General features: G+C 72.0%; 92 protein-coding genes. 34 read left to right on the forward strand and 58 right to left on the reverse strand.

Annotation, left to right across the window (positions count from 1 at the left end; translation table 11 throughout):
• Window positions 1-359 precede the first annotated feature (359 nt).
• Window positions 360-1277, reverse strand: a complete 918-nt coding sequence (locus MJ604_RS22095) for an SMP-30/gluconolactonase/LRE family protein (protein ID WP_243060879.1) — start codon at window positions 1275-1277, stop codon at window positions 360-362.
• Between the two features lie 18 nt (window positions 1278-1295).
• Window positions 1296-1700 (reverse strand): NUDIX domain-containing protein, encoded by a 405-nt coding sequence (locus MJ604_RS22100; RefSeq protein ID WP_243060880.1) that lies wholly within the window; start codon window positions 1698-1700, stop codon window positions 1296-1298.
• Between the two features lie 18 nt (window positions 1701-1718).
• Between MJ604_RS22100 and MJ604_RS22105 the strand changes: the two genes are divergently transcribed.
• Window positions 1719-2699, forward strand: a complete 981-nt coding sequence (locus MJ604_RS22105; RefSeq protein WP_243060881.1) for a glycosyl hydrolase family 18 protein — start codon at window positions 1719-1721, stop codon at window positions 2697-2699.
• Here the strand turns inward: MJ604_RS22105 and MJ604_RS22110 are convergent.
• From MJ604_RS22110 to MJ604_RS22120, 3 genes are read right to left on the reverse strand one after another with little or no spacing between them, the layout of a single operon-like run.
• Window positions 2696-3337 (reverse strand): response regulator transcription factor, encoded by a 642-nt coding sequence (locus tag MJ604_RS22110; protein WP_243060882.1) that lies wholly within the window; start codon window positions 3335-3337, stop codon window positions 2696-2698. The two genes, MJ604_RS22105 and MJ604_RS22110, sit on opposite strands and share 4 nt — an antisense overlap.
• Window positions 3334-5157, reverse strand: a complete 1824-nt coding sequence (locus MJ604_RS22115) for an ATP-binding protein (RefSeq protein WP_243060883.1) — start codon at window positions 5155-5157, stop codon at window positions 3334-3336. The genes MJ604_RS22110 and MJ604_RS22115 overlap by 4 nt, the downstream gene beginning before the upstream one ends.
• 16 nt (window positions 5158-5173) lie before the next feature.
• The gene (locus MJ604_RS22120; protein ID WP_243060884.1) at window positions 5174-5950 is read right to left on the reverse strand and encodes a hypothetical protein; all 777 of its coding nucleotides are present in this window, start codon (window positions 5948-5950) and stop codon (window positions 5174-5176) included.
• An 84-nt stretch (window positions 5951-6034) separates the two neighbouring features.
• Between MJ604_RS22120 and MJ604_RS22125 the strand changes: the two genes are divergently transcribed.
• Window positions 6035-9418, forward strand: a complete 3384-nt coding sequence (locus MJ604_RS22125; RefSeq protein WP_243060885.1) for a BTAD domain-containing putative transcriptional regulator — start codon at window positions 6035-6037, stop codon at window positions 9416-9418.
• A 39-nt stretch (window positions 9419-9457) separates the two neighbouring features.
• Here MJ604_RS22125 and MJ604_RS22130 read toward each other — a convergent pair whose 3' ends face one another.
• Both MJ604_RS22130 and MJ604_RS22135 read right to left on the reverse strand, forming a co-directional pair.
• Window positions 9458-10171 (reverse strand): hemerythrin domain-containing protein, encoded by a 714-nt coding sequence (locus MJ604_RS22130; RefSeq protein WP_243060886.1) that lies wholly within the window; start codon window positions 10169-10171, stop codon window positions 9458-9460.
• A complete protein-coding gene (locus MJ604_RS22135; RefSeq protein ID WP_243060887.1) occupies window positions 10168-12354 on the reverse strand; it encodes an MMPL family transporter in 2187 nt (728 codons plus the stop codon). The genes MJ604_RS22130 and MJ604_RS22135 overlap by 4 nt, the downstream gene beginning before the upstream one ends.
• A 124-nt stretch (window positions 12355-12478) precedes the next feature.
• Between MJ604_RS22135 and MJ604_RS22140 the strand changes: the two genes are divergently transcribed.
• Entirely contained in the window at window positions 12479-13495 is a 1017-nt protein-coding gene (locus tag MJ604_RS22140; RefSeq protein ID WP_243060888.1) for an LLM class flavin-dependent oxidoreductase, read from the forward strand.
• A gap of 1 nt (window position 13496) precedes the next feature.
• Here the strand turns inward: MJ604_RS22140 and MJ604_RS22145 are convergent, their stop codons facing one another.
• A complete protein-coding gene (locus tag MJ604_RS22145) occupies window positions 13497-14543 on the reverse strand; it encodes a hypothetical protein (protein WP_243060889.1) in 1047 nt (348 codons plus the stop codon).
• A gap of 48 nt (window positions 14544-14591) precedes the next feature.
• On the opposite strand from MJ604_RS22145, the gene MJ604_RS22150 reads away from it, so the two are divergent.
• Both MJ604_RS22150 and MJ604_RS22155 read left to right on the forward strand, forming a co-directional pair.
• Window positions 14592-15647 carry a P1 family peptidase gene (locus MJ604_RS22150; RefSeq protein WP_243060890.1) on the forward strand — a complete coding sequence of 352 codons (1056 nt, stop codon included), beginning with the start codon at window positions 14592-14594 and terminating at the stop codon, window positions 15645-15647.
• Entirely contained in the window at window positions 15644-17545 is a 1902-nt protein-coding gene (locus tag MJ604_RS22155; protein ID WP_243060891.1) for a CocE/NonD family hydrolase, read from the forward strand. The genes MJ604_RS22150 and MJ604_RS22155 overlap by 4 nt, the downstream gene beginning before the upstream one ends.
• On the opposite strand, the gene MJ604_RS22160 is transcribed toward MJ604_RS22155, so the two are convergent.
• A complete protein-coding gene (locus MJ604_RS22160) occupies window positions 17542-18162 on the reverse strand; it encodes a maleylpyruvate isomerase family mycothiol-dependent enzyme (protein ID WP_243060892.1) in 621 nt (206 codons plus the stop codon). The two genes, MJ604_RS22155 and MJ604_RS22160, sit on opposite strands and share 4 nt — an antisense overlap.
• A 76-nt stretch (window positions 18163-18238) precedes the next feature.
• Here MJ604_RS22160 and MJ604_RS22165 point away from each other — a divergent pair, with 76 nt between their 5' ends.
• The gene (locus tag MJ604_RS22165) at window positions 18239-18667 is read left to right on the forward strand and encodes a MarR family winged helix-turn-helix transcriptional regulator (protein WP_243060893.1); all 429 of its coding nucleotides are present in this window, start codon (window positions 18239-18241) and stop codon (window positions 18665-18667) included.
• A gap of 32 nt (window positions 18668-18699) precedes the next feature.
• Entirely contained in the window at window positions 18700-19791 is a 1092-nt protein-coding gene (locus MJ604_RS22170) for a hypothetical protein (RefSeq protein WP_243060894.1), read from the forward strand.
• Window positions 19792-19806: 15 nt separating this feature from the next.
• On the opposite strand, the gene MJ604_RS22175 is transcribed toward MJ604_RS22170, so the two are convergent.
• The 4 genes from MJ604_RS22175 to MJ604_RS22190 all read right to left on the reverse strand — a co-directional run bounded on the left by MJ604_RS22175 (window position 19807) and on the right by MJ604_RS22190 (window position 22941).
• The gene (locus tag MJ604_RS22175; protein ID WP_243060895.1) at window positions 19807-20454 is read right to left on the reverse strand and encodes a hypothetical protein; all 648 of its coding nucleotides are present in this window, start codon (window positions 20452-20454) and stop codon (window positions 19807-19809) included.
• Between the two features lie 101 nt (window positions 20455-20555).
• Entirely contained in the window at window positions 20556-20888 is a 333-nt protein-coding gene (locus MJ604_RS22180; protein WP_243060896.1) for a hypothetical protein, read from the reverse strand.
• A 30-nt stretch (window positions 20889-20918) separates the two neighbouring features.
• Window positions 20919-21281, reverse strand: a complete 363-nt coding sequence (locus MJ604_RS22185; RefSeq protein ID WP_243060897.1) for a DsrE family protein — start codon at window positions 21279-21281, stop codon at window positions 20919-20921.
• A gap of 97 nt (window positions 21282-21378) precedes the next feature.
• On the reverse strand, window positions 21379-22941 hold the full coding sequence (locus MJ604_RS22190; RefSeq protein WP_243060898.1) for an HD domain-containing phosphohydrolase: 1563 nt from the start codon (window positions 22939-22941) through the stop codon (window positions 21379-21381).
• Window positions 22942-23053: 112 nt separating this feature from the next.
• Between MJ604_RS22190 and MJ604_RS22195 the strand changes: the two genes are divergently transcribed.
• Window positions 23054-24358, forward strand: a complete 1305-nt coding sequence (locus MJ604_RS22195) for a hypothetical protein (protein WP_243060899.1) — start codon at window positions 23054-23056, stop codon at window positions 24356-24358.
• 160 nt (window positions 24359-24518) lie between these two features.
• Here MJ604_RS22195 and MJ604_RS22200 read toward each other — a convergent pair whose 3' ends face one another.
• Entirely contained in the window at window positions 24519-25895 is a 1377-nt protein-coding gene (locus MJ604_RS22200) for an FAD-binding oxidoreductase (RefSeq protein WP_243060900.1), read from the reverse strand.
• 217 nt (window positions 25896-26112) lie between these two features.
• Here MJ604_RS22200 and MJ604_RS22205 point away from each other — a divergent pair, with 217 nt between their 5' ends.
• Window positions 26113-28491 (forward strand): excinuclease ABC subunit UvrA, encoded by a 2379-nt coding sequence (locus MJ604_RS22205; RefSeq protein ID WP_243060901.1) that lies wholly within the window; start codon window positions 26113-26115, stop codon window positions 28489-28491.
• Here MJ604_RS22205 and solA read toward each other — a convergent pair.
• Genes solA through MJ604_RS22240 form a run of 7 tightly spaced genes read right to left on the reverse strand, consistent with a single transcriptional unit; the run spans window position 28454 to window position 36452 of the window.
• The gene (solA, locus tag MJ604_RS22210) at window positions 28454-29602 is read right to left on the reverse strand and encodes an N-methyl-L-tryptophan oxidase (protein ID WP_243060902.1); all 1149 of its coding nucleotides are present in this window, start codon (window positions 29600-29602) and stop codon (window positions 28454-28456) included. The two genes, MJ604_RS22205 and solA, sit on opposite strands and share 38 nt — an antisense overlap.
• Window positions 29595-30695: an aromatic ring-hydroxylating dioxygenase subunit alpha gene (locus tag MJ604_RS22215; RefSeq protein ID WP_243060903.1), complete on the reverse strand. Its 1101-nt coding sequence runs from the start codon at window positions 30693-30695 to the stop codon at window positions 29595-29597. Before MJ604_RS22215 ends, solA begins: the two co-directional genes overlap by 8 nt.
• Window positions 30688-31659 (reverse strand): ABC transporter ATP-binding protein, encoded by a 972-nt coding sequence (locus MJ604_RS22220; RefSeq protein WP_243060904.1) that lies wholly within the window; start codon window positions 31657-31659, stop codon window positions 30688-30690. Before MJ604_RS22220 ends, MJ604_RS22215 begins: the two co-directional genes overlap by 8 nt.
• Entirely contained in the window at window positions 31656-32624 is a 969-nt protein-coding gene (locus tag MJ604_RS22225) for an ABC transporter ATP-binding protein (RefSeq protein WP_243060905.1), read from the reverse strand. The genes MJ604_RS22220 and MJ604_RS22225 overlap by 4 nt, the downstream gene beginning before the upstream one ends.
• Window positions 32624-33544 (reverse strand): ABC transporter permease, encoded by a 921-nt coding sequence (locus MJ604_RS22230; RefSeq protein ID WP_243060906.1) that lies wholly within the window; start codon window positions 33542-33544, stop codon window positions 32624-32626. Before MJ604_RS22230 ends, MJ604_RS22225 begins: the two co-directional genes overlap by 1 nt.
• A complete protein-coding gene (locus tag MJ604_RS22235) occupies window positions 33541-34587 on the reverse strand; it encodes an ABC transporter permease (RefSeq protein ID WP_243060907.1) in 1047 nt (348 codons plus the stop codon). The genes MJ604_RS22230 and MJ604_RS22235 overlap by 4 nt, the downstream gene beginning before the upstream one ends.
• Window positions 34584-36452: an ABC transporter substrate-binding protein gene (locus tag MJ604_RS22240; protein ID WP_243060908.1), complete on the reverse strand. Its 1869-nt coding sequence runs from the start codon at window positions 36450-36452 to the stop codon at window positions 34584-34586. The genes MJ604_RS22235 and MJ604_RS22240 overlap by 4 nt, the downstream gene beginning before the upstream one ends.
• A 184-nt stretch (window positions 36453-36636) precedes the next feature.
• Here MJ604_RS22240 and MJ604_RS22245 point away from each other — a divergent pair, with 184 nt between their 5' ends.
• The gene (locus MJ604_RS22245) at window positions 36637-38694 is read left to right on the forward strand and encodes a prolyl oligopeptidase family serine peptidase (protein WP_243060909.1); all 2058 of its coding nucleotides are present in this window, start codon (window positions 36637-36639) and stop codon (window positions 38692-38694) included.
• Window positions 38691-40004, forward strand: coding sequence for a M20/M25/M40 family metallo-hydrolase (locus tag MJ604_RS22250; RefSeq protein ID WP_243060910.1), 1314 nt, complete (start codon window positions 38691-38693; stop codon window positions 40002-40004). Before MJ604_RS22245 ends, MJ604_RS22250 begins: the two co-directional genes overlap by 4 nt.
• Here MJ604_RS22250 and MJ604_RS22255 read toward each other — a convergent pair.
• The 3 genes from MJ604_RS22255 to MJ604_RS22265 are packed head-to-tail and all read right to left on the reverse strand — an operon-like array spanning window position 40001 to window position 44608.
• The gene (locus MJ604_RS22255; protein ID WP_243060911.1) at window positions 40001-40657 is read right to left on the reverse strand and encodes an ATP-binding cassette domain-containing protein; all 657 of its coding nucleotides are present in this window, start codon (window positions 40655-40657) and stop codon (window positions 40001-40003) included. The two genes, MJ604_RS22250 and MJ604_RS22255, sit on opposite strands and share 4 nt — an antisense overlap.
• Entirely contained in the window at window positions 40650-41498 is an 849-nt protein-coding gene (locus MJ604_RS22260; protein WP_243060912.1) for an ABC transporter ATP-binding protein, read from the reverse strand. The genes MJ604_RS22255 and MJ604_RS22260 overlap by 8 nt, the downstream gene beginning before the upstream one ends.
• A 2-nt stretch (window positions 41499-41500) precedes the next feature.
• Window positions 41501-44608, reverse strand: a complete 3108-nt coding sequence (locus MJ604_RS22265) for an FtsX-like permease family protein (RefSeq protein WP_243060913.1) — start codon at window positions 44606-44608, stop codon at window positions 41501-41503.
• A 103-nt stretch (window positions 44609-44711) separates the two neighbouring features.
• Here MJ604_RS22265 and MJ604_RS22270 point away from each other — a divergent pair, with 103 nt between their 5' ends.
• Window positions 44712-45437: a S9 family peptidase gene (locus MJ604_RS22270; protein ID WP_243060914.1), complete on the forward strand. Its 726-nt coding sequence runs from the start codon at window positions 44712-44714 to the stop codon at window positions 45435-45437.
• Window positions 45434-45925, forward strand: a complete 492-nt coding sequence (locus MJ604_RS22275) for a cupin domain-containing protein (RefSeq protein ID WP_243060915.1) — start codon at window positions 45434-45436, stop codon at window positions 45923-45925. The genes MJ604_RS22270 and MJ604_RS22275 overlap by 4 nt, the downstream gene beginning before the upstream one ends.
• Before the next feature lie 2 nt (window positions 45926-45927).
• Here the strand turns inward: MJ604_RS22275 and MJ604_RS22280 are convergent, their stop codons facing one another.
• Complete coding sequence (locus MJ604_RS22280) at window positions 45928-46500, reverse strand: GNAT family N-acetyltransferase (protein WP_243060916.1); 573 nt, start codon at window positions 46498-46500, stop codon at window positions 45928-45930.
• Window positions 46501-46521: 21 nt separating this feature from the next.
• Here MJ604_RS22280 and MJ604_RS22285 point away from each other — a divergent pair, with 21 nt between their 5' ends.
• The 3 genes from MJ604_RS22285 (at window position 46522) to MJ604_RS22295 (ending at window position 49773) form a co-directional block, all read left to right on the forward strand.
• Window positions 46522-47190 carry an SDR family NAD(P)-dependent oxidoreductase gene (locus MJ604_RS22285; RefSeq protein WP_243060917.1) on the forward strand — a complete coding sequence of 223 codons (669 nt, stop codon included), beginning with the start codon at window positions 46522-46524 and terminating at the stop codon, window positions 47188-47190.
• Window positions 47187-48152, forward strand: coding sequence for an S-adenosylmethionine:tRNA ribosyltransferase-isomerase (locus MJ604_RS22290; protein WP_243060918.1), 966 nt, complete (start codon window positions 47187-47189; stop codon window positions 48150-48152). Before MJ604_RS22285 ends, MJ604_RS22290 begins: the two co-directional genes overlap by 4 nt.
• Window positions 48153-48600: 448 nt before the next feature.
• Window positions 48601-49773 (forward strand): HNH endonuclease signature motif containing protein, encoded by a 1173-nt coding sequence (locus MJ604_RS22295; RefSeq protein WP_243060919.1) that lies wholly within the window; start codon window positions 48601-48603, stop codon window positions 49771-49773.
• Between the two features lie 89 nt (window positions 49774-49862).
• Here MJ604_RS22295 and merB read toward each other — a convergent pair whose 3' ends face one another.
• From merB to MJ604_RS22350, 11 genes are all read right to left on the reverse strand, one after another.
• Entirely contained in the window at window positions 49863-50564 is a 702-nt protein-coding gene (gene merB / locus MJ604_RS22300) for an organomercurial lyase (protein WP_243060968.1), read from the reverse strand.
• On the reverse strand, window positions 50557-51312 hold the full coding sequence (locus MJ604_RS22305; RefSeq protein ID WP_243060920.1) for an inositol monophosphatase family protein: 756 nt from the start codon (window positions 51310-51312) through the stop codon (window positions 50557-50559). Before MJ604_RS22305 ends, merB begins: the two co-directional genes overlap by 8 nt.
• Window positions 51309-51716 carry a YjbQ family protein gene (locus tag MJ604_RS22310; RefSeq protein ID WP_243060921.1) on the reverse strand — a complete coding sequence of 136 codons (408 nt, stop codon included), beginning with the start codon at window positions 51714-51716 and terminating at the stop codon, window positions 51309-51311. The genes MJ604_RS22305 and MJ604_RS22310 overlap by 4 nt, the downstream gene beginning before the upstream one ends.
• A 48-nt stretch (window positions 51717-51764) precedes the next feature.
• Window positions 51765-52535 carry a collagen-like protein gene (locus MJ604_RS22315; RefSeq protein WP_243060922.1) on the reverse strand — a complete coding sequence of 257 codons (771 nt, stop codon included), beginning with the start codon at window positions 52533-52535 and terminating at the stop codon, window positions 51765-51767.
• Between the two features lie 92 nt (window positions 52536-52627).
• Window positions 52628-53281, reverse strand: a complete 654-nt coding sequence (locus MJ604_RS22320) for a DUF3105 domain-containing protein (RefSeq protein WP_243060923.1) — start codon at window positions 53279-53281, stop codon at window positions 52628-52630.
• Complete coding sequence (locus tag MJ604_RS22325) at window positions 53278-53580, reverse strand: MTH1187 family thiamine-binding protein (protein ID WP_243060924.1); 303 nt, start codon at window positions 53578-53580, stop codon at window positions 53278-53280. The genes MJ604_RS22320 and MJ604_RS22325 overlap by 4 nt, the downstream gene beginning before the upstream one ends.
• Window positions 53577-54065, reverse strand: a complete 489-nt coding sequence (locus MJ604_RS22330) for a SigE family RNA polymerase sigma factor (RefSeq protein WP_243060925.1) — start codon at window positions 54063-54065, stop codon at window positions 53577-53579. Before MJ604_RS22330 ends, MJ604_RS22325 begins: the two co-directional genes overlap by 4 nt.
• Window positions 54052-55380 carry a hypothetical protein gene (locus MJ604_RS22335; protein ID WP_243060926.1) on the reverse strand — a complete coding sequence of 443 codons (1329 nt, stop codon included), beginning with the start codon at window positions 55378-55380 and terminating at the stop codon, window positions 54052-54054. Before MJ604_RS22335 ends, MJ604_RS22330 begins: the two co-directional genes overlap by 14 nt.
• A gap of 106 nt (window positions 55381-55486) precedes the next feature.
• On the reverse strand, window positions 55487-58300 hold the full coding sequence (locus MJ604_RS22340) for an aconitate hydratase (RefSeq protein ID WP_243060927.1): 2814 nt from the start codon (window positions 58298-58300) through the stop codon (window positions 55487-55489).
• A gap of 140 nt (window positions 58301-58440) precedes the next feature.
• Window positions 58441-59541 carry a class I SAM-dependent RNA methyltransferase gene (locus MJ604_RS22345; protein ID WP_243060928.1) on the reverse strand — a complete coding sequence of 367 codons (1101 nt, stop codon included), beginning with the start codon at window positions 59539-59541 and terminating at the stop codon, window positions 58441-58443.
• A 6-nt stretch (window positions 59542-59547) separates the two neighbouring features.
• Complete coding sequence (locus MJ604_RS22350) at window positions 59548-61623, reverse strand: APC family permease (protein ID WP_374458367.1); 2076 nt, start codon at window positions 61621-61623, stop codon at window positions 59548-59550.
• A 79-nt stretch (window positions 61624-61702) separates the two neighbouring features.
• Here MJ604_RS22350 and MJ604_RS22355 point away from each other — a divergent pair, with 79 nt between their 5' ends.
• On the forward strand, window positions 61703-62395 hold the full coding sequence (locus MJ604_RS22355; protein WP_279236502.1) for a TrkA family potassium uptake protein: 693 nt from the start codon (window positions 61703-61705) through the stop codon (window positions 62393-62395).
• A 10-nt stretch (window positions 62396-62405) separates the two neighbouring features.
• Window positions 62406-63077 (forward strand): TrkA family potassium uptake protein, encoded by a 672-nt coding sequence (locus MJ604_RS22360; RefSeq protein WP_243060931.1) that lies wholly within the window; start codon window positions 62406-62408, stop codon window positions 63075-63077.
• Here MJ604_RS22360 and MJ604_RS22365 read toward each other — a convergent pair.
• Genes MJ604_RS22365 through dut form a run of 4 tightly spaced genes read right to left on the reverse strand, consistent with a single transcriptional unit; the run spans window position 63074 to window position 65273 of the window.
• Complete coding sequence (locus MJ604_RS22365) at window positions 63074-63784, reverse strand: DUF3159 domain-containing protein (RefSeq protein WP_243060932.1); 711 nt, start codon at window positions 63782-63784, stop codon at window positions 63074-63076. The two genes, MJ604_RS22360 and MJ604_RS22365, sit on opposite strands and share 4 nt — an antisense overlap.
• The gene (locus tag MJ604_RS22370) at window positions 63781-64143 is read right to left on the reverse strand and encodes an OB-fold nucleic acid binding domain-containing protein (RefSeq protein WP_243060933.1); all 363 of its coding nucleotides are present in this window, start codon (window positions 64141-64143) and stop codon (window positions 63781-63783) included. Before MJ604_RS22370 ends, MJ604_RS22365 begins: the two co-directional genes overlap by 4 nt.
• A gap of 4 nt (window positions 64144-64147) precedes the next feature.
• The gene (locus MJ604_RS22375) at window positions 64148-64777 is read right to left on the reverse strand and encodes a DUF3710 domain-containing protein (RefSeq protein ID WP_243060934.1); all 630 of its coding nucleotides are present in this window, start codon (window positions 64775-64777) and stop codon (window positions 64148-64150) included.
• Between the two features lie 43 nt (window positions 64778-64820).
• Complete coding sequence (gene dut / locus MJ604_RS22380; RefSeq protein ID WP_243060935.1) at window positions 64821-65273, reverse strand: dUTP diphosphatase; 453 nt, start codon at window positions 65271-65273, stop codon at window positions 64821-64823.
• Between the two features lie 52 nt (window positions 65274-65325).
• On the opposite strand from dut, the gene MJ604_RS22385 reads away from it, so the two are divergent.
• On the forward strand, window positions 65326-65787 hold the full coding sequence (locus tag MJ604_RS22385; protein ID WP_243060936.1) for a DUF3093 domain-containing protein: 462 nt from the start codon (window positions 65326-65328) through the stop codon (window positions 65785-65787).
• A 28-nt stretch (window positions 65788-65815) separates the two neighbouring features.
• Window positions 65816-66103 (forward strand): DUF4235 domain-containing protein, encoded by a 288-nt coding sequence (locus tag MJ604_RS22390; protein WP_243060937.1) that lies wholly within the window; start codon window positions 65816-65818, stop codon window positions 66101-66103.
• 54 nt (window positions 66104-66157) lie between these two features.
• Here MJ604_RS22390 and MJ604_RS22395 read toward each other — a convergent pair whose 3' ends face one another.
• The 3 genes from MJ604_RS22395 to MJ604_RS22405 all read right to left on the reverse strand — a co-directional run bounded on the left by MJ604_RS22395 (window position 66158) and on the right by MJ604_RS22405 (window position 68497).
• A complete protein-coding gene (locus MJ604_RS22395; RefSeq protein ID WP_243060938.1) occupies window positions 66158-66448 on the reverse strand; it encodes a DUF4193 domain-containing protein in 291 nt (96 codons plus the stop codon).
• A 127-nt stretch (window positions 66449-66575) separates the two neighbouring features.
• The gene (locus tag MJ604_RS22400; RefSeq protein ID WP_243060939.1) at window positions 66576-67403 is read right to left on the reverse strand and encodes an inositol monophosphatase family protein; all 828 of its coding nucleotides are present in this window, start codon (window positions 67401-67403) and stop codon (window positions 66576-66578) included.
• Window positions 67400-68497, reverse strand: coding sequence for a ferrochelatase (locus MJ604_RS22405; protein ID WP_374458368.1), 1098 nt, complete (start codon window positions 68495-68497; stop codon window positions 67400-67402). Before MJ604_RS22405 ends, MJ604_RS22400 begins: the two co-directional genes overlap by 4 nt.
• Window positions 68498-68556: 59 nt before the next feature.
• On the opposite strand from MJ604_RS22405, the gene MJ604_RS22410 reads away from it, so the two are divergent.
• Together MJ604_RS22410 and MJ604_RS22415 are read left to right on the forward strand one after the other, a co-directional pair.
• Window positions 68557-69774 carry an MFS transporter gene (locus MJ604_RS22410; protein ID WP_243060941.1) on the forward strand — a complete coding sequence of 406 codons (1218 nt, stop codon included), beginning with the start codon at window positions 68557-68559 and terminating at the stop codon, window positions 69772-69774.
• On the forward strand, window positions 69771-71090 hold the full coding sequence (locus MJ604_RS22415; protein ID WP_243060942.1) for a D-arabinono-1,4-lactone oxidase: 1320 nt from the start codon (window positions 69771-69773) through the stop codon (window positions 71088-71090). The genes MJ604_RS22410 and MJ604_RS22415 overlap by 4 nt, the downstream gene beginning before the upstream one ends.
• 53 nt (window positions 71091-71143) lie before the next feature.
• Here MJ604_RS22415 and MJ604_RS22420 read toward each other — a convergent pair whose 3' ends face one another.
• The 3 genes from MJ604_RS22420 to MJ604_RS22430 form a co-directional block, all read right to left on the reverse strand.
• Window positions 71144-71989: an ABC transporter permease gene (locus MJ604_RS22420; protein ID WP_243060943.1), complete on the reverse strand. Its 846-nt coding sequence runs from the start codon at window positions 71987-71989 to the stop codon at window positions 71144-71146.
• Complete coding sequence (locus MJ604_RS22425) at window positions 71986-72960, reverse strand: ATP-binding cassette domain-containing protein (protein ID WP_243060944.1); 975 nt, start codon at window positions 72958-72960, stop codon at window positions 71986-71988. The genes MJ604_RS22420 and MJ604_RS22425 overlap by 4 nt, the downstream gene beginning before the upstream one ends.
• A gap of 98 nt (window positions 72961-73058) precedes the next feature.
• Complete coding sequence (locus MJ604_RS22430; protein WP_243060945.1) at window positions 73059-73697, reverse strand: trimeric intracellular cation channel family protein; 639 nt, start codon at window positions 73695-73697, stop codon at window positions 73059-73061.
• Between the two features lie 111 nt (window positions 73698-73808).
• On the opposite strand from MJ604_RS22430, the gene sepH reads away from it, so the two are divergent.
• Complete coding sequence (gene sepH, locus MJ604_RS22435; RefSeq protein WP_243060946.1) at window positions 73809-74723, forward strand: septation protein SepH; 915 nt, start codon at window positions 73809-73811, stop codon at window positions 74721-74723.
• A 20-nt stretch (window positions 74724-74743) separates the two neighbouring features.
• On the forward strand, window positions 74744-75475 hold the full coding sequence (locus MJ604_RS22440) for a DinB family protein (RefSeq protein ID WP_243060947.1): 732 nt from the start codon (window positions 74744-74746) through the stop codon (window positions 75473-75475).
• Between the two features lies 1 nt (window position 75476).
• On the opposite strand, the gene MJ604_RS22445 is transcribed toward MJ604_RS22440, so the two are convergent.
• The gene (locus tag MJ604_RS22445; protein ID WP_243060948.1) at window positions 75477-76349 is read right to left on the reverse strand and encodes a metallophosphoesterase; all 873 of its coding nucleotides are present in this window, start codon (window positions 76347-76349) and stop codon (window positions 75477-75479) included.
• Between the two features lie 4 nt (window positions 76350-76353).
• The gene (locus MJ604_RS22450; protein ID WP_243060949.1) at window positions 76354-77163 is read right to left on the reverse strand and encodes a sulfurtransferase; all 810 of its coding nucleotides are present in this window, start codon (window positions 77161-77163) and stop codon (window positions 76354-76356) included.
• Between the two features lie 16 nt (window positions 77164-77179).
• Here MJ604_RS22450 and MJ604_RS22455 point away from each other — a divergent pair, with 16 nt between their 5' ends.
• The gene (locus tag MJ604_RS22455) at window positions 77180-77833 is read left to right on the forward strand and encodes a thymidine kinase (protein WP_243060950.1); all 654 of its coding nucleotides are present in this window, start codon (window positions 77180-77182) and stop codon (window positions 77831-77833) included.
• 46 nt (window positions 77834-77879) lie between these two features.
• On the forward strand, window positions 77880-79091 hold the full coding sequence (locus MJ604_RS22460; RefSeq protein ID WP_243060951.1) for a hypothetical protein: 1212 nt from the start codon (window positions 77880-77882) through the stop codon (window positions 79089-79091).
• On the opposite strand, the gene MJ604_RS22465 is transcribed toward MJ604_RS22460, so the two are convergent.
• Genes MJ604_RS22465 through MJ604_RS22475 form a run of 3 tightly spaced genes read right to left on the reverse strand, consistent with a single transcriptional unit; the run spans window position 79088 to window position 83565 of the window.
• The gene (locus MJ604_RS22465) at window positions 79088-80155 is read right to left on the reverse strand and encodes an alkaline phosphatase family protein (protein WP_308194170.1); all 1068 of its coding nucleotides are present in this window, start codon (window positions 80153-80155) and stop codon (window positions 79088-79090) included. The genes MJ604_RS22460 and MJ604_RS22465 overlap by 4 nt on opposite strands.
• Before the next feature lie 59 nt (window positions 80156-80214).
• A complete protein-coding gene (locus MJ604_RS22470; protein WP_243060953.1) occupies window positions 80215-80802 on the reverse strand; it encodes a DUF5998 family protein in 588 nt (195 codons plus the stop codon).
• A 54-nt stretch (window positions 80803-80856) separates the two neighbouring features.
• Window positions 80857-83565 carry a bifunctional GNAT family N-acetyltransferase/acetate--CoA ligase family protein gene (locus MJ604_RS22475; RefSeq protein WP_243060954.1) on the reverse strand — a complete coding sequence of 903 codons (2709 nt, stop codon included), beginning with the start codon at window positions 83563-83565 and terminating at the stop codon, window positions 80857-80859.
• A 78-nt stretch (window positions 83566-83643) separates the two neighbouring features.
• Between MJ604_RS22475 and MJ604_RS22480 the strand changes: the two genes are divergently transcribed.
• The 5 genes from MJ604_RS22480 (at window position 83644) to MJ604_RS22500 (ending at window position 89490) form a co-directional block, all read left to right on the forward strand.
• Complete coding sequence (locus MJ604_RS22480; protein WP_243060955.1) at window positions 83644-86118, forward strand: DNA topoisomerase (ATP-hydrolyzing) subunit A; 2475 nt, start codon at window positions 83644-83646, stop codon at window positions 86116-86118.
• 5 nt (window positions 86119-86123) lie between these two features.
• The gene (locus MJ604_RS22485) at window positions 86124-86822 is read left to right on the forward strand and encodes an LppX_LprAFG lipoprotein (RefSeq protein WP_243060956.1); all 699 of its coding nucleotides are present in this window, start codon (window positions 86124-86126) and stop codon (window positions 86820-86822) included.
• Complete coding sequence (locus MJ604_RS22490) at window positions 86819-88558, forward strand: MFS transporter (protein ID WP_243060957.1); 1740 nt, start codon at window positions 86819-86821, stop codon at window positions 88556-88558. Before MJ604_RS22485 ends, MJ604_RS22490 begins: the two co-directional genes overlap by 4 nt.
• Before the next feature lie 105 nt (window positions 88559-88663).
• Window positions 88664-89158 (forward strand): carbonic anhydrase, encoded by a 495-nt coding sequence (locus MJ604_RS22495; RefSeq protein WP_243060958.1) that lies wholly within the window; start codon window positions 88664-88666, stop codon window positions 89156-89158.
• 98 nt (window positions 89159-89256) lie between these two features.
• On the forward strand, window positions 89257-89490 hold the full coding sequence (locus MJ604_RS22500) for a hypothetical protein (protein WP_243060959.1): 234 nt from the start codon (window positions 89257-89259) through the stop codon (window positions 89488-89490).
• Window positions 89491-89560: 70 nt separating this feature from the next.
• Here the strand turns inward: MJ604_RS22500 and MJ604_RS22505 are convergent, their stop codons facing one another.
• Window positions 89561-91657 (reverse strand): type IIA DNA topoisomerase subunit B, encoded by a 2097-nt coding sequence (locus MJ604_RS22505; RefSeq protein WP_243060969.1) that lies wholly within the window; start codon window positions 91655-91657, stop codon window positions 89561-89563.
• Window positions 91658-92075: 418 nt separating this feature from the next.
• Between MJ604_RS22505 and MJ604_RS22510 the strand changes: the two genes are divergently transcribed.
• From MJ604_RS22510 to MJ604_RS22520, 3 genes are all read left to right on the forward strand, one after another.
• The gene (locus MJ604_RS22510; RefSeq protein ID WP_243060960.1) at window positions 92076-92309 is read left to right on the forward strand and encodes a hypothetical protein; all 234 of its coding nucleotides are present in this window, start codon (window positions 92076-92078) and stop codon (window positions 92307-92309) included.
• Between the two features lie 65 nt (window positions 92310-92374).
• Window positions 92375-92851, forward strand: a complete 477-nt coding sequence (locus MJ604_RS22515) for a DUF456 domain-containing protein (RefSeq protein ID WP_243060961.1) — start codon at window positions 92375-92377, stop codon at window positions 92849-92851.
• The gene (locus MJ604_RS22520) at window positions 92848-93681 is read left to right on the forward strand and encodes a DMT family transporter (protein WP_243060962.1); all 834 of its coding nucleotides are present in this window, start codon (window positions 92848-92850) and stop codon (window positions 93679-93681) included. The genes MJ604_RS22515 and MJ604_RS22520 overlap by 4 nt, the downstream gene beginning before the upstream one ends.
• Here the strand turns inward: MJ604_RS22520 and MJ604_RS22525 are convergent.
• The 6 genes from MJ604_RS22525 to MJ604_RS22550 form a co-directional block, all read right to left on the reverse strand.
• Window positions 93678-94391: a sulfotransferase family protein gene (locus MJ604_RS22525; RefSeq protein WP_243060963.1), complete on the reverse strand. Its 714-nt coding sequence runs from the start codon at window positions 94389-94391 to the stop codon at window positions 93678-93680. The two genes, MJ604_RS22520 and MJ604_RS22525, sit on opposite strands and share 4 nt — an antisense overlap.
• Before the next feature lie 11 nt (window positions 94392-94402).
• The gene (locus tag MJ604_RS22530; protein ID WP_243060970.1) at window positions 94403-95833 is read right to left on the reverse strand and encodes an RNA polymerase sigma factor; all 1431 of its coding nucleotides are present in this window, start codon (window positions 95831-95833) and stop codon (window positions 94403-94405) included.
• A 545-nt stretch (window positions 95834-96378) separates the two neighbouring features.
• On the reverse strand, window positions 96379-98007 hold the full coding sequence (locus tag MJ604_RS22535) for an MFS transporter (RefSeq protein WP_308194171.1): 1629 nt from the start codon (window positions 98005-98007) through the stop codon (window positions 96379-96381).
• 83 nt (window positions 98008-98090) lie between these two features.
• Window positions 98091-98657 (reverse strand): HhH-GPD-type base excision DNA repair protein, encoded by a 567-nt coding sequence (locus tag MJ604_RS22540; RefSeq protein WP_243060965.1) that lies wholly within the window; start codon window positions 98655-98657, stop codon window positions 98091-98093.
• Window positions 98658-98769: 112 nt separating this feature from the next.
• Window positions 98770-99534: a crotonase/enoyl-CoA hydratase family protein gene (locus MJ604_RS22545; RefSeq protein WP_243060966.1), complete on the reverse strand. Its 765-nt coding sequence runs from the start codon at window positions 99532-99534 to the stop codon at window positions 98770-98772.
• Window positions 99531-99857: an antibiotic biosynthesis monooxygenase family protein gene (locus tag MJ604_RS22550; protein ID WP_243060967.1), complete on the reverse strand. Its 327-nt coding sequence runs from the start codon at window positions 99855-99857 to the stop codon at window positions 99531-99533. Before MJ604_RS22550 ends, MJ604_RS22545 begins: the two co-directional genes overlap by 4 nt.
• Window positions 99858-99979 lie beyond the last annotated feature (122 nt).

Genomic DNA, 99979 nt, shown 5'->3' on the forward strand with positions numbered 1-99979 from the left:
GTCGAGCAGCGAGCGCCAGCGAGCGTCGTCGAGACCCCCGCACCCCACCACCGACCCCGACCAACGGGGTCTCGACAAGCTCGACCAACGGTGGTCGAGCAGCGAGCGCCAGCGAGCGTCGTCGAGACCCCCGCACCTGACCGCCGACCCCGACCAACGCGGTCTCGACAAGCTCGACCAACGGCGGTCGAGCAGCGAGCCCCGGCCCGGCGGTCGAGCAGCGAGCGCCAGGGGTCTCGACAAGCTCGACCACCGGTGGTCGAGCAGCGAGCGCCAGCGAGCGTCGTCGCGACCCCCGCACCCGACCGCCGACCCCGACCAACGGGGTCTCGACAAGCTCGACCAACGGCCCAGCTCGACTACGGGAGGTCGACGACCGCGATCGCGGGCTCGTGGAGGCTGCCCAGCCAGAGCCGGCCGTCGTGCTCCCGCACGCCCGTGACCATGTGGTACGTCGCATCCGGCAGGTCGACGTCGTGGACGAGGGTGCCGGCGTCGTCGTACGCCTGCGCGCGGATGGTGCGCTTCGGCTTGGGCTGCAGCCCCTCCGGGATCTTCGTCACGCTGCGGCGGATCGGGACGGGAGCCTTCTGGAGCAGCTCGACGACCGGGTCCTTCGGGCTGGCCAGCGAGATCCAGATCAGGCCGTCGCTTCCCCGGGCGATGTTGTCGGGGTAGCCGGGCAGGTCGGAGACCAGGAAGTCGCGGGTGCCGGCCTTCGGGCCGGTGAGCCACCACCGCACGGCCGTGCGGGCGCCGGTCTCGGCGACCGCGACGTACGACTCGTCGGCGGCGAGCGCGACGCCGTTGGCGAACGCCAGCCCGTCGAGGACGACCTCCGGCACCCCGTCGCTGCCGAGCCGGGCGAGCCGGCCGGTGCGGGTGTTCTGGACGAAGTCGTCCTTCCAGTGGGTGACGCCGTACTTCGTCGAGGAGTCGGAGAACCACACGGTCCCGTCGGTGGCGATCGCGGCGTTGTTGCAGAACCGCATCGGCGCACCGGCCAGGGAGTCGGTGACGTCCTCGATCCCACCGGAGCGCGGGTCGACGCGCAGCAGGCCGCGGTTCGCGTCGCAGACCAGCAGCCGGCCGTCGAGGTCGATCTCGATGCCGAGCGGTCGTCCGCCGGTGTGCGCGACCCGCTCGACCCGGCGCCCGTCGTGCGAGACCCGGAGGACCGCACCGTCCCCGGTGCCGGTGTAGACGGCGCCGTCGGGGGCGACGACGACGTCCTCGGCGCCGGGGCCGGGGACCGGGATGACCTCGAGGGTGCTCATGCGCACATCAGAGCAGTCTCACCGGCCGGCGTACAGGTCGGACGCCAGGAACTCCCGGAGCTGCGACCGCGCCACGTCGGCCAGGTCGAGGTCGAACACGACGCCCGGGTCCACGAACACGATCTGGCGGCCCTCGCCGAGCACCACGTCGGCGTCGGTCAGGTCGACGCGTGCGGTCCAGATCCGATACGACCCGCGCGGCAAGGTCTCCTCGCGCCACAGCGTCAGCGCACCGGGCTCCAACGAGATGCCGGTCTCCTCGGCCAGCTCACGGTACGCCGCCTGCTCCGGGTCCTCGCCGTCCTCGACGTGCCCGCCGACGAACCCCCACTTCTCCGGGTCGAGCACCGGGTGCTCGTCGCGCTCCTGCAGGAGCAGCCAGCCCCGGTCGTCGACCAGGACGATGCAGGCGAACCGGGGCACGGATGCCACGCTAGCGACATGCGTCTCGTGGCCGCCCTGCTCCCCCTCGCCCTGCTCGTCCCGGCCGCACCGGCGGCCGCCCAGGAGCCGGACGGGCTCGAGGTCACCGGCTGGATCCTGCAGAGCGGCGGCGACCGGATCGTCGAGCGGAACGCGGGCGGGATCAGCACACTGAGCGTCGCCGGCGTGAGCATCGGGCCGGGCGGCGACCGCGTCGCGGCCCCGATCGACGACGCCCGGCGGCTGCTGCGGGCCGCCCACCGCAACGGCCTGCGCGCCGAGCTGCTGGTCAGCAACTACAGCAACCGCCTCGAGGACTTCGACCCGCGCGCCGCGCACCGGCTGCTGGACGACGACCGTCACATCGCGACCGTCGCGGAGCGCCTCGGCCGGTTCGTGCGGCAGGGCTGGGACGGGGTGAACATCGACCTCGAGCGGCTCCGCGGCCGCGACGCCGACGGCCTGGTCGCGTTCGTCCACGCGATCCAGGACGCGATGCCCGCCGCCAGGACCGTCACGATCGACGTCAGCGCCACCGGCTCGCTCGACGGCTACCGCGACCGCGGCTACCGGATGCGCGCGCTCGGCGAGGCCGCCGACACCATCAAGCTGATGACGTACGACGAGCACGGGCCGACCTGGTCGGCCCCGGGGCCGGTCGGCTCCCTCGACTGGCAGCGCCGCTCGCTCGAGGCCGCGCTGGACGCCGTACCCCCGGCGAAGCTGGACCTCGGCGTCGCCGGCTACGGCTACAGCTGGCCGGAGAACGGCACCGGTCGGAGCTACACGATCACGACGATCCGCCGGATGGTCGAGCGCGACGACGCCCGCCCGCGGTGGGTCGCCGAGGACGGCGAGTGGACCACGACGCTCTCCAACGGCACTGAGCTGTGGTGGTCGGACAGGCGGTCGTACGCCGCGCGGGTCGACCTGGCGCGTGAGCACGGCCTTCACGGCCTGGCCGTCTGGCGGCTCGGGTCCGCCGACACCCTGCGCTAGTCGCCCAACCCTGCGGCACGCGCCCGAGCGACCGCCTCGGAGCGGTCCTCGACCCCGAGCTTGGTGAGCACGTTCGACACGTGGTTGCGCACGGTCTTGTCGGACAGGTGCAGCTGCCGGGCGATCCGGCGGTTGTCGAGCCCGCGCGCGACCAGGTCGAGCACCTCGACCTCGCGCGACGTGAGCTGCGGGAACGCCTCGCGGCCCGCGCCGGTCGCCATCCCGGTGAAGAACCGGCCGAGCCGGTCGGCGACCGTCGGGCTGAACACCGCTCCCCCGGACGCGACCGTGCGGATCGCGTGCAGCAGGTCCTCGCGGCCGGCGCCCTTGACGACGTACCCGCGCGCTCCGGCGCGCATCGCCGCGACCACGGCGTCGTCGTCGGCGCTCATCGTCATCATCAGCACCCGCGTCTCCGGGGCGGCCGCGAGGATCCGGCCGGTGGCGTCGACCCCGGTGATGTCGGGGAGGTTCAGGTCCATCAGCACCAGGTCGGGCGCGAGCTCGGCCGCGAGCGCGACACCGCTGCCGCCGTCGTGCGCCTCCCCCACGATCTCGAGGTCGGTGGCCCCCGTGAGGGCCGCGCGGACCCCGTCGAGGAACAGCGGGTGGTCGTCGACGAGCAGCAGGCGGGTCATCGTGCCTCCAGGGGCAGGTCGGCGCGGACGACGGTGCCCGCCGCGGTGCTGGTGACGGTCAGCCGGCCGCCGATCTCCTCCGCGCGCTGGCGCATCGACGCGAGCCCGAGGCCACCGGCGCGCGGACTCTCGGGCAGCCCGGCGCCGTCGTCCTCGACGCGCAGCGAGACCCAGTCCGGCGTGCCGTCGAGGTGTACGGCGACCCGGCGGGCGCGCGCGTGCCGGACCGCGTTCGCGAGCGCCTCGGCCGCGATCCGGTAGCACGCGACCTCGACGGCGGCCGGCAGTTGACCGTCGAGGTCGACGGTCACGTCGATGCCGGTGCCGGGCGTGGCCATCCGGTCCGCGAGGCCGCGCAGGCCGGCGCCGAGGCCGAGGTCGTCGAGCACGGCGGGCCGGAGGTCGTCGGTGATCGCACGGACGTCGTCGACGGCGGTGGCGACCCCGGCCGCCGCGGAGTGCAGCAGGCCGCCCGCGACCGGGTCGGTCACCAGGTCGCGCGCGGTCTCGACCTGGAGGCGTACGCCGGCCAGCGCGGCGCCGACCCCGTCGTGGAGGTCGCGCCGCAGCCGGCGGCGCTCCTCCTCCCGGGCGGTCACCAGCGCGGCCCGGCTGTGCTGGAGCCGGTCGGAGAGCCGCAGCGCCGCGACCGCCGGGGCGACCTGGTCGCACACGACCGCCAGCAGGTCGGCGTCGCGGGACGAGAGCCCGGCCTCGCCGGCGCGTGGGGTGACGAGCAGGGTGCCGACGACCTCGCCGCGGTGCGTGAGCGGGAGACCCGGCTCCGCGACGCCGACGACGATGGTCGCCGAGCCGAGCCGCAGCGACTCGACGAGCACCGCGCAGACCCGCTCCGGGACCTCGCCGAGGTCGTCGCGCAGCGCCGCCGCAGTCGCCTCCAGGACGCGCGCGGGGTCGGCGCGGTCGCCGTAGAACATCCGGTCCACACCGCGGGTGAGTCGCACGCCGAGCGGGTGCAGCAGCAGCCCGCACACCGCGGCGGCCGTGGCCGCGGCGACGGTCGGACCACCGGGCAGGACCGCGGCGACCAGCAGGAACAGGCTGACGTAGATCGCGGCCAGGCAGACCGCGAGGCTGAGCCCACCGACCGCGCGGCAGACGGCGAGGTCGAGGTCGTAGAGCCGGTGCCGGGTCACGGCGACGCCGATCGCGACCGGCACCAGCGCGGTCGCGGCCGCCTGGGTCAGCGCGTTGGCCGGCCAGGGCAGCCAGCCCTGCAGCACCGTGTCCAGGAGCAGCAGTCCCGCCGGCACCAGCAGCACCTGCACCTGGCGGCGTACCAGCCCGTCGGCGCGCCGCCACCGGACGACCAGGGCGGCGGCGCCGGCCAGGCAGGACGGGACGAGCACCGCGGCGCCGGTCAGGAACACGACCTCGGCGACGTCACCGGGATAGGTCGCCGAGCCGACGGCGAGCAGCGCCATCCCGGCGACCGACGTGACGACCCACGGACGCCAGCGCGCTCCGGGGAGGCGGCCGTCGGGGTAGAGCAGCGGGACCAGCGTCAGCAGCGGCAGGAACCCGCCCACCCAGATCCAGTCGCCGATGCCGTCGAGCGACAGGGCGGCCGCCAGCCCCGCGACCGCGCCGCACAGGCCGATGCCGAGCAGCAGCCACCCGATCCGCCGGCCGCCGGTGCCCGCGAGCACCAGGACGGCGGCGGCCGAGTACGACAGGCCGATGGCGATGTCCACGGGCAGGTCGGGAGCGTCCGACCAGTCGCCGACGACCAGGAGGGCGGCGACGGACATCGCCCCCGCGAGCAGCGCGAGGGCGACCGCCACGCGGGTGCTCGACATGGCGCGAGATCCTAGATCAGCCGCGGACACGCCGGGCCGAGACGAGCGCGAGCGCCGCGCCGGCCGCCAGGAACATCGCGGACCAGGCCTGCTCGACGCCGAGCACGAGCCCGATGGCACCGGTCCAGGCGAACCCGGCTCCGGCGAGCACCCCGAGCCGGCGTACGACCGGGAACGCCGCCGCGGCAACGGCGATCACGGTGAGCGTGCACACCAGCCAGGCCATGTCGAAGAGGTGCGGGTTGTGCGCGTGGTGGCCGGTCGCGGCGTTCTGCAGGTCGATCTGGTCGAGGACGAACGGCGTGGACAGGGCGGCGGTCACGAGCGCGAGCGGCATCAGCACCGGGTCGATGCGCACGGGCAGCCGCAGCCGCGGACGCAGCGGCAGCGCCAGCCAGAGCAGGCCGCCGGTCACCGCGATCACGGCCAGGAGCGACGGAGCGCCACCCCCGGTCGCGGCGACCGAGCACGCGGCGCCGGTGCCGACGAAGGCCAGGTGCAGCACGCCGGCCGCCGAGGACGGGCGGCGCCCGTTCCAGCCGGCGACGATGAGCGGAACGACGGCCAGCAGCCACAGCGTCGTGAGCATCAGGCCCTGGCCGGTGAGCTGGTGGTAGCGGTGCTCGGAGAGCTCCCCGGTGACCACGAACCGGGTGAGGTTGATGGTCCAGACCGTCGGCAGCGCCGCGGCCAGGAAGCCCGTGACGGCCACGGCCGTCCGGCGCAGCCGGCCCGGCTCGGTGGTGGTGGACAGGGACGTGGGTGCGGTGGTGGAGTCAAAGGAGATCGTCATGACCCGACCGTCCCGCGCCCCCAGTCCCGGGGACATCGCCGGATTGTCCTGTCCCTGTCCCGACAGCACCCCTATCCTGCCGCCATGCGTATCGGCGTCCTGGGCACGACGAGTGCCACCGACGACGCCGGACCCGTCAACATCGGCGGCCTGAAGCAGCGGGCGCTGCTCGCGGTCCTGGCGCTGCACCGCGGCCGGGCGGTGCCGGTCGACACGATCGCCGACCTGATCTGGAGCGGCAGCCCGCCGCCGGGCGTCTCCGGGACGCTGCAGGGGTACGTCGCGGGCCTGCGCCGCGCGCTCGAGCCGGACCGCAAGACCCGGGGAGGCGGGAACCTGCTGGTGACCGAGGCACCCGGGTACGCACTCCGGATCGCCGACGAGGACCTCGACATCGCGGCCTTCGAGGTGGCGGTGTCCGGCGCCCACACGCAGGTGGTCCCGCTGGCCGACGCGCTGTGCCGCGGCCGGGCGCTGCCGGCCGGCTCCCCCGACGCGGGCGGGCTGGCCGCGCTGCACCAGACGATCGAGGACGCGCTCGCGCTGTGGCGCGGCGTGCCGTTCGCCGACCTCGGCGAGGAGCCCGCGGCCGAGGCCGAGCGCGCCCGACTCGAGGAGCTGCGCGTGCTCGCGGTCGAGGACCGGGCCGCGCTCGGCATCCTGCTCGGGCTGCACGCCACCGTCGCCGCCGAGCTCGACGCGCTCACCCGGCAGCACCCGCTGCGCGAGCGGGCCTGGTCGCTGCGCGCGCTGGCGCTGGCCCGCTCGGGCCGTCAGGCCGACGCGCTCGCCGTGCTCCGGCAGGTGCGCGACGTGCTCGACGAGGAGCTCGGGCTCGAGCCCGGCCCGGAGCTGCGCGCGGTCCAGGAGGCGGTGCTCCGCCAGGAGCAGGCCGCGACGGCCGAACCCGCCGCCCCGGCCACACCCCTGCGCGCGCCCGCCGACCCCGAGGAGCACGCTCCCCTGCCGTTCCCGACGCTCTGGGGCTGGTCGCTCGCCGGCCGCGACGACGAGCTCGCGGCGCTGAGGGGCCTGGTCGACAGCGTCGTGGCCACCGGCGGCTCTCCCGCGTTCGCGGCACTCACCGGCGACCCCGGGATCGGGAAGAGCCGGTTGACCATCGAGGCGGCGACGTACGCCGCGGACCAGGGCATGACGATCGCGTGGGGCCGGTGCTCCCAGGACGACGGCGCCCCGGCGCTGTGGCCCTGGGCGACCGTGCTGGAGCGGATCGGGTCCGAGCTGCCCAGCAGCGGCGACAGCGACGACAGCGGCGCGGCCTTCCGCGCCTGGGAGGTCGTCGTCCAGCGGGTGCTGGCCGCGGCGGCGAAGCAGCCGCTGATGCTGGTGATCGACGACCTGCACTGGGCGGACACGTCGAGCCTGCGCGTGCTGCGGCTCCTCACCGAGGCCGCGGTCTCCGAGGGCGGCGTCCGCCTCCTCGTGGTGACCACGTGGCGCGAGCACCCGCCGCCGACCGGCGCGCTGGCCGAGGTCGCCGAGGCGCTCGGCCGCAAGCACGCGCTGCGGCTCCAGCTGCGCGGCATCTCGGCGGACGCGACCGCGCAGGTGTTCCAGCAGGTCTCCGAGACCGCGCCGACCGACGCCGAGACCGAGCTGCTGCGGCGGCGTACCGAGGGCAACCCGTTCTTCCTCGTCGAGTACGCCCGGCTGGCCCGCGAGCGCGGCGACCTCGCCGCCCTGCTGGCCGAGGCGCAGCCGCCGGCGGCCGTCCACGAGGTGCTGTCGCGACGGCTCGCCCAGCTCGGCGACGACACCCGCGACGTGCTGCGCTCCGCGAGCGTGATCGGCCGCATCTTCGAGCTCGGGACCCTCGCCGGGACCGTCGGCACCGACGAGGACGCCGTGCTCGACGCGCTCGACCCGGCGCTCGCGGCGGGTCTCGTCGACGAGGACGGCGTGGACCGGTTCCGCTTCACCCACGCGCTCGTGCGCGACACGGTGCTCGGCTCGCTGCCGGAGTCCCGCCGCGCCCGCGTCCACGCCCGCGCCGCGCAGGCGCTGGCCGGCCGGTCCGGTCACCAGGCCGAGATCGCCCGGCACTGGCTGGCCGCCGGGCCGCGCCACGTCGGCGACGCCTGGCGCTCGGCACAGGCCGCCGCGCGGTCCGCGACCGCGGTCTACGCGTACGTCGAGGCGCTCGAGATGCTCGAGCACGCGCTGCGGACCCAGGAGGAGGACCGGACCTCCACCGAGCAGGAGCGATTCGAGATCCTCGCCGACCTCGCGAACGTGCTGCGCCGCGCCGGCCGCTGGATCGAGCTGCGCGGCGTCGCGCACGAGGCGATCGAGGTGGCCGACGAGGCCGGTGACGTCGAGCTCCTGGCACGCGCCGGCGAGATGACCTCGATCGGCTCGCTCTGGACGCCGGCCGGCGGTGTCGTCGACGACTTCGTGGTCGACGCGCTGCGTCGCGCACTGGACGCGCTGCCGGCCGGAGACGATCCGATCCGGTGCCGCGTGATGCTCGCGCTGGCCGGCGAGATCTACCACGGCGCCACCGCCAAGGAGCGCGAGGCGCTCGCCGAGGAGGCGGTCGCGATGGCGCGCCGGCTCGGTGACCGCCCGCTGTTCGTCGACGCCGGGCTCAAGGCGCTGACCGCGATCTGGAGCCCGCAGACCGCCGAGCTCCGGCTCCAGCTCTCCGGCGAGGTCGCCGAGATCGCGCGGACCCTCGACGACCATGTCGCGCTGGCCTCCGCGCTCACGCTGCACGCGGTCGCGGCCGGCGAGCTCGGCCACATCGCGGTGCTCGAGGAGTCGCTGGTCGCGGCGCGCGCCGAGGCCGACCGGATCCGGCACGTCTACGCGCACCTGTTGCTGGACTCAATCGAGACCGCGTGGGCGGCGATGCGCGGCCAGTTCGACGAGGCGCTCAAGCACATCGAGCACCTGGCCTCGATGGGCGACATGGTCTCGATCGAGGGCTACACCGAGTCGGTCGCCGGGGCGCTGATGATGCACGCGCTGTGGTCCGGCGAGATGGACGCCGTCGTCAGCGGCGTGATCCAGCTCGAGGACGAGGGCACGTTCCTGCCCCTGGCGACCGCGCGGCTGACCATGCTGTGCCGGGTCGGCCGCGTCGACGAGGCCCGCGCCTGGCTCGAGGAGAACCGGCAGCTGGTCGACGAGACCGTCCACATCAACAGCTGGTTCCTCACGATGGCGCTCGCGATGGGCGCCGAGGCGGCCAGCTACCTGGGTGACCGGGAGCTCGCGGTCACGACGTACGAGCAGCTGACGGAGTTCTCCGGGCGGCCCGCCTGCGCGGGCTCCGGCACCGTGGTCGGACCGGTGGACATGTTCCTGGCGATGGCGGCGTACACCACCGGCGAGACCGAGGTCGCCGCCCGGCACGCCGAGCAGGCCCTGGAGCAGGCGCTGGCCTGGGACGCCCCGCTCGCGGCGGACTGGGTCCGCCGCGAGCGTGAACGTCTGGGTGTCTAGGGAGACGTGCCCCGTGGCGGATCCGCTGACGCGTGTCCCCTAGGCGTACCTGAACGCTCGGGCCTCGCGCCGGGCGAAGCGCCGGCGGGTGAGCACCCAGATCATCCGGAATCCCGCATCGATGTCGTGGAAGACGCGGTCGAGGACCTCGCGCGGGATGCAGTGCGCGACCCACGGGACCACCTGGACGGCGAACCGGAGCGAGGTGTCCTTGCCGATCTCCTTCTCGATCTCGGCCCACTCCTCTGCCGTGACGAGGCGCTGGAGGATCGCGATCGCCGAGGACTCCTCGTGCGCCAGGTGACGGCGCAGCAGCTCCCGCGCCGCGCAGATCCGCACGGTGAGGGCCGCCCGGGCGTCCTCGTCGGCCTTGCGCGAGAGCCGCTGGAAGCCGGCCGTGCAGGCCTCGAGCCGCGGGTCGATCTCCAGGTGCTCGCTCTCCATGGCCTCGAGCACGACCACGTCGTCGGACGAGCCGCGCGACATCAGCGCCGGCCAGATCAGGTCGTCCTCCGCCGTGTGGTGCTTGTGCAGCACCTCGGTGAAGAGCTCCCAGCGCTGGGCCAGCAGCCGCCACGTCCTCCGGTCCTCGACCGGGGTGTTGCGGACCGCCTCGGCGAACGCGTCCAGGTCGCGCCGGAACGCGTGGTGCATGAGGTACATCGTCTGCATGTCGAGCGGCCCCTCGGGGGCCGCCGCCTGGCCGGGCAGCCGGAGCTGCCGCGGCCAGGTGACGTCGTTCCGTGTCGTCACCGGGCACCTGCCCCGATGCTGTCGTCGACGGACTCGGTGGTGTCGAACTCGTCCCAGACCTGGTCGGAGTCGGCCCCGGAGCCGATCTCGTGCTTCTCGGCCTCGATGCTCGGGAGCAGGCGGTCGAGCCAGGCCGGCAGCCACCAGTTCCACTTGCCGAGCAGGGTCATGGTCGCCGGGACCAGGACCATCCGGACGACGGTCGCGTCGAGGATGATCGCGACGGCCATGCCGAAGCCGAGCTGCTTGACCACGGTGTCGGCCTCGGTCGAGAAGCCGAGGAACACGACGACCATGATCGCGGCGGCCGACGAGATGACCCGGCCGGTCGCGGCCAGGCCGCGCTCGACGCTGGCGGTGGCGTCACCGGTCTTCAGCCAGAACTCCCGGATGCGGGACAGGAGGAAGACCTCGTAGTCCATGCTCAGCCCGAAGAGGATGGCGAACATCAGGATCGGCAGCCAGCTCGACACCGGCACCGCGTGGTCGACACCCAGGAGGCTGCCGCCGAAGCCGTGCTGGAACACCAGCACGAGCACGCCGTACGACGCCGTGATCGACAGCAGGTTCATCACCGCGGCCTTCACCGGGACGACGATCGAGCGGAACATCATCGCCAGCAGCAGGACCGAGACGCCGACCACGAAGACCACGACGACCCACAGCCGGGCGTCGAGCAGGTCCACGATGTCGGAGAAGAACGGCGTCTGGCCGGTGATCTCGACACCCTCGGGCAGCTCGGCGCGGACGTCGGCCACCAGGCCGGGGATCTTCTCGTCCGCGGGGCCGTACGCCGGCTCGGCGGTGAACACGGCGAGCTCACCGTCGGGGGTGGTGACGGGCTCGGTGACGCTGACGATGCCGGGCACGTCGGCGACGGTCTCGGCCGCTGCGGCCGGGTCGGCCTTCGCGGTCTCGACGACGACGGTGAACGGTCCGTTCGCACCGGCGCCGAACTCGGCGTCGATCAGGTCGTAGGCCTGGCGCTGCGAGGTCGCCTCTCCCGCGCTGCTGCCGTCCTGCGGCCAGGTGCGCATGCCGAGTACGGGCGCGGCGAGCGCCAGGAGGAAGATCAGCGCGGCGAGACCGAAGGCGACCGGACGCCGGACCACGCGGGCGGCCCACCGGGCGGTGAGCGGGGTCTTCTCGATGCGAGTGGTCCCGGACTCCTGCGCAGCCTTGCGGACCTTGCGCGGCTTGAGCTTGTTGCCGGCCAGGCCGCACAGCGCCGGGACGAGGGTGATCGCCGCAGCGAGCACCGAGACGACGGCGATCGCGGTGGCGTAGCCGAACGTCGCGTAGACCGGGAGACCCCCGAGGTTGAGGCCCATCAGCGAGATCAGCACGGTGACCGAGGCGTACACGACCGAGCGGCCGGCGGTGGCCAGTGCCCGGCCGGCGGCCTCGTGCTTGTGCAGGCCCTGGCCGAGGAACTCGACGTGCCGGTTCACCAGCAGCAGGGCGTAGTCGATGCCGACCCCGAGACCGACCATAGTGGCGATGGTCGGGGCGATCGTGCTCACGTCGGTGACCCCGGCGAGGATGGTGACCCCCGCCGAGCCGACCGCGAGACCCAGGAGGGCGACGGCGACCGGGAGGCCGGCTGCGACGACCGAGCCGAACGCGATCACCAGGATCACCAGCGCCGCGATCACACCGACCAGCTCGCCGGTGCCCTTCATGGTCGACTCGGTCTGGCTCGGCAGCTCGCCGCCGAGCTCCGCCTGGAGACCGGCGTCGCGCAGCGGCTCGATGGCCGCCTCCATGGGGTCGTAGCCGTCGGCGCCGACGAGGTCCTCGTCGGTCGACGGCACGTCGTACTCCCACTCCACGAGCGCGGTGTCGCCGTCCTCGGAGATCCGCGGGGCGGTCACGTAGGAGACGTGCTCGATCTCGCTGATGCGCTGGGTGAGCGCGGTCAGGTCGGCGGCGTCGAGCGGGGCGCCGCTCTCGTCGTGGACGACGGCCTGCGCGGTGGCGCCACCGCCGCCCGGGACGTGCGCCCGGAGCTGCTCGATGCCGTCCTGGGCGCGGGCGCCCTCGACGTTGTAGTCGTCGTGGAAGGTCCCGCCGAGAGCCCCCGCCGCGACGAACGCGACGACGACGGCGGCGATCCAGGCGGAGATCGTCCGCCACGGGTGCGCCGCGGTGCTGCGACCGAGGCGGTAGAGGATGCGGTTCACGGTTGTGCTCCCTGGGTGAGGTTCTTGGTGAGTGAACCTTCGCCGCAGGTACTTGAGCCCGACTGGGAAGCGACTTGGAGGCTCGTCCCGGGAAGATTGAGCGTTCAATCTTCGTTGGACCGGCATGAAGAAGATCGGGTTCCTGTCCTTCGGGCACTGGACGCCGTCGCCGCAGTCGCAGACGCGGACCGCGGCCGACGCGCTGCTCCAGTCCATCGACCTCGCGGTCGCCGCCGAGGAGCTGGGCGTCGACGGCGCCTACTTCCGCGTGCACCACTTCGCGCGGCAGCTGGCCTCGCCGTTCCCCCTGCTCGCCGCCGTCGGCGCCCGCACCAGCCGGATCGAGATCGGCACCGGTGTCATCGACATGCGCTACGAGAACCCGCTGTACATGGCCGAGGACGCCGGCGCCGCGGACCTGATCTCCGGCGGGCGGCTGCAGCTCGGCGTGAGCCGTGGGTCACCGGAGCAGGTCGTCGACGGCTTCCGCTACTTCGGCTACGAGCCCGCCGAGGGCACCGACCACGCCGACCTGGCGCGCGACCACACGCGGGTGTTCCTCGACGTCATCCAGGGCAAGGGGTTCGCGCAGCCGAACCCGCGCCCGATGTTCCCCAACCCGCCCGGCCTGCTGCCGCTCGAGCCGCAGTCCCCCGGTCTCCGTGACCGGATCTGGTGGGGTGCCGGCAGCCGCGCCACCGCCGAGTGGACCGCGGAGCAGGGCATGAACCTGATGAGCTCGACGCTGCTCACCGAGGACACCGGTGTGCCGTTCCACCAGCTGCAGGCCGAGCAGATCCAGCGCTTCCGCGACGCGTGGAAGGCCGCCGGGCACGAGCGCACGCCGCGGGTGTCGGTGAGCCGCAGCATCTTCCCGATCGTGAGCGACCTGGACCGCGCCTACTTCGGCGGCGAGTCTCGCAGCCAGGACCAGGTCGGCCAGCTCGACGGCGGCCTCGCCCGCTTCGGCAAGACGTACGCCGGCGAGCCCGACCAGCTGGCGAGGGACCTCGCCGAGGACGAGGCGATCGCCGCCGCGGACACGGTGCTGCTCACGGTCCCGAACCAGCTCGGCGTCGACTACAACGCCCACGTCCTCGAGAACGTGATGAAGGTGGCCGCCGACCTCGGCTGGCGCTGAGTCAGCCGCCGTGGCCGTCCAGGTAGGCCGCGACCAGGCGACCCATGTTCGCCAGGTCGTAGCCGCCCTCCTGGACCAGCACGCTCGGCACCCCGAGGTCGCCGAGCACCCGGCCCGCTGCGTGGAATCCGTCCGCGGTGACCTGCAGCGGGCTCTCGGGGTCGTCCCCCGCAGCGTCCACGCCGAGGGAGACGACCAGGGCGTCGCAGTCGCTCGCCCACTCGGCGAGCCGGGCGACTGCATCGACCCACGGGCCGTCGCCGGTGCCCTCGGGGAGCGGGAGGTTGCGCGTCGCTCCCGCCCCGGCCCCGGCGCCGGTCTCGGTCGCGTGGCCGAACACGTGCGGGAACCAGCCCGCCGCGGGGTCGACGTGCAGTGACCCGTAGCGCACGTCGGCCCGTTCCCAGAACACCGCCTGCGTGCCGTTGCCGTGGTGCGCGTCGACGTCGATGACCGCGACCGTGTCGTGCCCCGCGGCCCGCAGCGCCTCGGCCGCGACCGCGGCGTTGTTGAGGTAGCAGGATCCGCCGTACCCCAGCGGCGTGACGTGGTGGCCCGGCGGTCGGCAGAGGCCGTACGCCGCGCGCTCCCCCGCACCCAACAGGTCGACCGCGGTGAGCGCGACGTCGACGGCCGCGCGGGCGGCCTCCCATGTGCCCGGGCCGACCAGCGTCATCGTGTCGTAGCAGTACTGCCCGGCCCGTGCGTGCATCGCCGCCGGCGGGCTCGGCGTCATGCCGGCGACGAGCGCGTCGGTCTGGAAGAAGTACGGCACCACCCGGTCCTGGCCGACCAGGTCGTCGTACGGACCCTGCGCCCACTCGTCGGCCGCGGTCCGGAGGAAGTCGAGGAGCCCACGGTCGTGGACGGCGTCGAGGAACCGGTCGTCATGCGCGGTCGCCTCGTGGCGCGGGTGCTCGGCCAGGGCCTCGAGGATGACGTCGACGCGCTCGGGCAGCTCGGTGCCGGGCGTCGGCACGCCGACCCAGACCTCGTGCTTCGGGACGTGGAGCAGGGTGTCCGGCGACCAGACCACGGGGATGCGCACAGCGTCAGCATCCCACCGGCGGGGCGGGTGCTCCGGCAGGATGGCGGCATGCCGCGCGCCCGTGACGTACAGATTCCGGGAGGGATCGAGATCGGCACGCTGCCGACCGGTCCGACCAACTCGGTCCTCGACGTGGCCGGGGTCGGCCTCGGGCACGCCACGGTGTGGCAGGACGAGCCACTCGTCGCCCGCACCGGCGTCACCTGCCTGCTGCTCGCCGAGGACGCGTACCGCCGCCCGGTCCCGGCCGGCGGCGCGGTGCTCAACGGCGCCGGCGAGTGCACCGGGTTCATCACCGCCGCCGAGTGGGCCGCGGCCGAGACGCCGGTGTACCTGACGTCGACGATGCAGCTCGGGCGCGTGTACGACGCCGCCTGCCAGATCGAGCTCGACCGCGATGGCGAGGTGGCCGACGAGGTCGTGATCCCGGTCGTCGGTGAGTGCGACGACTCGTTCCTCAACGACTGCCGCCGGATGCACGTGACCGCGGACGACGTCCGCAGCGCGCATGCTGCCGCGCTCGCCTCGCGCGGGTCCGCCTCGCCGCCCGAGGAGGGTGCGGTCGGCTCCGGGACCGGCATGTCCTGCCTGGGCTTCAAGGGCGGCATCGGCACGTCCTCGCGGGTGACCGCCGAGGGGTACACCGTCGCGGTGCTGCTGATGACCAACTTCGGCGCGCGCTCCGAGCTCGTCGTGGCCGGCACCCCCGTCGGGCGGCTGCTGCCACCGGCGCCGTCCACCCCCGACAAGCCCGCCGGCTCGTGCATCGGGCTGGTGGTCACCGACGCCCCGGTCGACGGCGCCTCGTGCGCACGGCTGGCGCGCCGGGTCGGGCTCGGCCTGGCGCGCACCGGGTCGGTGGCGCACCACGGCAGCGGCGAGATCTTCATGGCGTTCGGCACCGGGCTGCGGCTGGACCGGGACCAGGCGTTCGAGGGGAGACCGCTCAGCGGCAGGGCTCTCGACCCGCTGTTCGCCGCGGTCGTCGAGGCGACCGAGGAGTCGGTGCTCAACTCGATGTTCATGGCGCCCACCACCGTGGGGCGCGACGGCAACACCAGCGAGTCGCTGCACTCGCCCGACGTCCTGGAGCTGCTGCGATGAACACCGCCGAGGTCCGCATCCGGATGCGCGACGGCGTGGAGCTGGCCGCGACGCTGTACCTGCCCGACCCCGCCGCCGGCCCGCAGCCCTGCCTGCTCGAGGCGCTGCCGTACCGCAAGGACGACCTCACGTCGTCGTACGCCCCGGGCTATCGGCACCTCAGCGACGAGTGCCTCTTCGCGGTCTGCCGGCTCGACCTGCGCGGCACCGGCTCGTCGTCGGGCGACGCGACCGACGAGTACCCACCCGAGGAGCCGGCCGACCTCGTCGAGGTGATCGCCTGGCTGGCCGCGCAGGACTGGTGCAACGGGAAGGTCGGGATCTTCGGGACGTCGTACTCCGGCTTCAACGGCCTGCAGCTCGCGTGCGAGCGGCCGCCGGGACTCGGCGCGGTGTTCTCGATCTACAGCAGCGACGACCGCTGGACCGACGACGTGCACTGGCGTGGCGCCGCGCTGAAGCTGGTCGACCTCGTCGACTACTGCCACTACATGACGCCGATGTGCGTGCTGCCGCCCGTCCCTGCCGTCTGGGGGCCGACGTGGCGCGAGGAGTGGGAGCGGCGGCTCGCGACCAACGAGCCGTGGGGGCTGACCTGGCTGCGCGAGACGAAGCACGGCGCCTACTGGCAGGCCGGGTCCGTGCGGCCGGGCTACGACCGCATCGAGGTGCCCACGATGATCGTCGCGGGCTGGGCCGACGGGTACCGCAACAACTCGTTCCGGACGATGGCGGCGCTGGCTGCTGCCGGGGTGCCGCACCGCCTGCTCGCCGGGCCCTGGGCGCACGCCGACCCGAAGACCGCGATGCCCGGGCCACGGATCGACCTCGACGTCGAGATGGTCGCGTGGTTCGACCGGTGGCTGCGATCCGACGACGGGGCCCACGTGTCGGGGTGTGACGTCTTCGTGCGGACGTCGACCGCTCCCGAGCCGGACCTCGACCTGCACGAGGGCTACTGGGTCACCCTGCCGTCGGTGCCGCCGACGTCCTCGGTCGACGTGCACCTCGCGGGGCTGGACCCGCTGACGGTCCTGCCCGACACCGGCACCGCCGCGTGGATCGACTGCGCCGGCCACCTGCCGTGGGGGCTCTCGGGTGACCAGCGCTACGACGACGCCCGGTCGCTCACGTGGGACACCGCTCCCCCGGTCGACCCGGTCGTCGGGCATCCGGTCGCCCGGCTGCGGATCAGCGTCGACCAGCCGCTCGCCTCGCTGTCGGTGAAGCTCTGCGACGTCTTCCCCGACGGCACGTCCGCCCTGGTGTCGCGGGGCTCGGTCGACCTGACGTTCCGCGACGACGTGCACGGCGAACCCCGGCTGCTGGTCCCCGGCCAGGAGTACGACGTCAGCCTCGACCTCGACGCCTGCGCCTACCGGTGGTCGCCCGGGCAGGTCCTCCGCATCAGCGTCTCCGGGGCCGACTGGCCGAACACGATCGCCCCACCGGCGCCGGTGGTGCTCACCGTCCACTCCGGAACCGTCACCCTGCCGGTGCTCTCCGGCTCCTGGCCGACACCGGTGTTCACCGCGGGCGCGGAGCACACCTCGGAGTCCGCCGAGGGCGTCCGCTGGTCGATCGAGGACGACGTCATCAACCGCCGTACGACCGCCCACACCTACTCGGTGTCCGAGTACGAGTCGCCGTACGACGGCACCACCCGCGAGGAGTACCTCGGCGCCGTCAGCGTCGACCGCCGCACCTGGGACCAGGCGTCCCACGCGGTCACGACGTACGACCTGAGCTGGCCCGGTATCGACATCAGCGTCACGTCGACCATGGACATCGCCATCACCCGCGCCGGCTTCGACGTGGCCATCGACACCGTCGCCACGTTGGACGGCGAGGTCGTGTCGGAGCGGTCCTGGCGCGAGCTCGTCCCGAGGTCGGTCTAGGCGCCGGGCAGCCCCTCCAGCCGATCACGTGCTGCCGTCCGCCCCGTGGCGAGCAGCAGCAGGGCACTCAACGGGCCCCGCACGACCGCGCCCTCCCCGACGGCGAGGTCGGCGTCGGTCGCCTCGAGCCGGAGCCCGGCGAGCTTCTTGCGGGCGTGGAACGGCCAGCCCATGGACCAGATCCGGTGGAACGCCGTGACGCCGGCGTCCGTGGGCACCGGGTGGTCGATCCCGAGCGGTACGGCGATGTCCTGCGTGTGGACGAGCACGTCGAGCAGCATGTTCTCCGCGTTCGTCACGATCGGCTTGCGTCTCGAGCCCGCCTGCCGGTCCAGCACCTCCACGATGTCGTCGGTCGAGCGGTCCGCTCCCCAGGCGATCGCCACGTCGCGACCGAAGCCCCACAGGTCGCCCCGCGCACGGACGAGACCCGACGCGATCTGCCAGGTCGACGGTGCACCGGCAGGGGTCATGGCGACGTGCGCCGCCACGTCCCGCACCCGCCACTCGGAGCAGAGCGACGGCGTCTCCCACTCCTCGGCGGACAGGCCCGCGAGCAGCGCGCCCAGGCTCCGGCGTTCGGCTTCGGTGTACTTCCACTGGGTCTCGACGTCCACGGCACGCCTCTCCAAACAAGTCAGAGAATCTGACTAAAGTGTCGGTCGTCCGGTCTCCCGACGCAAGGAAAATGTCGTGACCGATCCCAGCCTCGGCGTTCTCCTCTTCCTGCCCTACCGGCACATGGAGCAGCGGATCCTGGACGCCGTCGTCGCCGCGGGCTATCCCGTGACCCTGGCGCAGGCGCGCGTGTTCCAGCGCGTCGACGCGGACGGGTCACGGCTGACCGAGCTCGCGGCGTCCGCCCAGGTCACGAAGCAGACGGCCGGGTTCCTCGTGGACCAGCTGGAGGCGGGCGGGTACGTCGAACGCGTCCCCGACCCGAGCGACGCCCGCGCGCGGCTGATCCGCATCACCGACCGAGGTCACCAGGCGGTCGCCATCGCGCGCGTGATGCAGGACCGGATCGAGACCGAGTGGCGCGAGCACCTCGGCGACCGCGAGCTCGAGCGGCTCCGCAGCATCCTGCTGCGCCTGCGCGGCATCACCGATCCGTGGGAGTGACGACCGGGTGACCCAGGGCGCACACTCGCCCTATGGGCCCATCCGCTCGGGGCGGCCTGCTCTCGGTCGCCGTCGCCATCGTGCTCGCGCTCGCGCTGCCGTCCGCCGGCGCAGATCCGTTGGATCCGCGTCCGGTGACGGACCGACACGGCTGGCAACGAGGTCCCGCGAGCGTCCACACCGCCGCGACCGGCGAGCACGTCGTCGTGTGGACGAAGCCGCGCACCGGGTGGACGGCGTACCGCCTCTACGACGCGGCGTGGAAGCCCACGTCCCGCACCCTCGCGGTGCGCGCTCCCCTCGAGATCGTCGCCGTCGCCCCCGACGGCTTCGTCGGCCACGCGGTGGACTGGAACGGACGGCGTACGACGCTCGACGAGTGGGTGCGGATCTCCCCCACCGGCGCCGGGACGCTCCTGCCGATCCGAGCGGCTCGACACCCGCAGCGACGGCCGGTCCCGATCCGCGCCGGCGACGTCGCGGCGTCCTGGGGTCAGCTCACCGACCCGTTCCACTTCTACCGTCCGGCGAGCAACCGGATGCTCTATCGCCGGGCGCCGGCCTGGATGGGCACCGCGGATCCCTGGTACGACCACGGGGCCGGATACATCTGCTCCTACCCCGACCGGTCGAGGCGCGGCTTGCCCGTGCGCACCTCGACCGACCACGGCGTCACCTGGACCCGCACCTCGACGGATCTCCTTCCTGAGGACAGCGGACGGTTCGTCCACTACTGCCTCGCCTCGAGCGGCGGCACCGTCGTCGTCACCGGCGACAGCGAGTACCTGCGCTGGGTCCACACCCTCGACCCCGCCACCGGCGACGTGCTCTCCAGCCACCGCCTCGGTACCCGGCGCGGACAGAGTCTCAACCCCTACGAGCTCCAGGTGTTCGCGGACGGCACCCTCGTCGCCGGCACGCGCTACCGAGGCGTGTACGTCGCCACCGACCCCACGAACGCCACGCTCCGGTTCCGGCCGGCGGACCTGCAGCGGGACACCTCCGTCGTCACGGTCGTCGGCGCCGATCTCGTCGCCACCGTGTTCGACCAGCGTCACCTGCGGGTCAGCAGCGACCGCGGTGTCACCTGGGCGACGGTCGACCCTCGGTTCGCCCGGCGCTGACGAGCCAGGGAAGCGTCACTCGCCACTCGCACGGCCGATGCGCAGGACGTCGAGGATCGCGGTCCCACCGTCGAGAACGCCGGCGACCGTCCCCTCCTGGCCGCCCGCGCCGGGTGCGGTCGCGTGCGGGTTGTCGGTGAGCCGGACGGCACGGCACCCGTAGTCGTCGACGACGACACCGGTGAGGTCACCGTCGTGGGTGGAGACGACCATCCAACGCGGCCCGAGGTCGTCGGTGCATGCCTGGTCGACGTCGGGGAGCGTCAGGGCGCCGAGCGCCTCTCGGAGCGCGGGGAGATCGCTGTCGGCCACCGGCTCGGCGGATCCGTCTCGCACCCAGCTGTAGACGGTCCCGGTCGCGGAGTGTCCGTGGACGGCGACGTACTCGCACACCCATGCCTCCTGCGTCTCGCGCAGAGCAGGAAGGTCGGTCGCGGCCTCCGTTGTCCCGAAGCCGTGACCCGACGGGTCGTCACCGACCGGCAGGCTCCGGGGGCAGGGCCGACCGGACGCGTCGTCGAGCTCAGCGGTCCGCACCACCTCGGGGCCGGCCGCGGTCGGGGTGGCGGTCCACGGGAGGTCGCACGCGGAGAGCGTCAGCGCCACGGCCGCGAGACTGAGGGCGCTGACGAGGGTGTCCTTCGGCATGCGGGTACGACGCACGCGTGGCTCCAGAGGTTCCGCGACGCGACGACTGCCCGGGACGTCGGGTGACGGCGCCACCGCGTGCGGTGTCCGTACGACGTCCCGGGCCTGCTCGCCGGTCACCGAGCGCTCGGCACCTGCGCCTTGTAGGGCATGCCGTCGGGCCCGTGCACGAGCGCCCAGTGCCGGTGCCCGGGCACCTGCTGCTCGTAGACCGACCCACCCGGCAGGTACGCCGCGGGCGGGCCCGGCTCGGCCGGCGCCTCCGGGGCGGCCGGGGCCGCCGACTCCCCGCTGGGACTCCAGTCCAGGGCGACGGCCAGGCCGGCGACGGTCACGGCGACGAGTGCCGCGACCGCCAGGGCGAAGTGGGGGCGCGGGGTGCCGACGGCGGGCGCCGGCTCGGTGTGTTCCTGCGTGCTCCTGGTCATGCTGAGGGTTGCCTTGCTCATGGTTCTTCTCCTTCGTCTCGTGGTCCGTGGTCAGTAGCTGAAGGTCGTGGCCGGCTCGTCGCCGATCCAGTTCCACATGGGGACGGTGCCGTTGATCTCCGCACCGGGGATGAGGTCGTCCGGGTCGAGTCGACGCGCGTTGACGCAGAGCGGGCACACGAAGTAGCGCCCACCTGCGGCCTCGTAGCGCTTCACGAGCTCCTCGATCGACGGACACCCGTCGCACGCGATGCCGACGGCGACGCCCGGGACCGCGAGGCGGACCGCCTCCTTGGTGAGGAACATCAGGGTCTCGCGACCGGTCTCGGCCGCACCGACGGCGACCAGGAAGGCGACACTCACCTTCTCCGGGTCCTCGAGACCGGTGGTCAGACTGACGACTGCCTTGCTCATGGTGTTCTCCTTGATTTCGCGGTCCGGCGGACCGAGTGGCTCGACGCTAGGAGCCCAGGAGAACGGCGTCGTCGGGCAAACACCCGACAAAGTGAGCTCAGGTCTCGAGCGGATCGAGCAGCCCGTTGCGCAGCGCGAAGAGCGTCGCGGCCGACCGCGACGAGGCACCGGTCTTCATGTAGATGCGCTCCACGTGGGTCGCCGCGGTCTTGCGCGACACCCCGAGCCGGGCGGCGACCTCGTGCGTCGTCGAGCCGCGGGCGATGTGGACCAGCACCTCCACCTCGCGTGCGGTCAGCCCTGCCGGGCCCGCGACCCTCCGGCGCCCCCCGGCACCGGCCGCCGCGAGCACCGAGTCCACGGCGTCGGCGTCGAGCCGTCCCGCACGAGCCTCCTCGCGCAGGGTGACGGCCGCCTGCTTCGGGGACCGGGGCTCCTGCGCGGCCCGTGGCTCGACCAGCGACCGGAAGGCACAGGCAGCCGCGAGGACCCGACCCGCCATCGGGATGCTCGCGCCACCGGTGCCACGGTGGTAGCCGCTCCCGTCCATGCGCTCGTTGGCGTACGACGCGATCGCGCCGATCCGGGCCAACGCCGCCGGACGGGCCAGCACCCGCTCGGTGTAGTACGAGCTGAGCCGCACCCGCTCCCACTCGGTCGCGGACAGGCTCCCGGGCTTGTCCAGGATCGTGGCCGGCACGCCGTGCAGCCCGATGTCGTGCACGAGCCCAGCGCGCCTGGTCGCGGCGGCGTCCTCAGCGGGCAGACCGAGCTTCAGCGCCGCGGCGCCGGCGAGCTCCGCGACCCCGCTGGAGTGGCCCGCACGGTTCGGGGAGCGCAGGTCGGTGAAGTCGGCCAAGGCCCCCAGCGCGTCGTCCAGCGCCGTGTCCGACAACGAGCGCCGCAGGCCGGGAGCGTCGGCGAGCAGCGCGGTGACGTCGTACTCCCCCTCCAACGACGCCAGCGCCTCGCCGGCGACGTCGCAGAAGGCGTCGGCGAGCGCGGGGTCGAACTGTCGGCCCCGGCGATCGCGAGCGACGCGTACGGCGGCGCCGACGCCACCGTGGCGGTCATGCACCTCGACGACGTCGCCGAGGTGGAACAACCGGATCCACAGCGAGAGGTCCGTGCCGCCGACCCCGTCCGGCACTCCCCGCCCGTCCCAGCGGGCGAAGAACTGCCGCACCGCGCTGGAGACCGCCGCGTCGAGCCCGAGCCGATCCGCCAGCGTCGACGTGATGAGGCAGTGCGACTGGATGCCCTGGATGACCCGGCGGCCACCGGTCGAGAGGATCGTGCTGCCGACCTTGAGCCGGCTGGCCGCACCGCCGGCACCGGCATGGGAGAGGAAGAAGCGGAACCCCGACAGGCCGCCCAGGTCGGCGTCGTAGCTGTCGGCCCGGAACGCGATGTCGTCGCCGAAGAACGACGCGACCTCGGGGGTGTCGGCGACGCACCCGACCCACGACAGCATCGCGACGTAGAACAGCGACGCCTGCTCCTCCTCGGGCAGCCCGACGTGAGCGCCCAGCCGGGAGGCGATGCGCCACGAACGCAGCAGGTGCTCCATGGGCTGACCGAGCCCCAGGTCGGTGGCCAGCGAGTACGCCGCCAGGACCTCGGCCAGGGTCACACCGGAGTCGCCCGCGTCCCGCGCCACGAAGCGCAGTGTACGGCCGGCGGCGGGGCTGGGCACCGACCGATATCCCTCGTACTGGTGATGGCAGCACCCCGGTCCGTCACTACGTTCGGGGGACCAGGAGGAGGCGCTCGTGCTCATACGGCTCGCCATGTCGATCGTGCTCGCAGGCGCCCTGCTCGTTGCCGTGGGCGGGCCGGCGCAGGCCGCGTCCGGGACCACGGTCACGAGCCCGACGTCCGGCACCGAGAGCACCACCGGGTCCGTTCGCGTCGCCGGCACCTACACGGCGACGAACCTGCAGAGCGTCAAGGTCGTGCTGTGCCAGAGGTCGACGACGGCGCCGAGCGGCTGCCTCTGGGTGAACTCGCGCACCGCCGGGACCACCAGGGCGACGTGGTTCGGGTTCAACGCCACCGTCTCCGCCGGCAACGCGTTCAGTCTCGACTTCTCCGGGTTGCCCGACGGCAGCTACGAGTTCCGCACCTACGTCCTGGACAGCACCACGGGGACCAACGGGAGCCCTCGGACGACCACCCCGTTCACCGTCGACACGAGCCCTCCCGTCCCCGACGCGGGTCGGTTCAGCATCGCCTTCGGTCGCTCCATGTGGCAGGTCGCCGACACGAGCTCGGGCAGCTGCGTGTTCGTTCCCGGCACGCCCACGCTCGAGGACGCCGCCCGCGAGCTGGCTGCGCGCGGCCTGTACGCCATCACCGGCGTCGTGACGAACCGGCCCAACGCCAACGCGGCGGTTCGCGGTTGCGGGTTCTACAGCACCAACGCCAACTGGGCCGACCTGGCGAACCTGCGCGACGGCTACGGCTGGCAGGTCGTGTCGCACAGCAAGAACTACAAGGACATGACGACGCTCACCAACGCCCAGCAGGTCGACGAGTCGTGCGGGTCTCTCAGCGTCCTGGGGAACCGCGGGCACCAGGACGCCTGGGGCCTGTTCAACTTCCCCAACGACAAGCAGGACGCCGCCTCGCGCACGGCCGTGCTGTCCTGCTTCGCCTTCTACCGCCTCTACGGCTCCGGCATCAACGAGCTCGCGACCCTGCAGTCGACGCGTGAGCTGAGCGTCGAGACCGTCGACGGCGGCAAGTGCAACAACGCCGCACTCGCGTGCTACTCCGCACCCGGGCTCGGCGGCAAGCGCTACGAGCTGCCCAGCGCGCTCGCCACCCGCGTCCTGCAGCCCACGGCGGGTCAGTACAACCTGATCCAGTTCTACCGCTTCGTCGACGGACAGCGCGGAACCCTGAGCGACCCGGCTGCCTGGGACTGCACCTCCTCCGACCCGCGCGACCACTGGGTCAGCCGGATCGAGTTCTACTGCTGGTCCGACTTCCTGGCGGTCCTCGACGCCCGCTCCCCCACGGCCACGGTGACGAGCCCGGCGATCATCGCCCGCGAGCTCGGCTTCACCCCCTGACGGGGCTATCCGCCGAGCGCGCCAGCGGCCCAGTTGCCGGCGTCACCCGCGTCGGGATAGTCGTGCTTCCCGCACCGCCGACACCGCCGGAACCGAGCAGACCCGTCGTCCGCGCTCACTCGCTCCCAGCTGTGGAGGGACACCAGGCAGCGGATCGGCTTCATGACAGCGGAGCGATGTTCTGGTTGTGCCGGAACAGGTTCCCCGGGTCGACCCGGGTCTTGATCTCCCGCAGCCGGTCGTAGCTGCCCCGGTAGTTGGCACGGATCCGGTCCTGGTCGTCGTCGGCCATGAAGTTCACGTAGCCGCCCTCCTCGGAGTGGGGCGCCGTGGCGTCGTAGTAGTCGCGGACCCATGCCGTGCCTGCCTCGTCGTCGACCTGGTCCGGGGGCCACATCCCGGCGATCACGGTCGCGAAGGTGGCATCACGGTAGGCGAACGCCGTCGCGTCCGGCGCGACCCGGTGGCACGCACCGTTGATCGGGTAGATGTGCATCGTGGAGTTCACCGCCGGCAGCTTCGGCCCGTGCTCGAGGTGCGCCGCGATCGCGTCGTCGGTCAGCTCCGTGACGAAGTTGGCCTTCCAGTAGTGATGGAGGCCGGGAGGGACCAACGCGTCGAAGGCACTGTTGAGGGCCGGGTAGGGCATCGGCCCGACCATCTCCGCCACGCGAGGCGCCACGTCGCGGATCGGCTGGAGCATCCGCTCCCCGGCGTCGAGGTCGCCCGACCAGCAGGCCACCATCGCGATGAAGGGCTCGCCGTGGCGGTCCTCGGGGATGAACGGGAGCGGCGGAGCGATCTGGTACGCCGGGAAGCAGCCGAGCTGCTCGGGTGCGTCGACGATGAAGTCCCGGTAGAACCGGAGCACGTCGCCCGCCTTGTCGAGCTCGAAGAACATCGGCCCGCCGTAGATGTCCTTCACCGGGCTGAGCCGGAACTCGAACGACGTCACGACGCCGAAGTTGCCGCCACCGCCGCGGATCGCCCAGAACAGATCCGGGTGGTCCTTCTCGCTGACCTCCTGGAAGGACCCGTCCGCCGTGACCAGGTCCGCGGACACCAGGTTGTCCAGCGACAGGCCCAGCCCCCGCGACAGGTAGCCGATCCCGCCGCCGAGCGTCAGGCCACCGACTCCGGTGGTCGAGATGATCCCGCCGGTCGTCGCCAGGCCGAACGGGTACGTCGCGGCGTTCATGTCGCCCCACGTCGCGCCGCCCTCGACCCGCGCCGTCCTCGCCACCGGGTCGACCCGCACTCCACGCATCGCCGACAGGTCGACGACGACGGCGTCGTCCGCCGTGCCGAACCCCGGAACGCTGTGGGCGCCCCCGCGCACGGCCACGGTCAGCGAGCTCTCGGCCGCGAAGCGCACGGCGCTCATCACGTCGCCCGCGTTGGCCGCCTGAACGATCACGGCCGGGCGCTTGTCGATCATGCCGTTGCGGACCGTGCGCGCGGTGTCGTACCCCTCGTCATCGGGGCCGGTGACCGTCCCCCTGATCGCCTCCCGCAACGGGTCCAGCTGGACGCTCATCTGCCCTCCTCCAGGAACGGTGATGTCGCGTCCGGGCGACAGGGGCGTCGAGGTGGTCAGGGCGTCACGGGTCGCGACGGTGCGCGACAGGAATGTCACGTCGACGCTAGCCCTCGCAGCGCGCCCCCGCATCGCACGAATGAGGCATTTCGGGCGTGCTGGTGGCGGTTGGCGGCCGCTTGTGGGTGAGTACGTCGCCTGCGGGTACGGGGCTCCCGTGACCACTGACGCCACCGATCACTTCGTCCGCGTCCGCGGGGCCAGCGAGCACAACCTCCGCGACGTCGACGTCGACATCCCGCGGGACTCCCTGGTGGTGTTCACCGGCGTCTCCGGGTCGGGGAAGTCCTCGCTGGCCTTCGGCACGTTGTACGCCGAGGCGCAGCGTCGCTACTTCGAGTCGGTCGCGCCGTACGCCCGACGCCTCCTGCAGCAGGTCGGCGCCCCCCACGTCCAGGAGATCACCGGGTTGCCGCCGGCGGTGGCGCTGCAGCAGCGACGCGGGGCGGCCACCTCACGGTCCTCGGTCGGCACCATCACCACGCTGTCGAACCTGCTGCGGATCCTCTACTCGCGCTCCGGCGACTATCCGGCCCGTGCCGAGCACCTCGCCGCCGAGGCCTTCTCCCCCAACACCGTGGCCGGTGCCTGCCCGCGCTGCCACGGCCTGGGCGTCGTGCACGACGTCACCGAGGAGCTGCTCGTCCCGGACCCCTCGCTGAGCATCCGCGAGGGTGCCATCGCCGCCTGGCCGAGCGCCTGGCAGGGCGCGAACCTGCGCAGCATCGTGACGGGTCTCGGCATCGACGTCGACAAGCCGTGGCGCAGGCTGCGGAAGAAGGACCGCGACTGGCTGCTGTTCACCGACGAGCAGCCGTCGGTGCTCATCAAGCCCGAGCGCGACCGCATCGACTACGGCTACTACGGCACCTTCTGGAGCGCCCGCAAGCACGTCATGCACGTCCTCGCCGACTCCAAGAGCGAGCGGATGCGCGAGCGCGCGCTGCGGTTCGTGGTGGACACGCCCTGCCCCGACTGCCACGGCAGCGGGCTCCGCCCGGAGGCGCTCGCCGTCACGTACGCCGGCCGCTCGATCGCCGAGGTCAACGCGCTCTCCCTCACCGAGGTCGCCGACCTCCTGCGCGAGCCCGACGAGGACGACGAGGTCGCGGTCCGCATCTCCACCGACCTGGTCGCGCGCATCGAGGTGCTGCTCGACCTCGGTCTCGGCTACCTCAGCCTCGGCCGCAGCTCGACGACGCTGTCGCCCGGCGAGACCCAGCGGCTGCGCATCGCCACCCAGCTGCGCTCGGGGCTGTTCGGTGTCGTCTACGTCCTCGACGAGCCGTCCGCCGGCCTGCACCCAGCGGACGCGGAGCCACTGCTCGACGTGCTCGACCACCTGAAGGCGTCCGGCAACTCGCTGTTCGTGGTGGAGCACGACCTCGCCGTCGTACGTCGTGCCGACTGGGTCGTCGACATCGGCCCGGGCGCCGGGGCGGACGGCGGCCGGGTGCTCTACAGCGGGCCGGTCGACCGTCTCGAGGACGTCGCCGAGTCGGCCACCGGCGCCCACCTGTTCGGCCGTGCCGAGCGGCTCGAGCACGACGTCCGCGAGCCGCAGGGCTGGCTCCGGCTCTCCGGCGTCACGCGGCACAACCTGCAGGACGTGTCGGTCGACATCCCGCTCTGCGTGCTGACCGCGGTCAGCGGCGTCTCGGGCTCAGGCAAGTCGACACTGGTCAGCCAGGTCCTCGCCGAGGATCCCGAGGCCCTCGACTCCTTCGACCGCCTGGTGGTGGTCGACCAGCGCCCGATCGGCCGGACGCCGCGCTCCAACCTCGCGACGTACACCGGCATGTTCGACGCCGTACGCCGGCTCTTCGCCGCGACCGACGACGCACGGGCACGCGGGTACGGCGCCGGCCGCTTCTCCTTCAACGTGGCCGAGGGCCGCTGCGAGACCTGCCAGGGCGAGGGCTTCGTCGCGGTCGAGCTGCTCTTCCTCCCCGGCACGTACGCGCCGTGCCCGACGTGCCACGGCGCGCGGTACAACGACGAGACCCTCGAGGTCACCTACCGCGACAGGAACGTCGCGGAGGTGCTCGCCATGTCCGTGGACGAGGCCGCGGGCTTCCTGGCCGACGTGCCCGCCGCGGCCCGGAGCCTCGAGACGCTGCGCGACGTCGGGCTGGGCTACCTGCAGCTGGGACACCCGGCCACCGAGCTCAGCGGCGGCGAGGCGCAGCGCATCAAGCTGGCCACCGAGCTCCAGCGTGCGCGCCGCGGGCACGCGCTCTACCTGCTCGACGAGCCCACCACCGGCCTGCACCCGGCCGACACCGCCCTGCTGCTGCGCCAGCTGCACCGGCTCGTCGACGCCGGCAACACCGTGGTCGTGGTCGAGCACGACCTGGACGCGATCGCCACCGCCGACTGGGTCATCGACCTCGGTCCGGGCGGCGGGGACGCCGGCGGCCGGGTGGTCGCGACCGGCACCCCGGCCGACGTCGCCCGGGCCGACGGCAGTGCCACCGCGCCGTACCTGGCCCGCCGGCTCACACCAGCCAGTGGGCGTCGTACGACGGGTCGGTGAGCGCCGGCCGGTCGAGGGCGAAGGTCGGCGAGACCGAGTCCCGCTCCCCCGTCGCCAGGTCGGCGAGCAGCCGCCCGAAGGTGGGCGCGAACTTGAAGCCGTGCGCGGCTCCCAGCCCGACGGCGACCGACGGATGGCCCGGGACACGGTCGAGGACGAAGTCGCGGTCCGGCGTGAGGGTGTACTGGCAGCGCAGCGAGCGGACGGCGCGGCCGGAGCCCGGGAGCATGCGAGCCATGTGGTCGGACAGGAGACCGAGCATGGCGTCGTCGACGTCCGAGCCCCGCGAGTCCGGCTCGACGGGAGGGCCGCCGCAGTCCTGAGCCGCCTTCACGGTCGGCTCGCCGTAGCAGGGGAAGCCGTAGAACGACGGCTCGTCCATCCAGATCCACAGCGGCAGCCGGCCGGGAGCGAAGTCCTCCGGGCGCTCTGGCTCGAAGTACGTCGCCTGCTCCAGCGTGACCGTCAGCGGCAGGTCGATCCCCAGCGGCGCCAGCAGACCGGCCGTCCAGGCGTCGGCGCAGATCACGACCGAGTCGCACGAGAAGACGGTGCCGTCCGCCAGCGTCACCGACGTGTCGGTGACCGACGCGACCGGCGAGTGGTCGCAGAGCGTCGCGCCGTACCGCCGCGCGAGGTCCTGCATCGCGGCCGTGCCCGGCCCGGCGGGCACGATCGCGCCGCGGTCCTGGTACAGCCCGACGGTGCCGTCGGGCAGCGAGAACTGCGGCCACCGCGCCTCGATCGCGGCGGCGCCGAGCAGCTCGAACGGGACGCGCACCTCGGTCAGCGCCCGCGTGTAGTCGTCGAGCGGGATCGCGGCATCCACCGGGAACAGGTCGAGCCCACCGACCACCGTCACCAGCTCCTGGCCGGCGTCGACGGAGAGCAGAGCCCAGTCGTCGTAGGCCTCCTGGGTCAGCCGGACGTACTCCGGCGTGTGGTAGCTGTGCCGCAGGATCCGGCTGGTGTCATGGCTCGCGCCGCGCGCGTGGCCGAGCTCGAACTGCTCGAGACCGAGCACCGAGCGGCCCCGCTTCGCGAGGTGGTACGCCGCCGCGGAACCGAGCGCCCCGAGGCCGACGACGACGTGGTCGTAGTGCTCAACCATCGGAGAATCTCCCGAGCAGCCACCGCCGGATGTCGGCGGAGTCGTCCTCCATCGGCGCGAACCAGCCGTGCGTGTACGAGCGCGAGGACATCCCGCGCTGCACCGACTCGCAGATCGCCCAGTCCTGCTTGTTGACCAGGTCCCAGAGGTCGCCGGCGTCCGACGGGTCGAACGACGGGGCCGCGACCGCGGAGGGGTGGAACAGCAGCAGGCACTCGATCCGCGTGCGGTCGACGGCCTGCGGCAGCAGCACGAACGCCGCGACGTGGTCGGCCGACGCGGAGAGCATCAGGTTCGGGTAGACCAGCTCGCCCTTGTGCCGGGTCCGCTCGGCCTCGTCGAGACCGGGAAGCGGCGCGCGCTCCGTCGTCCCGCTCATCGTGAACGTCCACGCGCCCTCGCGATGCGGAACGCCGTTGTCCCAGTCGATGTCGGTGCCACCTCCGCCGAACGCCGGCACCAGCCGGGTGAGCTCGGGGTGCACCGGCCCGCAGTGGTAGCACTCGTTGTAGTTCTCGGCGACCACCTTGTAGTTCGCGGCCACGTCGTAGGAGAACCGCAGTCCGGTGACCAGCTCGTCGATCGCGTAGTTCGCCAGCGTCCGCGTCGGCCGCTCCATCGCGTCGGCCAGCGTCGCGGCCGGGACGCCGAGGTGGACGAACACGAAGCCCGCCCAGGCGTCGACCGCGACCGGCTTCAGCGCGAAGTCCGGCCGCTCGTCCTCGGCCAGCTCCGTGTGCGGCGCCTTCAGCAGCGAGCCGTCGAGTGCATACGTCCACGAGTGGTACGGGCAGCGCAGCGAGCCCGCCGCGGTGCACACGGGTGCCGCGCCCGGCAGCGCGGCGAACAGCTGCGAGCCTCGGTGCCGGCAGACGTTGTACGCCGCATGCAGCGCACCGTCGGTGTCACGGGTGACCAGCACCGACTCCCCCACGACGTCGACGACCGCGACGCGGCCGGGTGCGTCCAGGCCGAGGTCGGCGACGCGGCCGACGCAGAACCACTCGCCGTACAGGACCACCTCGCGCTCGCGCGCGAACGCCGCCGGGTCGACGTACATCTCCCGCGGCAGCGCCGCCTGCAGCTCACTCATGGCTCGCGACCAGGTGGCAGGCGGTCCGGTGCCCCTCGCTCGCCGGCAGCACGGGCAGCGGCACGCCCCGGCACGCGTCCTCGACCAGGACCGCGAGGCCGGACGCCAGCGCGGGGCAGCGTGGGTGGAACCGGCAGCCGCGTGGGATCTTCGTCGGGTCCGGCACCTCGCCCTCGAGGACGACCGGCTCGAGCCTCTCCATCTCGGGCACGACGGACAGCAGCGCCTGGGTGTACGGGTGCTGCGGCGCCGCCAGCACCTCCTCGGTCGGGCCGGCCTCGACGATCCGGCCGAGGTACATCACCGCGGTCCGGTCGGCGATGTTCCACGCCAGGCCGAGGTCGTGGGTGACGACCAGGACGCCGAGGCCGAGGTCGGCGCGGAGCTTGAGCAGCAGCGCGAGGATCTCGCCGCGGATCGACGCATCGAGCGACGAGACCGGCTCGTCGGCGATCAGCAGCTCCGGCTTCAGCGCGAGGGCACCCGCGATCAGCACGCGCTGCCGCTGGCCGCCGGACAGCTCGTGCGGGTAGCGCAGGAACAGCTTCTCCGGCGGCCGCAGCCCAGCAGCCGCCAGGGCGTCGGCGACCTGCTGCTCCTCGTTGTCGGTCATGCCGTGCAGGCGCAGGCCCTCGGCCACCGAGTCGTAGACGGTGTGCCGCGGGTTCAGCGCACCGGCCGGGTCCTGCAGGATCATCTGCACGCGCCGGCGGAACGGCTTGAGGTCCTTCGTGCGGTAGCCCAGCGGCTTCCCGTCGACGACCACCTGGCCGCCGGTCGGCGGCTGGAGCCCCACCAGCGTGCGGGCGAGCGTGGTCTTGCCGGACCCGGACTCCCCCACCAGCGCGACGATCTCGCCGCTGCGCACGGTCAGGTCGGCGCCGTCCAGCGCGACCGCGACGTCGCCGCCGCGCAGCTGGAACGCGACGGACAGGCCGCGCGCCTCGAGCACCAGGTCCGTCATGACGCCCCCACCTTGATGCAGGCGGCCGAGCGGTCCGGCCGCTTCAGCTCGAGCAGGGGCTCGGCCACCGTGCACTCCTCCGAGCCCAGGGGGCAGCGCGGGTGGAACGAGCAGCCCGGCGGCAGCTCGCGCGGATCCGGCGGGTCGCCGGCGAGCCCCGCCGGGGCGTAGCGCGCGGCCGGGTCGCCCACGCGCGGGAACGAGGCCCCGAGCGCGGCGGTGTACGGGTGGAGGGGCGAGGTGAACAGCTGGTCCGCCGGCCCCTGCTCGATCACGCGGCCGCCGTACATCACCGCGATCCGGTCGCTCATGTCGGCGAGCACGGACAGGTCGTGGCTGATCAGCATCAGCCCGACGCCCAGCTCCTTCACCAGCCCCGACAGCACGTCGAGCACCTGCGCCTGCACCATCACGTCGAGCGCGGTCGTCGGCTCGTCGGCCACCACCAGCGACGGCCGGCAGGCCAGCGCCATCGCGATCATCACGCGCTGCCGCTGCCCGCCGGACAGCTGGTGGGGGTACGCCCGCGCCCGCGAGGACGGCAGCCCGACCTGCTCGAGCAGCTCGCCGACCCGGCGACCCACCTCGGCGTCCGACACCGACGGCTCGTGCAGCCGGATCGGCTCGGCGATCTGCTGCCCGACGCGACGTACGGCGTTCAGCGAGTGCAGCGCGCCCTGGAACACGATCGACGCGCCGGCCCACCGCAGCGCGCGCAGGTCGCCCCACCGCATCGTCACGACGTCGTCGCCGTCGACCAGCACCTTGCCGGTGACCGTCGCGGACGCCGGCTGCAGCCGCAGCACCGTGCTCGCCAGCGTCGACTTCCCGCAGCCGGACTCCCCGGCGACGCCGACGACCTCGCCGCGGTCGACGACGAGGTCGACGTCGCGGACGGCGGGCAGCGGCCCCTCCTCGGTCCGGTAGGTGACCGACAGTCCCTCGATCCGCAGCAGCTCGCTCATCACCGGTCACGCAGCTTCGGGTTGAGGACCTCTTCGAGCGCCTGCCCGACGAGCGTGAACGCCAGCACGACGAGCACCACGCAGACGCCCGGTGGCACGAAGTACCACCACGACCCCGTCGTGATCGCGCCGATGCTGTAGGCGTCGTCGAGCATCGATCCCCACGAGACGCGGGTCGGGTCGCCGAGGCCGAGGAAGCTCAGCGTGGTCTCGGACAGGATCGCGACCGCGACCGCGAGCGTGGTGTTCGCGAACACGATCGGGACGACGTTCGGCAGCAGGTGCTTGCCGAGCAGGTGCCGGTGACCGGCACCGAGCGCCCGCGACCGCTCGACGTACGGCCGCTCCTTGATCGACAGCACCTGGCTGCGGATCAGCAGCGCGGTGCCCGGCCAGGAGGTCACGCCGATCACGATCACGATGTTCAGCAGCGACCGGCCAAGGACCGTGGCCAGCACGATCGCCAGCGGCAGGAACGGGATCACCAGGAACCACTCGGTCAGCCGGAACAGCACGGCCCCGACCCAGCGCCCGAAGTAGCCGGACGTCAGCCCGACGACCGTCCCGATCAGCACCGAGATCAGCGTCGCCATCAGGCCGACGAACAGCGAGATCCGCGCGCCCCAGATCAACAGCGTGAGCACCGAACGCCCGTTGGCGTCCGTGCCGAGCCAGTACTCGCTCGACGGCGGCGCCAGGATCGGGCCGTCCGCCTGCGTGACCGACAGGCCGGACTCGGACGCGAGCACCGGCGCCAACAGCGCGACCGCGACGAAGAAGACCAGCACGCACAGCCCGGCCATGCCGGTGCGACTGCGCCGGAACAGCCTCCACGCCCGCGCCCGGCCGGCCCGCCGGCGCCGGCGGGCGAGCTGCTTCGAGGTGAGCGTGACCGCCCCGGAGGTCACGTCGGCACTCATGTGCGCACCCGCGGGTCGAGCCAGCCGTAGAGCAGGTTGGCGCCGAGGTTCGCGGCGATCACCGTCGCCGACGACAGCATGAAGATGCCTTGCAGCAGCCAGTAGTCCGGCACCGCGAGCGCCTCGGTCGTGAGCAGCCCGAGGCCCGGGATCGAGAAGACCGTCTCGACCGTGATCGCCCCGGCGACCACGAACCCGAAGTTGAGGGAGACCACCGTGGTGGTCGGCAGCAGCGCGTTGGGTACGGCGTGCTTGTCGCGGACCCGCGCGTCGCGCAGCCCCTTCGCCCGCGCCGTCGTCAGGTAGTCCGACCGCAGCTCGTCGATCAGTGAGCTGCGCATGATCAGCGCGTAGTCGGCGAGGTAGGCCAGCGTCAGCGTCGTCACCGGCAGGACCAGGTGCCAGAGGGTGTCGAGGACCCCCTGGAGCGACGTCGGGTCGACGTCGACCGAGTGCAGCCCGCCGGTCGGGAAGATGCCCGGCAGCGGACCGATGCCGACGGCGAAGGCCGCGATCAGGAGCAGGCCGAGCCACCACTCGGGCATCGAGTACAGCGTCAACGACCCGCCGGTGGTGAACCGGTCGAACCTGCTCGACCGGTCCCATCCGGCACGGATGCCCAGCCAGATCCCGATGACCGCGGCGAGGACGGTCGATCCGCCCACCAGCAGCAGCGTCGGCCAGAGCCGCTCGACCAGGATGTCGGAGACGTTCTTGTGGTACAGGATCGAGTAGCCGAGGTCGCCCTGGAGCGTGTTCTTCAGGAACGTCAGGAACTGCTCGCCGAGGCCCTGGTCGAGCCCGTAGGTCCGGTTGAACTCCTCGAGCTGCTCGGGCGTGCTGAGCCGGCCGCGCCCGAGCGTCCGCGCCGGGTCGCCGGGCAGCACACGGAACAGGAAGAAGTTCACGACCAGCATGAACAGCAGGCTCCCGAGGGCGCCCAGCACCTTGACGCCGGCGTAACGGCCGTAGCCACTCCGGCGTCGTCGTGGCTGCGCGGCCTCGGCCGCCGCGGCGGCCGGGTCGGCGGCAGCGACCGTCACTCGCGGTCCGCCTCGGTGGCCCGCTTGCGCGCCAGCATGACCCCTCCGCCGGCGAGCATCGCGAGGAACACGACCCCGATCGCGACCAGCACCCAGGTGTTCATGCTGTCGTCGTTCTCCGCCGGCGATGACGCCTGCGTCGCGTTGGCCTCGCCAGCGCACTCGTCGGCGTTCTCGGCCGTCTGCATGTTCAGGTAGTTGTAGATGCCCGACTGGAACAGCCACACCCCGCCGGGGTCGGGCTGCGGGACCAGGCACGCGAACCGGTCGCTGCGGAACGCCTCGCCGATGGTGTCGTACGCCGTCACGAGGTACGGCGCGTCCTCGTACAGGATCTGCTGCATCTCGTGGACCATCTCCGCGCGGGCGTCCTGGTCCATCTCGACCTGCTGCGCCTCGAAGAGCGCGTCGTACTCGGGGTTGCTGTACCAGGTGTCCGACCAGCTGCCGAGCTGGTCGGTGGTCATGTAGCTGAGCATCGACGTCGGATCCGGGTCGACGTACCAACCCCACTCGAACGCGTCGAAGTCGCCGTCCAGGATCACGTTGGTGAGCTTGTTCGACTCCATGCTCACCACCTCGCCCTCGATGCCGATGTCGGCGAGCCACTCCTGGAAGAAGTTCATGGTGTTGAGCGACGTCGGCGACTCCGAGCGCGCCGCGAGCCGCAGCGTGCCGATCGGCGAGCCGTCCGGCATGGTGCGCAGTCCGTCGTCACCCATCGTGTAGCCGGCCTCGTCGAGCAGCTCGCCGGCCTTCTCCGGGTCGTAGGTGTACGCCTCGTCGGCTGGTGGCTCCCAGCGCCAGGTCGTGAACGCGGGCGGGATGATCACCGAGCCCGCGACACCGGCGCCCTGGTAGACCTTCTCGAGCAGCTCCTCGGTGTCGATCGCGTAGCCCAGTGCGTGGCGGAACGCCTGGTCCTGGACCGCCGGGTTCCCGTCGCCCATCGGCTCGCCGGTCTTCAGGTCGATCGCACCGGTGTTGAACGCGATCTCGTTGAAGCTCGGGGCGTTGCCGTTGGTGGCGGTGATGCCCTCCTGGCCCTCCAGCGACTTCACCTGCAGGGCGTTGATGCCGTCGACGAAGTCGACCTCACCCTTGATCAGGGCCTGGATCATCGGGTCCTGCGACTTGTAGACGCGGAACACCACGCGGTCGAGGTTCGACGCGCCCTGCCAGTAGTCCGGGTTCTGCTCGAAGACGTACGTCGAGCCGCCGGCGCTGCCCTCGACGAGGCGGAACGGTCCCGACCCCACCGGCGGCGTACCCCCGTCGGGCTCGTTCAGGTACGTCTTGACGTCCTTCTCCTCGATGTCCTTCCAGATGTGCTCGGGGACGATCGGGATCGGCAGCAGCGGCAGGCTGGAGTTCGGCTTCTTCAGCGTGAGGACCAGCGTGGTGTCGTCCGGGGCGGTCACCTCGGTGACCTGACCGAGGTAGGAGCCCCAGGTCGCGGCCTCGGGCCCGCCGTCGATGATCCGGTTGTAGGTGAACGCGATGTCGGCCGCCGTCAACGGCTCCCCGTCGGACCAGGTCGCCTCGTCGGTGATGTCGAAGGTCCACGTGAGCCCGTCGTCCGACGTCTCCCAGCTCGTCGCCAGCGACGGCTCGATCGAGAGGTCCTTGGTCGAGTACGTGATCAGGTAGTCGTACATCAGGGCCCACATCTCGTACGACGTGACCTCGATGCCGACGAACGGGTTGAGCGAGTCGGCGTCGTTGAGCATCGCGACGGTCAGCGTGACGTCGTCGTCCGCGGCCTGCGCCGGCGACGACTGCGCCATCAGTCCGGGGGCCAGGCCGGCGAGCAGCAGCGCGCCCGCAGCCACGAGGGACGTGCGTCGATTCCGGCGTGTGCGCATGAGTGCTCCCCAGTCCTTGAACTGCCGCTTGAACTGCCGTTCAGGTGTTCTTACCTCATCCGGCGCCTCATGGGGAGGGACTGGCCGCCCTAAATCCGCGAAATCGTCGGTATTGCAACCAGTTCGAAACAGAATCCGGGGTCGGCAGCCGCTCCCGTGACGAAATCGGCGTACCTTGGCCCGCGTGACGGCTCCTCCACCCGTGGGCACACCGGAAGCACCCCAGACCCCGTTCGAGCACACCGAGCACGGGGTGTCGCGTCCCGATCCGTACCGGTGGATGGCCGACGGCGGTGACCGGCTGCTCACCCACCTCGAGGCCGAGCGGGCGTTCTACGACACCTCGACGTCCCACCTCCGGGACCTGGCGGCGCAGCTCGACGCCGAGATGGTCGCGCGGGTCCCGGCCGAGGAGACCTCGCCGCGCTGGCAGCGCGCCCGGCACTGGTACGCGACGTCCACCCCGGCCGGGGCGGAGTACGCGAACATCGTGCGCGGCACGGCCGACGGCCAGGAGACGGTCCTCGACGTCGTGGCGATGGCCGCGGGCGCGGACTACTTCGAGCTCGGCGTGACGCTGGTCAGCCCCGACGAGGACGTGCTCGCCCACTCGGCCGACCGCACCGGCGACGAGGTCTACGAGCTCCGCTTCCGCGACCTGCGCACCGGCGCCGACCTCGACGAGGTGGTGCCCCGCACCTACTACAGCGGCGCGTGGAGCGCGGACTCCGCCTGGTTCTTCTACACGGTGCACGACGACGCCTACCGGCCGTTCCAGGTCCGGCGTCACCGCGTGGGTACGCCGGTGGCCGACGACGTGCTCGTGCTGGAGGAGCCCGACGAGCGGTTCGAGGTGCAGGTCCGCGGCACCCGCAGCGGGGACTGCATCGTGATCTGGAGCGAGAGCAACACGACCTCGGAGTGCTGGGTCGTGGACGCGCACGACGTGACCCGCGGGCCGTGGTCGGTGGGCGGTCGCCGCGACGGCGTCCGCTACCACGCCGAGCACCGCCGCCGACCCGACGGCGGCACGGACCTGCTGGTCGTGACCGACCACGACGCGGTCGAGTCGCGGCTGATGACCGCGCCCGTCCCCGACGGTGCCGACCAGGACGCGTCGGTCTGGGTCGAGGCGCGCGCCGAGTCCCGCTGGCAGCGGCTGCTGCGCGCGGACGCGTTCGCCGGGTGCGTGCTGCTGACGGTCCGGGAGGACGGCGAGCGCAGGCTCGTCCGGGTCCCCCACGACGACCTGGCCGGCGGGCACGGGTGGAACGAGATGGACGGCGACCTGCTCCGCTCGCCGCAGTACGACGCCACCTCGGTCCTGGTGCTCGAGGAGTCGTGGATCGAGCCGGGGGTGGCGATCTCGTGGGACTTCGAGTCCGGCCTGCTCGACCGGGTCTGGCGGGAGGAGGCGCCCGGCCACGACCCCGAGCGGTACGTGAGCGAGCGGCGTACGTTCCCCTCCGCGGACGGCACCGAGGTCCCCGCGACGCTGGTGCGGCACAAGCACACCCCGCTCGACGGCACCGCGCCCGCACTCGTCTACGGCTACGGGTCCTACGAGGCCGTCGACGAGCCGGCGTGGGACCCGGCGCTGCCGAGCCTGCTCGACCGCGGCGTGGTCTGGGTCTACGCCCACAACCGCGGCGGCGGTGAGCTCGGTCGGCGCTGGTACCTCGACGGCAAGCTCGCGAACAAGCAGCACACGTTCGACGACCAGATCGCGGTGGCGGACGGCCTCGCCCGCGACGGCCTCGTCGACCCGGCCCGGATCGCGACCCGCGGGCTGTCGGCCGGCGGGCTCCTGCAGGGGGCGGTGTTCAGCCAGCGGCCCGATCGGTGGCGCGCGGTCGTCGCCGAGGTGCCGTTCGTCGACGTGGTGAGCACGATGTTCGACGCCTCGATCCCGCTGACGATCACCGAGTGGGACGAGTGGGGCGACCCGCGGAAGAAGCCCGAGTTCGACTGGATGCTGGCGTACTCGCCGTACGACAACGTCCCGGCGGCCGGGACCCGGCCCGACCTGCTCGTCACCGGCGCCGTGCACGATCCGCGGGTGATGGTCCACGAGCCCGCGAAGTGGGTCGCCCGGCTCCGCGAGACCGACCCGGAGTGGTCGCCGCGCTGCCTGTTCCGGGTCGAGACCGGCGCCGGTGCGCACGTCGGGCCGTCGGGCCGGTTCGGCCACCTGGCCTACGAGGCCGAGGTATACGCCTGGGTCCTGGACCGGTTGGCATGAGCGATCTCCACACCGAGGTCCTCGAGGTCGCGCGGGCGCTGATCCGCTGCGACACCAGCAACGCGCCCGGGTACGCCGGCAACGAGACGCTCGCGGCGTCGTACCTGCACGAGTACCTCACCGACGCCGGCGTCGACTGCGAGCTGGTCGCGCGCGACCCGCACCGCGCCAACCTGGTGGCCCGGATCCCTGGCTCCGGCGAGGCCCCGTCGTTGGCGTTCGTCGGCCACCTCGACGTGGTGCCGGCCGACCCTCGGGACTGGACGCACCCGCCGTTCGCGGCGGTCGTCGACGAGGGCGGCTGGCTGTGGGGCCGCGGCGCGATCGACATGAAGAACGAGGTCGCGGCCCGGGCGGTCGCGATGGCGGCGCTCGCGCGCGAGGGCTTCCGGCCGCGTGGCGACCTCTGGCTGATCGCGGTCGCCGACGAGGAGGACGGTACGGCGGACGTCGGCATGCGGTGGCTTCTCGAGGCCCGGCCCGACATCCGACCGGACCTCGCGATCAACGAGGGCGGCGGCGAGCGGCTGCCGCTGGCCGACGGGCGTGTCGTGCAGACGGTCAGCATCGGCGAGAAGGGCACGTTCCCGGCCCGCGTCGTCGCGGTCGGCGAGGCCGGCCACGCGTCGACGCCGGACGTCGGGGCGAACGCCGTACCGCTCCTGGCCGAGCTGCTCCGCCGCGTCGGGCCGGGCATGCCCACGCCCCAGGAGTCGCCGCACGTCGACGCGATGCTGGCGGTGCTGCTCGGCGGGTACGACGACCGCGGCGAGGCGCTGCGTGACGCGGCCGCGCTGCACCCGGTGCTCGCGCACACGATCCCGGCGCTGGGCGGCATCACGATGGCGCCGACCCTCCTCGAGGGCTCGTTCAAGCGGAACGTGATGCCGGCGCGGGCGTCGGTCGAGCTCGACTGCCGGATCCTGCCGGGCACGACCGAGGCGGACGTCGAGCGCGCGGTGCGCGGGCGGCTCGGCTCGGACCTGCCCTACGAGCTGGAGTGGCCGGAGGAGCTGGTCGCGGGCAGCGCGTCCTCACCGGAGACCGGGCTGATGGACGCGATCTCGCGGGTGCTGGTCGCCTCCGGCGACGACGCGGAGCTGCTGCCGATGCTGTGCACGGGGTTCACGGACTCGGTCTACCTGCGCGCGGCGGGAACCCCGACGGCATACGGCTTCAGCCCGTTCCGCTCGACGTCGGCGGAGGTGCTGACGGCGGGGTTCCACAACGCCGACGAGCGGGTGCACGTCGACGACCTGCTGCTGTCCGTGGAGTTCCACGTCGCGCTGGCGAAGGAGCTCCTGGGTTAGCCGAGCGGGCGACGCCACTCCGCGACGCCGGCGTCGAGGTGCAGCTCGGCATCGGTCTGCTCGGCGGCCTCGGGGTCGTGCGTGGCCATCACGACGATCGCGCCGCGGATCGCCTCGACCCGCAGCGCCGCCACGGCCTTCTCGCGGTTGGCCGCGTCCAGGTCGCTGGTCGGCTCGTCGGCGAGCAGGACGTCGGCGCGCGCGGCGAGCGCGCGGGCGATCGCGACCCGCTGCTGCTGACCGCCGGACAGCTCCTCGATCAGGTGGTTGCCGGACTCCTCGAGCCCGACGGCGGCCAGCGCCTCCTCGGTGCGCCGGTGCGCCTCCTCGGCGTCGACGCCCTGGCTGAGCAGCGGCACCACGATGTTCTCCGTGGCGGTCAGGGACGACGCCAGGCCGTTGCCCTGGGGCACGACGACGACGCCCAGCCTCGCCGCCTGCTCGCGGTCGGTGAGCACGGTGTCGCCGAGGTGCACGGTTCCTCCGGTCGGGCGCAGCGCCGCGGCGAGGGCCCAGAGCAGCGTGGACTTCCCGGCGCCGGACGGGCCGGTGACCGAGACCAGCTGCCCCGGTCGCACCTGCAGGTCCAGCGGCTGGAGCGCCACCAGGTCGTCGTACGACACGGTCAGCGCCTCGGCGCGCAGATCACTCATCGACCTTCTCCTCCGCGATCAGGACGTAGCCGTCGTCCGTGAGGTGGAAGCGGACCAGGGTGCCGGGCAGCAGGTCCTCGCGCACGTGCAGCGGCAGGGGCAGGAAGCCGTCGGGCGTGACCACGGCGTACTCCTCGCCACTGCGGCCCTCTCCCCCGACCCGGCCGTCGCGGATCGTGATCGTGCGCGGCAGGAACGCCGCCACGTCCGGGTCGTGGGTCACGATGACGACCGTGGTGCCGAGCTGACGGTTGGCGTCCGCGATCGACGCGAGCACCTTGTCGCGCGCGGCGTGGTCGAGCTGGCTGGTCGGCTCGTCGGCGAGCAGCAGGCCGGGCCGCGACGCCATCGCGACGGCCAGCGCGGCGAGCTGCCGGTGCCCGGGGGTCAGCGTCGCGAGCGGCGTGTGCGCCTCGGCCTCCAGACCGACCCCGGCGAGCACCTCGTCCGGCTCGGGCAGGTCCTTGCCGGTCTTGCGCGCGGCGCCCTGGGCGAAGCGGACGTTCTCGTACGGCGTGTAGTACGGCAGCAGGTTGCGGCTGGCGCCCTGCAGCATCAGCGCCACGTCCTTCGCCCGCATCTCGTCGAGCTCGCGGGGCGTGGCCTGCGACAGCTCGATCGCGCCGACGTGCACCTTGCCGGCGCTGGGCTTGAACACGCCCGCGAGCAGGCTCAGCAGCGTCGACTTGCCGGCGCCGGACGGGCCGAGCAGGCCGACCATCTCACCCGGCGCGACGTCCAGGTCGACGCCGGACAGCGCCGCGACCTCGTGCCCCTCGGACCGGTAGATGTGCACCAGTCGTCGCGTGCTGACACGGGTGCCGTGGGTGCTCCCCTGCATGCTCATAGCGTCTCCCGGAGCCGTCGGATGTCGGAGCGTCCGGCCAGCGCCCGGCCGATCAGCACGCTGCCCAGGCCGAGCACCACCAGCGCGCCCAGCGTGGCGAGCACGACACCGCCCCACGCGGTGCCGAGGTCGAGCGTCGAGACCTCGGGGGCCGCGGCGAACAGCGGCACGATCGGCAGCGCGAGCCGGGCACCGATCAGGCCGGCGAGCGCACCGGCTGCGACGCCGACGACCACTGCGGGCAGCTGCGCGGCGACCGCCATCGCGCCGATCGAACGCGAGGGCACGCCGCTCATCCGCAGCGCCGCCAGGTCGCGGGTGCGGAACCGCCAGCTGCTGGCCGCGCTCACCACCAGCACCAGCAGCGCGATCACCAGCGCCGCCGCTCCGATCAGCGCCGCCAGCTGGAGGCTCCACGCGGCGGTCGACTCGTCGTACCCCTGGCGGACGCCGGCGAGCGACGTCGTGCCGGAGAGGTCGACGCCGTGCTCGTCGAGCGCCGCGGTGACGTCGGCGAGCAGCGCGTCGTCGTCCTCGGCGAACCACAGCTCGATCACCGCCGACGACGTGATCGCGCTGCCGCGCTCGACCAGGTCGAGGTTCACGACCGCCGTCTCGGTCGGCGACGCGGGGACCCGCTCGAGCGTCGCGACCCGGGCCGCGTCGCTCTCCTCGCCGTCGATGTTCACGAGCGAGAACCTGTTGTCGTCGCTGCCCGGCGGCAGGTCACCGGCGACCAGCGCCGGAACCGTTCCCGGCAGCCAGACCTGGGACATCGTCAGCTCCGAGGCGCCGTTGCCGTGCACCTCGATCGTCAGCTCCTCGGGGTCGTCCGAGATCGGCGTGACGCTGCCGTCGTTGGCGTCGTCGAACGGCGCCCAGAGGTACGCCGGCCCGAGGTCGACCGGGTCGTCACCGGTGTCGGACACGCCCACCAGGTTGCGGAACGTCGCGCTGCCGTCGATGGTCGCGCCGGGCAGCGTGCGCAGCCAGATGCCGGTCAGGTAGCAGCCCTCGCGGCACCCGACGGGGACGTCGACGGGCGTGTGCTCGGCGGGTTCCGAGAGCTCGCCGAGCAGCACCCGCAGGGTCTCGCCACGCTCGTTGATGATGTCGAAGCCGAGCTGCACCGGGTGCGGCTCGCCGTCGAGGCGCTTCGAGCGCAGGGTGGAGTCGTCGATGTCGACGGTGAGGCTGCTTCCGGTGATCTGGATCGGCTCGGCCTCGGGGACCGCGATCCGGTCCCAGAGCGCCGGGTCCGGTGCGCCGCCGGGGAACAGCGCGATGTCCTGGAACTCGTCGGGCACCACGGCGAGCGTGCTCGACGCGTCCTTGCCCGGCGGGATCAGCCGCACCACCGGGGTGACCAACTCGCCGTCGGGGTCGACCTCGTCGAGCGCGTTGCGCACCGCAGCGAGGTCCGGCCCGACCACGTCGGCGACCAGCGCTGCGCCGGCACCCTGCTCGGAGGCGGACGCCCGGTTGCGGTCGCCGACCAGCAGCGCGTCCGCGGAGAACACCGCGAGCGCGGAGGCGAGCGTCACGATCGCGACGATCCGGCGGGTGGCCGGGCTGCGGGCGGCGTCGAGGAAGCTCACGCCCGCGCGGACGCGGCCGTTCCTCAGGAACCGTCGGCCCGCGACGGCCGCGATCGGCGTGGTCAGGTGCGCGAGCACCATGCCGACGACGATCGCGAGCAGGCCGGGCGCGGCCAGGGCGATCGGACCCTCGAGACCGCCGGTGGCGAACAGCACGACGACGGATCCGGCGCCCGCGATCACCAGCGCCTCCGCGACGCCGAGCGCGAAGCCCGTCGGCCGCGGCGGCACCCGGCGCAGCAGCGTCTCGACCGGCTCGCGGGAGACGCGCAGCACGGCGAGCACCGTGACGGAGGTCAGCACCACGGCCGCGAGCACGACCGCCGCGACGAGCGGGACGCCGAGCTCGAACGGCGCGCTGCCCGGCAGCACCGACGTACGTGCCAGGGCGACGCCGGCGACGGCGAGGAGGACGCCGGGTACGACGCCGGCGAGCGTGACGGGCAGCAGCTCGCCGAGCAGCAACCGCCGCGCGCCCTGGCGGCCGCGCCCGCGCAGCCGGGCCAGCGCCACCTCGGGGCGGCGCTGCTCGGTGACGGCGAGGAGCACCAGCCAGAGCACGACCACGGCGAGCAGGCCGAGCTGCGCCATCAGCAGGGGGACGGTGATCCGCGACTGCTTGGTCTGCTCGCGGATCTCGTCGGCGATGTCGGGGAGGCCGGAGTAGACGTCGATCGAGACGCCGTTGGCGGGGTCGCGCCGGGCGTCGTCGGCGAGCCGCTCGATCTCGTCACCGAGGGCGAGGACGTCGTCGACACCGACGGCGTCCGCGTTCAGGGGGTAGCCGACCGTGGACGCCTGGTTCGGCAGCGGCGGCATCTCCGAGGAGTCGAACGTCCCGCGCTCGGTCAGCCAGATGTCGTGCTGGACGTGGGGCGGCGGGGTCGAGTCGACGACGCCGGAGAGGCCGGTGAGGTTCAGGCCGAACCAGTAGTCGTCGCGCTGCTGCTCGTAGATCCCGGTGACGACCAGCGGGACGCTCGGCACCACGGTCCGCTCGCCGCGGTCGCGCGGGATGCCGGAGACCCGGACCGTGTCGCCCGCGCCGAGCCCGAAGTTCTCGGCGTCGGCCTCGCTGATCGCGATCTCGCCGGCGGCGTCGGGACAGGAGCCCTCGACCATCGTGACGTGCTCGCACTGCCCCTCGCGCCAGATCAGCTGGCCGCGCGGGTCGGAGGAGGCGCCGGGCTCGGAGACCACGAGCGCGGAGTAGCCCAGGACGGGGTCGCCGTACGAGCCGCGCAGGTCCTCGGGCAGCTCGTCGGCGACCACCTCGGGCGAGGGCGGGTCGGTGCGGTTGTGGGAGGCGAACGTGAAGCCGCCGAGCTGCGTCGTGCCGGTCATCTGCAGACCGGCGACCGCGGCCGGCGTCCGCGCGATCGAGATGTCGGTCAGCGCCTGGCGCATCGCCCGGTCGTACATGGGTGCGAACGCCGCACACGCGGTGATCAGTGCCGCCAGCGTGGCGATCGCCACCGCCTGGAACGGCCGGTACCTCAGCCTCATCCCGCCCTCTCCCGGTCACAAACCCCGCCACTCTCTCATCCGTACGCTGTGACATCGCCGCCGGTTGCAGGATCGTGACCGTCACAGCCTGGAGAGGAAGCCGATGACGCAGTCCGTCGTGGTCGAGGAGACCCCGCTCGACGACCAGCCGCCCGCCCTGCTGGTGCGCCCCGCCGACGGTGGCACCGGTCCCGCGGTGCTGTGGCTGCACTGGCTCGGGCACAACCGCAACGACCGCACCCAGTTCCTCCCCGAGGCGCACCGGCTGGCGCAGCAGGGCGTCGTGTCGCTGCTGCCGCAGGGCGTGTTCCCCTGGCTCGAGGACCCGGCCGGCGACGAGACCGACCGCGACGCGGTAGCGCGGCAGGCGCGGCGTACTCGAGCGGCGTACGACCACCTGGTGGGGCTGCCCGGCGTCGACCCGTCGCGGGTGGCGGTCGCCGCGCACGACTACGGCGCGATGTTCGGGCTCACGCTGCGCGACGTGCCGATCCACGCGATGGTCGTCGCCGCGCCGGACGCGACGTGGGACCACTGGTTCCGGAAGTACTGGCACGGCGACGCCGACCTCGGCGCGGCGTACGGCGAGCAGTTCGAGGAGTTCGACCCGCTCGCGGGCGCGGCGCTGCGGCAGGACTCCCTGCTGCTGCAGTGGGCCGAGAAGGACGAGTACGTCGACCCCGCGGTGCCCGGTCTCTACGCGGCGGCGGCGCCGCGGGCGGCCTCGACCGTGCACGAGCGCTACGACCACCAGCTCGGCGACCGGGTCATCGCGGAGCGGCTCGCCTTCCTGGAACGAGCGCTGCTCGGCGGTAGCGTGACGGCGTGAGCTATCCCCCGCCGACCTACCACGGAGACGGCGGCGAGCAGACCGCCTGGCTGCGTGGCGTCAACCAGCCCGCCGAGCTCGGCCTCCGACAGGGCGGCGCCGCCCACTACCTCGCCACCGGCGCGTCCACCGACGGACGTTTCGGGCTCTACCGCTGGGACATGGGTCCTCGCGCCGGCGGCCCGGACCCGCACTTCCACCGGACCATGAGCGAGTCCTTCTTCATCCTGTCGGGCACCGTGATGCTGCACGACGGCAAGGACTGGCGGGAGACCGGCGCGGGCGACTTCGCCCACGTGCCGGAGGGCGGCGTCCACGGGTTCCGTAACGAGTCGGACGAGCCCGCGTCGATGCTCATCCTGTTCGCGCCGGGCGCCCCTCGCGAGGCCTACTTCGAGGGTCTGGTCGACCTGGCCGAGGGCCGCTGGAAGCCGACCGAGCAGGAGCTCGCGGACTTCTTCGTGGCGCACGACAACCACTTCATCTGAGGTCAGCCGCCGAGCTGCGCGAGCAGCGGGTCCCGCAGGCCGACGCAGTCGAGCGCCCAGAACGGCTCGCAGTAGACGAGAGCGCCGGTCATCCACTCCTCGTGGCTGTCGAAGGTCACGACCTGGAAGGCGGGGGCCGGGATCCGCGTCGACGGCGCGGTGAACCCGAGCGGGCCGGCCGCCGACCAGCCACGGGCGCTGTAGAAGCCCGGGTCGCCCTCGAGGAACACCGCCGGCGCGCCGAGTCGCTCGGCCTCGCTCTGGGCCGCGGCCAGGAGCTCGGTGCCGATGCCCTTGCCGTGGTGCTCGGGCGCGACCGACAGCGGGCTCAGCACCAGGACCTCGACGAGCGCCTTCCGCGCATCCACCCACGACCGGCTGAGCTGGACGTGGCCGACGACCCGGCCGTCCACCTCGGCGACCAGGCTGGCTCGGGTGCTGCCGGACTCGTCGAGAACGGTGACCAGGTGGGCGACGGTCGGGCCCTCGTCCGGGCCGAAGGCGGCCTCGACGACCTGCTGGATCTGCGCGGCGTCGGCGGGCTCCGCCGGACGGATGCTTGACTTGAAGTTCACTTTAACTTGCACGCTCCTGTCATGCCTGTCGCTGTCATCACCGGAGCATCCCAGGGCCTGGGCCTCGCCCTCGCCACCCATCTTGCCGAGTCCGGCTGGACCATCGTCGCGGACGCGCGGGACGCGCCCCGGCTCGCCGCCGCGGTCGACGCCCTACCGGGCGGGTCGCACGTCGCCGTACCGGGCGACGTGGCCGACTCGTGGCACCGCGGCGCGCTCGCGGCCACCGCCGCCGACCTCGGCGGCGCCGACCTGCTGGTCAACAACGCGAGCACCCTCGGGGCGAGCCCGCTCCCCCGGCTCGCCGACCTGGATCCGTCGACGTACGCCGCGATCCTCGACGTCAACGTCGTCGCACCGGTGGCGCTGGCCGGGCTGCTGCTGCCGCAGCTGCGGGAGCGCCGCGGTCGGATCGTGAACATCACCTCGGACGCGTCGGTCGAGCCGTACGCGACCTGGGGCGGGTACGGCTCGTCGAAGGCTGCCCTCGACCACGCCAGCCGGGTGCTGGCGGCGGAGGAGCCCTTCGTGCGGGTGTACGCCGTGGACCCGGGCGACCTGCGCACCGCGATGCACCAGGCGGCGTTCCCGGGCGAGGACATCAGCGACCGGCCGCTGCCGTCGACGGTGGCGCCCCGGCTGCTGTCGCTGGTGCTCGGCGACGCCGCGAGCGGGCGGCTGGTCGCATGACCGCCACGATGCCTCCCGAGGCGCGGGGCATCTCGCGCGACGGCGTACGGCTGGCGGTCGTGACGCCGTCCGGCACCTCGCACGCCGTCGCCCGCGACCTGCCGGCGTACCTGGCGCCCGGCGACCTGTTGGTCGTGAACACCAGCGCCACCGTGCCGTCCGCGCTCCCAGGGCTGCACGTCTCGACCTCGCTCGACGACGGGTCGTGGGTGGTCGAGCTGCGCCAACCGGACAACAGCGGGCCGGCGATGCCGGTGCCCGGCGAGGTGCTCGCCCTCCCGGGCGGGGTCTCGCTGCGGATCGTGGCGCCGCATCCTCCTGGGCAGACGCGGTTGTGGCGTGCCGAGCCCACGCCTGCCGTGGACCGGGTGGCGTACCTCGAGGAGTGGGGCCGCCCGATCCGGTACCCCTACGTGAGCGGGAGCTGGCCGATCGGCGCGTTCCAGAACTCCTACGCCACCCACCCCGGCAGCGCCGAGATGCCGTCCGCCGGCCGCCCCCTGACGCCGTCCGTGCTCGTCTCCCTGATGGCCGCCGGCGTCGTCGTCGCCCCGGTCGTGTTGCACACCGGCGTCGCCAGCCAGGAGAAGCACGAGCCACCCCAGCCGGAGGAGTACGCCGTCCCGGCGGCGACCGCTCGCCTCGTCTCCTCCACCCTGCGTGCCGGCCGGCGGGTGGTCGCCGTCGGCACCACCGTCGTCCGCGCCCTCGAGTCCGCGGCGCCCTCGGGTGTCGTCGTGCCCTCGGCCGGGTGGACCTCGCTCGTGCTCGGCCCGTCCCGCCCCGCGCGCGTGGTCTCCGGCCTGCTGACCGGCCTCCACGACCCCCAGGCCAGCCACCTCGACCTGCTGCGTGCCGTCGCCGGCACGTCCCTGGTCGCGCGGGGCTACGCGGACCTGTCGTCCACCGACGAGCCGTACCTGTGGCACGAGTTCGGCGACGTGATGCTCCTGCTGCCGTAGCGTTGAACCCGCCTGATTCCCGGTCGCCTGCGGGTTGCTGGTGGTTGCGACCGACAGGGCATTTACGCGGTACGGCGGGCTCGGGCTGGCGCTGCTTCCCGGCTTGCGGTGGTGGGCTCCGCACACCCTTCGGTGGTTGAGGAAGGCGCGCTCGCGCCTGTCTCGAAACCACCTGACTCACGGTCGCCTGCGGGTTCCTTCTGGTTGCGACCGATAGGGCTTTTACGCGGGTACGGCGGGTTCGGGCTGGCGCTGCTTCCCGGCTTTCCGGTGGTGGGCTTCGAAACGACAACTGTTCGTGGGTATCGGTGGTTGAGGAAGGCGCGCTCGCGACTGCCTCGAAACCACCACCGAAACTCTTAGAACTATTTCTCGAAAGTGTCCACATCCCGGTCAACCACGGGCTTTTCGGCGCCTCACTGTCGGTGGTCCCTGCTTGGGTTGAGGTATGGCAGCCACCACGACCACTCGCACCGAACTGGTGCTGGCGGCTGTCCGCGACGAGCACGAGATCGAGACCCACGCGGCGATCCGCAAGCTCCAGCTCGCGGTCGAGTGGGCCGAGCTGAACCCGGGCGACGTCGTGGACGAGACCCGGTCCTGGGAGGAGCGGGAGCTCGAGGTCGCCGGGGACGGGGCGCCGACGGTGGCGGAGTTCTCGATCGCGGAGTTCGCGCTCGCGGTCGGGATGAACACCGACGCCGGCCGGGTGTTCATCGGGGACGCGGTCGAGCTGGCGCACCGGCTCCCGCGCACCTGGGCACGCGTCGGTGCGGGCGAGGTGGCCGCCTGGAAGGCCCGCAAGGTCGCCCAGCAGACCAAGTCCCTGCCGGTCGATGCGGCGGCGTTCGTGGACCGAGCTCTGGCGCCGGTCCTGCACACGTGCACGTTCGCCCAGATCGAGCGCACCGTGGAAGCGGCGCGTGCGGAGTTCGACCCCCAAGCTGCCGAGGAACGCCGCTTGGCGGACGCCGAGCACCGGCACCTCACGTTCTACTGGCGCCAGGTCACCTCGACCGGTCAGGTCCCCGTCGCCGGGATCATGGACCTCGCCGACGCGGTCGCGCTCGACGGCAACCTGAAGGCGAAGGCCGCCACCCTCGATCCCGCACTCCCGATCGATGTGCGTCGCTCGATCGCCGCGGGGATGCTCGGCGGCGCGGGTGAGCGTGAGGTGGTGATCTACACCCACGCCCAGGCCGACAGCCGGATGGTCGAGGTGGAGAACACCCGCACCGTCGTCACCCCGGAGCAGGTCCAGCAGTGGTGCCACCAGGCCGGCACCACGGTGACGGTCCGTCCGGTGCTGGACCTGAACGAGAACCTCACCACCGACTCCTACACCCCCACCGACCGGCAACAGGAACAGGTCGTCCTGACCTTCCCGCGCTGCGTGTTCCCCGGCTGCAGCCGCCGGTCACGCTCCGCAGACAACGACCACATCACCGAGTTCCCCCTCGGCCGGACGTCCACCCGGAACCTCGCGCCCCTGTGCCGTCACCACCACCGGGTCAAGACCTTCACCGCCTGGACCTACCACCGCACCGGCCCACGGACCTTCACCTGGACCAGCCCGACCGGCTGCAGCTACCACGTACGAGCGGACCGACATATCCGCTGACCCCCACCCCGCCGACCACGGCCGGCGGGGCAACAGTCATGTCGTGTTCTTCCAACGGAGCACCTCCCACGAGACCGCAGACTGCGGACCTACTCCTGGTCGCTGACCCCGCTCGACTGAGGCTCGGGAAGCCCCCAGAACTCCCCGCTCAGGCCCTTCGACCGGAAGTACTCGCGAGCCTCCTTCGGCTCCCGGCGCTGGTACGGCGTGTCCAGGCGGCCGTCGTACCAGTCCTGGGCGATCCGCCAGAGCATCTCGATGTCGACGGTGTAGCCGCGGTCCTGCCCGGAGCGCTCGACCCAGTCGTCGAGGCAGGCGTCGGTGCAGTAGATCCGCTGGTTCTCGGCGGCATAGACGACGTCGTCCCAGACGTGCCCCATCGGGACCGGGAAGCGCACGACCTGCGTGCCTTCCGGAGGACCGGTGCGGTCGACGAGCCAGGAGTGCGCGGCACCGCAGGCCGGGCAGGTCGTCGCGACGACGACGGAGGGCTCCTTGTCGAGCACGTGCGGGATCGAGAAGGAGTCCAGCGCGCAGCTGCCCCACCACAGCGTGCGCTCGCCCATCACCGCGAAACCGAAGCTCCGGGTCGCGAACGGGCTGGCCAGCAGGATGCCGCCGTTGGAGTCGAGGACGACGTACCGGTCCGCGGCCAGCGCGTCCAGCCCGTCCCAGACCCACTCCTCTGGTATCCCGAGCGTGTCCGCGGCGTCCGCGACCGACGGCAGCCGGCCGGTGCTGGCCAGCTCGCGGTAGAAGAACAGACGGACTCCTTCATACAGCTCAACCATCACCGATCAGCTCCTTCAGCACCCCGTGCGTCTCGGCGTCCCCCGCGGCGAGCACGCCGCGTCCAACACCCACCTGAGTACTACCTTGCGTGGCGGTGATCACACAACCAGCAGCGCGGCACAGGGCGATGCCGGCGCTGAAGTGGACGTTGTCGCGCATGTCCCCGTCGGCGACGTACGCCGCCCTCCGGCCGACCGCGACCCAGGCCAGCGCCAGCGTCGTGGACAAGACCCGCGGGCCGAACCGGGCCCGGAACTCCGGGTGCGCGAGCAGCGAGTGGAACGAGCCGTGGTCCAGGTCGACGTCGACGAGCCGCGACGCGGTGGACGGTACGGCGACCCGGCCGGTGCCGTCGCGAACGTCCGACCCGTCGGTCCAGAACACCTCGCCGGCGATCGGGTCGGCGACGGCGGCGACGTGGGTGCCGTCCGGCGTGCGGAGCGCGACGTTGACGGCCATCAGCGGCGTGCCGGCCGCGAAGTTCAACGTGCCGCACAGCGGGTCGACCAGCCAGGCGCGGCCGGTGTCAGCACCGGTCAGCCCCGACTCCTCCCCCAGGACGGCGTCGTCGGGCCGGGCCGCGCGGATCACGTCGAGGATCGCGCGCTCGGCGTCGAGATCGGCCTGGGTGGCGAAGTCCGTGGGGGACTTCGCGAACCGCTCGACCGGCCGGCCGTACAGCTCCCGGATCACCGCGGCGCCGGCCTCGGCGGCCGCGCGAGCGACCTCGGCGTCGGAGCCGCTCACGCGCCGGCCAGGAACGAGAACCGCACCTCGCGGTCGTGGTTGTCGACGTTCAGGTCGACCAGGCACACGCTCTGCCAGGTGCCGAGCGCGAGCCGTCCGCCGAGCACCGGGACGGTGGCGTACGGCGGGATCAGCGCCGGCATGACGTGCGAGCGGCCGTGCCCGCGGGTGCCGTGGGCATGTCGCCACCGGTCGTCGGCCGGCAGCAGGTCGGCGAGCGCGGCGAGCAGGTCGTCGTCGCTGCCGGCGCCGGTCTCGAGGATCGCGATGCCCGCGGTCGCGTGCGGGACGAACACGTGCAGCAGGCCGTCGCCGCGACCGGCGGCGTACTCCCGGCAGTCGTCGGTCAGGTCGAGGACGACCTCGCGGTCGCCGGTGCGGTAGTGACGGATCTCCGAGTCCACGGGGCCGATCGTGCCACGGCCCCGTGGACTCGGGTCAGAGGTCAGAGGTCAGTGGACGGTGTTGACCTGGGTGACGATCGCCTGCGCCCCGACGTACGCCGGCTGCGAGCCGCGCACCGAGGCGAGGACCTCGATCGACGTGTCGTCCTCGGTCACCGTGATGACGTGGCTGCCGCTGGTCTGGCCCGCGTCCTCGTAGCTGCCCGGCAGGTCGGCCGTCCAGATGGTCCCCGGGATGTTCCCGCCGTCCTGGTCGATGGTGACGACGCCGTAGTCGTAGCAGCACTCGCTGCCGCCGAAGAACTGAGCCGTGACGTCCAGCCGGTAGGTCCCGCGGTCGAGCTCGAGCGTCAGCACCGGGACCTCGCGATCGCCGCCGTCGTTGTTCTCGACCGGGACGAGCCAGTGGCCGCCCATCGGCTCGGCGCCGTCGTCGGACTCGCTGGTCCACTGCTCGAAGATCGACACGATCCCCGAGTCGCCCGGCTCGCCGGCAGCGCCAGGAGCGCCCTTGGGACCCTGCGCACCCGCAGCGCCAGGCTCGCCCTTCGGCCCCTGCTCGCCCTGCGGTCCGGCCGGGCCGGCCGGACCCGGAGCACCGTCGGCACCGTCCGCGCCGTTCTTGCCGTTCTTCACCACACCCGGCGCGAGCTCGGACTTGCCGACGCTGTTCGGGGCGAGGTTGTCGGCCGTGATGGTGTTCCGGGCGATCTGGTCGCCCGTGATCAGCCGTGCGGCGACCGCGCCGGAGGCGCCGCCGGCCACGAACATCCCGGTGGCGGCCAGGACCGCGAGACCGACCTTGCTGCTGTGCTTCATCTGCATCCTTCGCTCGAATGACATGAGCTCAGGACGCTATCGGCCCTGCGCCTTCGGCGCGGGCATTTTCGGACGGAACTAGCCCGAAGGGGTTAGACGCTGCTCCCGGGAAGCTCGCCGCCGGGGTCGGTCACGCCGCCCGCGCAGGAGGCGAACGGCTCCGGCGCGGTCACGCCGTCGCCGAACCGCTCGATGAACATCTCGAGGCGCGGGTCGTCGGCGCCGGTCAGCTCCAGCTGCTTGCCCCAGACCGTGACCACCACCGGCGAGGGCAGGCCGTCGTACGGCGACAGGATGCCGTTCTGCGGCAGCGCCGCGATCAGCTCGTCGACCTCGTCCTCGCCCAGCTCGTCCGGGTCGTAGGTGATCCAGACGGTCCCGTGCTCGAGGTCGTGCACGGCGTTCTCGTCGCGCACCGGCTCGTCGTACACCCCGCAGTCGAGCCACGCCGGCGCGTGCGGACCGCCCGCCGGCGGCGTCTGCGGGTAGTCGATGTCGCCCTGCTCGTGCTGGTTGCTCAGGTCGCCGTACGACGCCACCTCGCTGAGGTCGCGGCTCACGGGCGTCTCGTTCGCGAACATCGTCGCGGCGACGACCACGCCGGCGATGATCAGCACGCCGATCAGGGCGAGGACGAGGACCAGCGCCCGCGACTGCGGCGCGGACGCGGGCGCGGGCGTCTCCGGCAGCAGCTCCGGTGGCGGCGGGGGCGGCGGGTAGGACGGCGGCGGCGGGATCTCGCTCATCCGCCGGCCAGCAGCTTCTCGACGCGCTCGACCTTCGCGGTCAGCTGACCGTCCCAGCCCGGGCGGATGTCGGCCTTGAGCACCAGCCCGACCCGCGGGGACACCTCGGCCACGACGTCGACGGCCTTCTTCACGACGGCCATCACCTCGTCCCACTCCCCCTCGACGTTCGTGAACATCGAGTTGAGCTCGTACGGGAGGCCCGAGTCCTTCACGACCCGGACGGCGGCCGCGACCGCCTCGGACACGCTGCCGGTCTCGTCGCCGGTCGTCGGGGAGATGCTGAACGCCACGATCATGCCGAAACCGTAGCGAGTCCCTCCGTACGCAGCCGGGCCAGGGCGTCGCGGGCCTGCGACTTCACGGTGCCGACCGAGATGCCGAGTGCCCGGGCGGTCTCGGCCTCGGTGAGGTCCTCGTAGTACCGCAGCACGATCACCGCGCGCTGCCGCGGCGGCAGCGCGGCCAGCGCCCGCCGCAGGGCGACCCGGTCGTCGACCGGCTCGTCCACCGCCGTCTCCGGCACCTGGTCGGTGTGCACCTCGCGCCACCGCCGGGTCCGCCAGCGGTTGACGGCCTCGCGCGCCAGGATCTTGCGCACGTACGGCTCCGGGTGGTCGGCGATCTTCTTCCAGTGCGGCACCGCCTTCACCAGCGCGACCTGCACGAGGTCCTCGGCGTCCTGGTGCGAGCCGGTGAGGAGGTACGCCGTCCGCACCAGCGCCGGCATCCGCGCGGCGACGTACTCGTCGAAGCCCGCGCGGGTCGGGTCAGGGCCGGACACGTCGCCTCCAGAGCAGGAGGAGACCGGCAGCGACGAGCACGGTGCCGACGATCAGTCCGGCCACCAGGCGCGGGTCCAGGGGGCCGGGCGGCTCCTCCGCGTCGAACGTCGGCGCGCCGAGGAGGTCGGTCGCGAACGTCGGCTGGTTGCCGTCGTTCCAGTCGTACGTCGTGACAGCGGTGGACGTGCCGGTCTCCACGTCCAGTCGCTGGAGGGCGACTCGCTCAGCGTCGGGCTCCGGCGCCCGGATGACCGCGATCTCGGTCGGCCCGGTCCACTGCAGGACCTCGAGGCTGCGCGCCGAGTCCGGGACCAGGCTCAGCTCGGCGAACCCCCCTCCGGCCGGCACCGATCCTGCCTTGACCTTGTTCGGGACGCTCTGGCCGTCGAGGTCCGACCCGCCCCACACTCCCGCGACGTGCTGCCCCCGCGGATCGACGACCGGCGTCGACGTCATGTTGTCCGAGCGACGGATCCTGATAGGGAGCGGGTCGTCGCCCGGATCGTCCAGGTCGAGCAGGCCATACCCCTTGGCCATGCTCACGACGACCTTGCCGTCACCGACCACCGACGCGAAGGAGGAGTAGTTCTCACCGTCGAGCCGGATCGGGGCAGCCCCCGTGGTGAGGTCCCACGTCCACGTCCCGTAGCGGTTGGACATCCCGTCGCCGTCCCCGGCTTCGGCCCACTGGCCGTAGTCGAGCACCAGACGGTGGTCGTCTGCCCACGCGAGGTCATCGACGGCAAGGCCGTGCTCGGTCTCGATCGCCTGCCGCACGGTGTCTCCGGTGGTCGTGTCGTACACCGCGAACCCGACGATGGGTGCGTCGCCGTTGGGGGCGCCGCTCGGCTCACCTGTCAGCCAGTACGCGATGTGTCGCCCGTCCGGTGCCAGCGCGGACTCGACCTCTCCGGAGCCCGGGACGTCCAGGAATCGGTACTCCCCCGTGGTCGCCGAGATCCCCACGAGCTCGTACGACGTGCCCGTCCACGAGCCGCGTTCGGCGGACACCACGGCGGCCAGCTGCCCCAGCGGTCCCTCGTCGTCCGTGCCCGGCAGCCACCTGCTCGGCGCGTAGACCCGGTCGGGCAGGCCCGCCGGCGTGCCCGCGGGCTGCGGCGCCGGCGGCACGGAGCGCTGCCACGAGATCCCGGCGACCAGCGCGACCACCACGGCCGCAGCGGCCACGATCACCACCGTCCCGGCCAGCCGGGCGCGGCGGTAGCGCCGGCCGCGGTCCCACAGGTCGGGGGCAGGGCCGCCGGACGGGACGTCGTCGGCGAGCTCGGCGAGCCGGTCGTGCAGCGTGGTCATGGGTCCTCCGGAGGTGGTCTCACCTCTACCCACGCATCGACCGGCCCAAAAAGAGGGGTGGCCCGCCCGAGAGATCTCGGACGGGCCACCGCTGACCTCGGTCGGACTACTTGTTCAGCAGGCTCCGCAGGACGTACTGCATGATGCCGCCGTTGCGGTAGTAGTTCGCCTCACCGGGGGTGTCGATGCGGACGACCGCGTCGAACTCCTGGTCGCCGGCCTTGACCTTGACGGTCTTCGGCGTGCGGCCGTCGTTCAGCTCGGTGATGCCGGAGATCGAGAACTCCTCCTCGCCGGTCAGGCCCAGCGACTCGGCGTTCTGGCCGGCCGGGTACTGCAGCGGGATGACGCCCATGCCGATGAGGTTCGAGCGGTGGATCCGCTCGTACGACTCGGCGATGACCGCCTTCACGCCGAGCAGCGAGGTGCCCTTGGCCGCCCAGTCGCGCGACGAGCCGGAGCCGTACTCCTTGCCCGCGAGGACCACGAGCGGCGTGCCGGCGGCGATGTAGTTCACCGAGGCGTCGTACACCGTGGTCACCGGGCCGTCGGCCTGGGTGAAGTCACGGGTGAAGCCACCCTCGGTGCCGGGCGCGATCTGGTTGCGCAGGCGGATGTTCGCGAACGTGCCGCGGATCATCACCTCGTGGTTGCCGCGACGCGAGCCGTACGAGTTGAAGTCGCGGTGCTCGACGCCGTGCTCGGCGAGGTAGGTGCCGGCGGGCGAGTCCTTCTTGATCGCACCGGCCGGGCTGATGTGGTCGGTGGTGACCGAGTCGCCCAGCTTCAGCAGCACCCGCGCGCCGTCGATGTCCGTGACCGGGTCCGGGGTGTCGGGCATGCCCTCGAAGTAAGGGGGCTTCCGGACGTAGGTCGAGTCCTGGTCCCACTCGAAGGTCTTGCCCTCGGGGGTCGGCAGCGACCGCCAGCGGTCGTCACCGGCGAACACGTCCTTGTACGACTCCGCGAACATCTCGGAGTTGATCGCGCCGCGGATGGTGTCCTCGACCTCGGTCGGCGACGGCCAGATGTCCTTGAGGAAGACCTCGTTGCCGTCGGGGTCGACGCCCAGCGCGTCGTTGAACAGGTCGACGTCCATCGAGCCGGCCAGCGCGTACGCGACGACCAGCGGCGGCGACGCCAGGTAGTTCATCTTGATGTCGGGGCTGATCCGGCCCTCGAAGTTCCGGTTGCCCGAGAGCACCGAGACGACCGCGAGGTCGTGCTCGTTGACCGCGGCGGAGACCTCGGGGATGAGCGGGCCGGAGTTGCCGATGCAGGTGACGCAGCCGTAGCCGACGAGGTTGAAGCCGAGCTTGTCGAGGTACGGCGTCAGGCCGGCCTTCTCGTAGTAGTCCGAGACGACCTGCGAGCCCGGGGCCAGCGTGGTCTTGACCCACGGCTTGCGCTGCAGGCCCTTCTCGACGGCCTTCTTCGCCAGCAGCGCGGCGCCGATCATGACCGACGGGTTCGACGTGTTGGTGCACGAGGTGATCGAGGCGATCGTGACCGCACCGTGGTCGAGCGTGAACTTCGTGCCGTCCTCGAGGGTGACCTCGACCGGGTCGCTCGGGCGGCCGTTGGCGCCGGCCGCGGCCGAGTAGTGGTGCGGCGCGGCCTCACCGTGGCCGTTGTGCGACGGCGGGTCGGAGGCCGGGAAGGACTCGGCGAGCTCCTCGTCGTACCCGTCCTGCTCGCCCTCGGTGGAGACGTAGTCCTTGAGCGCGGCGCGGAAGCCGGCCTTGGCCACCGAGACCTCGACGCGGTCCTGGGGACGCTTCGGGCCGGCGATCGACGGGACGACGGTCGCCAGGTCGAGCTCGAGCTTCTCGGAGTAGCGCGGCTCGGCGTCGGGGTCGAGCCAGAGGCCCTGCTCCTTCGCGTAGGCCTCGACGAGCGCGAGCTGCTCCGGCGAGCGGCCGGTCAGCTCGAGGTACTTCGTGGTCTCCTCGTCGATCGGGAAGACCGCGATGGTCGAGCCGAACTCCGGGCTCATGTTGCCGATCGTGGCGCGGTTGGCCAGCGGCAGCGCGGAGACGCCGGGGCCGTAGAACTCGACGAACTTCCCGACGACGCCGTGCTTGCGGACCATCTCGGTGATCGTGAGGACGAGGTCGGTCGCGGTCGAGCCCTCGGGCAGCTCGCCCGACAGCTTGAAGCCGACGACGCGCGGGATGAGCATCGAGACCGGCTGGCCGAGCATCGCGGCCTCGGCCTCGATGCCGCCGACGCCCCAGCCGACCACGCCGATGCCGTTGACCATCGTGGTGTGGGAGTCGGTGCCGACGCAGGTGTCGGGGTAGGCCTGGAGCACGCCGTCGACCTCGCGGGTGAAGATCGTGCGGGCGAGGTGCTCGATGTTGACCTGGTGCACGATGCCGGTGCCCGGCGGGACGACCTTGAAGTCGTCGAAGGCGCCCTGGCCCCAGCGCAGGAACTGGTAGCGCTCGCGGTTGCGCTCGTACTCGATCTCGACGTTGCGCTCGAACGCGTCCGGGGTGCCGAACACGTCGGCCATGACCGAGTGGTCGATGACCATCTCGGCCGGGGCGAGCGGGTTGATCTTGGTCGGGTCGCCGCCGAGGTCGGCCATCGCCTCACGCATGGTGGCGAGGTCGACGACGCACGGGACGCCGGTGAAGTCCTGCATGATCACGCGCGCCGGCGTGAACTGGATCTCCTTGTCGGGCTCGGCGTCCTGGTCCCACCCGGCCAGAGCCTTGATGTCGTCGGCGGTGATGTCCGCGCCGTCCTCGGTGCGGAGCAGGTTCTCCAGCAGCACCTTGAGGCTGAAGGGGAGGCTCGCGACATCGAGGCCCTCACCGGCGACCGCGTCGAGGCGGAAGATCTCGTAGGACTTGCCGTCCACGTCCAGGGTGCCCTTGGCACCGAAGCTGTCCTGACTGGCCACTGCAGTCATCTCCTTGGCGTCTCGTCGTCGTCTCGGCTGCTCTCCCCATCCTGCCGTCGTGCGCGAGGCGTGGAAAAGGAAGGCTGCCCTAACTCGTGGATGCGATGTCTCTTGATATCAAGATACACGAGGTCAAGCAGAAAAGCCCGTCAGCGGGTCAGCAGTGCGACGCACTCCACGTGGTGGGTCATCGGGAACAGGTCGAACGCCCGGATGTCGGCCAGCCGGTAGCCGTGCTCGGCGAAGATCGCGACGTCGCGCGCCAGGGCCGCCGGGTCGCAGGCGACGTACGCGACCGCGCGCGGCGCGCGGTCGACGACCTGCTCGACCACGGCCCGGCGGGCGCCCTCGCGCGGCGGATCCAGCACGACCAGGTCGAAGGGCTCGTCGAAGGCCGTGGCGAGGACCTTGCCCACGTCGCCGGACTGGACGACGACCCCCGGGCTGTTGCGGGCCGAGAGCTTGGACGCGGCGGCATCGCCCTCGATCGCGACCACCCGGCCGGACTCCCCGACCGCGTCGCGCAGGAAGGCGGCGAACAGCCCGACCCCGGCGTACAGGTCGAGGCACCGCTCCCCCGGCTGCGGCTGGAGCATCTCGAGGACCGTCGTGACGAGGACGTCGGGGGCACCGGGGTGCACCTGCCAGAACCCGTCGGCGGCGACCTGGAAGTGCCGGCCGAGCGCACGGTGGTCGGACGGCTCCGGCGACTCGATCAGGCAGTCGTCGATCGCGACGAGGTCGTTCGACCGGTGCTTGCGCATCGCCCGGCCACCGCCGGGGAGGGTGACGTAGCGCTGACGGGTGCGCCAGCGCAGCCCGTCGTCGTCACCGGGCACCGCCTCGACCTCGACGTCGCTCTCGATCCTGGCCAGTCGGGCGAGCTGCTCGCGCACCACCGCGGTCTTCAGGTCCCGCTGCCGCGGCAGCGCGACGTGCTGGAAGTCGCAACCGCCGCACCTCCCCGGGCCGGCGTACGGGCACGGGGGCTCGACGCGGTCGCCGGAGGCCTCGAGCACCTCGACGGCGTCGCCCCGCCAGAACCGGTCGCCCTCGGTGCCCTCGGTGATCTCGACGACCACCCGCTCGCCGGGGATCGCGTGCCGGACGAAGACGACGCGCGACTCCGGCGGGTCCAGCCGCACGATGCAGTGGCCGCCGTGCGCGACCGGGCCGACGACCGCCTCGAACCGCGCGCCGACCCGCGAGGCACCGCGGGCCTGCTTCTGCCGCACCGGTCGCCTAGCCATGGGAGGTCACTCGTCGTCCCGCGGGATCTGCCGGTCCCTCGAGCGCTCGGGCACGTTGCCCATCCGCAGCCCGGGCCGCACCCAGGCGCCCTCGCGCTCCTCGCGCTCGCGCACGATCTGCGACGAGCGCAGCTGGTACGGCACCGACGTCACCATCACGCCGGGCGCGAACAGCAGCCGGCCCTTGAGGCGCAGCGCGGTCTGGTTGTGCAGCAGCTGCTCCCACCACCGGCCGACGACGTACTCGGGGATGTAGACCGCGACGACGCCGCGCGGGTTCGCCCGCTTGATCTCCATCGCGTAGTCGACGATCGGGCGGATCAGCTCGCGGTACGGCGAGTGCAGCACCTTGAGAGGAACGTCGAGGTTGCGGTCGTCCCACTCCTCGAGGAGCCGATCGGTCGCAGCGTTGTCGACCGAGACGTAGACGGCCTCGAGGACGTTGGGCCGGGTGGCCTTGGCGAACGCGAGCGCCCGCAGGGTCGGCTTGTGCAGCTTGCCGACCAGCACGATCGCGTGCACCCGGGTCGGGAGGAGCTTGTCCTCCTCGTCGGCGGCCAGCTCGGCCTCGACGTTGTCGTAGTGACGACGGATCCCGCGCATGATCAGGAAGAACGCCACCATGCCGAGGATCGCGATCCAGGCCCCGGCGAAGAACTTCGTGATCAGGACGACCACGAGCACGACGGCGGTGAGGCCGAGACCGAAGGTGTTGATCGCGCGCGAGCGGAGCATCCGACGGCGTTCCGACGGGTCGGTCTCGGTCTTCAGCTTGCGGGTCCAGTGCCGGATCATGCCGAGCTGGCTGAGGTTGAACGAGACGAAGACGCCGACGATGTAGAGCTGGATCAGCTTCGTGGTCTGGGCCTCGAAGGCGACGATGAGCGCGATCGCCACGACCGCGAGGAACACGATGCCGTTGCTGTACGCGAGCCGGTCGCCACGCGAGCCCAGCGCCCGCGGCGCGAGCCCGTCGCGGGCCAGGATCGAACCGAGGACCGGGAACCCGTTGAACGCGGTGTTGGCCGCGAGCACGAGGATGATGCCGGTCACCGTGACGACGAAGTAGAAGCCCGCCGGGAAGCCGTCGAAGACGCCGGCGGCGATCTGGGAGATCACGGGGTGCTGGTCGTAGTCGTCCGGCACGGCGTCACCGGTCGCGGTCCGGAGCTGGTCGAGGTGGTGCGGGTCGACGTACCGGATGCTCATCTGCTGGGCGAGCACGATGACGCTCATCATCATCGTGATCGCGATCAGGCCGAGCATCAGCAGCGTGGTCGCGGCGTTGCGACTCTTCGGCTTCCGGAAGGCCGGGACGCCGTTGGAGATCGCCTCCACCCCGGTCAGGGCCGCGCAGCCCGAGGAGAAGGCGCGCGCGAGCAGGAAGATCATGGCCGCCTGGGAGATGGGGTCCTCCCAGCCGTCCTGCGGCTGGATGCGCAGGCTGGCGCTCTCCGCGTCCGGCAGGTCACCCGCGAGCATCCGCATGAAGCCGTAGGCGCACATGCCCAGGATCGCGACCATGAAGAGGTAGGTGGGGACCGCGAAGAACGTGCCGGACTCGCGGACGCCGCGCAGGTTCACCGCGGCCAGCAGGATCACCGCGGCGACGGCGACGGTCACCTCGTGCCCGATCAACGCCGGGATGGCGCTGGCGCCGTACTGCGCCGCGTTGGAGATCGACACCGCGACCGTGAGGACGTAGTCCACGAGCAGTGCGCTCGCCACGGTCACCCCGGCGTTGCGGCCGAGGTTGACGGTCGCGACCTCGTAGTCACCCCCGCCCGACGGGTAGGCGTGCACCGTCTGCCGGTACGACGCGACGACGGTCAGCATCACCAGGGCGACCGCGAGGCCGATCTTCCAGGACCAGGTGTAGGCCGACACTCCGGCGATGCCCAGCATGATGAAGATCTCGTCCGGGGCGTAGGCCACCGACGAGAGCGCGTCGCTCGCGAAGACCGGGAGCGCGACCCGCTTGGGGAGAAGGGTCTCGCCCAGCTGGGAGCTGCGCAGCTTGCGCCCCAGCAGGATCCGTTTGGATACGTCGCCGACTCCCACGTCGGGAAACGTTAGCGCCATCGCGCCAGCGAGGGCGCTGGTGGTGGTCGAGCGAGCCGCGCGACCGAGGAACGAGGTCGCGACCGGCGTGTCGAGACCGATGAAGTGGCGACGCTGTAGCGTCTGCCACGTGCACGTCGTGATCATGGGTTGCGGACGCGTCGGCTCGACGCTGGCGCGCAGTCTCGAGGACCGCAACCACACCGTGTCGGTGATCGACAGCGAGCCCGACGCCTTCCGGCGCCTGGGCCCTGGGTTCAACGGCGACAAGATCACCGGCTACGGCTTCGACCAGGCGGTCCTGGAGAAGGCCGGCATCCGCCGCGCCGACGCCTTCGCCGCGGTCTCCAGCGGTGACAACTCGAACATCATCGCCGCGCGGGTCGCGCGCGAGACGTTCGGCATCCAGCAGGTCGTCGCCCGGATCTACGACCCGGGCCGCGCCGAGGTCTACCAGCGTCTCGGCATCACGACGGTCGCGACCGTGAAGTGGACCGCCGACCAGGTGCTGCGCCGGATCCTCCCGGCCGGCGCCGAGCCGGACTTCCGTGACCCTTCCGGCACGATCCGCCTCGACCAGGTCCCGGTCAGCGAGCCGTGGATCGGCCACCGCACCGTCGACTTCCAGATGCAGTCGAAGAGCCGGATCGCCTGGATCGACCGGCTCGGCGAGGGCATGCTCCCCACCCGCGACACCGTGATCCAGGAGGGCGACCTCCTGCACCTGGTGATGCGCGAGGAGAACGCCGCGCACGCCTACAAGGTCATCGACGCAGGCCCCGACGAGAGCTAGGAACACAGTCATGCGCGTCGCCATCGCCGGAGCGGGAGCCGTCGGCCGCTCGATCGCCCGGGAGCTGATCGGGAACGGTCACCAGGTCCTGCTCATCGACAAGAACCCCGGCTCGATCAAGCCCGAGCGGGTCCCGGACGCCGAGTGGCTGCTGGCCGACTCCTGCGAGATGTCCTCGCTCGAGGAGGCCCGGCTCGACCGCTGCGACGTGGTGATCGCCGCGACCGGCGACGACAAGGCCAACCTGGTGACCTCGCTGCTCGCGAAGACCGAGTTCGGCGTCCCGCGCACCGTCGGCCGGGTCAACCACCCGAACAACGAGTGGCTGTTCACCGAGGCCTGGGGCGTCGACGTCAACGTCTCCACCCCGCGGATCATGTCCGCGCTGGTGGAGGAGGCCGTCACGGTCGGCGACCTGGTGCGGCTGTTCACGTTCCGCCAGGGCAACGCCAACCTCGTCGAGATGACGCTGCCCGCGGACTCGCCGTACGTCGGGAAGCCGGCCGGGCTGATCCCGTTCCCGGAGAACTGCGCACTGGTGACGATCCTGCGCGACGGCCAGGTCTACGTGCCGGACGCCGAGCAGCCCATCGAGGCCGGCGACGAGCTGCTGTTCGTCGTCCCGGCCGACATCGAGGACAACCTCGAGCGGCTGCTGGCCCCGTCAGCCCACGGCGGCTAGGCCGCTTCAGGGGAGAACACGGGCGTCTTGTTGCGCCCGAGCACCCACACCATCGCGCCGAGCGCGGCCAGCTGGAGCGGCCAACCCATCGCGATCTTGAGGATCCCGAGCAGCGCGACCGCGCGGTCGGCGTCCATGGCGTCCGAGTGCGCGGCCAGCCAGATCGGCGCCTGGACGACCACGCGGACCAGGCACGGCACGGCGAGCAGCCAGGTCAGCGTCGTGCAGAGCTTCACGACCTGCTTGTCCTCGTGCCACGCCGTCGGGTCACCGGTGACACTGCCGACCATGAAGCCGACCAGCGGCCAGCCGATCAGGCAGGTCAGGCCGAGCACCACCGAGTAGCCGGCGTTGTAGATGATCCCGGGCAGGAAGTACGCCAGCGCCTGGTCGTCCTCGCTGCCGCCCTGGCGCGCGGAGATGGTGACGAACAGCCAGCCGATGCCGATGCCGACGAGCGCGTTGACGACGAACTGCACCGTCGAGCGCTGCACCAGCCGGGCCACCAGGAGCACCAGCGCGATCGCGATGCTGGCGGTGAGCGCGTAGCGCAGCTCCTTGGTCGTCAGCCAGATGACGGTGAAGACGATCGTCGGGACGGCTGCCTCGACCATGCCGCGCCGGCCGCCGAGCGCCCGGGAGATCTGGGCCCGGACGACCGCCTCGACGGTGTCGACGGTCGCGGGTGCGTGCTGCTGCTCGCTCACGGCATCAGCTCGTAGCGCGGGTTGTACATGATCCGCTGGCCGTCGTGCTGCCCGATCCGGCCCTGGATCTCCAGCGACCGACCCGGTGCGATGCCGGAGATCCGGCGACGGCCCAGCCAGACGACCACGATGGAGCCGGTGCCGTCGTCGAGCTCGGCCTCGAGAGCCGGTACGCCGCCGCGCGGGCGCAGCGTGACCGTGCGCAGCGTGCCGCGCAGTCGCACGCGCTCGCGGTCCGGCGCCTCGCCGATCCGGTTCAGCCCGTCGTCGGCGTAGGTCTTGCGCAGGTCGCGGGCGTGCTGGTCGGTGCTGCTCGCCCACCTGCTGATGCTGCGCCGCAGCCGGCTCTTCTCGGGCACGTGGTCAGCCGTTGCTCGGGACCTGCAGCGGCAGCTCGGTGCCGGGGGGCATCGGCTGGTCGCCGCGGCGGACGACGACCTGCTCGACGATGCTGCTCCACACCTCGTTGGCGACCTCGTCGACCGCGGGCCGGCCCAGCATGGTGACCCGCAGCATCCAGCGCTCGCCGTTGATGCCGACGATGCGCGAGGCCTGGGTGCCGGTGCGGCCGTCCTCGGTCTTCACGGTCAGCTGGCAGACCAGCTCGGTGCCGAAGCGGCCCTCGCGCTCGCTGGCGGTGCCGCCGCGCTGCGCGAAGTCGGCGGCGATCCGCGGGCGCACCTCGGACCACAGGTCGCCGTTGCGGGTGGCCGCGAACGCGCGCAGCTCGATCGCACCGTCCTCCTGGGTCAGCAGCGCCGAGCGGACCTCCTGGGTCGCCTCGTCGATCTGCAGCCGGAGCTCGAAGCCCTCGGCGCCCGGGATCAGCAGCGAGCCGATGTCGAGGCGCGGGACGTCGTCGGCGGGGACGTCGTTGATGTCGTACGGGCCGCCGGTGCGGGCCGGGCTCTGGGTCTCGTCCTCGGGCGTGGTCTCGGCCGACGACTCGACGTCCGGCTCGACGGGGTCGGCGGACTTGCGGCGGAACTTCACGAACACTCCTCGGTCGGACATGGAACGGGGGCGTGCAGGACGGTCAGGACGGACCGAAGCCTCCGGTAGAACCGTAGCCCCCGTCCCCACGGATCGAGTCGGGGAGTTCCCCGACCTCGCTGAACCGGGCGCGCTCGACCCGCTGGATCACCAGCTGCGCGATCCGGTCGCCTCGGCGCAGCTCGATCGGCTCGCGCGGGTCGAGGTTGATCAGCATCACCTTGATCTCGCCCCGGTAGCCCGCGTCCACGGTGCCCGGGGTGTTCACGATCGACAGCCCGTGCTTCGCGGCCAGGCCGGAGCGCGGGTGCACCAGGGCGACGTACCCCTCGGGCATCGCGATCGCGATGCCCGTCGGCACCATGGCCCGCTCCCCCGGCGCCAGGCTCACGTCGACGGTGGTCAGCAGGTCGGCGCCGGCGTCGCCGGGGTGGGCGTACGACGGCAGCGGCAGGTCGGCGTCGAGCCGTCGCACCAGGATCTCGAGGTCAGGCACGTCGCCGGACCCTACCCGCAGCCGCCGAAGGCACCAATGGAAGGATTCGCCCGTGACCCGCACTCCTGCCTACACCGAGCGCCTCGGCGTCCCGCTGCGCTGGTGGGTGCAGGGCACGATGCTGGTCGCGATGCTCTGGCTGGCGGTGCTGGTCGCGACACCCGCGCCGGTCGCGTGGCTGATCACCGTCGTGTCGCTCACGCTCCTGTGCTTCTGCCTGTGGGCGTTCGGCAAGGCCCGGATCGTCGTCGCCGACGGCGAGCTGCGCGCGGGCCGGGCGCACATCGCGGCCCACCACCTCGGTACGGCGACGCCGCTGGACGCCGAGCAGACGCGGCGTACCGCCGGCGTCGACGCGGACGCCCGCGCCTACCTGCTGCTGCGGCCGTACCTCAAGCGCGCGGTCAAGGTCAAGATCACCGACCCGGCCGACCCGGCGCCGTACTGGCTGCTGAGCACGCGCAACCCCGAGGAGCTGGCGCAGGCGCTGAACGCGCTGACGCACGTCGGCTGACGTCCCTCCCGCTGGGTAGGGTGCGGCCATGGCATCTGACTCGAAGGCATGGGGCGCGCTCACCGTCGTGGCCACCCTCGGCGCGGTCGCGCTGGCGAAGAAGGTCACCGACGTGTCCTGGCGGGCCGCCACCGGCAAGAACCCGCCGATCAACCCGGCCGACCCGGACGTCGACATGACCGAGGCCGTGCTGTGGGCGGTGTTCAGCGGTACCGCGGTCGGTCTCGTGCGGATGGCCGTCCAGCGCAAGACCGCCCTCTACTACCAGCGCTCGACCGGGCACCTGCCCGGGCAGGTGCAGGCCGACGGCAAGTAGCCCACCCAACGAGAAAGGGCCGCAACCCGGCGGGGTTGCGGCCCTGTTCGTGTCTTACGCGCAGTCCTTGCAGATCATCTTCTTCGGATCCGCCAGCTGGCTGCGGTGGTGCACCAGGAAGCAGCTCATGCAGGTGAACTCGTCGTCCTGCTTCGGCTTCACCTCGACCGCGAGCTCCTCGTGCGAGAGGTCCGCGCCCGGCAGCTCGAAGGACTCGGCGGCTTCCGCCTCGTCCTCGTCGACCTTGCCGGAGTTCTTGTCGTGGCGGCGGGCCTTGAGCTCCTCGATGCTCTCCTCGGACTGCTCGTCCTCGTTCTTCCGCGGTGCGTCGTAGTCAGTCGCCATCGTTCTTCCAACTCCCCTGAGCCATCACTTCGTGTTGCGCCGTTCGAGCGCCAGATCATGCACTATCGAGCACGCTTTTCGCACTTCGCATCCACGGCGCGGAACGTGAACATCGGGTGAACGCGGACTATTCCCCCGATTCGGGTGAGAACCCCGCATTACGGACGGCAGTGAGCAGTTGATCGAACCCGTCCGCCGGCCCGCACACCACCAGATCCGTGCCTCCGATACCGGGGACTGTCTCCAGTCGAGCACCGGCCAAACGCGCGATGAGACCACCGGCCGCATGATCCCAGATGTTCACGCCCTCCTCGAAGTACCCGTCGACGGCCCCTTCGGCCACGTGGCACAGGTCGAGGGCGCAGGAACCGAGCCGGCGCACGTCGCGGACCTTGCCGATCAGACGGGCCAGGGCGGCGGCCTGCAGCTCCCGGATCCCGCTGTCGTAGTTGAAGCCGGTGACCAGCAGCCGCAGCGACAGCGGGACGGTCTCACGTACGGCGATCGGCTCGCCGTCGCGGGTGACGCTGGCCGGGGCCCCGCCCTGGGCGGCGTCGTCGGCCCGGTGGCCGACGTACTCCGCGCCGGAGGCGACGTTGAGCACCACGCCGGCCACGACCTCTCCGTCGCGCTCGGCCGCGATCGAGACGGCGTACTGCGGCAGGCCGTAGAGGAAGTTCACGGTGCCGTCGATCGGGTCGACCAGCCAGCGGACCCCGGAGCGGCCGATCAGGTCGTCGCCCTCCTCGCCGAGGATGCCGTCGTCGGGGCGCGCGGCGGTGAGCAGGTCGCGGATCAGCACCTCGCTGGCACGGTCCGCCTCGGTGACGATGTCGACGGCGCTGGACTTGGTGGCCGCGACCGTGACCTCGCCGGCCCGCCGATCCCGGACCAGGTCCGCGGCCTGACGGGCGACGTCGAGCGCGAGGGCGGCCAGGTCGGCGTTGGACGTCACGAGTCGGCTCCGGCCAGCGCGGGGCGGTCGGCTCGCGGGTTCGGACAGCAGCCGACCGGGCAGCGGTCCCAGCACGGGCCCCAGGCGCCGACCGACGCACGGGCGACCTCCTCGCCGCGCTCGACCGCCGCACGCTCGAGCAGCAGGTCGCGGACCGTGGCGACGAAGCGCGGGTCGATCCCGGCCGTCGCGGCGCGGGTCGCGGGCAGCCCGAGCTTCTCGGCAGTCGCGAGCGCCTCGGTGTCGAGGTCGTAGACGACCTCCATGTGGTCGGAGACGAAGCCGATCGGCACCATCACGACGGCGGCCATGCCCGCGGCGTGCAGGTCCTCGAGGTGGTCGTTGACGTCCGGCTCCAGCCACGGCGTCTGCGGTGACCCGGACCGCGAGCAGAACACCAGCCGGTGGTCGTGGCGCCGGCCGGTCTCCTGCCGCACCCGGTCGACGATCGCATCGGCGACGCTGAGGTGCTGCTGGACGTAGGCCTGCCCCTCGGGCCCGCTGGTGTCGTTCATCGCATCCGGGATCGAGTGGGTGACGAACGCGAGGTGCGCGGTGTCGCGGACGTCGGGGGGCAGCTCGGCCAGCGCCGCGAGCGTCGCGTCGACCATCGGCTCCACGAAGCCCGGGTGGTTGAAGTAGTTCCGGAGCTTGTCGAGCACCGGGGCCCCCTCGACGCCGTCGACCGCGTCGAAGAGGTTCTCGCGGTACTGCCGGCAGGAGGAGTACGACGAGTACGCGCTGGTGACGAAGCACGCGGCCCGGCGGACGCCGTCGGCGGCCATCTGCGCGACGGTCTCGGTGAGGTACGGGTCCCAGTTGCGGTTGCCCCAGTAGACCGGCAGGTCGATGCCGGCGCCGGCCAGGTCCTCGCGCAGCGCGGCGAGGAACGCGCGGTTCTGGTCGTTGATCGGCGAGCGGCCGCCGAAGCCGAAGTAGTGCTCGCCGACCTCCACCAGCCGCTCCCGCGGGATGCCGCGGCCCCGGGTGACGTTCTCCAGGAACGGCACCACGTCGTCGGGCTTCTCCGGGCCTCCGAACGACACCAGCAGGACGGCGTCGTACGGCGTGGGGTCAGGGGTCATGACAGCCATCCTAGGAACGGATGGTTATCGATTGGTCCCGGAGCGTCGGCCACCGATAGCGTCTGCGAGTGTTCTCGTCGTACCGCCGGATCCTGAGCTATCCCGGCACCTTCCGCTTCTCGATGATCGGCCTCGTCGCACGACTGCCGATCTCGATGGTCGGCCTCGGCATCGTGCTGCTGGTCTCGGCCGCGCGGGACTCGTACGGCGTGGCCGGCGCGGTGTCCGCGGCGTTCATGATCGCCAACGCCGGCTTCGCGATCCTGCAGGGCCGGCTGCTCGACCGGATCGGCCAGGCGACGGTGCTCGCGGTGGCGAGCGTCGGCTTCGGCCTCGGGACCTCGCTGCTGGTCACCTCGGTCCAGGCGGACTGGCCGATCGCGACGTCGTACGTCTTCGCCGCCGTGTCCGGTGCGTTCCTCCCGCAGATCGGCTCCAGCGTGCGGGCGCGCTGGTCGTACGTCCTCGACAAGCCGGCGGAGCTGCAGACGGCGTTCGCCCTCGAGGCCGTGCTCGACGAGGCCGTGTTCATCGTCGGCCCGATCCTGGTCACGCTGCTCGCCACCACCTGGCACCCGGTCGCCGGCCTGGCCGTCGCGATCATCGCCTGCGTGGTCGGCACCCTCGCCTTCTCGGCGCAGCGCTCGACCGAGCCGCCCGCGCACGCGCGCGCCGGCACCTTCGGGCCGCGCGTGGAGATGCCGTGGCGCACGGTCGTCCCGCTCGCCGTGGTGGCCGGGGCGCTGGGCGTGCTGTTCGGCGCGGCCGAGGTCACCACCGTCGCGTTCGCCGACGAGCAGGGCCACAAGGCGTGGTCCGGCGGACTGCTCGCGCTGTGGGCGCTCGGCAGCCTGACCGCCGGCATCATCACCGGCGCGATCCACTGGCGCAGCGGCCCGGCCACCCGGGTTCGCTGGGGCGCGCTCGCGATGGCGTGCGCGATGTCGCCGCTGTACTTCGTGGGCTCCCTGCCCCTGATGGGTGTCGCGCTCCTCGTCGCCGGCTTCGCCATCGCGCCGACGATGATCGCGACGATGTCGCTGACCGAGGAGGCCGTGCCGTCCGGCCGGCTCACGGAGGGCATGGCGATCATGCAGACGGGGCTGGTCATGGGCGTCGCTCCCGGGGCCACGCTCAGCGGCCTGGTCGTCGACCACCAGGGCGCGTCCGCGGCGTACCTCGTCTCGGTCGCGGCGGGCGTCGTCGCCGCCGTCGCGGCACAGCTGATCCCTCGCTCCGGCCCCGGTGTGACCCAAGTTACTGACGGGTCTACTATCGCCGCGTGACTGAGCAGAGCAACGCCGGGTGGGTGAACTGGTCCAGGCTGGAGACCGCGCGTCCGGAGCGCGTGGAGGAACCGGCGGACACCGCCGCGATCGTGGCCGCCGTCGAGCGCGCCCGCACCGAGGGCACGACGCTGAAGATGGTCGGCACCGGCCACAGCTTCACCGCGATCTCCGCACCCGAGCACACCATGCTCCGCCCGACCCGGCTCGGCGGGATCCTCGACGTCGACCGCGACGCGATGACCGTCACCGCGCTCGCCGGCACCCAGCTCAAGGTGCTCAACGCCGAGCTCGAGGCGCTCGGCCTGAGCCTGCACAACATGGGCGACATCGCCGAGCAGACGCTGGCGGGCGCCACCTCGACCGGCACCCACGGCACCGGTGGCATCGCCGCGTCGCTGTCCGCGCAGATCTGCGGCCTGCAGCTGGTCACCGGCACCGGCGAGGTCGTCACCGCGACCGAGACCCAGAACCCGGAGATCCTCGAGTTCGCCCGCGTCGGCATCGGCGCGCTCGGCGTCCTGACGACGATCACGTTCCGCGTCGAGCCGCTGTTCGTGCTCGAGGCCAACGAGACGCCGATGAGCTGGGACGAGGCGCTCGACGGCTTCGACGAGCGCACGGCCACGCACCACCACGTGGACAGCTACTGGTTCCCGCACACCGACCGGATGCTCACCAAGACCAACGACCGCCTCGACATCGCGGTGTCCGAGGCAGAGCCGCTGTCGCGGCTGCGCTACTGGTGGGACGACGAGTTCCTGTCGAACAAGCTCTTCGGCGGCCTCAACAAGGTCACCAACCGCTTCCCCGGCACGATCCGGAAGTTCAACCAGGTCTCCAGCCGGATGCTGTCGTCGCGCTCCTACAGCGACGCCGCGCACAAGGTGTTCACCGCGCCGCGTGACGTGCGGTTCCGCGAAATGGAGTACGCCGTCCCGCGCGAGGCCGGCCTGGCCGCGCTCCGCGAGGCCCGCGCCGCGATCGACGCCTCCGACCTGAACATCACGTTCCCCGTCGAGATCCGCACGACCCCGGCCGACGACATCCCGCTGTCGACGTCGACCGGCCGCGACTCGCTGTACCTCGCGTTCCACACCCACGTGGACGCCGACCACCTGACGTACTTCGCGCTCCTCGAGCCGATCATGCGCGCCCACGACGGCCGCCCGCACTGGGGCAAGGTGCACACCCGCTCGGCCGCGGACCTGGCGCCGGCGTACCCGCGCTTCGGCGAGTTCCTCGCGATGCGCGACAAGCTCGACCCGGAGCGGGTGTTCGCGAACCCCTACCTGCGGCGGGTGCTCGGCGACTGATCTCGCGACGGCACTCGATCACCGAAACCCGTTCGTCGGTCGAGTAGCGAGACCTAGGACTTCCGGTTGTAGAGCCGCAGCGCGATCGGGGCGAAGACAGCGGTCGTGACCGCCGACAGCACCAGCACGATCGTGATGTCGCCGGCGTCGGCCGCGCCGTTCATCAGCCCACGCGCGGCCTCGCAGAGCAGCGTGACCGGGTTGATGTCGACGAACTTCTGCAGCCAGCTCGGCATCGTCTCCGGCGGCGCGAAGACCGAGCTGATGAACGTCAGCGGGAACAGCACCATCATCGACACGCCCATGACGGCGTTGGGGGTGCGCACCTTCAGTCCGACGATCAGCCACAGCCAGCTCAGCGAGAAGCAGAAGACGAGCAGCAGGAGCACCGCCAGCAGCACCCCGGAGACGCCGCCCGGAGCGCGGTAGCCGATCACGACGCCGACGGTCAGCACCATGATCGAGGCCAGGCAGTAGCGCAGCGTGTCGCCGAGCAGGGCACCGACCAGCAGCGAGGCCCGCCACACGGGCAACGACCGGAACCGGTCGAACACGCCCTTGTCGATGTCGGTGTTGATCGTCAGGCCGGTGTACATCGTGATGAACACGACCGTCTGGGTCAGGATGCCGGGCAGGGCGTACTGGAGGTAGTCCTGCGTCGATCCCGCGATCGCCCCACCGAAGACGTAGGTGAACATCAGCGTGAAGAGGATCGGGAACATCGTCACGTCGAAGAGCTGCTCGGGGACGTGCTTGATCTTCAGCAGCGCCCTCCAGCCGAAGGTCAGCGAGGACCGCACGGCGTTCGCGGGCTGCGGCCGTTCGCCGGAGCCGAGCGCGGCGATCACACCGGCGTCGAGCGCCGGGGCGTCCTGGGAGCGCGTGGCCTGGGTCGTCATGCTGCGTCCTCCTCGTCGTTGCCCGCGGCGTCGTCCTCGGCCGGCCGGCCGGTCAGGGCGAGGAAGACCTCGTCGAGACTGGGCTGGCCCAGGCTGTACTCGCTGATGACCAGGCCACGCTCGCCCACCCGGTGGAGCGCGGCCGCGACGCCGGACGGGTCGCCGACCCGCAGGCTGATGGCCGCCCGGTCGGACTCGAGCACCGGCTCGGCCCCGAGCGACTCGGCCAGCAGGCGCGCCACCTCCTCGCGACTGGCAGGGTCGGCCACGCGGACGTGGACCGCGCCGGACCCGACCGAGGCCTTGAGCTCGCCGGTGGTGCCCTCCGCGATCACCCGGCCGTGGTCGATGACCGCGATCCGATCGGCGAGCTGATCGGCCTCCTCGAGGTACTGCGTGGTCAGGAGCACCGTGGTGCCCGCGCCGACCAGGCCGCGGACGATCTCCCACACCTGGTTGCGGCTGCGTGGGTCGAGCCCGGTGGTGGGCTCGTCGAGGAACATCAGGTCCGGGCGGACCACGATCGACCCGGCGATGTCGATCCGGCGCCGCATGCCGCCGGAGTACGCCTTCACCTGCTTCTTGATCGCGTCCCCCAGCCCGAAGGCCTCCAGAAGCTCGACCGCACGCGCCTTCGCCGCCGGTCGCGAGTAGCCGTAGAGCCGGGCCAGCAGGACGAGGTTCTCCAGCCCGGTGAGGTCCTCGTCCAGCGAGGCGAACTGGCCGGTCATCGCCACGCGGGCCCGGACCTTCGCCGGCTCGCGGGCGACGTCGTGGCCGAGGACGGTGGCCGTGCCGCCGTCGGGCACCAGCAGCGTCGCGAGCATCTTGATGGTCGTGGTCTTGCCGGCGCCGTTGGGCCCGAGCACGCCGTACACGCCCCCGGTCGGGATCGCCAGGTCGACGCCGTCGACCGCCCGCTGCTCGCCGAACACCTTCACCAGGTCGTGGGTCTCGATCGCGAGGTCCATGCCGTTCATCCTGACATCGACCACCGACAGTGGGCCCCTCCGTGCTTGCTCATGCTGGTCCCGACCGGCCGGCGGGCCGAAACTCATCGCTCCCGGCGTCAGACGCTCGCGGGCCCGGTCGGCACGGGCGCCTGCCAGTGCCGCCAGATCGCCAGCAGCCGCCAGACGATGCACAGCCCGCCGCCGGTGAACGCGACGACCGCGAACGGGACGCTGTCGAGGTAGCTGCCGACCACGACCACGATCGCGCCGGCCAGGGCCGGGATCGCGTAGAGATCGCCGCGGAACACCGCGGGCACCCGGCCGGCGAGCACGTCCCGCATGACACCGCCGCCGATGCCGGTGACCATGCCGAGCAGCGCGGCGGGCGCGGGCCCGAGGCCGGCGTCCAGCGCCTTCTGCGCGCCGGTCACGCAGAACAACCCGAGGCCGAACGCGTCGAGCACGTTGATCGACGGCTCCACCTTGCCCAGCGCCGGGTGGTAGACGAACGCCACCATCCCGGCCACGAGCGGCACCGCCAGGTACCGCCAGTCGACCAGCGCCGCCGGCGGGGTCCGACCGATCAGCACGTCGCGCAGCACGCCCCCGCCGAGGCCGGTGATCCCGGCGAGCACGAGGACACCGAACACGTCGAGGTTCTTGCGCACGGCGACGAGGGCGCCCGCGATCGCGAACACGAAGATGCCCAGCAGGTCGAGGACGACCAGCGGGGTGGAAGGCTCGGTCGATAGCACAGTGGGAAGCGTAGGGCGCGCGGGACACGCTCCCCGCCCCCGCGCCTCCGCTGGCGTAGGCTCGGCGCACCGAAGACTCGGACGAACGATGGGACAGGAGCACGACCACCGATGGCGCACCTCACGCTCGCCGGAGTGAGCGACGACGGGTCGCGCCTGCTCCTGGTCGACGACGAGGGTGTCGAGCACGACGTCGAGATCGACCAGCGTCTCCGGACCGCCCTGGGCGGAGAGTCCCGCCGATTGGAGAACAAGATGGACAGTGCCCTCCGTCCCCGTGACATCCAGACCCGGATCCGGGCCGGCGAGACGCCGGAGACGGTGGCGCAGGCCGCCCAGACGTCCGTCGACAAGATCATGGCGTTCGCGGCGCCCGTGCTCGCCGAGCGCGAGCACGTCGCGCAGCGCGCCCAGCGCTCGTCGGTACGCCGGCCCGAGGGCACCGGTGGCGCCCGCGCGCTCGGCGACGCCGTCGGCGCCCACCTGCGCTCGCTCAACGTCGACCCCGACTCCGTCGAGTGGGACGCCTGGCGCCGCGAGGACGGCCGCTGGCCGCTGACCGCGTCGTACTCCCTCGAGGGGCGCAGCGGCACCGCCGAGTTCCTCTTCGACGCCCCGGGCAACTACGTCACGATCGAGAACGACGATGCCCGGTGGCTGGTCGGCGAGGCGGTCGCCGAGGCTGCGGCCGAGCCGGTCGCCGACGACCTGCGCCAGGCCCGCCAGCGCCGCCTCAGCGCGGTCGGCGAGCTGGACGACCAGCTCCCGCTCGGCGACGACGCCATCGACCTGGTCACCGAGCAGCCGGTCGAGGCGTTCCTCGAGACCGAGGAGCCCACCGACCCCGAGGTCGCCGCCGAGGCGGCCGAGCTCCGCGAGGAGGCCGAGGAGGCCGCCGCCGAGGACGACCTCCACGAGAAGCAGGAGCACCAGGAGCCGCAGCGCCGCGAGGTGAAGAAGACCCGCGGCCGGGCCTCGGTCCCGAGCTGGGACGAGATCATGTTCGGTGGCGGCAAGTCCGAGTAGGCACCCGTCATGATGGGGCGATGACGACCTACTCCGGCACCGACGAGTTCGAGGGCGCGACGTTCGTCCGGGCGAGCTTCAAGGGTGCGACCTTCCGGTACGCCGACGTCAGCGGCGTGACCATGCGCAGCGTCGACGTCGGCGGGCTCGACCTCGACAGCCACGACCTGGCGTTCGGCACCCTCATCGTCAACGGCGTCGACGTGGTGCCCCTGGTGGAGGCCGAGCTCAACCGGCAGTTCCCGGGCCGCGAGCTGCAGAAGTCCGAGACGCCCGAAGGCCTGCGCGAGGGCTGGCTGGCGGTCCAGGCCGCGTGGCAGGAGACGGTGGCGAGCACGCCGCCGGAGCTGGTGGACACCCACGTCGAGGACGAGTGGTCGCTGGCGCAGACCCTGCGCCACCTGGTCCTGGCGACCAACGCCTGGCTCGGCGGCGCGATCCGGAGGGAGGAGCAGCCGTTCCACGAGCTCGGCCAGATCTTCACCGGGGCCGACAGGATGGGCTTCGACATGTCGATCTTCCGCCTGGAGCAGCCGACGTACGACGAGGTCCTCGCCGTCCGTGCCGAGCACCAGCAGCAGGTGACCGACTTCCTGGCCGCCGCCACGCCGGAGCTGCTGGCCGAGGAGCGCGACAACCCGTGGGGTGGCGGCGACTGGCACCCCACCGTCGGCGACTGCGTGCGGGTGATCCTCGAGGAGGAGTGGGCGCACCTGCGCTACATCCGGCGCGACCTCGCCCTGCTGCGCTGAGTCAGTCCTCGGTGGTGTCCTGCCACGTCACCGGGTCGGCCACGTAGATCTCCTGACCGACCTGCGGGTCCCGCGCATGCAGGACGTGGAAGCCGGGCGAGAACGGACCGCCCAGGTCGACGACGCTCGCGCCGGCGCCGTGCACGCCACGGACGACATGCGAGGGCGCCGTCAGGTCCATGCGGGACACGACGCCCGGCGTCGCCCACACCGGTACGCCGCCGAGCAGCCCGGTCAGCTGGAGGTGGAAGTGCCCGCACAGGACGGCGACGACGTCGGTCCCGGCGATCACCTCGGCCAGCGCCTCCCCGTTGCGCAGGCCGGCCGCCGTCATCCACGGCGCGGTCGGGGTGGAGATCGGCGGGTGGTGGAGCGCGAGGACGGTCCCCGCGGGTGCGGGCTCGCGCAGGAGCTCGCGGAGCGCCTCGAGCTGCGCGCGGCCGAGCATCCCGTGGCCCGAGCCCGGCACCAGGCTGTCGAGGGTGACCAGCCGCAGGCCGCCGTGGGAGCTGACGGCCGCCCGCTCGTCGTCCACGCCGTCGAGCAGGACGCCGATGTCGGTTCCGTCGGCGCCCCGGTGTCCGGTGCCCAGCGCCTCGGCGAACTCGGGGCGCCGGTCGTGGTTGCCGGTCGTGTAGACGTGCGGGATCCCGCGCTCGGCGGCGAACCGGCCGACCCGGTCGCGCGCGAGCTCGCAGCCCGCGACCGACGCGTCGTCAGCGATGTCGCCGGTGACGACCACGAGGTCCAGGTCGGTGAGGTGGCGGCAGTCGTGGAGCAGCAGGTCGAGCGCGCCGAGGGCGTCGACGCCCTCCTCGTCGAAGCCGCTCGCGGTCAGGTGGGTGTCCGACAGGTGCAGGATCCGGTGGGCCACGGCGTCAGCCCGTCGCGACCGGTCGCGCCGGGTCGGTGATCCAGCCGGACCAGCTGCCCGGGTACAACGCCGCCGGGATCCCGGCCACCTCGAGCGCGATGATGTCGTGCACCGCGGTGACGCCCGAGCCGCAGTAGACGGCGACCTCCTCGTCGCCGGTCACCCCGGCGGCGGCGTACAGCGCACGCAGCTGGTCGGCGGTCCGGAACCGGCCGTCCGCCGCGAGGTTCGTGGGGGTCGGGACGTTCACCGCGCCGGGGATGTGCCCGGCGACCGGGTCGATGGGCTCGGTCTCGCCGCGGTACCGCTCCGGTGCTCGCGCGTCGACGACGACCGGTACGCCGAGCACGCCGTCCGCCTCCACCACCGGCATCCCGCCCGGACGCGACGTGAAGTCGCCCGGCTCCGGTGCCACGGCGACCGCCTGCACGGCTCCCCCGGCCGCGCGCCAGGCCGGCCAGGCGCCGTCGAGCACCCGCACGTCCGGGTGGCCGTGGTAGCGCAGCAACCACCAGGCCCGGCCGGCGGCCAGGCCCGACCAGTCGTCGTACACGACCACCGGGCGGTCGTTGCGGACGCCGGCGGCGCGCATCGCCGCCTCGAACACGGCCGGATCCGGCAACGGATGCCGGCCACCGGCACCCGGCGGCGAGGCGAGCGCGGTGTCCAGGTCGACGTACACGGCCCCGGGCACGTGCCCGGCGCTGAACTCGGAGACTCCCCCGGCACCGCCCATCCGGTAGCGGACGTCGAGAACAGTCACTTCTCCCAGCGATTCGCGCAGGTCGGTGACGGAGATCAGCGGGGAGCCCATGAGAGGATTCTGCCCCGTGGCTGAACTGCACTTCTTCACCGGCACCATGGACTCCGGCAAGAGCACCCTGGCGCTCCAGACCAACCACAACCACGCCGCGCGCGGGCGGATCGGCCGCATCTTCACCACCCGCGACCGCGCCGGCGAGTCGATCCTCTCGAGCCGCCTCGGGCTCACGCACGACGCCATCGAGGTCGACGAGGACTTCGACTTCTGGCGGTACGTCGTCGACTCGCTCACCCGCGGCGGCCGGATCGACTACCTGATCTGCGACGAGGCCCAGTTCTACCGGAGCGCCCAGATCGACCAGCTCGCCAAGATCGTCGACGAGCTCCAGATCGACGTGTTCGCGTTCGGCATCCTCACCGACTTCCGCACCCAGCTCTTCGAGGGCAGCAGCCGGCTGGTCGAGCTCGCCGACCGGATGAACGTGCTCCAGGTCGAGGCGCTGTGCTGGTGCGGCAAGCGCGCCACCCACAACGCCCGCACCGAGAACGGCGTGATGGTCGTCGAGGGCGAGGTCATCGTCGTCGGTGATGTCGACAAGGTCGACGAGGTCCCGGCCGACGTCGCCTACGAGGTCCTCTGCCGCCAGCACCACCGCCGCCGGCTCACCGCGGCCCGCGCCAAGGCCGTCAGCCTCGCACCGGAGCCGCTCCCGTTCGGCTAGGGATTTCCCTCTTCCCGGCCCGGCGCCGGACCCCTAGGTTGTGACGGTGATCACGCCTCGGGTTGCCGCCGTCCTGACCACCCTCGCCGCCGCCGTCACGCTGCTGACGACCACCGCACCGCCCGCACAGGCCGACGGCCCAGGGGTCGGTACGCCGTGGGTCGTCACGCTGGGTGACTCCTACATCTCCGGCGAGGCCGGCCGCTGGGCCGGCAGCAGCAACGCCTCGTCGGCGCGCGCCGACGCGCTCGGGGCGTCGGCGTACTTCGACAACGCGAGCGGTACGGCGGAGACGATCAACCGCTGCCACCGCAGCAAGGCGTCCGAGGCGTACGTCGGCGGCGGCGTGAACGGGCTCAACCTCGCGTGCTCGGGCGCGCGGACCACGACCAGCAACGGCGACAACTTCAAGCCCGGTCTGGACTTCTACGACAACGGGGCCGGCCAGCAGGGCCAGGCGAGGATGCTGCAGGGCTTCGCCACGAACCACCGGGTCGGCATGGTGGTGGTGAGCATCGGCGGCAACGACTTCAAGTTCGCCGACGTCGTGCAGTCGTGCGTGATCGACTTCCTCGCCTCCCCGACCTGGTGGAAGGACTACTGCTACGACGACAGCTCGGTGAAGGCGAACTTCACCGCCGCGAACGTCGCCGCCGTACGGTCCCGGATCAAGACCGCGCTGCTGAACGTCGCCACCGCGATGCGCAACGCCGGCTACGCCGACTCGCAGTGGACGCTGCTCGTGCAGAACTACCCGAGCCCGATCGCCCGCGGCTCCGGCTTCCGCTACTCCGAGAGCGGCTACACCCGGCAGAGCACCGGTGGCTGCGGCTTCTGGAACAAGGACGCCGACTGGGCCAACGACACCGCACTCCCGACGATCAACGGCGCCGTCTTCGGAGCGGTCGCCGACACCGGTCTCACGAACACCCGCACCCTCGACCTGTCCTCGGCCTTCAACGGCCGCCGGCTCTGCGAGAACACCGTCGGGCTCTACGAGGAGCGCGGCATCGCGAACTGGACCAGCCCCGGCGCCGTCGACCAGACCGAGTGGATCAACCAGATCCGCACGGTCTCGACCTGCTGCTCGAGCAGCCCGTACTACATCCAGGAGTCGCTGCACCCGAACTACTGGGCCCAGCTCGCCACCCGCTCCTGCGTCCGCCAGGCCTGGAACGCCGGCACCCCGCGCAGCGGTAAGTGCTCGATCGCCGGGACGGGGCTGCTGAACGGCGAGCCGAGGATGAGCCTGAACTAGCTGACCAGCATCGGGATCAGCATCTCGTCGGGCGTGAGCGAGCCGTGCAGGCCGACCAGGGTCGCTTCGTACGGGAAGTCAGCGGTCGACAGGATCGCGGTGTCGCCGTGGCAGGCGACGAGCACGTCGCCGAGCCGCGGCAGCACCGACGGCGTGACCGCGCCGAACCAGCCGCGCCCCACCGCGTCCTCGCGGGTGAGCACCTCGGCGCGCGCCCCGAGCAGCTCGGTCCAGGTGGCGACCACGTCGGCGACGGCGCCGCCGTGGCAGTAGAGGTGGCGGAACCGCGCCTCGCCGCCGAGCAGCGCCACCCCGGTGCGCAGGTCGAGGTGCTCGTCGACATCCACCCGGCTCTCGGCCGGCGAGTCGACCATGCCGTGGTCGGCGACGACCACGAGGCGCACGTGCGGGGGCAGGGCCTCACGGAGCTGCTCGGCCTCGGCGTCGACCATCGACAGCTGCTGCAGCCACTGGCTGGACGCGACGCCGTACTTGTGACCGGTCCAGTCGAGGTCGCCGTCGTACAGGTAGGTCAGCGACTGCCGCTCGGCCGAGGTCGTCAGCGCCGCCGCGATCCGCTCGCCCACCTTGTCGGCGCCGATGTAGTCCGCGCCCCGGTGCGCCGCGACCGTGAGGCCGCTGCCGCGGAACTCGCGCTTGTTGACCACGGTCGCCGAGCCGCCGCCCTCGCGCAGCCGGCTGAACGCCGTCTGGTTTGGCTGCCACTCGAGCGGGTCGACGTCCTTGTCCCACAGCAGCGCGTTGAGCAGCTTGCCGGTGCCGGGCACCCGGGAGGTGAAACCGACCAGCCCGTGCGCTCCCGGCGGCAGGCCGGTGCCGAGCGAGGTCAGGCTGGTCGCGGTCGTGGAGGGCACGCCGGCGGTCCCGGGCTGCTGGTCGACGAGCAGCGAGGCCAGGAACGGCGCGGCGTGGGAGTACCGCTCGAGCAGACGGGCGCCCAGGCCGTCCACGAGGAAGACGACGTACGCCGACGCCTCGGGTAGCTCGAGCCCGGTGGGCCGGTCGACCACGTCGAGGCCGAGCGCCGCCGCGACGGCAGGCACGACGTCCCCGAGTGACCGGTCGCCATACGCCGGCTGCAGGAACGCGCCCACCCCCGGCCTCAGTCGCTGTGGGTGCGCGCGGACAGGGACTCCGCGAAGGCGAGCAGACCGGCGACCGCGTCGGCTCCGTCAGCCGCCGCGGACACCCGCAGCGAGAAGTCGTCGGAGGCGAGCACGCCGGTGTAGCCGTGGTCGGCATCGCAGTTCGGGTCGTTGCAGCCGGCGGGCTCGAGGTCGACGCGGCTCACCCCGCCCCAGCCGATGGTCATCACGGCCTCGGCCGGCGTGCTCGGGCCGGAGGTCGGGTTGGCGATCATCCGGGTGACGACGACGGACTTCACGGCGTTCAGCCGGATCGCCTCGGTGGAGGTCGAGGTGTACGGCTCGGGCAGCAGGTCGTCGCCCTCGTGCTCGTCGGTGTGCGCGAGGATCAGCCGGGTCGGCGTGAGCACGACCACCGACAGGTGGCGGCGCACCTCGTCGCGGTCGAACGTCGGCTCGTGGTGCACGAAGAACCCCACGACCTGCTCGCCGGCCACCGCGCCCGCGACACCGTCGGCCACGACCTCCGGGTAGTAACCGGTGCGGTCGATGGCCTCCCGGAGCTCGGCGCCCCGGTCGTGGTCCTCGCTGATCCTGCTGCGCATGTGTGCAGTCTGACACGCACCACCGACCGGAATCCGGCCGGGATCAGTTCGGGATCAGTTCGGGAGCGTGTCGCCGATCGGTGTCGGCATCCGGCGCACGAACCAGTCGGACCGCGGGTCGGCCACCGGGTCGACCCGTGCCGCGGCGGTCAGGACCGTGGCGCCCTCGGCTCCGGCGAGCACCAGGCCGAGCTCCAGGGAGCTGATCTGGGGCAGGTCGTTCTGCAGCTGGGCCACCCGGTTGATCAGCCGCTCGATCTCGGCGACGTCGACGACCTCGCTGCCGCGGTAGCCGAACAGCATCGGCGACGACTTGATCTCGCGGACCATCGAGGCGGCGTCGCGCTCCCCCAGCGGCGGGATCCGGTAGGCCCGGTCGGCGAGCAGCTCGGTCAGCGGTCCGGCGATCCCGAACGACACCACGGGGCCGAACAGCGGGTCCTCGATGCTGCGGATCGCGATCGGGACGCCCGGCTTGGCGTTCTTCTGCACGACGAAGCCGGCCCGCTCGGGCTCGGAGATCACCGCGTTGAGCGAGGTCCACGCCTGCCGCATCTCGGCCGGTTGGTACAGGTTGCGGCGTACGTGCGCGAGGTCGGGCCGCTCCCGCAGGTGCTCGGCGGTCGCCTTGAGCACGACGTCCCAGCCGAGCGCCTCGCCGGCCGCGATCGCCTCCTCGACGGTCGCGACCTTGCGGGTCTGCCACAGCTCGATCTCGTAGGCGCCGAGCAGCGCGGTCAGCGACTCGAGGTCGACCTCCGCGCCCTCGGGGAACTTCTTGAGCAGCTCGTTGACGATCCGCTTCGCGCCCGCGGCGTCCGCCTTCACGGGGTTCGCGGGGCTCCCGCCCGGGGTGCGCAGCCAGACGGCGTACTCCACGACCCGGGCGAGCGCGCGGACCGCCGCCTCCACGCCGGGGTACGACGGCACCGAGCCGCGGCCGGCCGTCGAGCCGGCGACGTCGGGCACGCGCAGCAGCTCGGGAACGCCCTCCGCGCCGAGGAACGACGACACGAGCGGCTTGTCGGACTGCTCGCCGACCGCGGCGAGGACGTTCGCGACGTCCTCGCCGGACACGTTGATCGGCGGCACGTAGACCGCGACGACCGAGTCGATCTCGGGGTCGTCGATCGCCGCGTCGAGAGCGTCCTCGAAGTCGTCGGCGCTGGCGTCCGCGCCGAGCGCGATCGCCTTGTTCACGACCAGCCCCACCGCGGCGGCGGCGTCAGCGGCGAGCAGGCCGAGCGCGTCGGAGTTCCCGACGATCGCGACCCGGCGCCCGCGCGGCAGCGGCTGGTGCGCCAGCAGCTGGGCGACGTCGAACATCTCGTCGAGCGTGTCGACCTGGATCACCCCGGCCTGGCGGAACATCGCGTCGACGGCCGCAGGCGGCGCGACGATCTTGCGCACCGCGTGGCCCATCGGCACGCCCTGGGTCGTGCGGCCCGACCGGACCGCGATGATCGGCTTGCGCTGGGAGACCCGGCGCGCGATGCGGGAGAACTTGCGGGGGTTACCGATCGACTCGAGGTAGAGCAGCACGACCTCGGTGGAGTCGTCCTCCTCCCAGTACTGCAGCAGGTCGTTGCCCGACACATCGGCGCGGTTGCCGGCGCTGACGAACGTCGAGAGGCCGAGACCCCGGTTGTAGACCTTCTCCAGGATCGCGGTGCCCAGCGCACCGGACTGGCAGAAGAACCCGGCGCGGCCGCGCGGCGGCATCAGCGGCGACAGCGACGCGTTCAGCGACACGCTGCCCGAGGTGTTGATGATGCCGAGCGCGTTCGGCCCGATCAGTCGCAGGCCGTACGACCGCGACAGCCCGACCAGCTTGCGCTGCCGGACCCGGCCCTCCTCGCCGGTCTCCGCGAAGCCCGAGGAGATCACGACCAGCCCGTGCACGCCCTTCGCGGCGCAGTCGAGCACCACGTCCTGCACGGCGTCCGCGGGCACCGCGACGATCGCCACGTCGACGTCGTCGGGGATGTCCGCGACCGTCTTGTACGTCGGCAGCCCGGACACCGCGTGTGACGTCGGGTTGACGGCGTACACCCGGCCGGTGAAGTCGCCGGTGACCAGGTTGCGCACGAGCGCCTGGCCGATGGTCTCCTGGCGGCGGCTGGCGCCGATGACCGCGACCGAGCGCGGGTTGAAGAACTTCTCGATCGATGCCGACTCCGCCTTGTGCTCGCGGTTCATCATCAGGCCGATGGCGGTGTCCGTCGGGTCGATGGAGAACTCCAGCTGGAGCACGCCCTCCTCGTACTCGCTCACCACGCGGTAGCCGGCGTCGCGGAACGTCTGGATCATCCGCGAGTTGTCGGGCAGCACCTCGGCGACGAACCGCTCCACGCCGCGCTCGCGGCCCGCCTGGGCCAGGTGCTCGAGGAGCAGCTGCCCGATGCCGCGGCCCTGGTGCTGGTCCTCGACGAGGAACGCGACCTCCGCCTCGCCGGGCCGGACGACGTCGTACCGCCCGACCGCGATGATCCGCTGCTGCAGGGTGAGCACGAAGGCGACCCGCTCGACGTGGTCGACGTTGAGGAACCGCGCCAGGTCCCGCTCGGACAGCCGGGGCATCGGCGAGAAGAACCGGTAGTACTTCGACTGGTCCGACACGCGGGCGTAGAACTCGACGAAGACGTCGTGGTCCTCGGGCCGGATGGGGCGGATGTGGGCGGTGCGGCCGTCCCGGAGCAGGACGTCGGCCTCCCAGTGCTGCGGGGGTGCCTGCACCGTCGGCGCGTCCTGGGGGTCGGTCACGCGGGAAATCTATCGCGCTTCGGTCCCAGCGGCGTGGCCCTGCCCGTTCCGTCGGACCCGGTTGAGAGAATCCTCGGCATGGCTCGCGGCAAGACGAAGCAGGACCTCCCCGACGACTTCGAGGAGCACATCCTCGACACCGACATCAAGCAGGAGATGGAGTCGTCGTTCCTCGAGTACGCCTACTCCGTCATCTACTCCCGGGCGCTCCCCGACGCCCGCGACGGGTTGAAGCCGGTGCAGCGCCGGATCCTGTACACGATGAACGACATGCGCCTGTTCCCCGACCGGGGGCACGTGAAGAGCGCCCGCGTCGTCGGTGAGGTCATGGGTCGGCTCCACCCGCACGGCGACGGCGCGATCTACGACGCGATGGTCCGGATGGCGCAGCCGTGGTCGATGCGGCTGCCGTTCATCGACGGCCACGGGAACTTCGGCTCGCCCGACGACTCCCCCGCCGCGATGCGGTACACCGAGGCCCGGATGGCCCCGGCCGCCGTCGCGATGACCGCCTCGATCGACGAGGACACCGTCGACTTCAAGCCCAACTACGACAGCCGCGAGACCGAGCCCTCGGTGCTGCCCGCCGCGATCCCCAACCTGGTCGTCAACGGCACCACCGGCATCGCGGTCGGCATGGCGACCAACTGCGCCCCGCACAACCTGGTCGAGGTGGTCCAGGCGCTGCGGCACCTGGTCACGCACCCGAAGGCCGGCCTCGACGACCTGATGCGGTTCATCCCCGGCCCGGACCTCCCGACCGGCGGCAAGATCGTCGGCCTCGAGGGCATCCGCGACGCCTACGAGACCGGCCGCGGCACGTTCCGGATGCGCGCGACCGCGCGCGTCGAGAGCATCAACAACCGCCGCAAGGGCATCGTCGTGACCGAGCTGCCCTACGGCGTCGGCACCGAGAAGGTCATCGAGCGGATCAAGACCCTGGTCCAGGGCAAGAAGCTCCAGGGCATCTCCGACATCAAGGACCTCACCGACCGCGAGAACGGCCTGCGCCTGGTCATCGAGGTCAAGAACGGCTTCGTCCCCGAGGCGCTCCTCGAGCAGCTCTACAAGCTGACCCCGATGGAGGACACGTTCGGCATCAACGCCGTCGCCCTCGTCGACGGCCAGCCGCGCACGCTGAGCCTCAAGGAGATGCTGGAGGTCTTCCTCGGCCACCGCTTCGACGTCGTACGCCGCCGCTCGCAGTACCGCCGCACCAAGGCCGCCGACCGGCTGCACCTCGTCGCCGGCCTCCTGATCGCGATCCTCGACATCGACGAGGTCATCCAGGTGATCCGGTCCAGCGACAACGCGGGGGCCGCCAAGGAGCGGCTCATCGAGATCTTCGAGCTGAGCGAGGTCCAGGCCGAGTACATCCTCGACATGGCGCTGCGCCGGCTCACGAAGTTCTCGCGCATCGAGCTGGAGAAGGAGAAGTCCGAGCTCGAGCGGATCATCGAGGAGCTCGACGCGATCCTGTCCGACGAGAAGCTGCTGCGGAAGGTCGTGTCCGACGAGCTCGCCGAGGTCGCCAAGACGTTCGGTACGCCGCGCCGCACGGTGCTGCTCGAGTCCGCGGGCACCGCCGTCACCTCGGCCGCCGTACCCCTCGAGGTCGCGGACGACCCCTGCTACGCCTACCTCTCCTCCAGCGGCCTGCTGGCCCGCTCGGCCAACGCGGAGCGTCCCGGCCAGGGCGGCGGCCGCGCCAACCACGACGTGGTCGTGTCCGCGGTCCGCGCGACCGCGCGCGGCGAGGTCGGCGGGCTCACCAGCGCCGGCCGGCTGGTCAAGATCGGCGTGCTGGAGCTGCCGCAGCTGCCCGACACCGCCAACGACCCGCACCTCGCGGGCGGCCTGCCGGTGAGCGAGATCCTCGCGCTGGAGCCCGGCGAGCGGCTGCTCGCGCTCTGCACCCTCGCGACCGAGGGCCCCGGCATCGCGCTCGGCACCCGCCAGGGCACGGTCAAGCGGGTCAACCCCGAGGTCCTCGGCAAGGACGAGTGGGAGGTGATCCGGCTCGCGGACGGCGACGAGGTCGTCGGCGCGATCGAGCTGACCACCGGCTCCGAGAGCCTGTGCTTCCTCACCTCCGACGCCCAGCTGCTGCACTTCGGCGCCGACGGCGTCCGCCCCCAGGGGCGCTTGGGCGGCGGCATCGCCGGCGTCCGCGTCGCGTCCGGCGAGCGGGTCGTGTGGTTCGGCGCGATCGACCCGAACGCGCCCGAGGGCTCGGTCGTGGTCACCGCCTCCGGCTCGTCGACCGCGCTGCCGGGCACCGAGCCCGGCGCGGTGAAGGTCACGCCGTTCTCGGAGTACCCGTCGAAGGGCCGCGCCACCGGCGGCGTCCGCTGCCACCGGTTCCTCAAGGGCGAGGACGCCCTGGTCTTCGCCTGGGCCGGAACGGCCCCCGCGCGGGCCGCGGCGTCCAGCGGCGCGCCCATCGAGCTGCCCGAGGCGAACGGCCGGCGCGACGGCTCCGGCATCCCTGGCAGCCAGCCGATCGTGGCCTGCGCCGGGCCGGTCGCCCTCCGCGTCGGTGTGGAAGGGTGACGTCCGTGCGCACTCGGAACGCCCTCGCGGCGACTGCCCTCGTCGTCCTCTCGGTGACCGGCTGCAGCGGCGACGACCCGTCGTCGGGCGGCGACGGCGATGACCCGACCGCGGTGCTCGCCGAGGCGAAGACGAACCTCGACGAGACGTCCGGCGTCCACCTGACCCTCGCGACCGACGACCTGCCCGACGGCGTGACGGGTGTGACCGGCGCCGACGGGATCGGCACCCACGCCCCGGCGTTCGACGGCACGATCACCGTCGCGCTCTCCGGCCAGCCGTTCGAGGTTCCGGTCGTCGCGGTCGACGGCACGGTCTACGCCCAGCTCCCGCTCACCACGGGCTGGCAGGACATCGACCCGGCGGAGTACGGCGCTCCCGACCCCGCGGAACTGATGAACCCCGATGCCGGCTTCTCGACGCTGCTCACGGAGACGACCGACGTCGAGGAGGGCGAGAGCGTCCGCGGCGGCGAGAACAACTCCGAGGTGCTCACCGAGTACACCGGCACGGTCGCCGGCGACGTGGTCGCGAACATCATCCCCACGGCGTCCGGCGACTTCGACGCGTCGTACACGATCTCCGACGACAGCGAGCTCCGCGAGGTCAGCCTGACCGGCGTCTTCTACGAGGACTCCGAGTCGATGACGTACACCGTGACGTTCGACGACTACGGCACCGAGAAGGACATCACCGCCCCATGACCGGCTCGCCGCGGGTGCTGCTCGGTCTCGCGGCGGTCGCCGTGGCGTTCGCGGCGGCGGACACCTACGTCGTCGTCCTCGCGCTGCCGGACATGATGGCGAGCTCCGGGATCCCCGTCGACCAGCTCCAGCGGGCCGCGCCGATCGTCTCCGGCTTCCTGCTCGGGTACGTCGCGATGCTCCCGCTGATCGGCCGCATCGCGGACCTGCGCGGGCGGGTGCCGGTGCTGGTCGCCGCGCTGGTCGTGTTCGCGATCGGCTCGCTGGTGACCGCGCTCGCCTACGACATGACCACGATGGTCGTCGGCCGCTTCCTCCAGGGCCTCGGCGGCGGCGGGCTGGTCCCGGCCACGCTCGCGCTGGTCGCCGACCTCTACCCCGTCCAGCGCCGCGGCGTGCCTCTCGGCATCGTCTCGGCGGTCCAGGAGCTCGGCAGCGTCGTCGGCCCGCTCTTCGGCGCGCTGATCCTGTCGGTCGCCGACTGGCGGGTGATCTTCCTGGTCAACCTCGTCGTCGGCGTCGTCCTCGCCATCGCGTTGTCGCGGTGGTCGAGCAGCGAGCGCCGGCGCGCGTATCGAGACCTCGACTGGCTCTCCCTCCTGCTCGCCCTCGTCGCGCTGGTGACCGGCGTGCTGGTCTGCGTCGAGCCCTCCGGGATGATGCGCGACCTCACCTGGGGCCAGCTGTTCATCCCGGTCACCGGTGACAGCCGCTGGCTGACCCCGCTCGGCCTCACTGCGATCGGGGCAGCCGCGCTGCTCGCGGTCCGCTGCTGCACCGCGAGGCGACCGCTGTTCGACGTCCGGGCGTGGATCGGCACCCTGCGCGAGGCCGACGTGCTCGGCGCGCTGCTGCTCGCGCTGGCCCTGTCCGGCGTGATCCTGGCGTTCGCGACCGCCGACCCCAAGATCCAGGTGTTCTCCGACCAGGGGCTCTGGTACCTCCTCGGCGGCGCGCTGGCCGCCCTCGCGTTCGCGGTGCACGTACGCCGCTCCCCCGCGCCGCTCGTCCCGGCGGGCGCGTTGCGGCGTACCCCCGCCTGGGGCGCGATGCTGGTCAGCTTCTTCATCGGTGCCGCGCTGATCGCGGCCCTCATCGACATCCCGCTGTTCGCCCGCACCACCGTCTACCCCGGCTCGCAGCTGATGGCGGCGCTGGTGCTGGTGCGCTTCCTGGTCGCGCTGCCGGTCGGCGCGGTGCTCGGCGGCTACCTGACCCGCACGCTGCCCGCCGGCGTCGTCACGGCGCTGGGGATGGCGTGCGCGGCGGTCGGGTTCCTCTGGATGGCGACGTGGGGGCTGGAGGCGCTCGAGAGCCCGGTGGCGACGCTGCCGCTGGTGATCTGCGGCTTCGGCTTCGGCCTGGCGCTCGCGCCGGTCAATGCCGCCGTCCTCGCCAGCACCGGCGACGACGTGCACGGCCTGGCCAGCGCGTTCGTCGTCGTGTCGCGCATGGTCGGCATGCTGGTCGGCATCTCCGCGCTCACGACGATCGGGCTGCGCCGGTACTACGCCGAGCAGGCCGACCTGCCGCCCGCCCGCGAGGTCTGCGGTGGCGACACCCGGTGCCAGGAGTTCACCGAGCTGCTCAAGGTCGCGGGCATCGCCCAGGAGCACACCGTGTTCACCGGCGCGGCAGTTTGCGCCGTGATCGCCGGCCTCCTGGCCCTGGTGCTCTTCCGCGGCGCCGGCACCCGCGCCGTGTCGACGGGTGAGCTGCTACGCATGGGCGGCTGAGGGCTGGGGGTCTCGACACGCCGGTCGCGGCCTCGTGCCTCGGTCGCGCGTCTCGCTCGACCACCATCACCGAAGCCGCTGGCGCGTCTCCGCTAGCCTCGGCCCGTGGCTGACTTCGACGACCTGCTGACGGCGAACCGCGAGTTCGCCTCGTCCTTCGACCTCTCGGGATTCGACGGCGTCGCGCACGCCGGTGTCGCGATCGTGACGTGCATGGACTCCCGGATCGACCCGCTCGGCATGCTCGGCCTGAAGCCCGGCGACGCCAAGATCTTCCGCAACCCCGGTGGCCGGATCACCCCGCAGGCGCTCGAGGCGCTGGTGCTGGGTGCGCACCTGCTGAACGTCGAGCGGATCCTCGTCGTGCCGCACACCCGGTGCGCGGTGGCCTCGAACACCGAGGCCGAGCTGCGGGAGCGGGTCGCCGCCTCGGCCGGCCGCGACGCCTCGTGGCAGCCCTTCCACGTCGTCTCCGACCAGGCCTCCGCCCTCGCCGAGGACGTCCAGAAGGTCCGCTCCCACCCGTTGATCCCCGACACCGTCAAGGTCGGCGGCTTCATCTACGACGTCGACACGGGACTGCTCGAGCAGCTCGTCTGACCGTCTCCCCCTGCTGGGCCGGGACCGCTCAGGACATCCGCCGACCTGCCGATGAGGACCTCGGACCTCTCTCAATCAGGCAGGAAGTGCAGGACCGCATGGCCGACTACAACGTGCTGACCCACTCCGACATGGTCAGCGTCGGACGCGGCGTCTACCGCGGCAGCTCGGTGCGCCCGCCCGAGCACCACTTCATCGAGGCCACGATGATCGAGCTCACCACGAACCAGAGCTACGAGTTCGCCGGTATCGTCCCCGCGTGGGGCGACCGCGAGCCCCTGTACATCTTCACCTCGAACCTGGTGCTGCGGAACAAGGCCGACCGGGACTGACGTCGTCGGTGCACTGACGGGGTCTCGTACACGCTCGACCACCATCAGCCGGTCCGCTGGGGCGTCCCGGCTAGGCGTCCAGCGCCTCGACGTCGACCTCGTAGGCGCCCTGCACGATGAACTCCTTGCGCGGCGCGACGTCGGAGCCCATCAGGAGCTCGAAGACGTTCGCGGCGGCGTCGGCGTCGTCGACGGTGATCCGGCGCAGCGTGCGGTGGCGCGGGTCCATGGTCGTCTCGGCCAGCTGGTCGGCGTCCATCTCACCGAGGCCCTTGTAGCGCTGGACCGGGTCCTTCCACTTCACGTTCTTCTTCTTGAGCTCGGCCAGCTTCCGCTGCAGCTCGTCGTCGGAGTACGTGTAGACGTACTTCTCCTGGCCCTTCTTCGGGTTGGAGATCTCGATGCGGTGCAGCGGCGGCACGGCGGAGTAAACCCGGCCCTCCTGCAGCAGCTCGGGCATGTACTTGTAGAACAGCGTCGCCAGCAGGCAGCGGATGTGCGCGCCGTCGGAGTCCGCGTCGGCCATGAAGATGATCCGGCCGTAGCGGCGGGCCTCGAGGTCGAACGTGCGGCCGGAGCCGGCGCCGACGACCTGGATGATCGAGGCGCACTCGGCGTTCTTCAGCATGTCGCCGACCGACGCCTTCTGGACGTTCAGGATCTTGCCGCGGATCGGCAGCAGCGCCTGGAACTCGGAGTTGCGCGCCAGCTTGGCCGTGCCGAGCGCCGAGTCGCCCTCGACGATGAACAGCTCGGTGCGCTCGTTGTCGTTCGCGCGGCAGTCGGCGAGCTTCGAGGGCAGCGCCGACGACTCCAGCGCGTTCTTCCGCCGCTGCGTCTCCTTGTGCGTGCGCGCCGCGATCCGGGTCTTGGCCGCGCCGGCGACCTTCTCCATGACCAGCTTGGCCTGCGCCTTCTCGGTGCGCTTGGTGGAGGTCAGGAACTTCTTCAGCTCCGCGGCCACGACCTTGCGTACGACGCTGCGCGCGGCCGGGGTCCCGAGGATCTCCTTGGTCTGGCCCTCGAACTGCGGCTCGGCCAGCCGGACCGTGACCACGCCGGTCAGGCCCTCCAGCACGTCGTCCTTGATGACGTCGTCGTCGTTGACCTTGAGGACCTTCGCGGCCTTCATCGCGTCGTTGAACGTGCGGGTCATCGCCTGCTCGAAGCCGCTGACGTGGGTGCCACCCTTCGGGGTGGCGATCACGTTCACGAACGAGCGGGTCGTGGTGTCGTAGCCGGTGCCCCAGCGCACGGCCACGTCGACGACCAGCTCGCGCTCGACCTCCTGGGGCGTCATGTGGCCCTTGTCGTCGAGCAGCGGGACGGTCTCGGTGAACGTGTCGCTGCCCTGCAGCCGCAGGATCTCGGTGACCGCCTCGTCGGGCGCCAGGAAGTCGGTGAACTCGGCGATGCCGCCGTCGTGACGGAACTTCTCCTCGACCGGCACCTCGCCGCGCAGGTCGCGGATCACCAGCTCCAGGCCGGGCACGATGAACGACGTCTGCCGGGCGCGGCCGATCAGGCCGTCGAACTCGAACTGGGCGTCCTTGGTGAAGATCCGGCGGTCCGGCCAGAACCGCACGCGGGTGCCGGACCTGCCCTTGGCGACCCGGCCACCCTTGCGGGTGAGGCCGGACTTCGGCTCGAACGGCGCGTCCGGGCCCTCGGCGGAGAACACGCCCGGGGTGCCGTGACGGAACGAGAGGCCCTGCTGGGCCGGCGAGCGGTCGACGTCGATGTCCATCCGCGCCGACAGCGCGTTCACGACCGACAGCCCGACACCGTGCAGGCCACCGGTGGCGACGTACGAACCGCCGCCGAACTTGCCGCCCGCGTGCAGCTTGGTCGCCACCACCTCGACGCCCGGGAGCCCGGTCTTGGGCTCCTTGTCGGTCGGGATGCCGCGGCCGTCGTCGTGCACCTCGGCGGAGCCGTCGGCGTGCAGCGTGACCTCGACCCGGTGGGCGGAGCCCGCCAGCGCCTCGTCCACGCCGTTGTCGATGATCTCCCAGAGGCAGTGCATGAGGCCGCGGGTGTCGGTGGAGCCGATGTACATCCCGGGACGCTTGCGCACCGCCTCCAGTCCCTCGAGGACGAGGAGGTGCGCTGCGTTGTACGTGTTGTCGATCGTGGGGCTCCTGGCTCTGCCCAGTTCTGGGGAAATCCGGTCTGGGGACAATCCGGCGGGTGTCTCAGGGACGAATCTACCTGCGACACGCCGGACGCCGATGAAGGCACGCCTGCCGACGTGCAGGGCTACCGTGGGCACCACTTCCCCGAGCAGCACCCGCGCAGCGCCAGCAGCAGACCAGCAGTTCGCTTCACCTGGGTGGCACGTCACGATGTGGAAACGATCGTTCCTCGGGTCGACCGATTCGCAACGCGACGCACCTCCTCGGCGTCACACTCGGTAGTGATCGTGTTTCTTCCCACAGCAGGTCTTGAAAAGCATGGATTCCTGCCGATGAGGGAAAGCAGTACATGATTGGATGACGTGGTCAGGACCACGTGACGGCGGGAATCTTGGAGACCCTCGCTACGTTGAGCCAGACACCGAACGCAGAAGAAGAATTGAGGCCGATGTGACCACTGCAGTTGCCCCCAGCACCGCCGCGCTGAGCGCCGCGGATCGCTGTGACCGTTGCGGAGCCCAGGCCTACCTTCGCGTGGAGCTCCAGTCCGGTGGTGAGCTGCTGTTCTGCGCCCACCACGCCCGTGAGCACGGCGACAAGCTCAAGGAGATCGCCGCCCACGTGATCGACGAGACCCACAAGCTCTCCAGCAACCCGGCCAGCGCCTCCGACTCGGAGCACTGAGCCCCAGACCTACCCAGAACGGCCCCGGACACTGTCCGGGGCCGTTCTGCATCTAGGGTGCAGCCGTGACCGCCACCGAGATCCTCGTCGCCGTGGTGATCGCCGTCGGCCTCGTCGGGATCCTGGTGCCGGTGCTGCCCGGGTCCGTGCTGGTCGTCGGCGGCATCCTGGTCTGGGCGATCGACGTGGGCGGCGCCACCGCCTGGTCGGTGTTCGCCGCCGCCACCGTGATCGTCGCGGCCGGCGCCGTCGTCAAGTACGTCGTCCCCGGCCGCCGGCTCCAGGTGGCCGGCATCCCCGCGACCACGCAGTGGTTCGGGGTGCTGCTCGGCGTGATCGGCTTCTTCGTGGTGCCGGTGATCGGGCTGCTGATCGGCTTCGTGCTCGGCATCTACCTGGCCGAGCTCGCCCGGGTCGGCTCGAAGGACGCCTGGCCCTCGACCGTGCACTCCCTCAAGGCGGTCGGCCTCTCCATCGTGATCGAGCTGCTGGCCGCGATCGCCGCCACCTGGGTCTGGGTCTTCGGAGTGCTCGCGACGTGACGCTGCTGCTATCCCTGTTCGCGGCGGCGTCGTACGGGCTCGGGGACTTCAACGGCGGCCTCTTCTCCCGCCGCGGCGGCGCCTGGGCGGTCTCGCTGGTCGCCCAGATCGGCGGCACCGTCCTGGTCCTGCTGGTCGCCCTCGTCGACGGCGGCTCCCCCACCGCTGCCGACCTCGGCTGGGCGGCCGTCGCCGGCGTCGCGAACGGCTTCGGTACGGCGTTCCTGTACCGCGGGCTCGCCTCGGGGCGGATGGGCGTGGTCGCGCCGGTCTCGGGCGTCGGCGCGGTCATCGTCCCCGTGCTCGTCGGGCTCACCGCCGGCGAGCGCCCGGGCGCGCTGGTCTGGGTCGGGGTGCTCCTCGCGCTGCCCGCGATCTGGCTGGTCTCGCGCGAGCCGGTCGACGGCCCGGCGGTCGGCGCCGGCTCGGGCCTGACCGACGGCATCCTGGCCGGGCTCGGCTTCGGCACCCTGTTCGCCGCGTTGGCGCAGATCGACGAGAGCGCCGGGTTCCTGCCCCTGGCGCTGAACCAGGCGATCGCCGGCGTGGCGATCATCGCGGTCGCGATGACCCTGCGCGAGAGCTGGGTGCCACGCAACCGGTACGCGCTCGGCGGGCTGATCAGCGGTGCGCTCGGATCCCTCGCGACCGGCCTGTTCCAGGTCGCCACCCAGCACGGCTACCTCACGGTGGCCGCGGTCATCACGTCGCTGTACCCGGCGTTCACGGTGCTGCTCGCCGCCCTCGTGCTGCGCGAGCACGTCCACCGCACGCAGGCCTACGGGCTGGCGCTCTGCGCAGGCGCGGTGGTCCTGGTCGCGGCGGGCTAGGCGGGGTCGTACCCGAGGACCTGGAAGTCGCGGCGGTACATCTCGGCGACCGCCGCGCGCAGCTCGTCGGAGTACGTCGCGGGAGCGCTGGTGGTGTTGCGCGGCTTGACGGGCGCGGCCGGGAGGCCGAGCCGATCGCAGACCATCGCGAAGTCGGCGTCGAACGTCTCGAGCCGGCCGAGCAGGTCGACCTGGGACAGGTCGATCAGCCGGGTCTGGAGGGCGAGGTGGACGTCGCCCTCGCGCGGATCGTCGAGATCCTGGGTGGCCGTCCACTCGGCGAACGTCTCGACGCGCTCGCGCATCCGGGACAGCGTGGCGTCGTCGAAGCCGAAGTAGTTGTTGTTGACGACCTTGTCCTGCCACGCCGAGACGAACCTCGGGAGCGGGTGCCGGACGAACGCGAACTTCAGGTAGTCGCCGAAGACCGCCGTCGGATACCGCATGTTCTGGGCGTGGTGCACGTCGAGCTCGATGTCGTGCTCGGCGAAGTAGCCCAGGATCGAGCGGGATGCGACCTTGGCCACCCGGAACCAGACGAACCGGTGCGCGTGGCTGATCGTGAGGCTGTAGCCGAGCGGCGACAGCTCACCGGACCGCTCGCTGGGTCGGCTGAGCTGCCGCAGCGCCTGCCGCGACTCCCGCGTGAGCCGGTACCGGTTCTCGGGGGTGGTCCGGAAGACGTCAGCGGAGACCGCGGGCCGCTCCAATCGGTCCAGCCTCAGTCGAGGTAGTCGCGGAGGACCTGCGAGCGCGACGGGTGCCGCAGCTTCGACATCGTCTTCGACTCGATCTGGCGGATCCGCTCGCGGGTCACGCCGTACACCTTGCCGATCTCGTCCAGGGTCTTCGGCTGGCCGTCGGTCAGGCCGAAGCGCATGCTCACGACGCCCGCCTCGCGCTCGGAGAGCGTGTCGAGGACGGCGTGCAGCTGCTCCTGGAGGAGCGTGAACGACACGGCGTCAGCCGGGACGATCGCCTCGGAGTCCTCGATGAGGTCACCGAACTCGGAGTCGCCGTCCTCGCCGAGCGGGGTGTGCAGCGAGATCGGCTCGCGGCCGTACTTCTGGACCTCGATGACCTTCTCGGGGGTCATGTCGAGCTCCTTGGCCAGCTCCTCCGGGGTGGGCTCGCGGCCCAGGTCCTGGAGCATCTGGCGCTGGACGCGGGCCAGCTTGTTGATGACCTCGACCATGTGCACCGGGATGCGGATGGTGCGGGCCTGGTCGGCCATCGCGCGGGTGATCGCCTGACGGATCCACCAGGTGGCGTACGTCGAGAACTTGTAGCCCTTGGTGTAGTCGAACTTCTCGACCGCGCGGATCAGTCCGAGGTTGCCCTCCTGGATCAGGTCCAGGAACAGCATGCCGCGGCCGGTGTAGCGCTTGGCGAGGGAGACGACGAGGCGGAGGTTGGCCTCGAGCAGGTGGTTCTTCGCCCGGCGACCGTCCTCGGCGATCCACTCGAGCTCCTCGACGATCTTCGGCGAGAGCTTGCCGCCCTTGGCGAGCTTCTCCTCCGAGAACAGGCCGGCCTCGATCCGCTTGGCGAGCTCAACCTCCATCTCGGCGTTGAGGAGCGGGACCTTGCCGATCTGCTTGAGGTAGTCCTTGACCGGGTCGGCGGTCGCGCCGGCGACCATGACCTGCTGCGCCGGCTCGTCGGTCTCGTCGGCGGACGAGACGACGAACGACGACGTCGCCGTGGCCTCCTCCTCGTCCTCCTTGATGGAGGGGTCGGCGACGACGTCCTTCTCGAACTGCTCGTCGGAGATGTCCGGGAGGACCTTCTTGCCGTCGGGGCCGACCGCGGGAGCGGCGGGCGTCTCCTCGGCGGTCGCGGTCTTCTTCGCGGCGGCAGCCTTCTTGGCCGGCGCGGCGGCGGCCTTCTTGGCCGGCGCCTTCTTCGCGGCGGTGGCCGCGGTGGTGGTCTTGCGGGCCGACGTCGCGGCCACGGCCCGGGTGGTGACCGGGATCTGGACGGCGATGCCGAGCGAGCTCAGGTGGGCCAGCAGCGCCTTGAGATGACGCGGCTCTACGGCAGCGTCCTCACTGGCCTGGCGGACCTCCTCGGGGGTGATGCTGCCCGTGGGGGTGCCCCGATCGATCAGGGCCACAACGGCAGGGTGCGTGAGCACATCGGCAGGGAGCATCTTGCGCGCGTTCGAGGACACGAACACCTCTCGTGAAACGACAGTCGAACCAGTTCTTGGGCGCGGCCCGTCCCGGTGTCGTCAAGAGCCGCGGTTGTCATTCTGCCATGCACACCCTGAGATCTCGGCAATCGCCCCCACTTCGGGCCCCCGAGCTGAGAAGCCCCGTCGGCGAAGGCCGACGGGGCTCAGCGGTAACGCCTGCAGCGACAGGTCCTTGGGAGGGGAACACGACGCGCTCCGAGGGCTACCGCGCACGACGCTAGTACCAGTCCTCTTGTGACCGGTGAGTACGAACGAAGCGTTCACATACTGGTCTGGCCCACCGCCTCGGCCGGGCGGCGAGCCTGTGGGGAGCCGGCGCGGAAATGGAACAACCCCGCTGGAGTCTCGGGTCACCAGCGGGGTTGTTACGAGAAGCATGACAGAGGACGGGCCGTTTGGTCAGCGATTCGGCGATTTTGCTTTCGTTCCTGTCGCAGATCGGCCCGGGACTGCCGACTCCGTCACTCGAGAGGGTCACTCGAGAGGGTCACTCAAGAGCGTCACTCGGGCGGTTTCACTCCGTCGGGCGACTCGGCCTGGTACGACGCGAGCAGCTCGCGCTCGCGCTCCCTGCCCGGGAAGCGGGTCGCGACCAGGATCGCCCCGAGCGTGACCGCCACCAGCCCCGCGAGGTAGGCCCACTGGTCTCCGTCGAGGAACGCCGACTTGGCGGCGTCGGTGATCTGGGTGGCGTACTTGGGGTGCTGCTGGGCGACGGCGGCGGCGCTGTCGAACGACTTGGTGAGCGCCGCCTCGCTGCTCTGGGACACCTTGCTGGCGTCCGAGGAGTCCGCGATCTCCGCGCTGAAGGCCGACGCGTAGCCCGCCACCAGCAGGGCACCGAAGATGCTCTGCATGATCGCCCCGCCCAGGTCGCGCTGGAGGTCTGCGGTTCCCGACGCCATGCCGACCCGGCGTACCGGGACCGCCCCGGTGAGCGAGTGGGACGCCGGGGTGCCGGCGAAGCCGACGCCGGCGCCGACCAGGGCGTAGGCGAGGGCGACGTGCCAGTAGACGCTGTCCTCGTTCCAGACCAGCAGCATCGTGAGGAACCCGAGGAACACGAAGACGTAGCCGACGAGCAGCGTGAAGCGCGCGCCGTGCGACTCGACGAGCTTGGCCGAGCGCGGCGCGATCAGCACCATCATCACCGCGGCCGGGATGATCGACGTACCCGCCTCGAGCGTCGAGTAGCCGAGGACGTTCTGCAGGAACTGCTGGCCGATGAACATCGCACCCATCAACGAGCCGAAGACGATGATCCCGGCGAGTGCGGCGACCCAGAAGATGCGACGCGCCGCCACCTCCAGGTCGTACAGCGGATTGCTGGCCCGCCGCTGCCGCAGGAGGAACGCGATGCCGGCCGCCAGCACGACGACGCCCATCGCGACGAGCAGCGCCTTCGAGCCCGGCACTGCCGCGAAGTTGATGCCGATCACCAGGGCACCGATCGTCACGACCGACAGCACGCCGCCGATGTTGTCGACCGGCTCGGTGCCCTCGTTGACGTGCGAGGGCACGAACACGAGCGCCATCACCAGCGCGAGGACCGCCAGCGGCAGCGTCACGAGGAAGACCGAGCCCCACCAGAAGTGCTCGAGCAGGAACCCCGACATCAGCGGGCCGAGCGAGGAGATGGCGCCACCGAGCGCCGACCACAGCGCGATCGTCTTGGTGCGCCCGGGGCCCGACCACAGCGCCGCGATCAGGGCCAGGGTCGTCGGGTACGCCATGCCGGCCGAGACCCCACCGAAGATGCGCGCGCCGATCAGCACGGTGTCGTTGGGCGCGTATGCCGCGAGCAGGCAGGCGGGGATGGAGAGCGTGATGCCCAGGACCAGCATCAGCTTGCGTCCGTAGCGGTCGCCCACCGCGCCGAGGTACAGCACCGAGGCCGCCAGCCCCAGCGAGTAGCCGACCGCGACCAGGTTCAGCGACGTCTGCGAGGAGTCGAAGGCTGCGCCGATCGACGGCAGCGCGACGTTGGCGACGGCGAGATTCAGGTTGGCCACGGCGGCGCCCAGGATGAGCGCTGCCAGCACCATCCCGGCGCGTCTGGGCGCGGCTGATACAGGGGTCGCGGCAGGGTTCACGTTCGCACTGTGGTCCAGCCATGCGGACCTTCGCATCACGCCTTCTGGGTGATGTTGTGGCCATCCGCCGGTGACGGCCAGCTCTGTGCCTGGCCCTAGACCTAGCCCTAGACCTAGCCCTAGACCTGGGCCTTGGCTGCCGCCTTCTTCTCCTTCTTGTAGTCCCGCACCTTCTGGAGCGACGCGCCGTCGACGACGTCGGCGACCGAGCGGTACCCGTCCAGGGAGTAGTCCCCCACCGCCTTCTCCCAGCCGGCCGGACGTACGTCGAGCTGCTTGGCCACCAGCGCGACGAAGATCTGGGCCTTCTGCTTGCCGAAGCCCGGGAGCGCCTGCATCCGCTTCATCAGGTCGCGGCCGTCGGCCGCCTCTGTCCAGATCCGCTCGGCGTGGCCGTCGTACTCGTCGGCGACGATGCGGGCCAGCTCCTGCAGCCGCGCGGCCATCGAGCCCGGGAATCGGTGGATGGCCGGCGGGGTCGAGCAGAGTGCAGTGAACTCCTCGGGGTCCGCGGCCGCGATCCGCTCCGGGTCGAGGGTGCCGAACCGGTCGAGCACCTTCGCGGGTCCACGGAACGCGTGCTCCATCGGGTACTGCTGGTCGAGCATCATCCCGACCAGCAGGGCGAACGGGTCGTCGGTCAGGACCTGGTCGGCGGCGGCGTCGCCGGTGATGTGGATGGCCATGGTCACCAGCATGCCGGACACGTGGAGTAGACGAGATGGCCGGGAACCGGAACGGTCACGTGCGGCCTCGACGGTGCCGGGGACTGCGGGAAGCAGGAGCGAGGCCGGGACGTCAGTTGCCGACCCAGACGGGCGGGCGCTTCTCCGCGAATGCACGGGCTCCCTCGAGCGCGTCCTCCGAGGCGATCACCGGATCGGCGATCGCCGCCTGCTGCGAGAACGCGGCCGGGACGGGCCCGGTCTGGAGCTCGTCGACGATGCGACGGGTCGCTGCGACCGCCAACGGAGCGTTGGCGACGATCCTGGCTGCCAGGTCGAACGCCGCGCTCAGCGCAGTCCCGTCGGGCACCACTGTGTTGGTGAGACCGTGTCGATGGGCGTCCTCCGCCCCGAACGGGTCGCCGGTGAGGGCGTACTCCAGCGCCACGGCGGCCGGGATCCGCCGGGGCAACCGCAGCAGCCCGCCGGAGGAGGCGACCAGGCCGCGCTTGACCTCGGGCAGCCCGAACTGCGCGCTGGTCGCCACCACCATCAGGTCACAGGCGAGCGCGAGCTCGAGGCCCCCGGCCAGGGCCCAGCCCTCAACCGCCGCGATCAGCACCTTGGTGCGTGGCAGCGAGACCAGCCCGGCCAGTCCCCCGACCTCCAGGACCGGGTTCTCCCCGGCAGCGAACGCCTTCAGGTCCATCCCCGCGCAGAAGTGGCCGCCCGATCCGGTCAGGATGCCGACCCGGAGATCGTCGCGTGCCTCCAGCTCCTGCACGGCAGCCGCGACCGCCCGCGCGACGGCGAGGTCGATCGCGTTGCGCGCCTGCGGCCGGTCGAGCGTGATCGTGCGGACCGCGCCCACGTCCTCGACCAGCACCCCCGAGGTCATCGGGCTCCTCCCACCGTGGGCCCGAGGACGTGGTGGGTGACGATGGCACGAGCGGTGAGGTACGGGCCGATCTCGGCGCGCCACAGTCCGAACAGGTCGGAGCGGACGAAGCCCTCGGTGTGGGCCTCCACCGAGTCCCATCCGATCAACAGCACGTACGTCGTGGGGTCCTCGACCTGGTGCAGCGCCTGCGCCCAGCAGAAGCCGTCGGCTCGGGCGAGCACCTCGAAGCCACGCTGGAGTGCCTCCTCGAAGGCAGTCGCGTCGTCGGCCGCCACGGTCAGGGCGGCGTGTTCGACCACGCAGGATCGGTCGGCGAGCACAGGTACCTCCTCGGTCGTCACTGCAGCGCAGGCTCGGTTGCGGACTGGACCTGGTCTCGGGTGACGCCCGGCGCCAGCTCGACCAGCTTCAGCCCGTCGGGAGTGATGTCGATGACGCAGAG

This window comes from Nocardioides sp. SR21 (assembly GCF_022761125.1).
GTDB lineage: Bacteria > Actinomycetota > Actinomycetes > Propionibacteriales > Nocardioidaceae > Nocardioides.

What these genes read in the sequence shown, in the direction of transcription:
- MJ604_RS22115 (WP_243060883.1), bottom strand. Translation starts at nt 5,157, where the DNA reads ATGTCGAGCACCCGCGTGGCGGTCGCCCTCGCGCTGCTCGCGGGGGCG.
- MJ604_RS22220 (WP_243060904.1), bottom strand. Translation starts at nt 31,659, where the DNA reads ATGACGGACCTGGTGCTCGAGGCGCGCGGCCTGTCCGTCGCGTTCCAG.
- MJ604_RS22440 (WP_243060947.1), top strand. Translation starts at nt 74,744, where the DNA reads ATGACGACCTACTCCGGCACCGACGAGTTCGAGGGCGCGACGTTCGTC.
- MJ604_RS22265 (WP_243060913.1), bottom strand. Translation starts at nt 44,608, where the DNA reads ATGAGGCTGAGGTACCGGCCGTTCCAGGCGGTGGCGATCGCCACGCTG.
- MJ604_RS22290 (WP_243060918.1), top strand. Translation starts at nt 47,187, where the DNA reads ATGACCGCCACGATGCCTCCCGAGGCGCGGGGCATCTCGCGCGACGGC.
- MJ604_RS22350 (WP_374458367.1), bottom strand. Translation starts at nt 61,623, where the DNA reads ATGGCGCTAACGTTTCCCGACGTGGGAGTCGGCGACGTATCCAAACGG.
- MJ604_RS22285 (WP_243060917.1), top strand. Translation starts at nt 46,522, where the DNA reads ATGCCTGTCGCTGTCATCACCGGAGCATCCCAGGGCCTGGGCCTCGCC.
- merB (WP_243060968.1), bottom strand. Translation starts at nt 50,564, where the DNA reads ATGGTTGAGCTGTATGAAGGAGTCCGTCTGTTCTTCTACCGCGAGCTG.
- MJ604_RS22315 (WP_243060922.1), bottom strand. Translation starts at nt 52,535, where the DNA reads ATGAAGCACAGCAGCAAGGTCGGTCTCGCGGTCCTGGCCGCCACCGGG.
- MJ604_RS22255 (WP_243060911.1), bottom strand. Translation starts at nt 40,657, where the DNA reads ATGAGTGATCTGCGCGCCGAGGCGCTGACCGTGTCGTACGACGACCTG.
- MJ604_RS22480 (WP_243060955.1), top strand. Translation starts at nt 83,644, where the DNA reads ATGGCTCGCGGCAAGACGAAGCAGGACCTCCCCGACGACTTCGAGGAG.
- MJ604_RS22500 (WP_243060959.1), top strand. Translation starts at nt 89,257, where the DNA reads ATGGCCGACTACAACGTGCTGACCCACTCCGACATGGTCAGCGTCGGA.
- MJ604_RS22150 (WP_243060890.1), top strand. Translation starts at nt 14,592, where the DNA reads ATGCCGCGCGCCCGTGACGTACAGATTCCGGGAGGGATCGAGATCGGC.
- MJ604_RS22120 (WP_243060884.1), bottom strand. Translation starts at nt 5,950, where the DNA reads ATGACGATCTCCTTTGACTCCACCACCGCACCCACGTCCCTGTCCACC.
- MJ604_RS22320 (WP_243060923.1), bottom strand. Translation starts at nt 53,281, where the DNA reads ATGAGCGAGATCCCGCCGCCGCCGTCCTACCCGCCGCCCCCGCCGCCA.
- MJ604_RS22260 (WP_243060912.1), bottom strand. Translation starts at nt 41,498, where the DNA reads ATGCAGGGGAGCACCCACGGCACCCGTGTCAGCACGCGACGACTGGTG.
- MJ604_RS22405 (WP_374458368.1), bottom strand. Translation starts at nt 68,497, where the DNA reads ATGGCTGTCATGACCCCTGACCCCACGCCGTACGACGCCGTCCTGCTG.
- solA (WP_243060902.1), bottom strand. Translation starts at nt 29,602, where the DNA reads ATGGTTGAGCACTACGACCACGTCGTCGTCGGCCTCGGGGCGCTCGGT.
- MJ604_RS22230 (WP_243060906.1), bottom strand. Translation starts at nt 33,544, where the DNA reads ATGAGTGCCGACGTGACCTCCGGGGCGGTCACGCTCACCTCGAAGCAG.
- MJ604_RS22095 (WP_243060879.1), bottom strand. Translation starts at nt 1,277, where the DNA reads ATGAGCACCCTCGAGGTCATCCCGGTCCCCGGCCCCGGCGCCGAGGAC.
- MJ604_RS22170 (WP_243060894.1), top strand. Translation starts at nt 18,700, where the DNA reads ATGGGCCCATCCGCTCGGGGCGGCCTGCTCTCGGTCGCCGTCGCCATC.
- MJ604_RS22395 (WP_243060938.1), bottom strand. Translation starts at nt 66,448, where the DNA reads ATGGCGACTGACTACGACGCACCGCGGAAGAACGAGGACGAGCAGTCC.
- MJ604_RS22295 (WP_243060919.1), top strand. Translation starts at nt 48,601, where the DNA reads ATGGCAGCCACCACGACCACTCGCACCGAACTGGTGCTGGCGGCTGTC.
- MJ604_RS22355 (WP_279236502.1), top strand. Translation starts at nt 61,703, where the DNA reads ATGAAGTGGCGACGCTGTAGCGTCTGCCACGTGCACGTCGTGATCATG.
- MJ604_RS22540 (WP_243060965.1), bottom strand. Translation starts at nt 98,657, where the DNA reads ATGGCCATCCACATCACCGGCGACGCCGCCGCCGACCAGGTCCTGACC.
- MJ604_RS22215 (WP_243060903.1), bottom strand. Translation starts at nt 30,695, where the DNA reads ATGAGTGAGCTGCAGGCGGCGCTGCCGCGGGAGATGTACGTCGACCCG.
- MJ604_RS22340 (WP_243060927.1), bottom strand. Translation starts at nt 58,300, where the DNA reads ATGACTGCAGTGGCCAGTCAGGACAGCTTCGGTGCCAAGGGCACCCTG.
- MJ604_RS22180 (WP_243060896.1), bottom strand. Translation starts at nt 20,888, where the DNA reads ATGAGCAAGGCAACCCTCAGCATGACCAGGAGCACGCAGGAACACACC.
- sepH (WP_243060946.1), top strand. Translation starts at nt 73,809, where the DNA reads ATGGCGCACCTCACGCTCGCCGGAGTGAGCGACGACGGGTCGCGCCTG.
- MJ604_RS22110 (WP_243060882.1), bottom strand. Translation starts at nt 3,337, where the DNA reads ATGACCCGCCTGCTGCTCGTCGACGACCACCCGCTGTTCCTCGACGGG.
- MJ604_RS22545 (WP_243060966.1), bottom strand. Translation starts at nt 99,534, where the DNA reads ATGACCTCGGGGGTGCTGGTCGAGGACGTGGGCGCGGTCCGCACGATC.
- MJ604_RS22420 (WP_243060943.1), bottom strand. Translation starts at nt 71,989, where the DNA reads ATGACGACCCAGGCCACGCGCTCCCAGGACGCCCCGGCGCTCGACGCC.
- MJ604_RS22225 (WP_243060905.1), bottom strand. Translation starts at nt 32,624, where the DNA reads ATGAGCGAGCTGCTGCGGATCGAGGGACTGTCGGTCACCTACCGGACC.
- MJ604_RS22425 (WP_243060944.1), bottom strand. Translation starts at nt 72,960, where the DNA reads ATGGACCTCGCGATCGAGACCCACGACCTGGTGAAGGTGTTCGGCGAG.
- MJ604_RS22535 (WP_308194171.1), bottom strand. Translation starts at nt 98,007, where the DNA reads ATGCGAAGGTCCGCATGGCTGGACCACAGTGCGAACGTGAACCCTGCC.
- MJ604_RS22490 (WP_243060957.1), top strand. Translation starts at nt 86,819, where the DNA reads ATGACCGGCTCGCCGCGGGTGCTGCTCGGTCTCGCGGCGGTCGCCGTG.
- MJ604_RS22270 (WP_243060914.1), top strand. Translation starts at nt 44,712, where the DNA reads ATGACGCAGTCCGTCGTGGTCGAGGAGACCCCGCTCGACGACCAGCCG.
- MJ604_RS22345 (WP_243060928.1), bottom strand. Translation starts at nt 59,541, where the DNA reads ATGGCTAGGCGACCGGTGCGGCAGAAGCAGGCCCGCGGTGCCTCGCGG.
- MJ604_RS22450 (WP_243060949.1), bottom strand. Translation starts at nt 77,163, where the DNA reads ATGGGCTCCCCGCTGATCTCCGTCACCGACCTGCGCGAATCGCTGGGA.
- MJ604_RS22250 (WP_243060910.1), top strand. Translation starts at nt 38,691, where the DNA reads ATGAGCGATCTCCACACCGAGGTCCTCGAGGTCGCGCGGGCGCTGATC.
- MJ604_RS22390 (WP_243060937.1), top strand. Translation starts at nt 65,816, where the DNA reads ATGGCATCTGACTCGAAGGCATGGGGCGCGCTCACCGTCGTGGCCACC.
- MJ604_RS22125 (WP_243060885.1), top strand. Translation starts at nt 6,035, where the DNA reads ATGCGTATCGGCGTCCTGGGCACGACGAGTGCCACCGACGACGCCGGA.
- MJ604_RS22335 (WP_243060926.1), bottom strand. Translation starts at nt 55,380, where the DNA reads ATGACCACGCTGCACGACCGGCTCGCCGAGCTCGCCGACGACGTCCCG.
- MJ604_RS22240 (WP_243060908.1), bottom strand. Translation starts at nt 36,452, where the DNA reads ATGCGCACACGCCGGAATCGACGCACGTCCCTCGTGGCTGCGGGCGCG.
- MJ604_RS22360 (WP_243060931.1), top strand. Translation starts at nt 62,406, where the DNA reads ATGCGCGTCGCCATCGCCGGAGCGGGAGCCGTCGGCCGCTCGATCGCC.
- MJ604_RS22140 (WP_243060888.1), top strand. Translation starts at nt 12,479, where the DNA reads ATGAAGAAGATCGGGTTCCTGTCCTTCGGGCACTGGACGCCGTCGCCG.
- MJ604_RS22325 (WP_243060924.1), bottom strand. Translation starts at nt 53,580, where the DNA reads ATGATCGTGGCGTTCAGCATCTCCCCGACGACCGGCGACGAGACCGGC.
- MJ604_RS22105 (WP_243060881.1), top strand. Translation starts at nt 1,719, where the DNA reads ATGCGTCTCGTGGCCGCCCTGCTCCCCCTCGCCCTGCTCGTCCCGGCC.
- MJ604_RS22470 (WP_243060953.1), bottom strand. Translation starts at nt 80,802, where the DNA reads ATGCGCAGCAGGATCAGCGAGGACCACGACCGGGGCGCCGAGCTCCGG.
- MJ604_RS22530 (WP_243060970.1), bottom strand. Translation starts at nt 95,833, where the DNA reads ATGCTCCCTGCCGATGTGCTCACGCACCCTGCCGTTGTGGCCCTGATC.
- MJ604_RS22200 (WP_243060900.1), bottom strand. Translation starts at nt 25,895, where the DNA reads ATGAGCGTCCAGCTGGACCCGTTGCGGGAGGCGATCAGGGGGACGGTC.
- MJ604_RS22155 (WP_243060891.1), top strand. Translation starts at nt 15,644, where the DNA reads ATGAACACCGCCGAGGTCCGCATCCGGATGCGCGACGGCGTGGAGCTG.
- MJ604_RS22185 (WP_243060897.1), bottom strand. Translation starts at nt 21,281, where the DNA reads ATGAGCAAGGCAGTCGTCAGTCTGACCACCGGTCTCGAGGACCCGGAG.